We start from the raw sequence: 115,343 nt of genomic DNA, 5'->3' as shown, positions 1-115,343 counted from the left end.
AGAACGCCGCGCCGATCGGCAGGTTGCGGTCGTTGAAGTCGTATTTCGGGTTGTGCACCATGCAGCCGTCCTCGCCTTCGCCGTTGCCGAGCCGCACGAACGAACCGGGCCGCTGCTGCAGCATGAACGCGAAATCCTCGCTGCCCATCAGCAGGTCGGTCTGCTCCACCACGTGCGCATCGCCGACGAGTTCGCGCGCGACCTGCGCGGCGAAATCCGTTTCGGTATCCGTATTGACGACGACCGGATAGCCTTCGATGTACTCGACGTTGGCGGTCGCGCCATAGCTCGCGGCCTGCGTTTCGGCCAGCTCGGTGATGCGGCGCTTGAGCAGCGCGCGCACTTCGGGGCTGAACGAACGCACGCTGAGTTCGAGGCGCGCGCCGTTCGGAATCACGTTGTTCGCGGTGCCCGCGTGCATCGAGCCGACCGTGACCACCGCCGGCTGCGACGGGTCGACGTTGCGCGCGACGATCGTCTGCAGCGCCATCACGATGCTCGCCGCGACAACGACCGGATCGACCGTCAGGTGCGGCCGCGCCGCGTGGCCGCCGACGCCTTCGATCGTGATGATCGCCTTGTCGCCCGCCGACATGAACGGGCCGCGCCGCGTGAGGAAGACGCCCGGCGCCGCGCCCGGATGGTTGTGCATGCCGAACACGGCGTCGCACGGGAAGCGCTCGAACAGGCCGTCGTCGATCATCTTCTTCGCGCCGCTGTCGACGCCGTGCTCTTCCGCCGGCTGGAAATACAGGTGCACGGTGCCCGAGAAGTTGCGGGTCTTCGCGAGATGCTGCGCGGCGCCGAGCAGCATCGTCGTGTGGCCGTCGTGGCCGCACGCGTGCATCTTGCCGTGCGTGCCGCTCGCATACGGCAGGCCGGTCGCCTCGACGATCGGCAGCGCATCCATGTCGGCGCGAATGCCGATGCTGCGGGTGCCGTCGCTCACCCGCAGCGTGCCGACGACGCCCGTCTTGCCGACGCCGCGCGTCACCTGCCAGCCCCATTGCTCGAGCTTGTCCGCGACGAGCGCGGCCGTGTCGTGCTCTTCGTACGCGAGTTCGGGATGGTGATGGATGTGGTGACGGATCTCGCGCAGCCCGCCGGCGGCGGGCATCAGATCCTCGATTTCGGTGAATCGGGTAGCGGTGGTCATCAAGGGGCTCCTGCCGTTGTCTGCGCACGCCAGGGATGCGTGCGGGAAAGCGAGCCACTATAGCGAGCCGATATCCGCTCAATAAGATGCGGAATTTTTCACCGTGATAAGGTTTTTTAATCAGGGTTAATACGGGCAGCGGTTACGCTTGAATCGTCGGACCGTCAGCCTATCGAACTTCGCCATGTCCGGCCGGACAAAGGCTGGTGCGGCCGTCGTGGTCGCCACGCCGCTCGCGGTAGCAGAGCACCGCGATCAAAAGCTGCGCCACCGTCGAAGCAGCGGCAATCGAATGAACCCCGAATACGGCACCGTCCTCGACGCGCAGCAAGGCGTCGGTGTCGCGCGCCAGCGGTGACACGCGGCTGTCGGTAATCACGATGAGTTGCGCGCCGTTGCGCTTGGCGAGTCTGGCGACACGGCCCGTCTCGTCGCCGTAAGCCGGCAATTCGACGGCCACGAAAACGTCGCCCGGCCTTACCGAGCCGGCCTGGCAGAGATCCATCCCGCCGAGCGCGGTGAACAGGCAAATCGTCTTGTCTGTCTGGCGCAAGGCCTGCGCCAGATGAACTGCAAGCGGAAATGCCTGACGCACTCCCATCACCCAGATTGTGGCGGCGTCGCGCAGCATGACCAACGCGCGCCTCCAGTCCTCGGATGCCAGCAATTCGCTCAGACGCGCAACCGCGGCCAGGCTGGACGCCAGCACCGCCTCTGTCAGGCCGTCCAACCCATCGGCCACTGCGTCAGCGTGCGCGGGCTTTGTGTCACGCAGCAGCGGGAGCGGTGGCACGATCTGCTGACGTAACCGCCGCCGCAGGTCCGCATAGCCGGACAAGCCGAAGTGCTGGGCAAAGCGCACGACCGCCGACGGGTGCACGCCACACTGGTCGGCGATGCTGCGAATATCGAGGATGCCGACCTGATCGGCGTGGGTATCGACGAAGTGCGCAATCGACTTCAGCCGCGGGCTCAGCGTGTCGTACTCGGCGCGAATGCGCAACAACAGTTGGTCGGCGCCGTTGCGGCAAGGTTCGTCCGGCATACTCGCTGATCCGGCCCGGGATATGTAATCGACGCTCATCGTGTCAGGCGCGAGCCGGCTCCGTCGGTACAAGGCTCATGCCATCGTGGAACTGCAGCGGCATCGGCTCCGGCCGCGCCATGCTGGTCTCGAGCGGATAGATCACGTTGTTGGCCGCCGATTCGATCATGCCGTGCATGACCTCGAGAACATGCAGCGCCATGTCGACGCTGGCACGAGGTTGACGTCCCTCGGCAATCGAAGCGGCCATGTCGACGAGCCCGATGCCGCGGCTGTTTTGGCGATGACTGGTCTCTGTGAACGGTCGCTCGATCGGGACTCTTCTCCACGGACGCAGTGCGGCATCACCGCGCGGAAGGTCGCCCCATCGATAATCATCACGCGTGCGCAGTAGCAGATCGCCACCAAACAGATTCGGCCCGTCACACGGATCGATGTCGTTGAGGCACAAGGTGCCATCCGTACCGTAGAGTTCCATCCGCGGCAACTCGGAATCCCATACGTCGTAGCTTACGATCAGGGTGACGAGTGCGCCCGATACGAATACCAGGTTGGCGGCAACGTGTGTCGGTACGTCGACCGGAATGCGCGTGCCGAAAAGCGGCCCACTTTCGACGACGCGTTCCGAAGACGCCCGGCCCGCGACCGCGGAGCATTGCCGTACCGGCCCCAACAAGGACACCAGCGCGCTCAGATAGTACGGTCCGATATCGAGCACGGGGCCGCCACCGCGTCGATACAAGAAAGCGGGATTCGGGTGGAACCACTCCGGGCCTCGGCTCACCGCAAACGCCGTGGCGCTATGCACGATTCCGATCACGCCTTCGTCGATCAGTTGACGGCAGGTCTGCAGGCGCCCGCCCAACACCGTATCGGGTGCGCAGCCGAGCACCAGGCCTCGCCGTCGCGCTTCCTCATACAGTGCCTTTCCGTCGGCAAACGTCATGGCGAGCGGCTTCTCGCTGTAGACGTGTTTGCCGGCGCGCAACGCAGCCAGCGTCAGTTCCGCATGCACGTCGGGCGTGGTCAGGTTCAACACGATATCGATCCCGACATCGTCAACCAGCGAGGCAGCATCCGGATACGCTTTCGGTACGCCGTGCATCGCCGCCTTCGCGCGCGCTTTCTCCAGATCGCGCCCGGCCACTGCGGCAAGCTCGACAATCGGGTACTTCGCCAGATTGCGCAGATAGACGTCGCTGATGTCGCCCACGCCTAGTACACCGACTTTAAGCGGCTTCATGGTGCTCCTCGTCAGGAAGGTCGCCGGCATGCGGCGGCAGGATATCGCCCGGATCTCTTGCGTGCGTCGCGCCGCGTGCGGTTTCGGCCGACGCGCACGGCGCACGCAAGAAGGTTCATGCACCGGACGGTTCGTCAGAACTGCGTGGCAATCCCCGCAAACACACCGAACTGGCTGCGCCCATAACCGGGATTGAGGTTCGATGCGCTGCCGTTGACCGAGTCGTTCACGTTATTGGCCCCGTAGGTCCCGCCGTTCAGCCCAAGGTTCGACGTCGAACTGTTTCGCAAATACCCGAGTTCGGTATAAAGCCGCGTCTGCTTCGACAGCGAGTAGATGCCGGACAGCGTGTACAGCGTCCCATTGCCATTGCCGTGATTGGCATTGGCGTGATAGACGGCGCCCATGATGGCGGTTGCCGGCGTCACGGCCCATTGCGCGCCGACCCATTCCTGATCGACCGCGGTCGGCAAGGAAACGCCGGCGGGCTGCGCCGACGGGGTGCCCGTTCCGTAATATCCGGCATTCGATGCGTCTGGTGCGCTCAAGTGAACGTAGCCGGCATACAGTGTCACCGGCCCGATTCCGTACGACGCGCCGGCGAAGATCGAGCGCGATGCCAGATAGACGTTGCTGAACTTGCCGTTGCCGTCACGGATCTCGTCGTAGATCAGCTGCGCTTCGAGACTGGACGCCTTGTACTGCAATTTCAGGCCGTCCGAGCGGCCCTGCGAGCTGCCCAGGCCGGTGGCCGTGCCCAACTGGCTCGGCGCCGTGCCCGGCGAACCGGCATTCCATTTGGTCGAATTGGCGAGGTTGTACTGGCCTTTCACCGTGAAGCCGCCGAAATCGGGCGACGTATATTCGATGCCGTTCGACGCCTGCGGGAACATGCGGCCGCGCACCAGCGTGCCGAACGAATATTTCTTGGTCTGCTGCGGGTCGAGTGTGCCGGTATCCTGCAGTAACTCGCTCGCACCGAAATTGCCGAGGCGGATCGCGCCGTACGCGTCGTGTCGCAACCCGACGGTCGCCTGCCCCTCGAAGAACGAACCGTTCGCCACGGAGCCGTTCAGCGTGTTCAGACGCGCCTCCAGGCGGAACGTGGCCTGCAGGCCTCCCCCAAGGTTCTCGTTGCCGAGCATGCCGAAGCGCGACTCGCCCCAGCCGCCGGACTCGGCCGACAGCCGCTTGCCACCCGGCAGGCCTGTTTCATATTGCAGGCCGTTATCCACGATCCCGTACAACGTGACGCTGCTCTGCGCATGCGCGAACGCCGTGACGCCGCACAGCGCCGTACCAGCGATGAATCTGAGCATTTTCGCATCCATCGACAATCTCCTTTGCATACCTAAGTTATTTATGTTTTTCTCGTCTTTATTCATACGCCGACGCATATTGGTCATACGCCGGCCGACCTGCCTACTTGAGGTAATTCCCCACGTTGTTACGGGTGACGGATTCGAACGGTACGATCACTTCGGCGGGGGCCGGCTTGCCGCTCTTGAGCGTTTCGACAACCAGGTATGCGGCCTGTGCCTGGCCCTTCGCGTTCTGGAAGATGGTCTGGGACATCTCGCCCGCCTTGATCGCCCGCATCGCGTCCGTGGTGCCGTCGACGCCGGAGATCGCCACACCCTTGAGCCGCCCTGCCGTCTTCAGCGCTTCCAGCGCGCCAAGCGCCATCTGGTCGTTGGCGGCGACGATTGCATCGAACTTCGGATACCGCTGCACCCAGTCTTCGGTAACTTTCATGCCCTGTGCGCGATCATAGTCGGCCGGAAGGTTCGACAGGATCTTGACGTCGGGGCGCTTGGCCAGCGTCTGCACGAAACCGGCCAGGCGCTCCTTTGAGTGGTAAAGGCCGGGGGTGCCCTGCAGGTAGAGGATCTGCGCGTTCTTCGGCAGGACCGAATCAAAGTACTCGGCCTGCAGACGTCCAGCATCGTAGTTTTTCGAACCGACGAACGTGTACTTGCCGCCAGCGGACTGGATGCCCAGCGCGATCACCGGGATGCCGGCCTTGTTGGCACGCTCGACCCCGGGAACGATGCCGCGATAGTCAACCGGCACGATCATGATCACGTTGACCTTCTGCGCGATGAAGTTGTCGATCTGGTCGAGCTGGCGGCTCACGTCGCCGTTCGCATCGGTGTAGACCACGCTCACGTTCGGGTCCGCCCTGACCGCATCTGCAAAGGCCGTCTTCCGGCTCATCGTGAACACATCGGTGTCGGCAAGATTCGTGTAACCGATCACGAATTTCTTGTCGGCTGCGTTGGCCGATGCCGCCAGCACCACCAACCCGAATACCGCCACCGCTACTTGTTTCCAAACCTTCATACGCTCCTCCGTTGTTGTCTGACCTGCTGCAGGTTGAACATCGACTTTTCTGCAAATGCTTCGCTTGCTGCTTCACTGCTTGCCGGAGATCCGGCTCGTCCGGTTCCGATCTCAGGCCGGACGCCGTACGCGCTTGCCGCGACCGTTCTTGGTCTTGACGTCCAGAATCACGGCGGCCGCGATGATCAGCCCCTTGGCGATCTGCTGCCAGTAGGAGCTGACGTTCAGAAGGTTGAGGATGTTGTTGATCACGCCGATGATCAGCGATCCGATCATCGAACCCATGATCGTGCCGGTCCCGCCCATCAGGCTGGTGCCGCCCACCACCACAGCCGTGATCGCATCGAACTCGTAGCCAACGCCGCCAGCCGGTTGGCCCGAGTTGATCCTCGACATCAGCACGATGCCGGCGATCGCGGTCAGCACGCCGCTGTAGACGAAAGCCATCGTCGTGACGCGTCGCGTATTGATACCGGAGGCCAGCGCGGCGCGCGTGTTGCCGCCGGTTGCATAGACATAACGGCCAAAGCGCGTGCGATTCAGCAGCACCCACGACACCGCGAGCACGGCGATCAGGATCAGTACCGAGATCGGCACCGGTCCGACCGAGTCTTGGCCGATAACGGTGAAATCGCCCAGGTCGCTGACGGGCGCGCCGCCGGTATAGAGCAGGATGCCGCCGCGCGCCACTGTCGTCATCGCGAGTGTGGTAATGAACGATGGAATGCCGAACGTCGTGACGATGAAGCCGTTGACGAAGCCGACCACCACTCCCATCGCCAGCCCGGCCGCTATCGCCAGTGCGATGCTGCCGGTAAGCGACATCACGCTCGCCGCGATCGTGCCTGTCAGGGCCACGACCGCGCCCAGCGACACGTCGATCTGCCCGAGAATGATGATGAAGGTCACACCGCATGCGAGCAGGCTGACGACCACCACTTGCCGCAACACGTTGGTCAGGTTCGGAACGGTCAGGAACGCATCGCTGACCAGCGAAGCGAGCACCACGATGCCGATGAAGATCAGCATCGTGCCGTATTTGCGGTAAATCTCGGCCGGGCTCGCGCCCTTCAGCCAGGCCATGATGCCGGCGCGCGGCTGCATCGAATTTTCCTGCATGCTGTCCAACATCATTGACCTCCGGTTGCCAGTTTCATGATTCGTTCCTGCGAGGCCTCACCCCGGCTCAGCTCGCCGGCCACCCTGCCCTCGCGCATCACGATCACACGGTCGCTCATGCCGAGAATCTCCGGCAGTTCGGACGAGATCATGATGATGGCCAGCCCCTGCTGCGCGAACTGCGACATCAGACGGTGAATTTCGGATTTCGCGCCGACGTCGATGCCGCGCGTCGGTTCATCGAGGATCAGCACCTTCAGGTCGCGCAGTAGCCATTTCGCGATAGCGATCTTCTGCTGGTTGCCGCCACTGAGATTGCCGGTAACGGTCAGCAGGTCCGCGGTCTTGATCTTCAGCATCTCACGCATCCGCGTGGCCTCGGCGCGCTCGCGGCGCACGTCGAGAAAGCCGCACCGAGAGAAACCCTTCAGGTTCGCGAGCGAGATGTTTTCCATCACCGAGCGGCACAGCACGAGCCCTTCGCCCTTGCGATCCTCGGATACCATCGCGATCCCGTTGCGGATCGCGACATCGCTGCCTGTGCCTTTGATCCGCAACGGCATACCCTCGAGAACAATCTCGCCGTCGTCCAGCGCATCAAGCCCGAATATCGCGCGCACCACTTCCGTCCGCCCCGCACCAATTAACCCGGCCAGCCCGACGATCTCGCCGCGCCGCACGCTGAAACCGATGTTCGAGAACACGCCATGGCGCGTCGCGTTGCGCAACTCGAACACGGTTTCGCCGATCGGCGCGTCGAGCTTCGGGAAGATGCTCGAGATCGGCCGGCCGACCATCGCCGCGATGAGGCGGCTCTCGTCGTAGTCGCTGGCGTGGCCCGACTCCACGTAGCGGCCGTCTCGAATGATCGTGATGTCGTCCGCGATCCGGAAGATCTCGTCCATCTTGTGGCTGATGTAGATGATCGCGACACCGCGCGACTTCAGGTCTCGAATCTGCTCGAACAGCATGCCGACCTCGGTGTCGCTGATCGCCGAGGTCGGTTCGTCCATGATGACGACAGATGCCCGACGCGAAATCGCCTTCGCGATTTCGATCAGCTGCATGCCTGCCACGCTGAGTTCGCGCATCTTCTGGCGTGGCGTGTACTCGAGCCCGAGGCGATCGAGCAACGCTTGCGTATCGCGCTCCATGCGCCGGAAATCGATCATCCCGCGCGACAGTGCACCGAACGCCCCATAGGTCGGCTCGCGACCGAGAAAGATGTTCTCGGCGATCGACATGTCGAGAACGGGGCTCAGTTCCTGGTGGATCATCGCCACGCCGGTCTCGAGCGCCGCCTTCGTACCGGCGGGACGATACGGCGCGCCTTTGAAGCGGATCTCGCCCGAATCGACGCGATGCTCGCCGGACAGGATCTTCATCAGCGTCGATTTGCCGGCGCCGTTCTCGCCGACCAGCACGTGCGTGGTGCCCCCACGCACCCTGAGGCTGACTCGGTCGAGCGCGAGCACGCCTGGGAATGCCTTCGATACGTCCTGCATCTCGAGCACGTATTGCGGTTCTTCGCTAGCCATGTGGCTGCTCCTCCTGGGCCGGCCGAGGCCGGCCCGATGGCATGACGGCGAGACGTCCGCGCGACGCTGCGCATGGACGGTTCCGCCGCGGCGCGCCGGTGGCGCCCCGCATGCCTGTCTCCGTTGTGTTTCTTGGTCTGTCGCGTGCGCAGGGCCTTGCCGGGCCGAGACTGGCTAGCGGCTGATGGTCTGCTTCAGTGCATCGATCGACGTGGCGATACCGGCCTCAACCGACATCGTCATGTCTTCCATCTCGAGCGAAACCCAGTCGTTGTAGCCGGTCATGCGCACCACCGAGAAGAACTCCTTCCACCACTGGAGGTCCTTGCCGCAACCGACCGCCACGTAATTCCACGCGCGCCGGCCGACATCCTCGACCCGCTTCGTTTCGAGCAGGCCGTTGACGTCCACCATGCCGCGTTCGAGGCGCGCGTCCTTGCCGTGTACATGATGGATTGCGTCGCCGAGGGCGCGGGCCGCAGCGATCGGATCGGCGCCCATCCACATCAGGTGGCTCGGATCGAGGTTAAGGCCGACCATCGGACCGACCGCGTCGCGCAGCCGGAACAGCGTTTCCGGATTCCAGACCAGCATCGCGCTGAAGTTTTCCAACGCAAACTTCTCAACGCCCGATTCGCGCGCCTGGGCAACCAGCGATTTCCAGTACGGAATCGCCACGTCGTTCCACTGATAGTCGAGGCACCCCTTGAGCGTCGCCGGCCAGCTCACCGTATAGGTGATCCAGTTCGGCACGCGATCCTCGGGGCTGGCCGGCGGCAGGCCGCTCATCGCGACGATCTTGCGGACGCCGAGTTCGCCAGCAAGGCGGATCGCCTTTTCCATGTCGGCCTTGTGCTTCACGCCGAGCGCGCCCGGATCGAGCGGATTGCCCGACACGTTCAGCGCGGCGATTTCCATGCCGCGGCTCTCCAACGCGGCAAGCAACGCGCGACGCTTGCTCGCGTCGGCCAGCAGTTCGTCGGTGCGGAGATGCGGCGCGGACGACCATCCGCCCGAGGTCATTTCCACACCGAAGACGTCCATTTCACACAGCGTGTCGAGCATCGCTTCATACGGCAGGTGGCCGAGGCTGTCCGTGCAGAACGAAAGTTTCATGGGGTTATCCGACTGTCTTGGTGGTGAGGTCCGGCGCACCGAAACGTACCGGCGCGCCTCGGTGAAACATATCCGTGCGACGTCAGGCGTCGCGGTAAAGCGCCGGTTTCTCGTTCAGCGTCACGGCAACTTTCTCGCCGCTGCGTTGGGCCGCTACGCCCGCTTCGCAGCACGCCGCCGTGGCATAGCCGTCCCAGGCGGAAGGCCCGTCGATCGTGCCGTTGCGCGCGGCATCGACCCACGTCTGCACCTCGAGATCGAACGCAGCGCTGAATCGCTCGACGAAGGTCGGGGTGACCGACCCGCCCCACTGCCCGGCGCTGCGCACGTACGGGCCGCCGTCGTTGCCGATGTTGACGATGCCGTCCTCGAACACCGCCTGCGTGGCCACCTGATAGCCGAAGCGCGCGTTGACGAAGATCTCGACATCGGCGAGCACGCCGCTCACCGTTTCGATCAGGACCTGCTGCGGATCGTGCTGCCCCGGATGCGCATGTCGCGTCGGGCGGCCCAGCCGGACCTGCACCGACGCGATTTCATCGCCGGTCAGGAAGCGGATGCCGTCGAACTCGTGCACCACGGAATCGTTCACCAGCATCTGGCTCGTAAAGCTTGCCGGCGTGGCGGCGTTGCGATGCGAAAAATGCAGCATCAGCGTATCGCCGAGCCGTCGCGTAGCGATCAGCTCGCGCAGTTGCCGGTATTCGGCGTCGAAGCGGCGCATGAAGCCGACCTGGATCAGCTTGCGCCCGAGCTTCACCTCGGCTTCGACGACGCGCCAGGACGATTGCGCGTCGGGCGTCAACGGCTTCTCGCACAGGATCGGCAGCCCCTCGGACAGCACCTGCAGCAGCGTGGCTTCGTGCAGGAAGCCGGGGGTGGCAATAACGACCGCATCGGCCAGGCGATCCGCCAGAACCTGCTCGATCCCCGCCACCGCCACGGCCCCCGGCGCCTTGTCAGCGACGGCACGGGCACGGGCTGCGTCGATATCCACCACGGCCGAGACTTCGGCGCCGACGATGCGACGTGCGATGCGGTCGACATGATCGGCTCCCATCAGACCGGCCCCGACTACCGCGATACGAAGCTTCTTGCTCATATATCGAATTCCTAAATATTTTCAGTTGACCTGCTTGTCGAAATGCGTGCATGTCATGCCCGACCGGCAGAGGTTCAAACGAACGAGACGAGTACGGGAGCGATGGCCAGGGCCGGCGGCGCTTGCGCAGCAAGCGGATGCGGTCGATTCATGTCTCCGGCGGCTCGATCGGTTCTCTCACGGCCGTTTTGGACCGTGAGTCTCGAGACCTCATTCGATTGTTCGGTATCGAAGTTTAGAGACGCACGATGCCGCTGCAACAACATTCGTGACCATAAATGGTCATGACATGAGCATCGAACAGCCCCTGCCCAATGACCATAAATGGTCAATCTTTCTGTTGATGAGCAAGCGCCGGACCTCGTAATTTATTGACGAACGCGACGTAGCCGACGCGACGAGCCGAGCCGGTTGGTTCCACGCTTGCGCCGCGAAAACAATGCTGGAGACACGTCCCTGCCCGCCGCGCATTTGCGCTCGCAGGCGAAGCGATGGCGTCGGCGCGGCGCGCCGATATCGCCTCGCGTTGCCTCCCTGCATTCATCCCTTTCCACTGCACGGATCATTCATGGGTCATATCAGGCTAACGATGGCGCAGGCACTCGTACGCTTTCTTGACAATCAGTATGTCGAGATCGACGGCGAGCGCATCAAGTTCGTCAAGGGCATCTTCACGATCTTCGGACACGGCAACGTACTGGGCCTCGGCCAAGCGCTCGAGCAGGATCCCGGCCGGCTCGTCGTGCATCAGGGCCGCAACGAACAGGGCATGGCGCACGCGGCGATCGGCTTCGCCAAGCAACGGCGCCGCAGGCAGATCTATGCGTGTACCTCGTCGGTCGGCCCAGGCGCGGCCAACATGGTGACGGCCGCCGCGACCGCCAGCGCCAACCGCATTCCGTTGCTGCTGCTGCCGGGCGACGTGCATGCCGGGCGGCAGCCGGACCCGGTGCTGCAGCAGATCGAGCAGACGCACGACCTGTCGATCAGCACCAACGACGCATTCCGTGCGGTCAGCAAGTACTGGGATCGCATCGTGCGTCCCGAGCAACTGATGAGCGCCTGCCTCAACGCGATGCGCGTGCTGACCGATCCGGCCGACACCGGCGCGGTGGTCCTTGCGCTGCCGCAGGATGTGCAGGCCCAGGCTTACGACTATCCGGAAAGCTTCCTCGCCGAGCGCGTGCACTACATCGACCGTCGCCCCGCCGCGCCGGAATCGATTGCGCGTGCCACTGCCCTGATCGCGCCGGCCACCCGCCCGCTGCTGATCTGCGGCGGCGGCGTGCGCTACGCCGGCGCCGCCGCCGAGCTGCGCCGCTTCGCCGAGCGCTTCGACATTCCGGTCGCGCATACGCAGGCCGGCAAGGGCGCGCTGCCCTGGGATCATCCGCTCAACCTCGGCGGCATCGGCGAAACGGGCTCGCTGGCAGCCAACGAGATCGCGCGCCGCGCGAACCTCGTGATCGGCGTCGGCACGCGCTACACCGATTTCACGACCGCATCGAAATGGTTGTTCCAGGATCCCGAGGTGCGGTTCGTCAACCTCAACCTCAACGGCTTCGACGCCGGCAAACTCGACGGCTTGTCGATCCAGGCCGACGCAAAGACCGGCCTGAGCGCGCTCGCCGCCGCGCTGGACGGCGCCGGCTACCCGCGCGACGGCCGGCACGGCTATCGCGACGAGATCGCACAGGCAATCGGCCGCCTGCGTGCGGAAGAAGAACGCCTGTTTGCCGTGACTTACGGCGCCGAGCATTTCGTACCTGAAATCGACGATCACCTCGATCGCGCGGTGCTCGACGAATTCGCGCGCATGACCGGCTCGTCGCTGACCCAGTCGCGTGTGCTCGGCGTGCTCGACCGCAAGCTGACCGAACGCGACGTGGTGGTGGCCGCCGCCGGCAGCCTGCCCGGGGACCTGCAGCGCATCTGGCGGGCCAAGGGTGAGGACAGCTATCACGTCGAATACGGCTATTCCTGCATGGGCTACGAAGTCAACGCCGCACTCGGCGTCAAGCTCGCGCAACCCGAGAAGGACGTGTTCGCGTTCGTCGGCGACGGGTCATACATGATGCTGCACTCGGAACTCGTCACGTCGATCCAGGAAGGCCGCAAGATCAACGTCCTGCTGTTCGACAACATGACCTTCGGCTGCATCAACAACCTGCAGATGGAACACGGTATGGGCAGCTTCGGCACCGAATTCCGGCGCCGCAATGCCGACACCGGCCGGCTCGACGGTGCATTCGTGCCCGTCGATTTCGCCGCCAATGCGGCGGCCTACGGCTGCAAGACCTACACGGTGCGCAACGTCGACGAACTGGAGGCCGCGCTCGCCGATGCCCGCACGCAGCGCGTGTCCACCCTCATCGACATCAAGGTCCTCCCCAAGACGATGGTGCACAAGTACGGCTCGTGGTGGCACGTGGGCGTGCCGGAAGTTTCAACCAGCGAGCGCGTCGAGCGCGCCGCCGAACGGATGAAGACCGCACTCGCCACCGCCCGGCGCTACTGATTCGACCGAACCACCCGATGCGGGGCGCGCTCCCTGCCGCGTCATTCCGCCCTTTTCACGAGGAACCGACATGCGTATCGCACTTGATCCCTACATGTACCGCCATCTGCCGCTGCCGAAGATGGTCGAGAAAGTCGCCGAACTCGGCTACAGCTATATCGAACTGTCGCCGCGCGAAGACTTCCTGCCGTTCTACAAATATCCACGCGTCGACAAGGCGCGCATTCAGGAATTCAAAGCCGCGCTGCGCGACACCGGCGTGCAGTTGTCGTCGCTGCTGCCGCTGTATCACTGGGCAAGCCCCGACGAGTCGCTGCGCGAGGCGGCTGTGCGCAACTGGAAACGCGCGATCCAGGTGGCAGTCGAAATGGAATGCCCTCTGATGAACACGGAATTCAGCGGCCAGTCGAACCATGCGCTCGCCAGCGAGAACCAGTTCATGCGCTCGATGGAGGAACTGATGCCCGTGTTCGAGCGCGAAGGCATCAGCCTCGACATCCAGGCGCATCCGTACGACTTCTGCGAGCGCAACAACGAATCCGTCGATATCGTCCGTGGCCTCGACAAACCCTGGCTCAACTATCTCTACGCGGTGCCGCACACCTATTTCTACGACGACGGCGTCGGCGACATCGCCGCGATGCTCGAATATGCGAGGCCGAAGCTCACGCACCTGATCATCGCCGACACCTACAACCATCGCGCGTCCTCGAACCTGCGCTACATCGTGAATCCCCCCGGCGTGACAGCCACCGTGCACCAGCACCTCGACATCGGCCAGGGCGAAATCGACTGGGACACGTTCTTCTCGAAGATTCGCGAGATCGGCTTCGACGGCATCGCGACCGTGGCCGTGTTCGCCTGGGAAGACCGGGCCGACGAATCGAGCCGGATGATGCTGGATACCGTCAAGCGCGGCCTCGGCCTCGCCTGACGTCCGGCACCGCTCATCCGCTCATTCGCTTATTCGCTCAGACTCAAGACGACAGGAACTCATCGTGCATACACCGACGCTCGCGTCCGAACGCCAGTTCGACCTGATCTGCCTGGGACGGCTCGCCGTCGATCTCTACGGCCAGCAGGTCGGCGCCCGCCTCGAGGACGTCACCAGCTTCGCCCGCTACCTTGGCGGGTCGTCCGCCAACATTGCCTTCGGCACGGCCCGGCTCGGGCTGAAATCGGCGATGCTCTCGCGGGTCGGCAACGACCATATGGGCCGGTTTCTCCTCGACGCGCTCAAGCAGGAGGGCTGCGACGTCAGCCAGATCCGCATCGACCCGGAGCGCCTGACCGCGCTGGTCCTGCTCGGCCTCAAGGATCGCGACACGTTTCCGCTGGTGTTCTATCGCGAGAATTGCGCCGACATGGCAATCGACGAGCAGGACATCGACGAATCGTTCATCGCGTCGAGCCGCGCCCTGCTGATCACCGGTACGCATTTCTCGACCGAGCGTGTCCATCGCGCCAGCATGAAGGCGCTCGATTACGCGCGACGTCACGATGTCCGCACCGTGCTCGACATCGATTACCGGCCCGTGCTGTGGGGCCTCACCGGGAAGGCGGACGGCGAGACGCGCTTCATCGCGGATGGCAGCGTCAGCCGCCACCTGGGCGGCATCCTGCCGATGTTCGACCTGATCGTCGGCACCGAAGAGGAATTCCGCATCGCCGGCGGCCATGACGATCTGATGGCTGCACTGCGCGTCGTTCGCGAGGCCACGCCCGCCACTCTGGTGGTCAAGCGCGGCCCGCTCGGCTGCACGATACTCGACGGGGGGATTCCGGCGAGCATCGACGACGGCCGCTTGCATGGCGGCGTGCAAGTCGAGGTGCTGAACGTGCTCGGCGCCGGCGACGCCTTCATCTCCGGCTTCCTCAAGGGCTGGCTGACCGGCGCCGATGAAACCCGCTGCTGCGCGTACGCCAATGCTTGCGGCGCGCTGGTGGTCTCGCGCCACGCTTGTGCACCGGCCATGCCGACGACGGCCGAACTCGACTATTTCCTCGCGAATTCGGCCCGCATGGGCCGGCCCGACCGTGACCCTGCGCTGAACCGCCTGCATCGCGTCAGCCCGAACCGCAAGCCATGGGACGAGGTGCTCGGCTTTGCGTTCGACCACCGCGACCAGCTCGCCGACCTGGCGCGTCAAGCCGGCGCCGACGAACGGAAGATCGGCACGCTCAAGCAGCTCTTTGTCGAAGCCGTCGCCGAGACCGAGGCCCAAATCGGCGGCCAGGGCAAGATGGCCGTGCTGATCGACGACCGCTTCGGTCAGGATGCGCTCAATGCCGCCACCGGCCGCAACTGGTGGATCGGTCGCCCTGTCGAACTGCCGGGTTCGAACCCGCTGCGCTTCGAACACGGACGGTCGATCGGGTCGGCGCTGCTGTCCTGGCCGCGCGAGCATATCGTGAAGTGCCTCGTTCAGTACCACCCCGACGATGCCCCTGAACATCGGCTCGAACAGGAAGCGCAGTTGCAGGCGCTCCAGCAGGCGGTATCGGTCAGCGGTCACGAACTGCTGCTGGAAGTGATCCCGCCCAAGGATCGCCCCGCATCGCAGGACGTCGTGGTCCGCGCGCTGGAACGCCTCTACGATCTCGGCATCGAGCCCGACTGGTGGAAACTCGAATCGATGCCGGCTGAAACCTGGCGCCGCATCGACGCGCTGATCGAAGCGCACGATCCATATTGCCGTGGCGTCGTGCTTCTCGGCTTGAACGCACCGCTCGAAACGCTCGTGCAAGGCTTCATCGACGCTGCCGCCAGCCGGACCTGCCGCGGTTTCACGGTCGGCCGCTCAATCTTTTACGAGCCGAGTCGCGCCTGGTTCGCCGGCGAGATCGACGACCGCGAGGTGATACGCCGCGTGCGCGTGTCGTTCGAGACACTGATTCGCGTCTGGCGTCAGGCTCGGCCACAACAGGAGGCAGCATGAGCAATCTGCTGATCAAGGGGCGTGCAAGCGGGCGCGATATCGTCACGGTCACGCCGGCCAGCGCCGGTTGGCGCCACGTCGGTTTCGCCGCCAAACGGCTCGCGGCTGGCGAGCGGTTCGAGGTCGACACCGGCGGCGATGAACTCTGCATCGTGGTGCTGACCGGCACCGTGACGCTCACGACCGGTGATCGGGTCTGGCGCGACATCGGCGGACGACGCAGCGTGTTCGAGGACCGCTCGCCCCATGCGGCCTATGTGCCGCCGGGTCGCAACGTGTCGATCGACGCTGCCGACGCGGCCGAAATCGCGCTCTGCACGGCGCCCGCCACCGGCCGATACGACGCCCGCCTGATCGAGCCCGCGTCGATCGCGCGTTCGGTACGCGGCAGCGGCACCAATACTCGCTACGTCTGCGACATCCTTCCACAAACGGAACCGGCCGAAGGACTGCTGGTGGTCGAGGTGGTGACGCCAGCCGGCCACGCGTCCAGCTATCCGCCGCACAAGCATGACGTCGATGCAATCCCGGCCGAAAGCGTGCTGGAAGAGACCTATTACCATCGGCTCGACCCGGAGCAGGGGTTCGCATTCCAGCGTGTCTACACCGATTCGCGCGATATCGACGAAGCCTATGCGGTCGAGAATCACGACGTCGTGATGGTGCCGAAAGGCTATCACCCGGTGGTCGCACCGCATGGCTATCGCAGCTACTACCTGAACGTGATGGCGGGACCGAAGCGGGTCTGGCACTTCCGCAACGATCCGGCGCATGAATGGATGCTGACGAAGTAGTCGCCCGGGATGTGACGCCGGCCCTTGCGGGCCGGCTGGCATGCGTGGCGGACAACGGCAGACGACTGTCGGCAATGCGGTTCGGCCATGGGCCGCCCTGTGCGCACGTGTCGCGGCCGCTCAGTCGTGTGGGGAAAGATAAGGGCTGCGCCGCACATTCGCGGCGCAGAACACACCGAACTCGACAGGGCCGCCCGGCGGCGTGGCCTCGAGCACCCCGCAACCGTACAGCATGTGCTGCAACGCGGAAATCACCTGTGCGTCGGGATTCTGGTCGATCACGATATCCATCGTGCCTTCGTCGATATAGACACGATGCTCGTCCAGCATCTCGTGACCGACCCACACCACCTTGCCGGCCACATCGAATTCCCTGAGCGCTGCGGCGATGCCCGCCGAACCGTAACCGCTGTTGTAGATGCCGACCAGGTCCCCCTGCTTCAGCGCCGGCAATACGGCGCGATAACACGCATCGGCATTGTCGAGCGTCTCGATTTCGACGCCCTGATACTCGAGCTCGGTTTCGGCCCCCTCGAGCGCCGCGCGAAAACCGGCGATCCGGTCGCGATGCGCGCCGAAACTGCGGCTTCCGCAAAGCTTGAGCACGCGCCCGGCCCGCTTGGCGAGCCGCCCGATGAAGTAGCCTGCGGTGCGGCCGGCGCCAACGTTGTCGATCCCCGCGAAGTGGGTACGCGCAATCTCGCTGATGTCGGTCATCAGCGTCACCACCTTTTCGCCCTCGGCGATCGCATCGCTCAACGCCGCGCGCACGGGCGCGGTGTCGCGCGTCGTGATGATCATGCCGGCCCTGCGGTAGCGGCAATTGCCGATAGCATCGACCACCGCCCGATCCGATTCGGGAAGAATCAACCGATGCAGAACGATGCGTTTATCGAGTATCTGGGCCGAACGCTGCAATGCCGCGTTCAGGCGGCGAAAAAACGGCGTGTCGCCGTGAGAGAGGAGCACGTCGATATGAATCAGCCCGTGCCGGCAATCCGGTAGCACGCGGCGCACGCCTAGCCGGCGTGCCGCCGCGATCACCCGCTCGCGCGCCGATTCCGATACGCTGCCCCGCTCGTTGAGGACCCGATTGACCGTGGCCTCGCTGACGCCGGCCTCGGCCGCGATCTCGACGAACCGGGCGTCGCGCTTGCGCCTCGTGCCGGCTGGTGTCACAACCGAGTCCTCGCTCATCGTGCCTGCTCCGTGTCGCCGTACAAGCCGCGGAAATGCGCTTCGATCTCCTCGAGGCTGCGCCCCCGCGTTTCGGGCAGGTTGCGCCAGATGAACGCAATCGACATCAAGCCGATGGCAAAGAATACGAAGAAGGTGCTCGAAATGCCGGCGTAGGCGACCAGCGACGGGAAGCTCAGGCCGAGCACGAAATTGACCATCCACAGCACGCAACCGGCGACACCCACCGCGAAGCCGCGGATATGCAGCGGAAACAGTTCGGCCAGCAGCACCCAGCACACCGGCGCGATCAGCGCCTGCATGAAGCCCAGAAAGCAGGCCATGGCGGCCAGAATCAGGCCAGCGCGCAGAAAGGAAACGGGCAAGAACAGGGAAAAGAGACCGATCGTCAGCAAGGACAGCGTCGTGCCGCTCAGCCCGATGAGGAACATCGGCCGGCGCCCGAGCCTGCCGAGCACCTGGATGCCGACCAGGGTCGCCGCGACCGAAATCACGCCGTTCGCGACGTTGCCGATCAGCGCCGTCTCCCGTCCGAAGCCCGAACTCGTCAGGATCTGCGTACCGTAGAACATGATCGAATTGACGCCGGTCGCCTGCATGACGATGGCAATCCCGATCCCAACCCAAAAGACATGCCGGACCCAAGGCGCCGACAAGCCCGGTCCGTTACGACGGACCGGATGGGTGTCGCGCTGCTCCGCGTGGCGAATCGAATCGAATTCGTGCCGCGCGGCCTGCGTGTCGCGCACCTGTTGCAACACCTTCCAGGCCGCGTGCAGCTTGCCCTTCGACGCCAGCCAACGCGGGCTTTCCGGCATCACCAGCATGCCGAACCACAATCCGACCGCCGGCAGCGTCGCGACGGCGAGCATCCAGCGCCAGACGCCATGCTCGCTGCCCCACAAGCTACCGATCACCGCATTGACGATGAACGCGATCATTTGCCCGGACACGATCATCAACTCGTTTTGCGTGATGATCTGTCCTCGGCGATGCGCGGGCGCCAATTCGGCCAGGTAGGTCGGCACGCAGATCGACGCCCCGCCGACCGCGATGCCCAGCACGAATCGCGAGGCAATGAGCAAGTCGACGGTCGAGGCGAAGGTACTGGACAACGCGCCACCGAGGAACAGGACCGCCAGGAGCATGATGCTCATCCGCCGCCCATAGCGGTCCGCTACCAGGCCCGAGGCCACGGAGCCGAGCACGGCGCCGAGCAGCAGCGAACTGGTGACGAGCCCCTCGGTGAGCGGTGTCAGCCCGAGATCCTGGGTCATGTATGCCAGCGCCCCATTAATGACCCCGGTGTCATAACCGAACAGCAGGCCACCGAGCGTCGCGATCATCGCGATGAACCGCATCGACCGGCGCGCCTGAGCGGGCTGGGCCGCCGAGGACGAAGCGGGTTCGGCGGACGTGAGCGTCTCACAAACTTCCTGCATCAGTGTCTCCATGATTTGTATGTTTCATCGCATCGTCCCGGCTGCAATCGCTGCCTGTGCCGCGGCTCGGGCAGCGCCAATGCAGCACAAGCCCGTGAGCCTCCACGTCGAACCGGTCATTCGCCGGGCCGACGGCGGTCATCGTGCCGGACGCCAAGGGAGACTTAACCGTAGACAAAGCGGCATGGACGTGCAACGCGACCGTTGACCATTTTTGGTCAATGATGCCGTGACGTGAACTGCCTGCCCAGTTCTACCGCTGCGTTCCAGCTTCGGGTCGCGGCCATTCGAGTTGGAGGAAGTGATGACGACTCTGGAACTGCATCAGCAGAGTGTTTCGGCCATCGCCGCTCGACTGGGTATGGATCGCAAGATCGTTGGCAATACATCGCATGGTGATGGCTCATGGCACCCGGTCGGAAATGGGGAGGGCACCGCCACCCCTTCAATCGGCGCACCGTACGCACCTGCGTCGCCTTTAGTGGCTGCACGCCGAACGCGGTTTCATAAATGACGCTCCGCCCATTGATTTTTGAGACGAACGGTCTATTATTCGCCCATGGACGTTCGAACCGATCAGCCCCGCCGCCGCGGCAGGCCACCGAAACAGCACGAGGACCTCGTCGCCACGCGTGACATGCTGTTGCGCACCGGCCTCGAGATCCTCACCGAAAAGGGCTTCTCGGCCACCGGGCTCGACGAGATCCTCGGGCGCGCCGGCGTGCCGAAGGGCTCCTTCTATCACTACTTCGACAGCAAGGAAGCGTTCGGCCTCGAACTGATCGACCGCTACGCCGATTTCTTCGCGCGCAAGCTGGACCGCCATTTCGGCAATACGGCGCACGCGCCGCTGCAGCGCGTGCAGGCGTTCGTCGACGACGCGCGGGACGGCATGGCCCGCTACGCGTTCAGCCGCGGCTGCCTGATCGGCAATCTCGGACAGGAAATGGGCGCGCTGCCCGAAAGCTTCCGCGCACGGCTGCGCGCGACGTTCGAAGATTGGCAACGTCGCCTCGCCGATTGCCTGGCCGCCGCGCAGCAAGCCGGCGAACTGGCCGCTTCGGCGGAACCGGCCGAGCTGGCCGCGTTTTTCTGGATCGGCTGGGAAGGCGCCGTGCTGCGCGCGAAGCTGGAGCGCAGCGACGTGCCGCTGGCGTTGTTCGCTCGGTTTTTCTTCAATGGATTACCCCGCCGCTGAATTTTTTTGCCATTAACTAGACGATCGGTCTAGAAAGGAGGACGGATGTTCCAGGGCATCGTGATCGACAAGGACGAAACCGGCCAGCACGCGCGGCTGCACACGCTGGACGACGCGCAGTTGCCCGCCGGCAACGTGACGATCCGCGTGGGCTATTCGACGCTGAACTACAAGGACGGGCTCGCGATCACCGGCAAGAGCCCGGTGGTGCGCAGGTTCCCGATGGTGCCGGGCATCGACCTGGTCGGCGAAGTCGAAGCGAGCACGCACGCGGATTACCGTCCCGGCGACCAGGTCGTGCTGAACGGCTGGGGCGTCGGCGAAACGCATTGGGGCGGCCTCGCGCAGAAGGCGCGGGTCGACGGCGACTGGCTGGTGCCGCTGCCCGCCGCGTTTTCGCCGCAACAGGCGATGGCGATCGGCACGGCCGGCTACACCGCGATGCTGTGCGTGATGGCGCTGGAACGGCACGGCGTGCGCCCGGACGACGGCGAGATCGTCGTGACCGGCGCGGCAGGCGGTGTCGGCAGCGTCGCCACCGCGATCCTAGCGCAACTCGGATACCGGGTCGTCGCCGTGACGGGCCGTCCGGCCGATGCCGACTACCTGCGGCAACTCGGCGCGGCCGACATTCTGGATCGCGCGTCATTCAGCACACCCGGCAAGCCGCTCGGCAAGGAACGATGGGCCGGCGCGGTCGACGTGGCCGGCAGCCACGTCCTCGCCAACGTGTGCGCGACCACGCGATACCGCGGCGTGGTGACGGCCTGCGGCCTCGCTGCGGGTATGGATTTCCCCGCGACGGTCGCGCCGTTCATCCTGCGCGGCGTCACGCTCGTCGGGATCGACAGCGTGATGTGCCCGCGCGCCGAACGGCTGGAAGCCTGGCGCCGGCTCGCGTCCGATCTCGACGTCGAGAAGCTGGGCGCCATCGGCCATTAGGTCGGCCTCGCCGACGCCATCCCGCTGGCCGCGGAACTGATCGACGGCAAGGTGCGCGGCCGCATCGTCGTCGACGTCAATGCCTGACCGCCCTTCGTGCCACTTTATCCAGGAGAATTGAAATGAACGCGTCCCACCCGGAGCCGTGAGAGCAGAAAGAAGGGGTGGATCCTCACGGGCCGACGGCATCAAAGTGCCCAGGTGGAAAATGCATGCATTTCCCGGCAACCGGAGGATCCACGATGAACAGTATGACCGTGGGCGTAGATATCGCCAAGCAGGTTTTCCAGGTGCATTACGTCGATCAGGCAACTGGAGAAATCGTGAACAAACCGATCAAACGGGCGAAGTTTCTCGAGTACTTCGCGAACCGTGTGCGATGCCTGATCGGGATGGAAGCGTGCGGCGGTGCGCACCACTGGGCTCGACAACTAAGGCAAATGGGTCACGAGGTCAGGCTGATGCCAGCGGAGTTCGTGAAGGCATTCAACATCCGCAACAAGAACGATGCAGCGGATGCGCGAGCGATCTGGCTTGCGGTGCAGCAGCCGGGCCGGCCAGTGGCGGTGAAGACGGAAATGCAGCAGGCGATGCTGGCGCTGCACCGGATGCGCGAGCAGTTGGTGAAGTTCCGCACGATGCAGAGCAACGGATTGCGTGGGCTGATGACGGAGTACGGCGAGGTGATGAGCCGTGGCCGGGCGAAGCTGGACCAGGAAATACCCATCGCGCTTGACCGGCTCGAGCAGCGCCTGCCGGCAGCGCTGATCGATACGTTGCGTGAACAGTGGAACGGGTTGGCGAGGCTCGACGAGCAGATTGCCGAGATCGAACGTCGGATGCGCGAATGGAAGAAGGAAGACAAGGCCGTTGCGGCGATCAGCGAGATACCCGGCGTGGGCTTGCTGACGTCGACGGCGGCAGTGGCGATGATGGGCGACGCGAAGGCGTTTCGCTCAGGACGCGAATTCGCCGCGTGGGCAGGTTTGGTACCGAAGCAGACGGGCTCGGGCGGCAAAGTGAACTTGCACGGCATCAGCAAGAGGGGCGACACCTATCTGCGCACGCTGTTGATTCACGGCGCGCGAAGCGTGTTGAACCATGCGAAAGAGCCGGGCCCATGGGTCGAGCAGATGAAGAAGCGGCGGCCAGCAAATGTAGTGATCGTGGCACTGGCCAACAAGATGGCACGGACGATCTGGGCGGTACTGGCCCATGAGCGGCCGTACCGGAAGGACTACGTGAGCGTGAAGCCAGCCTGAAATCGGCCACGCGAGGTAGAAAATCAACGTTTAACACAGGGTGAACGTCGAAAGGTTGCGCAGCAATCGAGTGTGATGACAAGCCAGGTAGGACCGGGACTCGCTAAACCTGTATGAGGTGACGGGCTTCGAGCTCGCCAGGAGAATGAGGCGCGAGTCAGCGAATTTCATAGGGGCCCGCAGCGGCTGCACCAGCTGCATCAAGGCCGGATATAGAGCTGCAGCCCATCCTGTCCGTCGAAACACGAGAAAACTGTTGCAAACGGGACGCGTTCATATAGCACTTCATGATTCGTCGGGCGGTTGAACGAGGTGTGTCCCCGGAGCGGTTGGCGAAGGCGCTGTCGGTAGATGTGTCTCAGATCATCAAGAGGATGGCATTGCTGGATGGGATTTGCGCTGAAGCGACCGAGCTCCTGAAGGACCGACAGTTTTCGCCGGAGCTCGCACGAGCTCTGCGGAAGATGAAGCCCACACGGCAAGTCGAATGTGTCGAGCTCATGGTGGCCGCAAACAACCTGTCTGTCTCGTACGCTGAAGCGTTGCTCGTTGCGACGCCGGCATCGCGGCTGGTCGAAGGGAAGAAACCGCGGAAGCTTGCCGGAGTGAGCCCCGAGCAAATGGCGAAGATGGAACGGGAGATGAGCAATCTGCAGGGACAGTACAAGGTGGTCGAACAGACTTATGGACAGGACGTGCTCAACCTCGTGCTCGCAAAGGGCTATCTTGCGAGGCTGCTTGAGAACGAGTCGGTGCGCCAGTACTTGCAAGCCCAACAGGCGGACTTGCTATGCGAACTCCAGTCCGTCGTCGATACGATTGCCTTAGAGCAGCCGGCCCTCGATCCCACTGCCTGAACTCCGGTCGTGGGTGGAGAATTGATTCGAAAATCTGCTTACTGATCAGTTTGCGCACCGATGCCCTCCTGTAGACGGGGCGGTCGGCGCGCGCACTTTATTCCTGGCAGTAAATGATTGGGATGACATTCATATCCTTCGCGGCATGCGCGAAAGACGACAGAATCCACAGCAGTTGTATGATGTTGCCCGTAACAGCCTGCTTGGTTTTTATTTTATTGAATTCAATCTCAATGGCGGATTTTGATATAAACGAGCATGATAGGATGGCTTTTCGGTGAAGCTTATAGTCTTGCAAGAGGTGTTTAACGTAGTCGTCAATTGCCGCGCAATCGCCTTTTCTGGTTCGGCTAATTTCGCTCTGTACCGTATCTTGGGAATAACTCTTGGAGAATTTTTCGTCGACCTTCTTTGAGAATTGTTCCTTTGAGAAATACATGTTGCCAAGATTTTTTATGCCTTGACCAACAACGTCATGAAGCTTGCTTGCGGATCGGCTAACGTCCCCGTGCTTCGAATGGATAAAGCAAATGCATGAGTCTGCACTATTCAGAGTAATATGATCAGCCCATTCATTACCCAGATCATCACAAAAAATGTAATCGTCATGAGCGTGAATGGTCTCTGCTATATCAAACATTGAATTGGCATCGAATGCAGTTGAGGTCGATTTGATTTCACCCTTTTCGCTAGTGGCATTTGCGATCTCGGGTTTGGCAATCAAAATGTCTAGTATGCTATCGATTTCGGAAATCCCGGATGAGTCTTCAAAGCATCGCCCCATAAAATACATGTACTTGGGATCCTCGAAACAAATGCTAAAGAATCCGTTCCTAATGATGTACTTCTGAAGAGAAACATCCTTCCCGTTCTCTGTAAGCTTGATTCTCTGGAGGGGAATGGATAGGAATGTGATTGATTTTTCGTTTTTCCTGAGCCTTGAAGTATTTTCGTGACCCACTACTTTCAGGTCTCCGTCGACCTCATACACCTTCTCCAAAATTTTGAAGATTCGATCAAGTCGGCCTTTGTTTAGTGAAAGCGATTTTTTCTTTCGTGTTTTATAGGAAGCAGGGATGTTTTCTCTAATTATTCTGTCGTGTAGCATCGCGCTCTCGATCAAAATGGCCGAAGGCTCGGTGACGGCTAGTACCTCGCTAAGATCGACTAATTTTGCGAAGGAGTCCAAAAACGCCTTGTTTGTATTTGGATTTTCAATGAGGTCAACTTGACCTTTTGCCCAAAGGGCGATTTCATCAAGCCTCTTTCGTTCGGAGGCCTCGACTACTCGACCGGAGTTCGCGGAAATAGTTTTTAAGTTTGAGCCTTGGCGAATTTTCAGAAAATAGGGGATTGATCGTCCGGCGGCATGTGTCGACAGTAGGCCTTTTAAATCGGCGGCCTCATATGATCTTGCTCGCATCGCGCGCTCTGATATCGTCATATTGCGCAGTGCAATCTTTTGAAACTCAACTTCGTCGTCGTCAAAGGTTGATGTTAGAAGCGAGTGATCAATCGCATTGAAATGTTCGTCGATCTTGTCGGATATATTGGTGCAGCTTTTTTTGAAGATCGATATGTATTTTCCAATTTCAATTATGACGATGTACGCATGTATTGTATCTTGGAAGTCTTCAGTCAAAAAATAGACGGGACGGAACGAAGGAAATGCTCTTGCAGAATACGTGTACGTGAAATCTGTATTGGGTACGATGCGCACTTGCCTAAATTCATCGATCAAAAAATTGCTATTCTTTTCGATATTTTGAGATGCGGCGTCTAACAGGGCGCCTATCGAGTCATCTGTCAACTCTGCTTTCGGAAAGTAAAATTGTGCATTTTGTGTTATGAGTAGGCGGTCTGGCATATGGTCTCCTATAGCGCGAGTCTCAATTCGATGGTTGCCGTTGTGTGATCGATTGCGGCCGGCTATCTATGTCCGATTAGGTCGGGGTGCGTGTCGAACGAGCGCTGTGCTGACCCGATGGTAATGCCGGCTGCTCCGAGAGATCTAGTGTCCGCGGACAAGAAACACGACAGGAGGCAGTATAGACAGTAAGATGAATGCGAATAGGCGTAGCCGCAGATCGATGCTTGCTGCACGGCGTAGAAATCCGTCATCCGCCTTTGTTGATCGCATCAAGCTTGCGAAGCACCAAAGTGAAAAATTGAGCACGAACAGTTCGAGCATGAGTAGACCGATGCCCGTGCCTGCGAGCCAAGCCTTCCACAGCTCGAGTTTTGACAGTGAAGACGGCAGCTGAGTCCCCATCTTTCCAATCAACAGGCCGATGGCCAAACCACCCATCCCATAAGTGTTGATCAAAACTTGATATGCCCCGGTCGCAATGAATTCGATCTTCGGAAACAGCACTGCTAGACCGAAAAGCGCTAATCCGAGCATGCCTACCACGTTCCATATGTGCGGACCTATTCCATCAGAAATAGCGGCTTCCAGATAACTGGCGGGTAGTCGGTTTTTGAAGTGTGTGATAAATAACACGGCGACCGTAGCTGGTGCCGCCCACCAAAATGCAACCCTCAATCCCTCTATTGGCACGATTGCAGACCAAAAAAATGAGCGGTTGAATGGGGCCAATTGAGCCTTGAGGTACAAACGAACATTGGATAGTTGCATGAAGTTTTGTATGCGGCACATGGTGTATGAGAGCAACCGTGAAGATCCATCGTCTAGGCAGTGCGCGTTGGCGTACCAATGCTACTCGTCGGCCCCTTTCCCCGGATGATTATCGATAACGAAATTCAGCAACCCGATCGCTTGTGTGAGCTTGTCACTTGTATCAGCAAGCAGAAGGCTGAGGAGATAGAATGCTGCAAGGGACCCTGCGATCGTCCAGACGATTGAGTTGTTCAGGGCAATGTGTTGATCCTGCATCAGTTTGACGACGCTAATTCCAAGAGTCGCGAGCGCTGGAAACGTCCCGACTTTGTCAAGTTGGCCGATCAACCGCCCACGTCGATTGTCGAACGCGTCTCGCTGGTGAGAGATATGTTCGCGAACATAGGCCAATTCCGGCAAGGAAAAGCGCATAAGATCATTGCAATGTGGTAGCAGTCGATCAATATCAATGCTGGCCAACTCAAGTATTGGTCCAGCAGGTCTTTTGCGTATACGGTTTAACATGGGAATGGCTTGTACCACAATTGCGACTAGTGACAAAAGACCGGAAATTTCCGTGCCGACCGCAACGCCTAATGCCAGGGTTGCCAGAACTGGGATGGGCCAGAAGTGGTGAATCACAAAAAGACAGAGCAGTAAGACGAATCCGAAACCTGCGCAAAAGAGAAAGATTGCAATCGCCTTGTCGGCGTTTACCTCGACGGAAGTCAAAGCCCTTTTGGGGCGACTGGAGTGGATTGCTTGTTGAACGATTTCGAAGATGGCCCGGACAGCATCCGGTGCAAGAAATTTCGTATTCGCGTCCATGGATGTGCCTAATCGATTGCTAATCAATAGCCATTAATCATGCCGTCTGACGTGACGTAGGGATGTGTCGCACGGGGTGAGTGCATAACGGCGTGCTGATGACAAACTTGAGGTCGAGACGCGATGAAAACGCGATCGGCCGACGGTTCGCGCCAATTTTTTAAACAATCATCATCGTTGTTGTCGCTGTTGAACTATCTAACTACCATCGAGAGGAATCACATAGCATAGAATAGCGCTGGAAGGGGCATGCTTCCAACGGCACTGTTGGTGATCCTGCGTGCTCTTATTGTTCCCTAAGGGCGAGTTCCGCAATGAGCAAAAGGGCAACGATATTCCTCGACATCGATGGAGTCCTGCATCCAAATTCTGTCGGCGAACTCGAATATGGGCCCAACGGGCCGGTGGTCGTGGGACAGGGCGTTTGTTCGCTGCAGACCAAGTTGGCCGAACGGGTATGTGGGAAAGCGGTCGACATCGCAATCCATAGCACTTGGATCTATATGTTCGACCTCAAACGCTTGCAAGATGAGTATCTGCGCGAGCTGAGCGCGGCCACCAAAATATATCTCACGAATCGGCGCATCGAGAGTCGCTCGCTACGAATTGCGGACTATATGCGGAGGCGCCGACTGATGTTGGCCGATATCCTGATTCTGGACGATGCCCCTAAGGAATTTGCGTCCGCCCCGGAACTGCAATCCCGCCTCGTCGTGTGCGATCCGGCCCGCGGGATAAACGATCCCGCCGTACTTCAACGGATTGATGAGTTCGTCTCTTAGGCAACACGATCGATGTCAGTCAGAGCTCGATGTCGTAGGATGCGCAGACGGAGTTTTATTTTGCATCGCATAACGCAGAGCGCGGGCATCGTGTAGCGCATGGTGGCGACCGCCGAACTGCTTGTAGTAGGACTCCAACCGGACCTGGTCTGCCTGATCACGCACAAGCAGCCCATGCCAGCCATTTGGTACACCATCGAGGATATCTACGAGAAGATCCCAGTCCCCCGGGAAGTCCATGCAGAAGATGCCGCCTTCGAATGATTCGAGCCATGCGCGGAGTGCCAATTGGAGACTCTCCCGAGAGAACACTCGATCGGGATATTGACCTAGCTGCGGCAATACCGCTTCATGGACGAACGCGCTGCACGTGTTTCGATCGAAGTCGTCGCACTCGGCATAGAACTCCTGACCATCATCGGCGACCAACGCAATGCTTATCAGATTGCAGTCGATGAAGTCGGTGAATTCGGTATCGACAAAAACTCGCATCGCTTGTCTCGTTCATCTTGAGCGTCTGATTGGTACATAAAACGAGAGGCGGTGATTCATGCCTCACGTTCGACTCTATGGAGCATTTGGTGCCGGCCTGCGGATCCAATACTGACGCCCACCGTCGACCGATGGTCCGGAAACGATTTGAATGCCGTGCTGCCTGGCCCACTCTGGCGCTTTGCGAGCAGAAACTCCCACGGCTCTCGCCGCCGTGAATAGTGGCAGAAATTGCGCAGTGAACCTCGCCAGGTCGCCTACATCGACGACTCTTGCTGTCCGCCGCCCCAGTTTACCGATCTGCGCTCTCATCAGACCTCTGTCGATGAGGTGGTACATCACTTCCTGCTTCACGCCTAGTCGACGGGCGGCCTCGACAACAGATAGCTGGGGGCTTGATTCGATGGGCACCTTCGTTGCTGATATCACGTTGCCACGATCCACGACGATGCCCCGCAATGGCGGAATCGTGCTCTGCTCGACGGCAAGGCGCACGCTACCGTTCATGATCTGCTGGAAGAATGGTGCAGAGGCTTCAACGGGAACATACCGTCGTAACGCTTCGGTTAGACAAATTGGATCGTCAAACGCTAGGGTATAGCCGCCACCTGCAGTCATGATGTTGGCAAGCAGACTGTCGATGGATCTAGTATCGATCCGTGTCTCGATCGAGGCAATCAAGTTCGCTGTTGCGAGCGCCCGAATACGCTTGGCCGATATCCCCATGTACCGGGATGCCGTCTTAACGGGGACCAGGGTGCCCCGAGCTTCGCGAAGAACCTGAAAGTCGGAGTCACTGATGGCGAACTTCTGCCGGCCTGTCCTGGTTTTCCTGATCGGTACGGTCACGCCAGTTTGTGCCAGCGCGGTGACAATGGCAGGGTTTCGCGTCTTCCGTTGAATGGACAGTTTCTTGCCAGAGTGATCGATGACGCCTTTTCGTTCCCAAATCACTGCAAATCCGCGATACCTTGAATGTGCGACGTATCTAGCGAGCAGATTCAGCATGCAATGACGTTCGGCCTCACACAGCTGCTTGCGTACCATGGTTAGCAAATGCGGGAAGGCTTGTGACAGCAAGGGGACGTTATTCGGATCCGTCGAACGGGCACGAAGACGATCCAGCAATTCGTAGCTGGCCGACTGATCGATGAGCAGCGATGCGCCGACCGTCACGAGCGTTCGTTCGATGTTCTCGGTCTGTCGAGACGCTCTCTTCATGGGCTTGTCGCGGAGCCCAAACAGAGAGAGCGCTCCGAGGAAGCGAGCAAGGTTCCAGCGCTCGCCAACACTCAGCACGCTCGCATTCGAATCGCCTGCCAAGGTAGCAAGTCTCAAGACATCCTCGGAAAACATCTCAACGTGAGAGTCTTGCAATAGTGCGCCACATGCGCAAGTCGAGATACACACCTGCTTCCAACGCAACAGCTTTCGGCACGCCCCGCACGTCGAGGTTAGCCAGCACTGGTGAGCCAAGCATGCTGCTGGCCCAGCGTACCAATCCTCTCGCCAATACGCATCGGGTGCAGCAAGGCAATGTGGGCACCAACGTGCGACGCCGTGTGTTTTTGGCATCCCACCTTGGGCGCAAGCGAGCCAGTTCGGATTAGAAGCGCCGTTAGCAAACGCGAATCGCAGACGATACCCTAGATAACTTTCGTCCGAACGCGGCGACGGTCGCACTAGGAATCGCCCTGCAAAGAGGGCGGCTCCTAGCGAACGCCAACTAGCGCTATCGACCGATTTACGATTCATTATGACAAGAGGGAAAGCTGTTTAGGCGCCCATCCGAGCTTCACCCGATCCGCGGCTGCCGTCATCTTCAGTTGATGGAGTCGCTCGAGTGCAGTTGAGTCGATAAAGTAAGCAGACAGACCTGGACTTTCCAACTGACGAAACACGGGGAATTTTCCATCGAATATCTCCATCAACATGACGAGCGAGACCGATATATAGCGACCGCTACACGGCAGCCACGTTCCGAAAAGTGGTAGAAGCGGCGACTTATCGATTGTGAAAGGTCGTGACACGTTGTCTAGGCGACGGAACAAATCAGCGAGATGTGTCCGATCAAAATAGGACGTCCTCCCCATGATTGATATAGGTCGAAGCAGATTAGATCTATTTAGCAAAACATAGCAATTTCGAGAGATGCACAGTTCCGCCATCATCTCCTCGCGAGTCGTGATGGACGCATACCATCTACGGCACGCCTCAACCGCGGAGATTGGAATATATATACATCGATTTTCGCCTTGATTGATAGTGACGATGTCTCGAGGGAAGCGCTTTTGCGCGAGATCTTTGAGAAGCCCATTGGAGCATCCAATGAGCGAAACCGCTTTTCTGAATGTCACGTATCCTTGGGGGGCACGACGGTGGGAACGGAGAGCTCCTTGGGTCTGCTCAATGGCGCTCTTCGTGCCAATCATCAAGAGCCGTTCCCTCAGACTTGAGATCGGCAGTCTGGAAAGACATGTGGGTCGCCGGGCCTCGTCACGCAGCATGCGATGTAATCGTATGAGCATCCTGGCACGATGTAACTTAGTGTCAATTTGCTGAAAGAAATCTAGAATTCCCGATAAATCGACTACTAAGGAATATTGATATCTATCCGCCAGGCTGGCCAGTCGCATTGACCGAGGTGCCTCTGTAGGCAATGATTCGCGTTTTGGCTCGGTGCATATCGCGGCGTCAAGTAGGGCTTCCAGAAACAGGATATGAGTGAGCTGCTCGACCGCGCTCGGCAAGTCACATTCGAGGATCAACCGCTCAAACTTCGACCACAATCGATCGACATACTGCCGCTCACTCGGCATGGGACATACTGCTCCAGCCCAAAGCTGTTCGTCGGTGACTTCACTCAGGAAATATCTGCCTGGTTCGTTATATCCTCGAGTCAGCACGGGTTCGGCGAGGTCATCCTTCAATCGGATAAAATGAAGCGTGCACACTTCGAATCCCGTTAGGCGCCAGCGCGAGCGAATGTGCCTGGACTGAACCATACATGCGGGGCAATACCGGATTTTGTTTACCCGAGTAACTACGCTCCAGCGCGGCAACGGAAGGTCTGTCCAGGTCGGATACCCGTCCGGTTTGCTTGAAGCTGTAGCGGCGAGTGTTGCGCGAAATCGATCTATGTCTCTAAGCCGTGGACGATCCATGCCATTTGCTCTGGCGACACGGAAAAGATACGTTTCGGCCCATTCATCGTTGAGAATTTTCGGACGACACAGCGGTACGCTGCTTGGGGTGAGATCATTCATATGTGCGCTCCGACGGCTCAAAAGGTTCGCCTGTCGCCACGAGGGGTAATTTGTCGAATGCCTCATGGAAGGGATTGCGATTGTCAGGCGACCCCGGATAGATCACGGTCCGAAAGGCTTCGGCCAGAACCTTGTCGCTAATCGCGGGATCCGGCAACGTATAAGCTAGTTCGACGGCGCGTACCAGGAGTGCTCGAATATCACGAAGACGTCCATCAGTTGCAAATGCGAACGATCGTGCAATGAAAACTCCTGAGATATCTATCGTCGGAAGATTGCGCAGATAGCCTTTGAAGACTTTGAGGACGCTGCGAAACTCATGCTCCGCGGAAGTGTTTGCTACTGAAAATCGTCCGATTTCGACGATCTCTCTGAACCGATCGCGCAACTGATCGTTTGTTCTGAACAGGCGCCGGGTTCGGGGGATGCCTGCCAGCACAAATGACACTCGTGCCTTGTTGACTACTCCCTTGAGCCAATCAGCAGAGTTGTGCAATGTCTTTTCTCCACCGCGATCCACCATGTGGTTTGCCTCGTCTATGATTACAATTCGGACTCGACATTCATTTAAAAGATGGATGAGTCGTTCTTTCATGACTTTTTTGTCCCCTTTGTCCCAAAGTGGATCTCCTAGTCGCTTCAACAGCGTACTAGCTATGCTTTTCGGGGTCGGGGATTCATCAAGTTCTATATACAGAACTGGAACTTCGGTTAGCTCTTCATGGTGGATGGGCGCGTGCTTTTCAGCGTACTTTTTTAGCAAAGTTGATTTCCCGACACCGGACTCGCCGAGCAGTACGATATGTTCAGGCTCCTCGTTGTCGCATTGATACGCGTACATCCGATCGAGGGTGGACAGTATCCTTTTTACGTGAGGAAAGAGAATGAAGCCGGTTCTAATATCTTCGACGATGCGGCCGCAGAGGCGCTTATTTTCCATGACCCACCTCCGAGTTGATTGACTCAACTTCAAATTCGGATAGTTCGTTCAAATTCGGTGGAGAAATGGTCTGTGAAATTTCACCTTGTGATATGGGGGCGATGGGTGCGTTCCGATTCGTGCGCTTTGACGTAATGTGGGCTTGCCGCGCTCCGCGCTCCGCGCTTGCGGTTCTTGAGTTTCTTCGACTGCATCGCGTCATTGCTCATCTCGCGGATCATTGCTTCAGCGCTGGCTCGAGTTCGCTGGTGAGGGTCAGAATTTTTGTACTGATTCTTCACGGCTCGGGCTTGTTCGACCGTTAGGCTCTGGTAACGATCGTCTGTGTTGGCCGCGACGAAGTACTGGTTCTCAATCGGATTCCATACATAGATGACGCCGGCGTTTTCGTACGGTGCCTTGATGTGCACTTTGGATCTAGCCGGCAGCATGCGCCGCAGGGAGAGCAGCTCTTGTGACGTATACCGGAATGTGTTGTGGTCGATACCGTAGTGCTGTAGCGCGCATTCAGCGTGTTCGCCGAATTCGATGCTTAGATCCTCCGCATTGCATTTCAATAATGGAGGATGCGTAGCGGCACCGTCGTTCCAGACGTCGATCGGCGCGCGGCCGTCTAGGCCGCTATGAGGCCTCCGGTGGTAAATCTGCGTGATCCAGATATGGACCATCTCGTTGAGCTTCTCGAACGTAAGGCATGCGTCATCTTCCGCCTTGAATCCGATGCGTTGATGAACCTTGGCGAGGGTGGTGCCAGGAAGCTTGTGTATAAAGGAGTAGTTGAACGTTTTGAGAAATCGTTCGACGAAAGGCTTGTCGTTCGGATCACGGGATGCCGCGTACTCGCAGACCACCCCCAAGTTGTTCATCGCGTCAACGACTGCCTCCGCATGCATTTCTCGCCCGTTGTCCATGAGTAAGCGCTCAGGCCAACCGTGGCATGGCCATTCGAGAGGTAACTCTGGGAAGCGTTCTCTCAAGTAAGTCTTGGGCATCATGGCGTGCCGCAGCGCTTCGAATACCGCGTGAACCCCATGTCCGGCGGAACTGATGCAGAAGCCAAGAACGCATCTGGAAAGCCGGTCGATGACGACTGTAAACATCGGTCGATCGATGGCATTGCCGTTCGCATCTGCGTACAGGAGATCAATCGGGGAATGATCTATTTCGACGATTTCGAGGATTCGCGATACTCGTCGTGCGCGATGCTGATCAGCGAATCGGCGTCGAGCCTCGCGTGTGCCAAAGCGAGCCGCGTCTCGGTCGTAGGCGGCGATGTCGTGGATACGTCTTTGAACGGTCCTGAGCCCTGGTACTTTGAGCCACTCGGTCTCGATGCGTAGGGTGTTTTGCCGCTGGATCTCAAGGAACACTGCGTTGTGAACTTCTTCTGCGGTTCCCCTTTTGCTATTAAGGAAGGCAGTCTCTATTTTTTCTTGGATGATGCCTTCCACAATCGGATCTAGCCTTGATTTCGCTTTTCCCCCTCGATGTTCCGCCCGATCGAGGAGGGCTCGGATATCGAACTGCGCGATGCGGTAACGGCGACGCCACCGATATATGGTGGTCTCATGAGGCGGCTTCGGATCGGCGAGATCTACCGAGACTTCTCGAATGGCTTTACGTAGTTCAGATCGACGACCCGCGAATGCGTCCATTCGATCCAGCATCGCTAGATAGTTGATTCGTCGACGAGTTTCGAAATCGCCCGCCTCGCCTGCGGGTGTGCTGGCCTCCAACGCGCTCCTGAAAGTGGTGCGTTTCGGCGGCCGTTGATACTGCTTACTATTTGCTGTACGAAGATATCCTCGCAAATACTCTCCCAGGAGCTCATCCTCACGGTGGTCGGAGAACTTTCCCGTAACCGTGTTTTCCAACTGCGCGATGTCACCCTGTACGCGGACGATGCGGAACGAACCTTCGCCTCGGAAAATGATTTGATCCTTGATGAAGTTAGCCATGGTGAATCTCCATTTAGCGAATCGAGACAGGCAGAAGGTCGTCCGGGTCGCGCCTCATGATCCGGTGGAGCAGAGCATCGCATTCACGCTTGGCGACTTCCCATTGCTGCTGCACCTCAGCCGACGGATGAGTTCCGTGCTCGGGATCCCAGAGGGTCGCGTCGATGTTCGGCCGATACCTGCCGGGCATTGGGCGTGCTTTAAGGATTAGTTCGAGTTGGCGCTGAAGGTCGTTTGCAACGAGATCGCTTCGCAAAACAAGGTGGAAGCGGATGCCACGTTGCCGGAGGTATTTGGCTGCAGCTGAAACTCGAGCGACGGCTTGCGAGTGCTTGGTGAGCGACTTGTTGTCTTTCACCTCAAGAAATACCGTTCCAGCGTCCACTTCGATCTTCAGGTCCGGCGTGTAACGTCGCCGGCATGCACCGTCGAAATATTCAAATACTTGCGGCTGGGTTGTGATCGACTTGACTGCAGGGGCGACTTCCGCGAATCGCAGTGTCATCTCTTCGATGAGGCTTTCGTACTGCGCAGGCGTGAGTGATTTTCGGCTGGGGAATATGCCACGAGCACCGCGACCGGAAACGGTCACGACGCGGCGCGGCCGGCGTGATGACGAAGAGATTGGAGATGACTCCGGCATGAGTTTGCTCCCTCGCGTCTGCAATAGACGTTCGCGATTGAGAAAGCGCGCCCCTTCGACGACTATTCGTTGTCGAATCGGGCCCCGAAGAGTGCCGAGAGGAAACCGGGATTCAACCAGAGTTTGTCGAATCCTAGGCAGGCGCGCAAATCGATGGGCAGCAGAAGGGCTTGACGCCGAGATCAGATCAGTAGAGACTCGTACTTGAGCGGTGACGAACTCTTTGTGGTTCTGATCCCAAAAGCGCTACTAGCCTTCTGGTTATGTGGCGCTTTTGCTCTTACATAGCACCTCCACTATCGATGCTCACGGTTGATGCCGTGGCGTTCCGAATCTGAACGATCGCTGCATGTACTTTTGCGATCGTCTCCATGTCTGCTTCCGTCAGAGCTTGGTCGCCAACCAGGGCGGCTATGACCCAATACTTGTACAGCGGTAGCGGATCGGACAAGCGCAGTAGACGCTTGGAACTCTCTGCAACCTCCTCCAGCTCGAGCCGGCCATCTATATCAAGTGCTAGAGCTCGTCCCAACTGATCGATGAAGACGACGTCGCCGGGCGTACGAACTCCGCGTTCGATCGCACTGACATACGCGTCGTCCACGCCGAGTCGGCGTGCGAGTTCGGTCTGCGTGAGCTTGAGCACTTTGCGGCGAGCTCGGACAAATTTTCCAAAGTCTGTCACGTGAAATTCAACGGCAATGATTTCTCGAATTTTTGCAGAATAAGATCGGAGAAAGCGAAGGTCAATGAGTGAAGTTTGAGGAAATTCGACAAACGGAATAAATATATTTTTTTGGGGCGATGCGAAATCCGATTCAAATATTTTTTTGATCGATCGGAAGCGTGAGTAGCCCTGAATTCAGTGCTTGTTTTTCGATACAGAGAATTCGATCACTAGCATGTGAGATCCGTGACCTATCACGACTAACTCTTGAGAGAAAAAATCCATTGACGTATTTGCGCAGCGCTCGGATCCGGGCATGAGTCTGCAGCCAATTCATGTCGGAGGCCGCCAGTTCAGTAGCGCGGTACTGTTCTCACGAACGATCGGGGATTGCACGTGGTGATGCGCTGTAAGGCACCGTGAGGACAAGAATGGCTGTCGGTCTTGAGCCTGCCCGAGGGCTCATCGGCCCAGCCATCGACGATGCTGGGGCTCGTGTGCTTCGGCTCGGTCGTCTCGGTCTGGCGCAGCCACACGCGCACCTTGTGGCGGGATCGGCTCGTGCGTCGCGCAATCTCGCGTCGTGGGACCTTTTCACGGAAATGCATCTGCCCGATCTCGGCCAGCATGTCTACCGTGATCACCTCTGTATTCCCTGCTCAAAGGTTGAGTAGGGCATTCAATCACGTGGGACAAAATTCGACGAAAACTACAGGCGGGGTGGGTCAAGTCTGATTGAACGCTAGCAGGTGACCAACTGCTAGTGGAAAAAGCCGTGCCCCATCACGAACAAGGGTGGAGCCATGTGGACGATGATTATCAGATATTGATACAATCCAATGTCAAGTGTCATTGGGCCCCACCATGAAGCGGTGCGTCGTCGGTATCCAGCGGACGGATGGTTCGCATCCTTGCACATACGGATGCGAGGTTCCGAGCGTATGGTTCCCCTCACTAGGGTCGCTGGCTGCCGTGCTCTCAGATGATAACCGCCGTCTATTGCGCCTGATCGATGAGAGACAACCCAAGTCATTGACTGAGCTGGCGGAGCTTAGCGGTCGCAAGGTGTCGAACTTGTCGCGGACCCTGCGTCTGATGGCCGCATATGGTCTGGTCTCATTGCACCGTAACGTCCGGGATGTTCAGCCAACAGCACTTGCTACTGAATTTTTAGTCGTGCTGGACTGATGGCCATAAATAAATGAGGGAATGCGATGGCGCGGATGTGGATGGTGCGCGGGGAGGGGGGGAGCCTGTATGACTCATTTCGGGAGCGCGGAGTAGCCGCTATTGGATGGAACCAGCTGGCGGCACATGCCAAGCCGGGTGTTGGTCGCAAGCAGTTGATCGCTTTGTACCAGTCCGCCGAGCCGCAGACAAAGCAGGGCACAGTGGTCTCGGGTGCTTCCCAGGTATGGCGCTTCGTCAACGACATCCAGGATGGCGATTGGATCGTCACCTATTCTCCGGCCAATCGCCTCTATTCAATCGGTAGAGTTACTGGCACGGTAGAGCACCGTCCAGAGTGGGCCGACCAAGGCTTGCCGCTGACGCGCAGCGTGCAGTGGCAACAGCAAGAGCTGCCGCGCGACAGCTTGGGTACCAGCACCAAAAATAGCCTGGGCTCGACTCTGACGCTTTTCGAGGTGCCGTCCAGTGCTGCAGCCGAAGTGCTTGCGGTACTAAAAGGCAAGCCGGTGTCGGCAGTGGAAGATGAGACGGAAGAGATCATCGCCGACCCGCTGGCCGATATCGAATCGCAGGCGCTGGAGCGCATCAAGGATCGAGTCAATGAGCTCGACTGGGACGATATGCAGCAATTGGTTGCAGGTATCTTGCGTGCCATGGGATATAAGACCCAGGTCTCGCCGTCCGGTTCCGACCGGGGTAAGGACATTGTCGCCTCGCCTGACGGCTTTGGCTTCGAGCACCCACGCATCTTTGTAGAGGTCAAGCACCGCAAGGGGCAAATGGGTAGCCAGGAGATTCGCGGCTTTCTTGGTGGCCGCCACAAGGACGATCGAGGGTTGTATGTCAGTACCGGAGGGTTCACCAAGGATGCGCAGTACGAAGCCGACCGCGCCTCTATCCCGTTGGCAATGTGGACGCTGGACCACGTTGTTCGCGCGTTGATCGAGCATTACGACGCCACCGATTCTGAAACCAAACGAATCATGCCGCTGAAGCGGCTTTACTGGCCCGTTTGAAGCCAGAGGAATAGCCAGTGACATCCACTGAACAACTGATCGAACGCTTTATCGCCGCGCTGACTTCTCTTGGCGACAGTGCGGGTAATCAGCGCCTACTCGAAGCGCTGGGTTGGCAGGAAAGTACCTATCAACGCATTAAGCAGCAACTGATTGACAACGGCCGCATCGTTCCCGGGCGGGGACGAGGCGGCTCGGTTGCCTTGGCGACGGCTAGACACGTGTCGACCGCATCCAACAGTGTCCCCGAGGTTAAACCAGCTCCGCCCAAAGTGGCGCCTTCTATCTCCGGTCAGGCGCCCGTGCCCGAGCTCGATTACGCTGACAAGCTGTGGAAAGCGGCCGATAAGTTGCGCGGCAACATGGAGCCGAGCGATTACAAACATGTTGCCCTGGGTCTGATCTTTCTCAAGTACATCTCCGATGCCTTTGAGGCGCGACATGCGGAATTGCTGGCCGAAGACCCACAGGCAGCGGAGGACAAGGACGAATATCTTGCTGACAACATCTTTTGGGTGCCCAAGGAGGCTCGTTGGTCACACCTGAAGGTCAATGCTAAACGCGCTGAAATCGGAACGTTAGTCGATGATGCCATGCGCGCTATCGAAAAGGACAACGAGTCCCTCAAGGGTGTTCTGCCCAAGGACTATGCTCGTCCCGCGCTCAACAAAGTGATGTTGGGTGAGCTAATCGACCTCGTCTCCGGTATTGCGCTGGGAGAGGGCGAAAGCAAGTCCAGGGATGTGCTTGGCCGCGTCTATGAATACTTCCTCGGCCAGTTCGCTGGCAGCGAAGGTAAGCGCGGTGGCGAGTTCTACACCCCGCGCTCCGTGGTGGGTGTGTTGGTGGAAATGCTCGAACCCTACCAAGGGCGGGTCTATGATCCGTGTTGCGGTTCCGGTGGCATGTTCGTACAAAGCGACAAGTTCGTGCGCGAGCATGGTGGGCGCATTGGCGACATTGCTATCTACGGCCAGGAGAGCAATTACACCACCTGGCGGCTGGCCAAGATGAACCTAGCAGTGCGCGGCATTGACGCCGACATCCGCTGGAACAACGAGGGTAGCTTTCACAAGGACGAGTTGCGCGACCTACGCTTCGATCACATTCTCGCCAACCCGCCGTTCAATATCTCCGACTGGGGCGGCGATCGCCTGCGCGACGATCCGCGCTGGCAGTTCGGTGTGCCGCCCGCGGGCAATGCCAACTATGCTTGGCTTCAGCACATTTATCACCACTTGGCCCCCTTCGGTACTGCGGGCGTAGTGCTGGCCAATGGCTCCATGAGCACCAACCAGAGTGGAGAAGGCGAAATCCGTAAGGCCATGGTCGAGGCTGACGCTGTAGATTGCTTAGTGGCGCTACCAGGGCAGTTGTTCTTCTCCACACAAATCCCCGCCTGCCTGTGGTTCTTGGCCCGTGATAAGTCCAACGGAAAGGCCGGTAAAGCGCATCTGCGCGACCGCCGTGGCGAGGTGTTGTTCATCGATGCCCGCAACATGGGCCAACTAGTGGACCGCATCCGGCGAGAACTCACCAACGACGAAATCCGTAGAATTGCGACCACCTACCATGCCTGGCGGGGCGAGAGGAATGCGGGCGAATACAAGGATATTCCAGGCTTTTGTAGGGCGGCCTCGCTGGAAGACATCCGCAAGCATGGCCACGTGCTCACGCCCGGTCGCTATGTTGGCGCGCAGGCGGTAGAGGGTGATGGTGAAGCCTTTGCCGAAAAGATGCGGCGACTCGGCATCCAGTGGCGTGCCCAGCATAAGGAAGCGGTACGGTTGGATGCGAATATTGAAGCCAACCTGAAGGAGCTCGGGTATGGCGGGTGAATGGCGACCTTCAACTTGGGGAGCAGAGGTTACTCTCGAGTACGGTAAAGCGATACGTGGCTACAGTCAGACCGACGGCAAGTACCGAGTGTTTGGGTCGAATGGTCCGATTGGTTGGACTTCTGACGCTCTTGCTCAAGGCCCAGGGGTAATTCTCGGTCGAAAAGGAGCCTATCGCGGAACGGAGTTTTGCCGAAACCCTTTTTGGGTAATCGATACAGCATATTACCTCGTCCCCAAGACAGAGTTGGACATGCGGTGGCTTTACTATGCAGTAAAGCATTACAAGCTCGGAGAGGTTGACGATGGATCGCCCATCCCATCAACTACGCGTGCGGCTGTTTATATGCTCGATCTTAAAGTGCCGCCAATTGAGGAGCAACGTGCCATTGCATATGTCCTCGGCACGCTGGACGACAAGATCGAGCTCAACCGCCGTCGCAACGAGACTCTGGAAGCTATGGCACGTGCCCTGTTCCAGGACTGGTTCGTCGATTTCGGCCCCGTCCGCGCCAAGATGGAAGGCCGCGAACCCTATTTGCCTGTCGAACTGTGGAAACTCTTTCCCCAGCGGCTTGACGAGGAGGGGAAGCCGCAAGGGTGGAAGATGACCTCCGCAAGCGAGCTCGTTGAGTTCAATCCGACCGAAGCTCTGCGCAAGGGCACTGCAGCCCCCTATCTTGACATGGCCTCACTACCAACAACGGGTAGTTGGCCGGAACCACCGATCCAGCGGGAATTCGGAAGCGGGATGCGGTTTCGCAACGGAGACGCATTGCTGGCGCGGATTACACCCTGCCTCGAAAATGGCAAGACGGCATTTGTGCAGTGTCTACCGGATGATACCGTTGGCTGGGGGTCGACGGAATACATCGTCATGCGAGCCAAGGCACCCGTTCCCGCCGGATATGCTTACTTGCTTGCTAGGGATGCGGCGTTTCGTGAGCATGCGATTCGAAGCATGACTGGAACGTCGGGGCGCCAGCGTGTGCAGGCCGATTCAGTTGCTACATTTAGAGTAGCGGCGCCTGAATGTGCCGAAATATGGCATGCCTTTTCACGACTTGTTACGCCGAAGTTTGAGAGTATTAAAGCAAATGCAGACGCATCCGAGACGCTAGCGGTACTTCGCGACACCTTGCTTCCTAAGTTGATCTCTGGCGAGCTACGTGTAACTGATGTCGAGACATTCCTCGAAAGGGCCGGGCCATGAGCGCTTTACCATCGAGCTTTGACTGGTGCCCCGGAATCCGCGAAGCCTGCGGTCATTGGCGCGATGCACCAATGTTGCAACAAAATTTGGAGGCGTTGGAACAGACGCTCGACCAAAATAACGATGCCTGCATCGACTGTGCAAAGACCATCATCGAGGTCGTGTGTCGGGTCATCGTCGAAAGCTTCCATACCGCACAGGTACCTCTCAAGCCAACGCAAGAGACGCCGAGCCTGTCCGATTGGTTAAGCGCAGCCGTACGGGCATTGAAGCTTGGCGACATTCGCGACGACAAATTCAAGAAGTTGGTCTCCAGTCACCACAAGCTGGCTGGAGCGCTTAATGATTTGCGTAATCAGGCCGGGCCGGCCAGTCACGGCAAAGATCCGTATCTGGAGCGGCTTGCGGTTCATCACCGCCGCTCGGCAGTGTTGGCAGCCGATGCCATTGTGGCTTTTCTGCATAAAGCCTACTTGGATACGCAACTAGATCCGGCGAGTTCGCGCGAGCCTTGGGAGCGATTCGCCGAGCACAATGCTCTGATAGACGTCCATGTGGGACTGTCCGTTGAAACTGATGATGAGGGTTTGACCAGTTTGCAGTTTCTGCTGCCCAACGGTGATGTGTTGCCTCTGGCGGTTGAGGCCAGCCGCTTGCTGTATCAGTTTGACCGCAAAGCTTATGTCGAAGCACTAAATGCAGCTAGCGGAGTCAGCAGTTCCCAGGCCGAAGAATGACCGGAGGAGGCAGTGTATGAACAACGCTGGGGCTTTCGTATCCTATGACCAGATACAAGTACAGGCAAAGGAATCAATGGGGTGCAGCGTGATATCGGCTGACGGCGTCATCGAGGGGCATCGTTGATGGCCTTTCTTTCCGAAGCCCAACTTGAATCTGCACTATTGGATCAGCTTTCCGCGCTGGGCTATACGTGCGCCTCAGATGAACTCCTCGGCCCTGATGGTAAGCGGCCGGAGCGGGAGGCCTACGATGAAGTGGTACTTAAGCCGCGTCTGATCGAGGCCGTTGCTCGCCTGAATCCCGCGCTGCCGATCGAGGCGCAGGCCGATGCGGTACGCCGCCTGACCCAATCGGAGCTGCCCAACCTGCTGGAAGAAAATCGCCGGATTCATCGCCTGCTGACCGAAGGCGCGGATGTAGAGTATTACGCTGAAGACGCCACGCTCACGGCAGGCAAGGTGCGGTTGATCGACTTCGACACGCCATCCAAGAATGATTGGCTGGTCGTGCAGCAGTTCGTGGTAGTAGCGGGGCATGTCAAACGACGACCAGATGTGGTCGTGTTCATCAATGGACTGCCATTGGCGGTAATCGAGTTGAAGGCCCCGGGTAGTGAGAACGCGACTCTGGCGGGTGCCTTTAATCAGCTGCAGACCTATAAGCAGCAGATCCCGGCATTGTTCCGCAGCAATGCGCTATTAGTGACCTCGGATGGTTTATTGGCGCGGGTCGGTTCGCTGTCGGCCGATCTTGAGCGTTTCATGCCCTGGCGTACCACTGATGGGCAGTACATCGCGCCCAAGGGCACACCGGAGTTGGCGACGCTGATCGAGGGTGTGTTCGAGCAAGAGCGCTTGCTCGACCTGCTACGCCATTTTACAGTGTTCGGTGAAACCAGTAGCGGGCTGGTCAAGATACTTGCAGGTTATCACCAGTTCCACGCAGTAAGGAAAGCGGTTACGTCCACGTTGAGGGCGAGTTTCACAGGTATGGCAGAGGATCCTGCAGTCTATGGCCTGCCGAGTGCGGTCGATCAGCCATTGGGTGACCACAGGGCCGGGGTGATTTGGCATACACAAGGTTCCGGCAAGAGTCTATTGATGGCGTTTTATGCAGGCTTGTTGGTGGCAGAGCCGCGCATGGCCAATCCCACGCTGGTGGTGCTCACCGATCGCAACGATCTCGACGACCAGCTCTTTACCACCTTCTCGATGTGCAAGGACCTGATCCGGCAGACCCCGGTGCAGGCCGAGGGGCGCGAGCATTTGCGTGAACTGCTCAATCGCGCATCCGGCGGTGTGATCTTTACCACCCTGCAGAAGTTTGCACCTCAATCCGGCGAGACGGATTTCCCCAGGCTGACTGATCGTGCCAATGTGGTGGTTATTGCCGATGAGGCACACCGTAGCCAATATGGCTTCAAGGCCAAGGTGGCCGGCAAGACCGGAGAGATTGCGTACGGATTCGCCAAGTACCTACGTGATGCATTGCCCAACGCATCGTTTATCGGTTTCACCGGTACACCGATCGAGGCGACCGACGTTAATACGCCGGCGGTGTTCGGCCACTACATCGACATCTACGACATTAGCCGCGCGGTGGAAGACGGCGCCACGGTGCCGATCTACTACGAATCTCGGCTGGCGCGCATCGAGCTAGATGACGACGAGACGCCACATATTGACGCCGAGATCGAGGAGCTGTTGGAGGGCGAAGACGAGGCTAGCGCCGAACGCACCAAGCAGAAGTGGAGCACTGTCGAAATGCTGGTGGGCAGTCCGAGGCGGCTGACGATGGTGGCCTCTGACCTGGTTCAGCATTTCGAGGATCGCGTGACTGCACTTGACGGCAAAGCCATGGTGGTGTGCATGAGCCGACGCATCTGTGTGGCGCTGTACGACGAGATTCGGAAACTACGTCCCGACTGGCACAGCGACGATGACAACGCAGGCAGTATGAAGATCGTGATGACAGGTGCGGCCTTCGATCCGCCGGAGTGGCAACGGCATATCGGCAACAAGTCCCGCCGTGATCTCCTGGCTAAGCGTGCCCGCGATCCGCAAGATCCGCTAAGGTTGGTGATCGTGCGCGATATGTGGTTGACTGGCTTTGATGCGCCTAGCATGCACACCATGTACATCGACAAGCCTATGCGTGGGCATGGGCTGATGCAGGCCATTGCGCGGGTAAACCGTGTGTTCCGCGACAAGCCGGCGGGGCTGATCGTCGATTACATTGGTATTGCGCAGAACCTGAAATCTGCATTGGCGCAATATTCGAAGCCCGACCAGGACAAGACCGGTATCGACGAAGCAGAGGCCTTGGCAGTAATGCTGGAGAAGTACGAGATCGTGCGCAACATGTTCCATGGTTTCGACTATCGTACTGCGCTCGATGGCACGCCTGGCGAGCGATTGACGATGATGGCGGAGGCCATAGAATGGATCCTCGACAAGCAGCAGCAATGGGCTGCCGCGGAGAAGACACCGGAAGCAAAGAAGCAGGCGCAACGGCGCTTCGCCGACGGCGTATTGGCGCTGTCGAGGGCATTCGCACTCGTCGCTAGTTCGGACGAAGCGAAGGATATTCGCGAAGAGGTGGGGTTCTTCCAGGCAATTCGTGTTGCGCTGGTCAAGACGGCTGCGGGCGCAGGCATACCCCAGCGGGATCGTGAGCTGGCCATCCGGCAAATCGTCAGCCGTGCTGTCATCTCCACCGAGATCGTCGACGTTCTGGCCGCAGCGGGTATCCAGACGCCGGACATCTCCATCCTGTCGGATGAGTTCCTGGCTGAAGTTCAGCAGATGGAGAAGAAGAACCTTGGGCTGGAGGCGTTGCGCAAATTGCTCAATGACAGCATTCGCTCCCGTACCCGGACCAACGTAGTCGAAACCCGTGCCTTTTCAGAGCGCTTGGAAGACGCCGTTGCTCGCTATCACGCCAATGCCATCACCACTGCCGAGGTGCTGCAGGAACTGATCAAACTCGCCAAGGACATTCGTGCCGCACGCAGCAGAGGTGAAGAACAGGGGCTTTCCCAGGAGGAGATCGCATTCTATGATGCATTGGCTGACAACGAATCGGCCGTACAGGTGATCGGTGACGACAAACTCCGCGTGATCGCCCATGAACTGCTAGTCAGCCTGCGCGAGAACGTCTCAGTGGATTGGGCGCATCGTGAATCGGCTCGGGCTCGGCTGCGGGTGTTGGTTAAGCGCATCCTGCGCAAGTACGGTTACCCTCCAGACCTCCAAGACGGCGCTGTCCAGACGATCCTTCAACAAGCAGAGGTTTTAACGGAGGGGTGGACCGCCTCTGACATGAGGTCTATGAACGGCTAATGTGTCACTGTCGTTCGAGGCTCCTCGGGCCTGCCGATCGCACATGCCTTTAAGCCAGATTCTGAGCATTAAGGCTCAGATAGAAAGGGGGCTTTCATGGGCATGACGAATGTAGTTGCGACGCCCAATGCGAACGGCTGGTCATCGCACCCTGTACAAAATGATGGTCTGCCCTTACGCGACGCAAGCCGTTTCCCTACCGAACCCGGTCAGCCTCGGCTCGCCCCTAGTCTCTGAGGGTTTCCGCATGGGCTCGCTCGGTTAGAAGTGGACCACCGCTTTGGAACCCCAGAGCGACGCTGAAAAAGAAAAAGCCCTGAAAGATCAGGACTTCCTCTTGTATGGTGGCGAATCAGGAGATCGAATCCCAAATCCGCGGATTACGATTCCACGGTCTGACACCGCCGGTGACGAGACATGACGCTCAACTGGTAGGCTAGTCCTACCAACTTTGTCACTCAGTCGCAAAACTGTGGCGCCAGTCGCACATACTCTGGCGCCCTACGGTTACGAAGCGCCTTAGACGTCAATATTCCCCGCCCGCAACGCATTCGACTCGATAAACGCTCGCCGCGGCTCGACATCATCCCCCATGAGGGTAGTAAAGATCCCGTCCGCCGCGATCGCATCCTCGATCTGCACACGCAGCAGACGCCGCACTGCCGGATCCATCGTCGTTTCCCACAGCTGCCCGGGGTTCATCTCCCCGAGCCCCTTATACCGCTGCTTCGAAACGTTCCGCTCGGCATCCGCCAGCAGCCACTTCATCGCGCTCTTGAAGTCACTAACGGCCATGCTGCGCTCACCACGCTTGATGACAGCACCTTCCCCGATAAGCCCCGTGAACGTATTCGCGGTGGCCACGAGCTGCTGATAATCCGCCGTGTGCTGGAATTCCTGATCGATGACCGAAACGCGCACATTGCCGTGATGCGTCCGCTCGACATTCAGCGACCGCTGTTCCCGAACCGGATCATACGAAGGCACCACGCGCACTTCGTTCTTCAAAGCTTCATCATGCAACGCAGCATGAAGCGCCTTCGCCGAAGCCTCGGTCGACTCCTCATTGGAGAGATCGATCACCACCCCGTCCATGACCGCTTCCAGCGCGGCCGGGTCATACAATCGGCTCAACCGATCGATCACGCTTTGCGAAAGCAGATACGACCTTGCCAGCTCCCCAAGCGCATCCCCAGAAATCGCGGCCGCATTCTCACCCGGCACCAGCTCCGAGCCTTGCAGCGCCAACCGCAGCATGTGCGCGTTGAGCTCCGCGTCATCCTTCAGATACCGCTCGTCCTTGCCCGCCTTGATCTTGTAAAGCGGCGGCTGCGCGATATACACATAGCCGCGCTCGATCATGTCCGGCATCTGGCGATACAGGAACGTGAGCAGCAGCGTCCGGATGTGCGCACCGTCCACGTCCGCGTCGGTCATGATGATGATGCGGTGATAGCGCAGCTTGTCGAGGTTGTAGTCTTCCTTGCCGATCCCGCAACCGAGCGCGGTCACGAGCGTGACGATCTGCTCGGACGACAGCAGCTTGTCGTAGCGCGCCTTCTCGACGTTCAGCACCTTGCCGCGCAGCGGCAGGATCGCCTGGAACTTGCGATCACGCCCTTGCTTGGCCGAGCCGCCTGCCGAGTCGCCCTCGACGATGTAGATTTCGCACTTCGCCGGGTCTTTCTCCTGGCAGTCCGCGAGCTTGCCCGGCAGGCCGACGCCATCGAGCACGCCCTTGCGGCGCGTCATCTCGCGCGCCTTGCGCGCAGCATCGCGCGCACGTGCGGCTTCGACGATCTTCCCGCAAATGATCTTTGCGTCGATAGGCGTCTCGAGCAGGAACTCTTCCAGCGCCTTCGCGACGACTTCTTCAACCGGCGCGCGCACTTCCGACGAAACCAGCTTGTCCTTCGTCTGCGAGCTGAACTTCGGCTCCGGGACCTTCACGGACAGCACGCACGACAGCCCTTCGCGCATGTCGTCGCCGGTCGTCTCGACCTTCGCCTTCTTCGCGATTTCGTTGTCGGTGATGTACTTGTTGATGACGCGCGTCATCGCGGCCCGCAGGCCGGTCAGGTGCGTGCCGCCGTCGCGCTGCGGAATGTTGTTCGTGAAGCACAGCACGTTCTCGTTGTAGCTGTCGTTCCACTGCATCGCGACTTCGACGCCCACGTTGTCCTTCTCGCCGGTGGCGAAGAACACTGTAGGGTGCAGGTTGGTCTTCGTCTTGTTGATGTACTCGACGAAACCCTTCACGCCGCCGGCGAATGCGAAATCGTCTTCCTTGCCCGAGCGCAGGTCGGTGAGACGGATCCGCACGCCGTTGTTCAGGAACGAAAGCTCGCGCATCCGCTTCGCGAGGATGTCGTAGTGATACTCGACCGTGCCGAAAATGGTCGGATCGGCCATGAAGTGCACTTCGGTGCCGCGGTTCTCGGTGTCGCCCGTCACGAGCATCGGCGACACTTCCACGCCGTCCACCACCTCGAGCACGCGATCCTGCGCGACGCCGCGGTGGAACTCCATGAAACGCTTCTTGCCGTCACGGCGCACGGTGAGGCGCAGCCAGCTCGACAGCGCGTTCACGCACGACACGCCCACGCCGTGCAGGCCGCCGGACACCTTGTAGCTGTTCTGGTCGAACTTGCCGCCGGCGTGCAGCTCGGTCATCACGATCTCGGCGGCGCTGCGCTTCGGCTCGTGCTTGTCGTTCATCTTCACGTCGGTCGGAATCCCACGGCCGTTGTCGGTCACGGAAATCGAGTTGTCGGCGTGAATCGTCACGTGGATGTCGTTGCAATACCCGGCCAACGCTTCGTCGATCGAGTTGTCGAGCACCTCGAACACGAGGTGGTGCAGACCGGTACCGTCCGACGTGTCGCCGATGTACATCCCGGGGCGCTTGCGCACCGCTTCCAGCCCCTCGAGGATCTGGATCGACGAAGCGCCGTAGCTGCTGTTATCGGGTCGCGAATTGTGCTGTTCACTCATGGATATCTTCCGGTTCTGCGGGGCCACTCTCGTGGCGGCGCGGTGCGTTTCAGCGGGGGAAATCGCCGGCCGCTCGAGTTTCCTGGCCCGCCCCGGGGCACCGAAAAGGCACCAAAGGGGCGGGTTGTCGGTTCGCCATAAAAACGCCAAAGGGGCTTGCCGCCCCCTGGTGTGTGTCGCGATGTCGAACGCGTCAGATGCGCATCGGCATCACGACATACTTGAACTCGTCGTTCTCGGGCACGGTGATCAGCGCGCTCGAGCTGGCGTCGCCGAGGCTCACCTGCACGGTGTCGACCTTCAGGTTCGCGAGCACGTCGAGCAGATACGTGACGTTGAAGCCGATGTCGACGGTATCGCCCTGATAAGCGATTTCCAGTTCTTCCTGCGCCTCTTCCTGATCGGCGTTGGTCGACATGATCTTCAACTGGCCCGGCGCGATGATGCAGCGCACGCCCTTGAATTTGTCCGAGGTCAGGATCGCCGCGCGCTGCAGCGAACGCTGCAGTTCTTCACGGCCGATCTCGAACGTGTTCTTGTGCGCCTTCGGGATCACGCGCTGGAAGTCGGGGAACTTGCCCTCGACGAGTTTCGACACGAGCTCGACCTGGCCGAACGTGAACTTGGCCTGGGTTTGCGCGATGTCGATGGTGACGGTGTCGTCGATGTCCTCGAGCAGGCGCTGCAGCTCGAGAATCGTCTTGCGCGGCACGATGACTTCCTGGCGGCCGAACGTGCCGCCTTCGAGCTTCATCGACGAGAACGCGAGGCGGTGGCCGTCGGTGGCCACGGCCATCAGCTGGTCGCCGTCGACGACGAGCAGCATGCCGTTCAGGTAGTAGCGGATGTCCTGCTGCGCCATCGCGAAGTGCACCATGCCGAGCAACTGGCGGAACGACTTCTGCGGGACGGTGAGCGTTGCGCCGAAATCCTTCGCCTGCGCGACGGTCGGGAACTCGTCGGCCGCCAGCGTCTGCAGTGCGAAACGGCTCTTGCCCGATTGAACGGTGAGGCGCTTGTCGGCGAGCGACAGCGTGACCTGGCCGTCAGGCATCGCGCGCAGGATGTCGAGCAGCTTGCGGGCCGCGACGGTGGTCGCGATCTGGTCGCCGCCGACGCCGAAATCGGCGCGCGTGGTGATCTGCAGCTCCAGGTCGGTCGACAGGAATGAAACGTCCGGGCCGTTCTTGGTGATCAGCAGGTTGGCGAGGATCGGCAACGTATGGCGGCGTTCGACGATGCCGCTGACCGTTTGCAGCGGCCTGAGGAGGGTGTCTCGTTCGGTCTTGACCAGTTGCATAGAGTTCCTTCGTTGAGTAACGGCCTGCAGCGCAGCAGCCACGCAGCGCCCCGCCGGCCGGGCTCTTGGCCCGCCACCACCGGGGCGGTCAAACCAGTATTGTGCCTCAAAACCGAACCGCCCCCCTTAAATTGGGGCGGAGGCCGAATTATCAAGCGCGCCCGCCCGCTCAGCCCTTCAGCGTCTGTTCCAGCACGTGCAGCTCGTGGTTGAGCTGCGCGTCCTTGCTGCGCTCGTCGGCGATCTTCCGCACCGCGTGCAGCACGGTGGTGTGATCGCGCCCGCCGAACAGCTCGCCGATCTCCGGCAGGCTCTTCTGCGTGAGTTCCTTCGCGAGATACATCGCGATCTGCCGCGGCCGCGCGATGTTCGCCGGGCGCTTCTTCGAATACATGTCGGCGACCTTGATGTTGTAGAAGTCGGCGACGGTCTTCTGGATGTTCTCGACCGAAATCTGCCGGTTCTGCACGGTCAGCAGGTCCTTCAGCGCTTCCTTGGTCAGCTCGATCGAGATCTCGCGACCGTGGAACTTCGAATACGCGAGGATCTTGCGCAGCGCGCCTTCGAGTTCGCGCACGTTCGAGCGCAGGTGCTTCGCGACGAAGAACGCGACGTCTTCCGACAAGTTCACGCCTTCCGATTGCGCCTTGCGCATCAGGATCGCGACGCGCATCTCGAGCTCGGGCGGCTCGATCGCGACGGTGAGGCCCGAGTCGAAGCGCGAGATCAGGCGATCGTCGATGCCCGAGATTTCCTTCGGATACGTGTCGCTGGTGATGATCACCTGCGCCTTGTTCGCGACCAGCGCCTCGAACGCGTAGAAGAATTCCTCTTGCGTGCGCGACTTGCCGGAGAAGAACTGGATATCGTCGATCAGCAGCAGGTCGAGCGAGTGGTAGTAGCGCTTGAAGTCGTCGAACGCCTTGCGCTGGTACGCCTTCACCACGTCGGACACGTACTGTTCCGCATGGATGTAGCGGATCCGCGCGCCGGCCTTGTCGAGCAGCAACTGGTTGCCGATCGCGTGGATCAGGTGGGTCTTGCCGAGGCCGACGCCGCCGTACAGGAACAGCGGGTTGTACGAGATGCCGGGGTTGTCCGCGACCTGGATCGCGGCGGCGCGCGCGAGCTGGTTCGCCTTGCCGGTCACGAAGTTGTCGAACGTGAGCACCGGATTCAGCTTCGAACGTTCGTACATCGAATCGGCTTCGCCGCCGTTGGCGGGCGCGGCGCCCGGGCCCGGACGCCACGTGCGGCGGCCGGCCGCGGCTTCGTGCGCGGGCAGGCTCGGCAGGTCGATGTCGGCATCGTCGGCGTTCAGGTGGTGCGCGGCGGCCGCGGACGGCGTCATCGGCACGCCGGCCGGCGCGCTGGGCGTGGCGGCGGCATGCGCGGTCAGGTTGGCGGCGATCGCGGCGACCGTCGCGGCCGGGCCGCCGGGAGTCAGCGGCGCGCGCGGCGCAGCCGGTGCGGCGCCCATGGCGGCGCTGCGCATGCCGGCCTTCGGATCGAGAACGAACTGGACTTCGATCGGCGTGTTCCAGAATTCACGGGCCAGATCGGCGATCCGCCCCGAAAACTGGCTCTTGACCCAGTCCAGCTTGAAGCGGTTCGGCGCGGCGATGGACAGCGTGTTCGCCGACGCATCGAAGGCCACCGGGGCCAAGGGTTTGATCCACGTCACGTACTGCTGGGGCGTCAGCTCGCGCTCCAGCAGTGCGGAACAGTGTTGCCAGAAATCGTTCATCAAGTAGCTGTCGTTTTTGCGTGCACAGCGCGGCTCGCCGGCGCGCTTGTCGCGGTCGCGCAACAAGGCCCGAAGCGGTCGTGCGAGCGTGCGTCGGACGCCTGCGTCACAGTCTTGGCGGGGCAGGCGCGGGCCGAAGCGGCGTGCGGGATTCTTGGAGATAAGGCGAGATTCTAACGCCAAACGAGGCCACAGCGGGACTTATCCACAGGCTGGGTTTGTGGGGCGCGGGGCCGGATCGCCCGGGCTATGCACAGGCGGACGACTCCTAAGGTATTGACCGTCAAGAGAAAAACGGTTTAAATAACGGGTTCCGCGAAAACCAATCCTGTATTCCCGGCGATTGCGTTCGCCCGAATGCCTCCGGTTAAGGGCACGCGGTCCCCTGAATTTCGACATTCTCGAACAAGTGAGAACATCATGAAACGTACTTACCAACCGTCCGTGACGCGCCGCAAGCGCACCCATGGCTTCCGTGTCCGCATGAAGACGGCAGGTGGCCGCAAGGTCATCAACGCTCGCCGCGCGAAGGGCCGCAAGCGCCTCGCCATCTAAGGCAGGTTGCGCGCTGTGTCCGCCGTCCGCAGTTCCGCGGAAGGTGCCGTCGAGCCGGGTGCGAATCCGTCGCAGACGAAAGCCGCCTTCCCGAAAGCTGCGCGACTTCTGAAAACGGATGAATTTTCATCCGTTTTTCGTTTGCGCCCCTGGCGGCGTTCCGCGCACTTCGTGATCTACGGCAAGCCGACCGGTCAGCCCGCGCGTCTGGGGCTCGTCATCGGCAAGAAGTATGCGCCGCGAGCGGTAACCCGTAACCTCGTGAAGCGGCTGGCGCGCGATGCGTTTCGCTTGCGCCGGGCCGAATTCGCCGGGTACGACCTGCTGCTGCGGCAGCACACGCGCTTCGACAAGAAAGCGCTGCCGAGCGCGGCTTCCGCCCCGCTCGCGGCGATGTGCGAGGCCGAGATCCGCGAACTGCTCGACAGGGCAGTCCGGGAAATCGCCCGCCGCGCGTCGAAGCCCGCGTCCGAGTGACGCATCCGTGCCCGGTGCGGCGTTCGCGCCCCCGGCCGGTTTTGACGCGGCGTCGTACGGCGCCGCCCAAGGTATGGAAACGGTATTGATCGCCTTGCTGCGCTTCTACAAGGTTGCCGTGAGCCCGATGCTCGGCAACCGTTGCCGTTTTTATCCTTCCTGTTCGGATTACGCGCGCGAGGCAATCCAGTATCATGGCGCCGCGCGCGGCACGTATCTCGCCGTCAGGCGCGTGTGCCGATGCCATCCGTTTTCCGCGGGCGGCATCGACCTCGTCCCGCCGCCCAACTCCGACACTCGCGCTCGCGGCGAAGCCGACGCGCGGTCCCATCGACTCTGAGACAACGCATGGATATCAAACGCACCGTCCTATGGGTGATCTTCTTCATGTCAGCTGTCATGCTGTACGACAACTGGCAGCGGGACCATGGACGCCCGTCGATGTTCTTCCCGAGCGCCACGCACACGGCCCCGGCCGCTGCCGGCGGCGCATCGGGCACGGGCGCGACGACGACCGCAGGTGAAGTGCCTGCCGCCGCGGCCGGCGCCGCACCGTCGACGACGGCCCCGGCCGCCCAGGCGCAGCTCGTGAAATTCTCGACCGACGTGTACGACGGCGAAATCGACACGCGCGGCGGCACGCTCGCGAAGCTGACGCTGAAGAAGCAGGGCGACGGCAAGCAGCCCGACCTGTACATCACGCTGTTCGACCACACGGCCGGCCACACGTACCTCGCACGCACGGGCCTGCTCGGCGGCGATTTCCCGAACCACAACGACGTCTACACGCAGGTCAATGCGGGCCCGACGTCGCTGACGGGCGACCAGAACACGCTGAAGCTGTCGTTCGAATCGCCGGTGAAGGGCGGCGTGAAGGTCGTGAAGACCTACACGTTCACGCGCGGCAGCTACGTGGTCGGCGTCGACACCAAGATCGACAACGTCGGCACGGTGCCTGTCACGCCGACGGTCTACATGGAACTGGTGCGCGACAACACGGCCGTCGAAACGCCGATGTTCTCGCATACGTTCCTCGGGCCGGCGGTCTACACGGACGCGAAGCACTTCCAGAAGATCGACTTCAGCGACCTCGACAAGAACAAGGCGAACTTCGAGAAGGCCGCCGACAACGGCTGGGTCGCGATGGTGCAGCATTACTTCGCGTCGGCTTGGATTCCGCAGCAGGGCGTGAAGCGCGACATCTACGCTGAAAAGATCGATCCGACGCTGTACCGCGTCGGCGTGAAGCAGCCGGTCGCCGCGATCGCGCCGGGCCAGTCGGCCGACGTGCAGGCGCGCCTGTTCGCCGGTCCGGAAGAAGAGCGCATGCTCGAAGGCATCGCGCCGGGCCTGGAGCTCGTGAAGGACTACGGCTGGGTGACGATCATCGCGAAGCCGCTGTTCTGGCTGCTCGAGAAGATTCATGGCTACGTCGGCAACTGGGGCTGGGCGATCGTGTTGCTGACGGTGCTGATCAAGGCGGTGTTCTTCCCGCTGTCGGCCGCCAGCTACAAGTCGATGGCGCGCATGAAGGAAATCACGCCGCGCATGCAGGCGCTGCGCGAACGCTTCAAGAGCGATCCGCAGAAGATGAACTCGGCGCTGATGGAGCTGTACAAGACCGAGAAGGTCAATCCGTTCGGCGGCTGCCTGCCGGTCGTGATCCAGATCCCGGTGTTCATCTCGCTGTACTGGGTGCTGCTCGCATCGGTCGAAATGCGCGGCGCGCCGTGGATTCTGTGGATTCACGACCTGTCGCAGCGCGATCCGTTCTTCATCCTGCCGGTGCTGATGGCCGTGTCGATGTTCGTTCAGACGAGCCTCAACCCGACGCCGCCGGACCCGGTCCAGGCGAAGATGATGAAGTTCATGCCGATCGCGTTCTCGGTCATGTTCTTCTTCTTCCCGGCTGGTCTGGTGCTGTACTACGTCGTGAACAACGTGCTGTCGATCGCGCAGCAGTACTACATCACGCGCAAGCTCGGCGGCGTCAAGAAGAAGCCGGCCTGACGCCCGTTGGCCTCGCGGGCGGTCAGCTGCCCGCGATGCTCGCAAAAAAAGCCGCATGGTTCATGACCATGCGGCTTTTTTGTTTCCCGGCGGCGGCGCGTGCGGTGGCTGCGTTCAGGCTTTCTTCGCTTCGAGTTTCGGATCGCCGTAGAACTGCTCGATCAGTTCCTGAACGAGGTAGCGCTGGTGCGGAGACAATGCCTCGATCTTCGACGCGAGTTCGATCGTCTCGGGCGTCGGCGGATAGCGTTCGTCGCGCGGCAGCGGTTGCGGCGTCGGATGTTCGATCACGCTCGGCGACGGCCCGTAATGCAGCCAGTGCACTTCGACGCGCAACCATTCGGCCAGCGTTTCGAGTTTGTCCGACGTCGGGATCGTGCGGCCCGTCAACCATTTGTGCGCGGTTTGCGGCGAAACGGGATGCGTTCCGCGGTGGCGCAGATTGAATCGGTTCGCCAGCTCCGTCGCGCCCGTGACCTTCTCCGGGCTGCGCCGCAGGGCGAATTTCAGGCGTTCCGAGAACGCGGCTTTTTCTTCGGATGTCGGCATGGGGAGATTGTGCAATTCCATCGCCGCGTCTCAGACAACCATATGAGATAAACGTATCTCATTCAGACGAATCCCGACCTTGGTTAGGATGGGGAATGAAATTGAGGGACGTACTGCCAAGCCCCTCCGGCCCGCATACTCGTCCGAAATGGCCGGTGTGTGATGCGGCCGGACTGATACTCGGCTTATCCCCGGTGGGATAAATTCGGGCGAGTCCGAATCCGGCGTCGCGGCCGGTGGCGTGTGAGCCGGCACGCTACAATGCCGGCGTTCCGATGCCCGAGCTGTTGTGCGGGCGCACCATTGACACGCTGTTTACCCGATTTCTCCGATTCCCATGCTCGCTACCGATTCCGATCCGATCGTCGCCATTGCCACTGCTGCCGGCCGGGGTGGCATCGGGGTCGTCCGCGTGTCGTTCGGGCGCGGCGGCGAGGCGGCCGCGCTGCCGCTGATCGACGCGTTGTGCGGGCAGAAGCTCGCGCCGCGTCATGCGAGCTACGTGCCCTTCCTCGACGCGCACGGCGCGCCGCTCGACCGCGGGATCGCGCTGTATTTCCCGGCGCCGCATTCGTACACCGGCGAGCACGTGCTCGAGCTGCAGGGGCATGGCGGGCCGATCGTGATGCAGCTGTTGCTGCAGCGCTGCCTGGATGCGGGGCGTGGCTTCGGGCTGCGGCTCGCGGAGCCGGGCGAGTTCACGCGACGCGCGTTCCTGAACGACAAGCTCGATCTCGCGCAGGCCGAGGCCGTCGCCGACCTGATCGAGGCGAGCACCGAAGCGGCCGCGCGCTCGGCCGGGCGTTCGCTCGACGGCGCGTTCTCGCGGCAGATCCATGCGCTCGTCGACGACGTGATTACGCTGCGGATGCTGGTCGAGGCGACGCTCGATTTTCCGGAGGAGGAAATCGACTTCCTCGAAGCGGCCGACGCACGCGGCAAGCTCGCGAAAATCCGCGCGCAGCTCGCGCACGTGCTCGGCGACGCGCGGCAGGGCGCGCTGTTGCGAGAAGGGCTGTCGGTCGTGCTTGCGGGGCAACCGAACGTCGGCAAATCGTCGCTGCTGAATGCGCTGGCGGGCGCCGAGCTGGCGATCGTCACGCCGATCGCCGGAACGACGCGCGACAAGGTGGCGCAGACGATTCAGGTCGAAGGGATTCCGCTGCACATCATCGATACGGCCGGGCTGCGCGAGACGGAGGACGAAGTCGAGCGGATCGGGATTGCGCGCACGTGGAGCGAGATCGAGCGCGCGGATGTCGTACTGCATCTGCTCGATTCGCGCACGGGGATGACGCCGGACGACGGGACGATCGCGGCGCGGTTTCCGGCCGGCGTGCCGGTGGTGCGCGTGCTGAACAAGACGGATCTGACCGGCGTGCCGGCGTGCGTCGAGCATCCGGCGGCGGAAGGTGACCTGACCGAGGTACATCTGTCGGCGAAGCGCGGCGACGGGATCGACATGCTGCGCGCTGAGCTACTGCGGATCGCGGGGTGGCAGGCGGGGGCCGAAGGCGTATATCTCGCGCGCGAGCGGCATCTGATCGCGCTGCGGGCCGCGCAAGAGCATCTCGCGCAGGCGGCGGATCATGCGGAGCAAAGGGCGCAGTCGCTCGATCTGTTTGCCGAGGAGCTGAGGCTCGCGCAGGAGCAGCTCAATGCGATTACCGGGGAGTTCACTTCGGACGATCTGCTTGGGGTGATTTTCAGCAGGTTTTGTATCGGGAAATGATCCCCGGCTCGCCGATCTCTTGGGTGCGGCTCATGTGCCAGCATCGTACCGGCACGCCTAGTAACACGTTACGGTCCAGAATAGGGTGACCGAGCCTCTCGTGACGGCTCCGTCACGGAGCTGACTATTTCGCCCGCGGGTTGTTCGCGCGAATACTTGAAGATCCACGTTCAAACAATGTTCGGCCCGATGTCGTGCTCCATGGTTGGCGCGATCGCCGGGCCTGCATTAGCTCGCGCTTCCCATTCTTGTCGTACTCCGCTGTCCGTCTCACTTGCGATTGACTACCAGCCGGCTCAGCAAATCCTCGTATTGCTCGTTCACGCCCACATGTCCACGCTCATGGCAAGCCGTCTGCTCGGAGGTGCGTAATGGCCTATTCCCCCATTACTCCGGTTCAGAGCGTCCCCGCATAACCGTAGGCGAATACTGCGGCTGCGTGCTCATCGATTTCAGATCTGGTTCGCAGCGCGGCGAGTGGAATCTTGGCCGCGCCGGTGTCTCGTTGCGCCATGACCAATTGCGCTAAGGATCCAAGCGCTGCGCCTCGCCGCTCAAGTAGCCGACTCGAAGGCAATGGACTAGCGATTTCAGCGGGCAGCGTATTTCATTGACAGATAGACCTTAGGGGTCTAAATTGGATTGCGTTGGGTAACGCTCCGCGTAGCCCGCTACCTCCGAAAGGAACGACATTATGAATAGCATCGCATTTGCGCGAATTCCGCGCGACCACGCCTATGGTCCTCAAATATTTCCCGCCGACGCCGGAAGACCTGCAAGCGCTGAAGGTGCGCCTCGGATTCACCGGCGAGCAGATGGCTCAGATGTTCGGATTGGCCGGCAACAGTCAGTGGCGGAAGTACACGGGGGGAATCGAGCCGAGACCGATGTCGTTGTCGATGCTGTTTCTAGCGCTAGCGCTGCAGGACCGTTCCGCGACGGTCGACCAAGTGCTCGAGAAGTGTCGGGAGGTCGGCGCAACGATCGAGCTGGACGGCGAGTAAGCGCTGACGGCCTGCTTGCTGCCGCCTTTCCGAATATTCTTCCCAAATCTGCCGATCCGCTCGCCCTCATACCGAGGGCCTGGTGTAACGGTCGGCCGTCGAAGCCCGTGATCACTGTCACGTCCGAGCTATTCGAACTTACCGGTATCCGTGCTGCAGGACACTGGCTGAATGTTTGCCCGATGACGAGTCCGGGCCGGTGGTGTCGGTCGATGTTCGATAACCTCGTCGCTAGCTTCGGTCGTACCCCCTCCCGTGCGGACGGCTGCGTAGCGTTCAAATGCAGTATCAAGGCCGCATCTCGCACCGACCGTAAAGCCTCGGAGGTGTGTGCATGAGAACCTCCGTCACCGAAATCATTCTTCGCTGTTCGCTCGGTGCAGTGAAGGCATATGCGTTTTTCGTGATCGCTGAGATCGAGCATCGGGGCCACGCGGCGCGTTGCGTGGAAAAGGCGGAGGCGCATCATGGCTCAAAATGATGACGCAAGCCTGTCTGTCGAGGAGGCGCGCCGCGAACTGTTGCAGGCATCGCGTCAACTGAGCGTTCTGTTGCTCGATTTGTCGATGGATCCCGAACGGGTGTTTGAACACTTTGCCGTACGTCGTGACGCTTTCTTCGAGCTGTTGTCGGATCTGAGCGTCAAGGTCAATACGCGTCTGGAGGAAATGCTTCGTGAGTGAAAGCATGAGTCTACCCGTCGAGACGCAGCTCGCTGGCGTGCAGGCAAGGTAGAAGACCTAGTGGAGGCCGTTGTCGCCGTCAACGTCGCCTGGCCCAAATATCCTTCGTGGATCATCGACGGAATATTCGCTGCGATATTCGCGTTCTTGGCGGCGAGATCGTGGGTACTATGGCGCGGCTTCCGTGCATCGACGGCAAGCGGCCCTAGAGGGAGTGCTCGTATTTCCAGATCGACGTGGCCGAACATCCGAGCTGGTCGTATCGACCTGATTGAGCGCAGGTCAGGATCGTTGCATCCGGATCATCACCCGCATCAATCCCAATGACGATGATGGTGGTAATACCCGCCGTCACCGTAATACCCGCCACCATCAGGCACCACGATACAGCCGCTCAACAACACGGCGACGCCGACAATCAGCAAAAGGGTTTTCTTCATGGCGTTCACCTGCTCGGGTTCGATATGAAACCGAGCATAGCGAGCGCCCGCAACCCGGGCTGTAAGCATTGGTATCCCTGCGGCGCTTTGCGTAACGGCGCATTATTCCGGTCAAAATGACCGTAACAAATACCCAAACAACAGACGTTATCAGGCGACGACCACCCTGTTTCGCCCCGTATCCTTCGCCCGATACAGCGCGGCATCGGCGGCTTCGATCAACGCATCGGGTGTCGACAGATCATCCGCCGACACGGTCGCACAGCCGACGCTGACGCTCACGCGCCCGGCCGGCGAGTCGGGCATCGCGAGGTCGAGCCGCAGCACCGCTTCGCGCGCTTCGTCGGCTACCACCCGCGCGCCGCGCGCGCCGGTGTTCGGCAGCACGATCGCGAACTCCTCCCCGCCGTAACGCGCGACGATATCCGCGGGCCTCCGCACGGCACCGGCCAGTGCATTCGCGACGGCGATCAGGCACGCATCGCCCTTCACGTGACCGAATGCGTCGTTGTACGCCTTGAAGTGATCGACGTCGACCATCAGCAGCGACAGCGGTTCGCCCTGCCGTCGCGCCTGCAGGAACAGCGTGTGGAAATGATCGTTGAAGTGGCTGCGGTTGAACGCGCCCGTGAGCCCGTCGCGCGCGGACGAACGAATCAGCGTGGCGTGCGCTTCGAACAACTGCTGATACAGCATCGTCACTTCCCACGCGAGCACGCACACGAGCACGCCGGGCGTGAACATGCTGAACACGCGTGCGACGTACCAGCCGACCGTGAAGCGGTTCGTGGTCAGCAGGTTCAGCGTCGTGTCGGTCAGGCACGCGAGCACCGCGATGGCGAGCCACAGGTCGAGCGTCGTGCGCAGCCGTCCCGTGACCAGCACGCCCACGAGCGCAAGCACGTTGAGGATCCAGACGACGAGCGCGATGCCGTTGACGGGCAGCACGGCCGCGTCGCGAGGCGGATGGAACGCGGGCGGCAGCGACACGTTCAGCGCGAGCGCGCACAGGAGGGCCGCCGCGACGGCCGGCCCGCCGACGAGCGCGACCGTCCAGCGGCGCGTCTCTTTCGCGCCGACCGGGGCGCGCGTCAACCGCTCGCGGGCGAACAGCGCGGCCATCACGAAGCACGGAAAGCCGGCATGCCAGAAGATCCACATCCATGCGGCGCTTTGCGGGCGGGCGCCGAGCAGGCCATGCGGCGCGAACACGCCGGGAAAGGTGAGCAGTTGCAGCGCGACGGCGAGCGCGGTGAACGCATAGGCGCCGCCGAGCGCACCGAGCACGGGCTGGCGCGTCACGGTGAACTGCGCGCCGAGGAAGAACGCCGCGATGCTCGCGGTCGTGAACACGGTGAGCGCGCACATCGGCATGAACGGCTCGACGGCCGGCAGCGCGACGTTCGCGTGCGGCGCGGCGATCCCGAGCGCAAGCAGGATGACGAGCGCCGTCAGCGCGCCGAACCACAGCTGACGTTGCGTCGTGTGCTGGATCAGGATGCCTTCCATGGACTCCCCCGGACACGCGTGCTCAAACGCCCGATCTTGCGCCGGGCAGCACGCATCCGATCGCGGCGCGACCGGTGCGGTCCGATCCTATCTCGTTATTGGCGTCCGCTCAAATGCCGAGCCCCGGGCCGAAGTTGCCGGCGACGCAGCGTGTGACGGCGTCGACGTCCGCGTAATCCTGTTCGGGCAGGCCGTCGAGCATCGACAGCACGTCGTTGCTGGCGCCGGCATCGCGTGCGGCATCGACGATCGCATCCTTGTTCGCCGGATAGCGGACGGCCGCCAGCACATCGGCGATCTGCAGGTCGATCGTTTCGTTCGGGATATCGTGCGGAGGAAGGGCGGGCTTGTCGTTCACGTCGGCGTCTCGCGGGTTGGGCGGGAATCGGGTCGAAGCGCAAGAATCGTGCACCGCATGTTACTCGGCCGGCGGAGGCGGCCGGCGCGTGCTGCGATCGACGATGATCGAAGTCAATGCCCGCGACGCATGCGGCGCCACGGATGCTTCCAGTCGATGTGCGGCGCGTTCTCGTCGCGCGGATGCTGGCGGCGATGTTCCTGCCAGAGTTCGTCGGAAAACAGCGCGGCCACGATGACCAGCGGCAGCACGAGGAAAATTCCGAGTATGACTTGCTCCATCACGATAGCCTCCTTGCGGTGGCAGGAACCCTTGCTCCCATTCTAGGCTCTGAACTGCGCCCGCGTTCAATTTCTTACAGTGCGAAACGGGCCCGAACGCGGCCGTGCCGCGCGGGCGTTCCGCACGTGCGCCGGCATTAAAAAGGACATGAACATGCAACTCCAGAACGATACCAACACACTCGCGCTGCGGCCGCTGGAGCGCCAGGACCTGCGCTTCGTCCACGAGATGAACAACGACGCGAAGATCATGCGCTACTGGTTCGAGGAGCCGTACGAAACCTTCTCGGAACTGTCGCAACTGTACGACCGCCACGTGCACGACCAGCGCGAGCGCCGTTTCGTCGCGGTCGATGCGCAAGACGAACTGGTCGGCCTCGTCGAGCTGATCGAGCTCGATTACATCCACCGTCGCGGCGAGTTCCAGATCATCATCGCGCCTCAGTGCCAGGGGCGCGGCTACGCGGGCCAGGCGACGCGCCTCGCGATCGAGTACGCGTTCAAGGTGCTGAACATGCGCAAGCTGTACCTGATCGTCGACACGTCGAACGCGGCGGCAATCCATGTGTACGAGAAATGCGGATTCCAGCACGAGGCCGAATTAAAGGAAGAATTTTTCGGGAATGGCGCGTATCACAACGCTTATCGCATGTGCATCTTCCAGCGCGATTATTTCGAGCGCCAGCAAATCGGGCTGAATAAAGCAGGGTAAACGCCACACTGGTAAAAGGCACTTGCGGCGGGGCTCGGAGGGCGCAGAACGGAGGCGGGAACTACGGATAAATACGGATGCGCTTATACCTGGCATTTTTCTTGTATCAGGTAAATGCGATTCCGCGCTGCGGTAAAGTCGAATCGTTTCGGATGACTTTATGTGCAACGCATCAAAATGATCCGGATAGCGAAATGGATTATCCAAACCGTTCAATCGGCGCATTGTAACTTTGCTGAAAGCCCTGTCGGGTAACGCTTTCCGCCCGGCGGCGCGGGCCGGCGCGTCGTTCGGCAGCCGTTGCCGCCGGCGTGAATCGCGCCAAAAGTGGGTTGCGCGCGGGGTGCGACAATCCGCCGCTATTGCGGTCGCACAACAAATGTGCTTGCTATCGTTTGCCGGTCTTCTAAAGTGAAAAACGCGGGTTCACGATCACCTTTAAACACATAGCTAACCCAGCCTGGTGCCCGCAAGCCTGGAGACAGAACATGATGAAGCGTACCGGTGTCCTTTTTGCCCTTGTCGGCGCATTTTGTGCTGTGTCGATTGCCAAGGCCGGCGGCGATTCGGCCGTCAAGCCGAAGCAGGAAATCCAGCTGACGAAGAATGCATGGGGCTGTCTGTCCAAAGACAATCTGGATTCCGTACTGAATCACGAACGTGACGGCAAGTCGCAGGCGAAGCAGCAGTACTTCGACGACTTCCGCTGCCTGTCGGTGCCGGAAGGCCAGCGCTTCCGCGTGGTATCGGTCGATCAGGGCGACGTGCAGTTCGTCAGCGCCGACAACAGCGACCAGCAAGGTCTCTGGACCGATTCGCGCTTCGTCAAGCAGTAACCGTCCATTCACCGCGCCGTCGCACGACGCCCGAGCGCACCGGCCCGACGGGCCGGCGGAGCGAATCGAACACGGCCCGGCCATGCCGGGCCGTTGTGCTGTGAATCGCGCATGAAGCACGCCGGACGGCGCGCATTCGGTATCATCACGGCCCGACCGAACCGAATGCCCGCCCGGGCCGCATCCGCATGGCGCTGAAATCCACGATCTACAAAGCCGAACTGCAAATCGCCGACATGGATCGGCATTACTACGCCGATCACGCGCTGACGGTGGCGCGCCATCCGTCGGAAACCGACGACCGGATGATGGTGCGCATCGCCGCGTTCGCGCTGTTCGCGCACGAACGGCTCGAATTCAGCAAGGGGCTGTCGGACGTCGACGAGCCCGATCTGTGGCAGAAGGACCTGACGGGCGCGATCGACGTGTGGATCGAGGCCGGCCAGCCGGACGAACGGCGCATCGCGAAGGCGGCCGGCCGTGCCGGGCAGGTCACGGTGATCGCCTACGGCGGCAAGACGTCGGAAATCTGGTGGCAGGGCGTGCGCAGCAAGGTCGAACGGCTGCGCAACGTGCAGGTGCTGTCGCTCGCCGACGGCGTCGCGGCCGCGCTCGGGCGGCTCGCGGAACGCACGATGCGCCTGCAGTGCACGGTGCAGGACGGCGCCGCGTGGATCTCGAGCGCCGACCACGATCCGATCGCGGTCGAGTGGACGGTGCTGAAGGCGCGCGCCGACGCGTGACGGCCCGCGCGCCGGCCGCGTTCAGCCGAGCGCGGCCGGCGGCCCCTTGAATTCGACCATGTTCCCTTCGGGATCGAACAGGTAGATCGACGGCCCGTAGCCGCCGGCGCCGTAGCGCTGCGCCGGCGCTTCCGGCCGCGCGCCATGCGCGGCGAAATGGGCGATCAATGCGTCGGGGTCGAACGGCTCGACGCGCAGGCACAGGTGGTCGAGGTTGCGCCCGGTGCCGGGCGGGCCGCTGTCGGGGCGATCGATCGGGCCGCCGACCGTCAGCAGGTCGATCAGCGCATCGCCGGCGCGCAGTTGCACGAGGCCCAGATCGGGCTGCTCCTTCTCCACGTGGCAACCGACGGCGTCGCAGTAAAAGCGTGTCATTGCCGCCATGTCGGTCACGCGCAGCACGATGTGATCGATTCCGCGGATGGTGGGCTTCATGGGCGGGAACTCCTTCGCAGTCGACGAGCATCGAGTGTAGACGCATCGCGCCTGCGCTGCCGGCCGGAACGCGGCACAATCGACGGACGAAAAAAAGCCCGTTCACGCAGAGCGGAACGGGCTTAATCCATATCAGGAGGAGACATGGAGGAGACAGTTCCAACTATACACACGGCGATGGTGCGACGCAATATTCCGATTGCAAAAAAACGTCAGGACGATGATTTGCCGCATCCGCACTGCAGCAAAATGGTGACGGGACGATGACGAAAACCGCGCGGGAGCGGCTGTCGCGCACATTTCGTCGGATTTATTTTTAGCGATGCGGCCCCGATTCGCCGGCACGAATCACAGAGCAAGATTCGGGGCGCGACGGCATGTGCCGATGTCTAGAGTAGGCACCATCTACACTAGAGAGTGCGAGGTTCAGATGAAAACCGCCTATCCGACCGACGATGCCCGCTGGGGCGCCGTGACCGAACGCGATCCGCATGCGGATGGCGCGTTCTTCTATGCCGTCAGCACGACCGGCGTGTTCTGCCGCCCGACCTGCGCGTCGCGCCAGCCGCGTCGCGAGAACGTATCCTTTTTTGCCGATCCGGCGGCCGCGCGCGCGGCCGGCTTCCGGCCCTGCAAGCGTTGCCAGCCCGAAGGGCTGCCGCGCGAGCTGGAAATCGTCAATCGCGCGTGCGCGGTGCTCGACGCGCACGCCGAGCGGCTCACGCTGCAGCAGTTGAGCGACGCCGTGCACGTGAGCCCGTTCCATCTGCAGCGGCTCTTCAAGCGCGTGGTCGGCGTGTCGCCGCGGCAGTACCAGGCCGCGCAGCGCGGTGCCGCGCTGCGACAGGCGCTGCAAAGCGGGCAGCCGGTCACGCGGGCGGCCGTCGACGCGGGTTTCAACTCGCCGTCGCGGCTCTATGCGTCAGTGCCGCGCGAGCTGGGGATGGCGCCGTCCTCCTTCCGCCGCCAGGGCGCGGGCCTGCGGATCGACTATGCGACCGCGTCGACGTCGCTCGGCACCGTGCTCGTCGCCGCCACCGAACAGGGCATCTGCCGGATCGCGTTCGGCGACGACGCGGCGTCGCTCGTCGGCGAGCTGAAGGACGCGTTCGCGCGGGCGGAACTGGTCGAATCGTCGGCCCGGCTCGCGCCGTTCGTCACGCAGATCCGTGCGTACCTCGACGGCACGCGGCACGCATTCGACCTGCCGCTCGACATCGCGCCGACGGCGTTCCAGCAGCGCGTGTGGGAAGCGCTGACGCATATCCCGTACGGCGAAACGCGCAGCTATTCGGAGATCGCCGAGGCGCTCGGCTCGCCGCGCGCGGTGCGGGCGGTCGCGTCCGCGTGCGCGTCGAATCCGGTCGCGCTCGCGATCCCGTGCCACCGCGTCGTGCAGAAGGGCGGCGCGCTCGCCGGCTATCGCTGGGGCGTGCGCCGCAAGGCGACGCTGCTCGCGGCCGAGGCGCGTCATATCCACACCGATGAAGCCGAAGCCGAGACGGAGGGCAGTGCGGTTTGAGCATCGAAACGACAACGATCACATCCATCGCGAACGGCGGCCCGGTGCCGCCGTTCGCGCGGATGGAACTGCGCTACAAGGCGCCGTACGACTGGGCGCGCGTGCTGCGCTTTTTCAGCGGGCGCGCGATTCCGGGCGTCGAGCAGGTGGCCGACGGCGCGTATCGCCGCATCGTCGACCTGCACGGCGATGCCGGCCGGCTCACCGTCACGAAACACCCGCGCAAGCATTGCCTGATCGCGACCGTCGAAGGGGCGCTCGCGCGTCACGTCGACGATGCATTCGCCGCGCGCGTCGCGACGATGTTCGACCTCGGCGCCGATCCGGCCGCGATCGGCGGCGATCTCGCGCGCGATCCGTGGTTCGCGCCGCTCGTCGAGGCCGCGCCGGGGCTGCGCGTGCCGGGCGCGTGGTCGGGGTTCGAGCTGGCCGTGCGCGCGATCGTCGGCCAGCAGGTGAGCGTGAAGGCCGCGACGACGATCGTCGGCCGGCTCGTCGAACGGGCCGGCGAACGCGTGATTCATGAAGACGACGGCGCGCCCGCGTGGCGTTTCCCGACGCCCGACGCGCTGGCCGCGTGCGATCTCGACAAGATCGGGATGCCCGGCAAGCGCGTGGCGGCGCTGACCGGCGTGGCGCGCGCGGTGGCGGCCGGCGACGTGCCGGTCGACCGCGCGCATGCCGATCTCGCGACGCTGCGCGGCGCATGGCTCGATCTGCCCGGCATCGGTCCGTGGACCGTCGAATACATCGCGATGCGCGCATGGCGCGACCCGGACGCGTGGCCGGCATCCGATCTCGTGCTGATGCAGTCGATCGCCGCGCGCGACCCGGCGCTCGACCGGCTCACCAGCCAGAAGCGCCGCACCGAAGGCTGGCGGCCGTGGCGCGCGTATGCGGCGCTGCATCTGTGGAACGAAGTGGCCGACCGGGCGGGCGCCGCGCGCGGCGGGTAAGCGCGGCGGGGCGAGCGCGGCGGCCCGCGCTCGGGTGCGACCGCAACGCGGCTGGGCCGCAACCCGCTGCGCAAGCGGTGCCGGCAAGCGGCAAGCGCCGGCGCGACGCGACTCGTCATGGCGGAGTCCGCGCCTCCGGCGTCGGCCGGATGTCGCGCGTGCGATGCCCGCGCACGCGTCGTTTCGCGATCCATTCGGCGACGAGGTTGCACCTGCCGCCACCCGTTCGCCGTTCGCGTTCCGTCCGACGAATGGCGCCGACCGGCGTGCCGATCGGCCTCGTCCGGAGCCGGCGATACCGGCCGGGACTGCCGCGCCCGGCCCGTCCGACGGCCCGCTCAGGCCCGCGCGCCATGCCCGGGGCCACCTCAAGCGCGGGTTCCGGCGAGATGTTAAAGTGCCCGCTACCAACGAAGCGACCAACAATCCAGCCGGCCGCGCGGCGTTCTGCGCGCGGCCGTCACGCACTTGCGTCTCCATGTCGAACACCATGACTCACCGCCAGTCCGAACTGCTGCTGAATCGCCTCGACGCGCTGAGCTCGGGCCCGACGCGGCAGCATCTGCCCGACGGCCTGCGCGGCATCGAAAAGGAAAGCCTGCGCGTGACGCGCGACGGGATGATCGCGTTCACGCCGCATCCGCGCGCGCTCGGTTCGGCGCTCACGCATCCGGCGCTGACGACCGACTATTCCGAAGCGCTGATCGAACTGATCACGCCCGCGGAGCGCGACGCCGCGCTCACGCTCGAACGCCTCGACGATCTGCATCGCTACGTCTATTCGTCGCTCGGCGACGAGATGCTGTGGAGCGACTCGATGCCCGGCCTGCTGCCGGCCGACGACCAGATCCCGATCGCCAACTACGGCACGTCGAACATCGGCCGCCTGAAGACGGTGTACCGGCGCGGCCTCGCGTATCGCTACGGCCGCACGATGCAGTGCATTGCCGGCATCCACTACAACTACTCGCTGCACGAGGAAGTGTGGCGGCGCCTGCATGCGGAAGAAGGGTCGACGGCGACGCTCGTCGATTACCAGTCGGAACGCTACCTCGCGCAGATCCGCAACTTCCGCCGCCGCAGCTGGCTGCTGATGTACCTGTTCGGGGCATCGCCCGTGCTCGACACGAAGTTCCTGCGTGGCAAGCCGCATCACCTCGACACGTTCGACGCCGATACGCTGTACCGGCCGTACGCGACCAGCCTGCGGATGAGCGATCTCGGCTACTCGAACACGACGGCCCAGGCCGCGCTGCACGTCGACTACAACACGCTGCCCGGCTATCTCGACGCGCTGTCGAAGGCCGTCAGCGAGCCGTATCCGGCGTACGAGGCGATCGGCACGCATCGCGACGGCGAGTGGATCCAGATCAACACGAACGTGCTGCAGATCGAGAACGAGTTCTACTCGACGATCCGGCCGAAGCGCGTCACGTATTCGGGCGAGCGGCCGCTGCATGCGCTCGCGTCGCGCGGCGTGCAGTACATCGAAGTGCGCTGTCTCGACATCGATCCGTTCGAACCGACCGGCATCGCACTGGAGACCGCGCGCTTCCTCGACGCGTTCCTGCTCGCCTGCGCGCTCGACGAAAGCGCGCCCCTCGACTGCGACACATACAAGGAAGCGAACGCGAACTTCGGCAGCGTGACGCTGGATGGCCGCAAGCCGGGGCTCACGCTGACACGCGACGCCCAGCCGGTCACGCTGCAGGCGTGGGCGGATGCGCTGATGGCCGATATCGAAATCGTCGGCCGCCGTCTCGACGACATTCGTGGCGGCGACGAGCATGCGCGCGCGATTGCCGCGCAACGCGAGAAGCTCGCCGATCCGGAGCGCACGCCGTCCGCGCGCGTGCTGCGCACGATGCGCGAGAACGGTCAGTCGTTCCTCGCGTTCGCGCTCGCTCAGAGCGAAGCGCATGCCGCGCATTTCCGCGCGCATCCGCCGTCGGCCGAGACGCTGCGCACCGAGCAGGCGCTCGCCGCGAAGTCGCTGGCCGAGCAGGCCGAGCTCGAAGCGAAGGAGGCCGGATCGTTCGACGCGTTCGTCGCCGCCTATCGCGCCTATACGCTGAACCGCTTCAGCGTGTGACGATCGCGCATGCGGCCGGCGCAGCGTGCGCCGTGCCGCGATGCGATTGCAATCCGGGTCCGTCAGCGATCAGTAACGGGCGTACGTGCCGCGCTCGGCCACGCCGGCTTGCCCGATTCCGCGTTGCCCCGGCCGTCGCTGCCGTAACCGGCGGCGTCGCGCTCACCACGCGCCTGCGCGGCACGCTGCATGACCGCCTGCATGTTCCGCGGAAAGTCTGGACTGCTTGCGAGGCTCGATCGGTAGCCGGCTGCCTGCAGTTCCACGAGTTCCTGGCGGACCTGCGTGCGCGTGAGCGCCGACGCGGTTTGCGCGTGAGCGGCGAACGCCGCGCCGATCAGCATGAACGCGCATGCCGCGTGTTTCATCGTCGTCATCGTGTTTGCTCCGTGAGGTTCCGGTGCCGCGCCATCGCCGGCGCGGCCGGAAACGATGCAGCCAGTCCAGGCTTCGGAGGCCAAACGAAACATCCTCGTGGCTGGCAGTCATCTTTTCCGGTCGCGCAACATTGCGCGGCCACCGGTGAGCCGGCCGCGACGGGTTTTCTGTCGAACGCGACAGCGGCACGCCATCTGCCGGCCATCGTGCGGCGGCGGGTTCGTATCGGCTCGCCCGCATCGGGCTTCTCCCCCCTTGTACAAGCGCGTCGCGCCTCCTAACCTCTTTTAAGCGACCGATCGGTTGGCCGCGCAACGTCGTTGCGTACGCAAGCGCCCGATCGCGGTCGCGACTGCAGGAGACTGCAGGACATCGCTTGTACCGAGCCCGGCGCATCGACATGCGAAGCCGGGCCGGCCGCACAAGGCATGGGACCCGAGTAGACGCTGAAGCGCCAACTCGGGTCGACATCTGGAGACACGATGAATCCCACCGACGCCCTACCGCCCGGCATCGTCTTCGCGCAACCGTTGACGCCGGTCGCGCACTCGCTGCTCCTGTCGTTCCTCGTCGCCGCGATCCCGATCGCGGTCGCGCTGATCGCGCTCGGCGTGCTGCGCCGCCCCGCGTGGCAGGCGTCGCTCGCCGGGCTCGTCGCGGGCCTGGCGGTCGCGATCGGCGCGTGGGGGATGCCGGCCGGGCTCGCGTTCAACGCGGTCGGCGCCGGCATGGCGCTCGCGGTCGTGCCGGTGATGTGGATCGTCTTCAACGCGCTGCTGCTGTACAACATCGCGGTGAAGTCGGGCCGCTTCGACCAGTTCCGGCAGTGGATGCTCGACAACCTGCCCGACGACCGCCGTCTCGTGCTGCTCGTCGTCGCGTTCTCGTTCGGCTGTCTGCTCGAGGGAATCTCCGGATTCGGCACGCCGGTCGCGATCACGAGCGCGCTGCTGATCGCGCTCGGTTTCCCCGCGCTCGAAGCGCTCACCTATACGCTGCTGTTCAACACGGCGCCGGTCGCGTTCGGCGCGCTCGGCGTGCCGATCACCGTGCTCGGCGCGGTCACGTCGCTGCCGCCCGCGACGCTCGCGCAGATGGTCGGCCGTCAGTTGCCATTCTTCGCGCTGCTGCTGCCGTTCTACGTGGTCGGCGCATACGGCGGCTTGCGCTCGATCACGAAGCTGTGGCCCGCGCTGCTCGTGTCCGGCGGCAGCTTCGCGATCGCGCAGTTCGTCACGTCGAACTTTCTCGGCTACCAGCTCACCGACGTGCTGTCGTCGCTCTCGTCGCTGATCGTGACGATCGGCTTCCTGCAGGTGTGGAAGCCGCAGCCCGATCCGCAATTCGCGCTCGCGCGCAGCGTGCCGGCCGCCGCCGGCGCCGCGCGCGCGGGCTTCGGCGGCTGGCTGCCGTGGCTCGTCGTGTCGGTGGTCGTGATCGTCTGGGTGCACGCGAACATCGCGGCGATCGGCGACGTGAAGATCAAGTGGCCGGGCCTGCACAATGCCGTGTACGTGTCGCTGTACCACAAGCCGTATGCGGCGATCTGGGATTTCCAGCCGCTCGGCACGGGCACCGCGATCCTCGTGTCGGCGATCATCACGGCCGCGCTGACGCGCACCGGCCCCGGCGCGTTTTTCGAATGCGTGGTGAAGACGTGGCGGCAGACGTGGATCGCGATCGTCACGGTGATGATGATCGTCGGGCTCGCGTACCTGCTGAACTACTCGGGCATCAGCTACACGCTCGGCACCGGCGTCGCGTCGACGGGCGCGCTGTTCCCGCTGGTGTCGGCATCGCTCGGCTGGATCGCCGTGTTCCTGTCCGGCAGCGACACGTCGGGCAACGCGCTGTTCGGCAACCTGCAGGTCGTCGCCGCGCGGCAGCTCGGCCTCGATCCGGTGCTGATGGCCGCGACCAATTCGTCGGGCGGCGTGATGGGCAAGATGATCTCGCCGCAGAACATCGCGACGGGCGTGTCGACGACGGACCTGAAAGGGCAGGAAGGCGTCGTGTTCGCGCGCACCTTCTGGCACAGCGTGATCCTCACGCTGTTGCTCGGCGTGCTGGTGTTCCTGCAGCAGCACGTGCTGACATGGATGATTCCGGCGCTGCCGAAGTGACGCACGGCGCGACGACGGAAGGAAGGCACGAGGACAACGACGAGGGAAGGCGCGAAAAAAGCGCCCGGCAGTGTGCGGAAGCGGCGAACGCGCGGCGGCTCAGCGCGCGTTCGCCCGCCGCATCGTTCGCCCGGGTTCGACCACACCGGCCGCTTCGGCGCCGTCCGGCAGGATGCACGCGAGGAACGCGTCGATCGCGGGGCTCTGACGGCGCGCCTTCAGGTAGTACACGTATTCGTCGATCGTCGTATCGACACCGCGCAGCGCGATCACGCGCAGGTCGGGATGACGCTCGGCCTCGCCGCGCGGAAACAGGCTGCCGCCCACCCCATGCAGGATCGCCTCGCGAATCGCTTCGCGGCTGCCGATCTCGGCGACCGAGGTGGCCGCGACGCCGGCCGTGGCGAGGATCGTCTCCGTGCAGCGGCGCGTGATCGACCCTTCCTCGCGGATCAGCAGCCGCACGTCGGCGAGCTGCACCGGGTCGATCGAATCGAACCGCGCGAGCGGATGACGGCGATGCACGACGAGCACCAGCGGATCGGTCGAGATCACCTTGCGTTCGAGGCCGTCGGCATCGTTGCGCTGCGACGAGACCGCGAGATCGATGCGAAACTCCTGCAGCGCCTGCAGGATTTCCTCGGAGTTGCCGATCCGGCACGTGAGCGCGATCGACGGGTGCGCGCTCGAGAAGCGGCCGACCGCGTCCATGATGTAGTACGGGCCCGTCGCGCCGATCCGCAGGTGGCCTTCGAACAGGCCGCCGACGTTGCGCAGCATGATGTCGGCCTGCGCCTCGAGCGCGATCATCTTCTCGACGAGCGGGAGCAGCTCGATGCCCGTCTCGGTCACCTCGAGCTTGCGGCCGCTGCGGTAGAACAGCTCGACGCCGTACACCTGCTCGACCTGCCGGATCTGCGCGGCAATCGTCGGCTGGCTCACGCCGAGGTGGCGCGCGGCGCGCGTGATGCTGCCCTGCCGGACGGTCGCGTGGAACGCCTTCAACTGATCGAACACGACTCGGCTTCTCCCCCCTCTACATCGCGCGTCAGCGTAGCGCACGCATGTGTCGGCCACATGAAAGGCGCATCGTGCGCGACTTCGAAAAAAAGCTGGGGGTGACCGCAAGAAACCTGCGGGAACCGGTCACGGCCGGGACATGCCGGTGAGGGGTAATAACGGCGACGCAGATCGCCGGCTCCGCTCGCCCGGCGAGCCCACTCCCACCGACCACAAGGTTCTCTTCATGTCCTCGAACAATCGACGCGATTTCCTGCGCCTCGCCGCGCAGTCGGCCGGCGCGATGGCCGCCTACGCGGGCTTCCCGCCCGCGATCCGCAATGCGCTGGCGATGCCGGCCGCCTATCGCACCGGCACGATCCGCGACGTGGAGCACGTCGTGATCTTCATGCAGGAAAACCGTTCGTTCGACCATTACTTCGGCGGGCTGCGCGGCGTGCGCGGCTTCGACGACCCGCGTCCGCACCTGCTGCCGAGCGGCGCGCCGGTGTGGCAGCAGCCGCCGGCGTCGGTGTTCACGAAGAACTACCATTCGCGCGGACTCGATCCGTCGGCGCCGTACGTGCTGCCGTTCTACCTCGATCCGAAGCAGACGACCGAATTCCAGCCGGGCACCAACCACGGCTGGAGCAGCGGCCACCTGTCCTGGAACAACGGCCAGTGGGACCAGTGGGTGAACCAGAAGCAGGACGTGCTGACGATGGGCTACCTGAAGCGCCAGGATCTCACGTACCACTACGCGCTGGCCGACGCGTTCACCATCTGCGATTCGTATTTCTGCTCCGCGCATGCGGACACCGCGCCGAACCGCATCTACCTGTGGACCGGCACGGTCGACCCGCGCAACATCTACGGCACCCCGCCGAACGGCCCGGGCATCGGCGAGCGCGACGACGTGAACGGCTACACGTGGACGACCTACGCCGAACGCCTGGAGAACGCGAAGATCAGCTGGAAGGTGTACCAGGGCGGCACCGGCATCCCGGGCGACCCGACCGACAACTACACCGACAACTCGCTGATGTTCTTCAAGCGCTTCCAGGTGAAGGAAGGCGCGAGCGGCCCGCTGGTCGACAAGGGCGCGTCGGACCACACGCTCGCCGAGCTGAAGGCCGACGTGCAGGCTAACCGCTTGCCGCAGGTGTCGTGGATCGTGTCGCCGTACAAGTACAGCGAGCACCCGCAGGCGTCGCCGACCGACGGCGCGTTCTACATCAACATGGTGCTCGAGGCGCTGACGTCGAACCCCGAGGTGTGGGCGAAGACGGTGTTCATCCTGAACTACGACGAGAACGACGGGCTGTTCGACCACGTCGTGCCGCCGGTGCCGCCGGTCACGAGCGGCGTGGGCGGCCAGGGCATCGTGTCGTCGAACCTGCTGTCGAACCTCGGCGACGAGCTGCTCGACCTGAACAAGTACCCGGGCGAAATGAGCCCGCTCGTGCCGGGCGCCGACCCGGGCGGCATCCAGCCGATCGGCCTCGGGCCGCGCGTGCCGTTGATCATCATCTCGCCGTGGACGAAGGGCGGCTGGGTCTGCTCGGAGACGTTCGACCATACGTCGGTGCTGCGTTTCCTCGAAGCGCGTTTCGGCGTGAAGGAGCCGAACATCAGCGCGTGGCGCCGGTCGATCTGCGGCGACCTCACGTCGGCGTTCGACTTCTCCGCGCGCCCCGACACGCGCACGGTGAGCTTCACGGTGCCGCAGCACATCGCGACGGCCGGCCAGGCGTACCAGGTGCCCGCGCAGCAGTCGATGCCGGCGCAGGAACCCGGCACGCGTCCGGCGCGTGCGCTGCCGTACGAACTGTTCGTGCACAGCCGCGTGGGCGCGCAGGACGACACCGTGTCGCTCGACTTCGCGAACACCGGCGACGCCGGTGCCGCGTTCTACGTGTACGACCGCCGCAACCCGGCGACGCCGCCGCGCCGCTACGCGGTGTCCGCGCGCGACCGCTTCCTCGATACGTGGAGCACGTCGGCCGCACGCGGCGAGTACCATCTGGCCGCCTACGGCCCGAACGGCTATCTGTGCGAATTCCAGGGCAACACGCGGCTCGCCGCGGACGGCCGCCACGCGAACCCCGAAGCGAAGATCGGCTACGACGTGCGCAACCGTCACGTGTACCTGCAACTGCGCAACAGCGGGCGCGCGACCTGCCGCGTGACGGTCGACAACGCGTACAGCCATGCGCATGCGAAGACCTACACGCTGGAGCCGGGCGAGCGCGTCGAAGGGCACTTCGAGCTGTCGTCGAGCCACGGCTGGTACGATCTGACGATCACCGCGACCACGCTGCACGGCGGCGACGACAAGGTCGTGCGCCGCTTCGCGGGCCACGTCGAGACGGGGCGGCCGAGCCACAGCGATCCGGGGCCCGTGAAGCACACGGCCTGACGGTTGCGCAGGCGCTCGCGCGATGCGGGGCGGTGCCCCGCACCGCGCGAGCGCCGCGTGCCGGTTGCATGCTGGCCGTGTTCCGTCGGTGTTCCGGCACGCAGGATTGGCTTTTGGAAACTGAAAACTGTTGACAATATGCCGTAGCGAGGGTATACAAGGATCATTCGCCGATATGGCGCCCTCGTTTTCATCCACAGCCCCGCTGCCTGCCCGACCATGACTGCCCCGAACACGCTCAGCGCCATCGAACTCCTGCAAAGCCAGTCGCTCGCGATGATCGTCCAGGACATGCTCGAGCGCGCGATCGTCTCCGGCGAATACGCACCGGGCGAGAAGCTCAACGAAGTCGAGATCGCGACCAGGCTGAACGTGTCGCGCGGCCCGGTGCGCGAAGCGTTCCGCGCGCTCGAGCAGGCCGGCCTGCTGCGCAACGAGAAGAACCGCGGCGTGACCGTGCGGGTCGTGCCGCTGCGCGAGGCCGAGGAGATCTACGAAGTGCGCGCGATGCTCGACGAATCGGTCGCGCGCGCGCTCGCGAAGCGTATCTCGCCCGATACGCTGAAGGTGCTGAAGGGCATCATCCAGTCGATGAAGGACGCCGCGAAGACGCACGACGTCACGCGCTACACCGAGTTGAACGTGCAGTTCCACGACGCGATGGTCGTCGGCGTCGGTAATACGCATCTCACCGATACCTACCGGCGGCTCGTGCGCCAGCTCGGCCTGCTGCGCCAGGCGGCGATCGAGGCCGAGGAGGATGCGATCGCCGTGTCGGCGGCCGAGCACGACAAGATCGTGCAGGCGCTCGCGGCCGGCGACGAGGAAAAGGCCGTCGCGCTCGTGCGCGAGCACGTCGCGCACGGCCTCGCGCGGATGCGCCGCATGCACGAACAGGGGTTGCTGGCGACGGGCAAGGCGGCGCGGGAGAAGGCCGGCGCATAAGAACCGGCAATGCCCGCGCGGGCTGCCGCGCACCGGCAAAGGGACGCGTCGCCGCGTCCCTTTTTCGTTGCGCTTCGGTTCAGCGGGTCAACCCGTCGTCACGCCTTGTCGGCCTTCCCCGCCGCGCTCGCGAACTTCGCGAGCCACGTATCGACCGCCGCCGGCTGCCGGTTTTCGTCCTCCGCGCGTTCCTTGCGGCGAATCGCATTGCGCACGACGTGCGCGCCGACATAGCGGATCGGCTCCGGCGGGAAATGGCCGAGGGGGCCGCGCACGATCGGGCTGCGCGTCCACGCGTTGTCGAGACCGAGCACCAGCGACGACAGGATCTGCCCGCCCATGTAGGTCGGCCCGACGCCGTTGCCCGAATAGCCGAAGCCGTAGAACACGTTCGGCGCGTCGTCGAGGCGGCCGAAGAACGGGAAGCCCGTCACGGAGCGGTCCGACGGCCCGTTCCAGCTTGCGGTGATCGGCACGCCCGCGAGCGACGGGAAGAATTCGCGCAGGCTCTGCGTGAGCTGCGCCTCGTACGGCGAGCGCCGGTCGAACACCGGTGCGATGCGGCTGCGCCACGAAAACGTGTTGCCGCCCTTGCCGAGCATCAGCCGGCCATCGACGGTCGTGCGGTAGTAGTAGACGAAGATCCGCGAATCGAGCACCGACACGCCGTCCACCAGCCCGGTGCGCTCGAGTAACTCCGGGCATTTCTCGGTGATTACCATGTCGCTCGACACGACCGCGATCGTTCGTTCGAACTGCGGGAAGCGGCTTGCCATCCACGCGTTGATCGCGAACACGAGTTTGCCGGCCGTCACGCTGCCTGACGGCGTATGCACCACGGCCGGCTGCCCCGGCGTGAAGTCGAGCATCGGCGTGCGTTCGTAGATCCGGATCCCCATGTCGAGCGCGACGCGGCGCAGCCCGCGTACCAGCTTGCCGGGATGCACGGTCGCGGCGATCGGCGAGTAGACGCCGTCGAGATTGCGCGCGGAGCCCGAGCGTCGCGCGACTTCGGCGGGCGGCAGCGGCTCGTAGCTGTGGATGCCGCACGCGGCGAGCGCGTCGAGCACCGGCGCGAGCGTGCCGACCTGCGCGCGCGACGTCGCGGTGTACAGCGTGCCGTCGAGCCGCAGTTCCGCGTCGATGTCGTGCGCGCGGCAGAAATCGGCGATGTGCTGCACGGCCGCTTCCGATGCCTTCACGAGCCGGATCGCCTCGGCTTCGCCGAACAGACGCCGCAGCGTCAGGAATTTCGCGGACCACGTGAGCAGGCAGCCGCCGTTGCGGCCGCTCGCGCCGGCGCCGCAGAGGTCGGCTTCAAGGATCGCGATGTCGAGCGCGGGGTTCTGCTGCTTCGCCTGGATCGCGGTCCAGAGGCCCGTGAAGCCGCTGCCGACGATGCACACGTCGGCCTGCGTCGCGCCTTGCAGCGCGGGGGCGAGATCGCCGTCGTTGAACAGCGCTTGTTCGATCCAGAAGGGTCGCATCGGAAGGTTCGTCGATAAGGGGCCGTGCGGCGCACGGCCGGGAAAAAACGCTCGCCCGCATGCTCATGCGCACGCGGCCGGGTGCATCGCGTCACATCGTCATGCCGCCGCTTCGGCCGATACGCGGCGCACGCCCATCGCCTTCAGCGTGTCGGCGATTGCCGCGACGGCGCCCGGAATCCCGGCTTCGCCGAAATGGCCGATGCAGCCGACGCGGAACGTCTCCACTTCGGTCAGCTTGCCCGGATACAGAATGTAGCCGCGCTTTTTGACCTCCTGATAAAACCGCTTGAAATCGTAGTTCGGATCGTCCGGCGCATGGAACGTGACGATGATCGGCGCCTGGATCGCCGGATCGAGGAACGGCCGGAAGCCGAGCGCGAGCATCCCGTCGATCAGCGCGCGATAGTTGCGCTGGTAGCGGCCGCCGCGCGCGGCGAGCCCGCCTTCGTCGACGTATTGCGCGACGGCCGCGTCGAGCGCGGCGACCACGTGCGTCGGCGGTGTGAAGCGCCACTGCGTCGTGCGCTGCATGTAGACCCACTGGTCGTACAGGTCCATCGCGAGCGAGTGGCTGTTGCCTTCGCAGCGTTCGAGCGCGCTGCGCTTCGCGATCACGAAGCCGAGCCCCGGCACGCCTTCGAGACACTTGCCGGACGCCGCGATCACCGCATCGAACGGAGTCGTGCGCGTGTCGATGTCGATCGCGCCGAACGAGCTCATCGCGTCGACGATCAGCGCGCGTTCGTGCCGGGCGACGACCTGCGCGATCTCGTGCAGCGGGTTCAGCACGCCGGCACCCGTTTCGCAGTGCACGAGCGCGACGTGCGTGATCGACGGATCGGCCGCGAGCGCGCGCTCGACGTCGGCCGGATCGACGCGGCGATCCTCGCGGTAGTCGATCGTCGTCAGCTTGCGGCCGAGCACGCGGCAGATCTTCGCGAGGCGCTGGCAGTACGCGCCGTTGTTCGGCACCAGCACGTGACCGTCGCGCGGCACCAGCGTGCCGATCGCCGCTTCGACCGAGAACGTGCCGCTGCCCTGCAGCGGCACGCATTCGTGCGTGCTTTCGCCGTGCACGATCCGCAGCAGGCGTTCGCGCAGCCGCGCGGTGATCGCGTTGAAGTCGCCGTCCCACGAACCCCAGTCGCGCAGCATCGCGTCGCGGGTGCGGTCGGAAGTCGTCAGGGGGCCGGGGGTGAGCAGGATGGGCTGGGCGGCGAGCGTCATGGTGTCTCCTTGATGAAGTCGGGACGTCACGTGAATGCGGCGGGAAATCAACGGCGATGCGGATGGCGCCACGCCTGCGTACGGCGCAGCAGGCGATGCGAGATGCAGGCGAACAGCACGCACGCGAACGACGACGTCGCGAGCACGAGCGTGGCCATCGCGGCGGCCGGGCCCATCTGGCCCGCGTCGTCGAGGTTCAGGATCGCGACCGACGCGGGCTGCGTGTCCGGCGAGTACAGGAACGCGACGGCCGACACCGTCGTCATCCCGTTGACGAACAGGTAGCGTGCGATCAGCAGGATCGCGGGCAGGCACACGGGCACCGTCACGCGCAGGAAGGTCTTGTAGAACGGCACCTTCAGCGATGCGGATACGGCCTCGAACTCGCCGTCGATCTGCCTGAGCGCGGTGACGGCGGTGAGATGGCTCGACGCGTAGTAGTGCACGACCGTGACGATCGCGAGCAGCCACAGCGATCCGTACAGCCCGTTCAGCGGATTGCCCGGCGCGTTGAACAGGAAGATGTAGCTGATGCCGAGCACGAGCCCCGGCACGCCCATCGGCAAGATCGCGCACAGGCTGATGAAGCCGCGCAGCCAGCGCGCGTCGCGGGTCTTCTCGATCAGGTAGGCGCCGCCGAACACGACGATCGTGCCGCCGAGCGCCACCGTCGCGGCCATCCGCAAGCTGTTCTTGTACGCGTCGAAGATCCCGGCCGCGATCAGCCCCATCTTGTAGTGCTGCAGCCCGAGCGTCATCTGGTACGGCCAGAACTTCACGAACGACGCGAACACCGAGATGCCGACCACCGCGACGAAGAACGCGCACACGAGCGCGCAGTACGCGAGCATCGCGGCGTCGAAGCCGCGCGACGGCTTCGGCTGGTACGGCGTCGAGCGTGCGCCGAGCTGCGACTGCTGGCGGCGGCGGATGAGGAAGTCGATGCCGAACGCGACGAGCGCCGGGCACAGCAGCATCAGGCTCACCACCGCGCTGCGGTTGAAGTCCTGCAGCCCGATGATCAGCTTGTAGATGTCGGTCGACAGCACGTTGTACGAGCCGCCGATCACGACCGGCACGCCGAAGTCGTTGATGCACATCGTGAACGCGACCATCGTCGCGCTGATCAGCCCGTACTTCGCGCCGGGCAGCGTGACCGTGAAGAATTTGCGCAGGCGGCGCGTGCCCATCGCGTCGGCGGCCTCGTAGAGCCGGCCGTCCGCGAGCGACAGCGCGGTGACGAGGATCATCAGCACGTGCGGGAACGACGCATACACCATGCTCAGCACGATGCCCGGCAGCCCGTAGATCGAATGGCCGTGCAGCAGCGACTTGAGCAGCCCCGCATTGCCGAACCAGTAGATGAACGACACGGCCGACAGCAGCGTCGGCGCGAGCAGCGGCAGCAGCGCGATCGTGCGCGCGGCATTCTTCAGTGGCATGCACGAGCGCGTGAGCGCATACGCGAACGTGAACGCCATCGGCACGACGATCGCCGTGACGAGCGCGCCGACCGTCAGCGAATGGAGCATCGAGCGCAGCACGCCGCTGTCCTCCAGATACTCGACGAAGTTGTGCGCGCCGACGAACCGCCCGTCGGCGTCGACGAAGCATTTCTGCACGACGAGCGCGAGCGGCAGCAGCAGGAACAGTGACATCAGCGCGGCCATCGCGAAGAGCGCGAGCTGGGCGATGCGGTCGTGCCAGTGCGTGATCTGTCGCACGTCGGCGGGGGCGGACGCGCCGCGGCGGCGCTCGGTCAGGACGGTGCTCATTGCAGTCGCTCCTTCGCGCACGGGAACACGCGGACATGCTCGCGATCGAGCGCGAGGTCGATGCGCGCGCCGGCCTGCACGCCGGTGCGGTCGACGTCGTGATACGACAGGTCGGCGACGATCTCCTGGCCGTCGAGCCCGTCGATCCGGAAGCTCACGCGGCAGAACGCGCCGAGGAATTCGAGCTTCTCGACGCGGCCGGCCAGCACGTTGTCGGCCGTTTCGCCCGGCACGCGGATGCGCAGGTCCTCGGGCCGCACGTAGACCGACACCGCCGCGCCCTGCGCGGGGCGGGCCGCGCCCTGGCGGCAATCGAGACCGACCGCGCCCGCGCGCAGCGTGCCGTCCTGCGCGACTTCGGCGGGAATCGTGTTGACGCGGCCGATGAAGTCCGCGACGAACGGCGACGCCGGCTGACGGTAGATTTCGAGCGGCGTGCCGATCTGTTCGATCACGCCGTGGTTCATCACGACGATGCGATCGGCCATCGACAACGCTTCTTCCTGGTCGTGCGTGACCATGATCGTCGTCACGCCGAGCCGCTGCTGCAGCGCGCGAATTTCCTGGCGCAGCCGCACGCGCACGCGCGCGTCGAGCGCCGACAGCGGCTCGTCGAGCAGCAGCAGGCCGGGGGATGTGGCGAGCGCGCGCGCCAGCGCGATGCGCTGCTGCTGGCCGCCGGACAACTGGCCCGGATGCTTGCGATGGCTGTCGGGCAGGCCGACCAGCGCGAGCAGCGTGTGCACGCGCTCGTGGATCGCGTCGCGCTTCATCTTCCGGTTCACGAGCCCGTACGCGACGTTGTCGTACACGGTGAGGTTCGGGAACAGCGCATACGACTGGAACACGATCCCGTAGTCGCGCAGTTGCGGCGGCAGCCGCGAGATGTCGCGGCCGTCCTGCATGATGTGGCCGGCGTTCTGCGTCTCGAGCCCCGCGATGATCCGCAGCAGCGTGGTCTTCCCGCAGCCGGAGGGCCCGAGGAAGCAGATCATCTCGCCCTTCATCACGCTCAGGTTGATGTCGGTGAGGACTTGCGTGTCGTTGTACCGCTTCTCGATGCGTTCCACGCTCAGATAAGGTGCCATGCGCGCCTCCTTGGAGGGGCGGCCCGGGGGCCGGATTCGACGACGGAAAGGGGAAGGCGGGGCGGCGCGCGGCGCGGCCCCGCTGTGGGTTGCGGCGTTATTGCTGCGCTTTCGCCCCGTAACGCTTCTGCCACGTATCGAGGATCGACTGGCGGTTCTTCGCCGACCACACGAAGTCGTTCTTCACGAGCAGATCCGAGTAGTTGTCGGGGATGCCGGCCAGCTTTCGCGCCACGCCCGGATACGCGACGATCGCCCACCAGCGCGCGGTGATCTGGTTCGCTTCCTTGCTCGCCATGAAGTCGGCGAGCTTCCTCGCGGCGTCGGGCTGCTTCGTCGTCTTCATGATCGCCGTGCCTTCCATGTCCCAGCCGAGCCCTTCCTTCGGGAACACGAGATCGATCGGCGCGCCCTGCGCCTGCAGTTCGTGCCCGCGGAACTCGAACGAGATGCCGATCGGGAATTCGCCGGTGCCGGCGAGCGTGCACGGCTTCGAGCCCGAGTGCACGTACTGCGCGACGTTCTTGTCGAGCGCGTCCATGAATTTCCAGCCTTTGTCGTCGCCGAAGGTCTGCAGCCACGCTGTCACGTCGAGGTAGCCGGTGCCCGACGACACCGGGCTCGGCATCACGATCGCGCCTTTGTAGACCGGCTTCGTCAGGTCTTCCCACGACGTCGGCTTCGGGATGTTCTTCGCTTGCGCGGCGACGCGGTTGTAGCAGATCGTCGCGCCCCACACGTCCATGCCGACCCAGTGCGGCGGCGTGTTCGCGTCGCTGTACTTGCGCGTGAGCTGGTCGAAGCCCTTCGGCGTGTACGGCATCAGCATGCCTTGCAGGTCGAGCAACGTGAGACTCGACGCGGCGAGGCCGAGCACGACGTCCGCGCGCGGGTTGTTCTTCTCCGCGAGCAGCTTCGCGGTGACCGAGCCGGTCGAGTCGCGCACCCAGCGGATCTCTATATCGGGGTTCGCCTTCTCGAACGCGTCCTTGTAGGGCTTCATCGCCTCGTCTTCCAGCGCGGTGTAGACCAGCAGCGACGTCTTGGCGTGCGCGGCCTGCGCGGCGCCGACCGCCATCGCCGCGGCCAGCGCGATACGGGCCGCGCCCGCCGCCCATGCGTTCAAACGCTTCTTTATCAGCACCTCGTTCATCTTCAGACCCCTTGACTGTGGCGCCGCGGCACACGGCGGATGAGTGGAGACCAACCCTCTTGCTGCAACGTTGTTTTGCTTTCTGTTCTCTGCATGTTGTTGACAATCTACAAATCATCAATTTTAATGTCAAGCATGGAAAACACCTCCCTTCGGCGCGACGCGGGCGCCGACGGCTCACCCCTTCGACCTGAAAGGAATGAACGTCATGACTGAAACGCCTGTATCCGTGGAAGTGAACGGCCGCCGCTACAACTGGATGAGCCGTCCCGTGGTGGTGGTTTGCGTCGATGGCTGCGCATACGAATATCTGGAGGAAGCGGCCGAGGCCGGCGTCGCGCCGTTCCTGCGCACATTGCTGAAGCCGGGCACCGCGCTCAAGGGCGAGTGCGTGGTGCCGAGCTTCACGAACCCGAACAACCTGTCGATTGTCACCGGCGTGCCGCCGGCGATCCACGGGATAAGCGGCAACTACTTCTACGATCGCGACACCGGCGCCGAGGTGCTGATGAACGATCCGAAGTACCTGGTCGCGCCCACCGTGCTCGCGACCTTCGCCGAACAGGGCGCGCGCGTCGCGGTCGTCACCGCGAAGGACAAGCTGCGCCGCCTGCTCGGCAAGGGGCTGAAGGGCATCTGCTTCTCGTCGGAGAAGGCCGACGAAGCGAGCATCGAGGAAAACGGCATCGACGACGTGCTCGAACTGGTCGGCAAGCCGGTGCCGAGCGTTTACAGCGCGGACCTGTCGGAGTTCGTGTTCGCCGCCGGCGTGCGCCTGCTCGAGACGCGCCCGATCGACCTGATGTACCTGTCGACCACCGACTACGTGCAGCACAAGTGCGCGCCCGGCACGCCCGGCGCGAACGCGTTCTACGCGATGATGGACACGTATCTGCAGCGTCTCGACGAACTCGGCGCGATCGTCGCGATCACCGCCGATCACGGGATGAACGCGAAGCACGACGACGCGACCGGCGAGCCGAACGTGGTCTACCTGCAGGAGCTGTTCGACGAATGGCTCGGCCACGATGCGGCGCGCGTGATCCTGCCGATCACCGACCCGTACGTCGTGCACCACGGTGCGCTCGGCTCGTTCGCGACCGTCTACGTGCCGGCGACGGCCGACACCGATGCGCTGCGCGCGCGGCTCGCCGCGGTGGACGGCATCGAGGTCGTGCTGACGGGCGCCGAAGGCTGCGCGCGCTTCGAGCTGCCGCCCGCGCGCATGGGTGACCTGATCGTGATCTCGAAGCAGGACGTCGTGCTCGGCACGCGCCGCATCAAGCACGACCTGTCGGGCCTCGACGTGCCGCTGCGCTCGCACGGCGGGATCTCCGAGCAGATCGTGCCGCTGATCTTCAGCAAGCCGGTCGCGACCGACGTCACGGGCCGCGCGCGGCTACGCAACTTCGACATCATCGACATCGCGCTCAACCATCTGCAGTGACGCGGACGCATCCGCCAGGAGACACTCATGAACGCCATTGCAGAATCATCGGACGTCGGCACGCTTCATCGTGAAGCACTGCGAATCGATGGAGAAAAGATCTACCGCGACGCGGTGATCGACGTGCGCAACCCGTACGACGGCTCGCTGGTCGGCACCGTGCCGAAGGCGACGCTCGACGACGTGCGCCGCGCGTTCGCGGTCGCACGTGCGTACCGGCCGACGCTCACGCGGCACGACCGCGCGGCGATCCTGCGCCGCGCGGCCGACATCGTGCGCGCGCGCACCGCGCAGATCGCGGCACTCATCACGGCCGAGGCCGGCTTGTGCATCAAGGACTCGACGTACGAAGCCGGCCGCGTGGCCGACGTGCTGACGTTCGGCGCCGGCGAAGTGCTGAAGGACGACGGGCAGATCTTCTCGTGCGATCTGACGCCACACGGCAAGAAGCGCCGCGTGTACACGCAGCGCGACCCGCTGCTCGGCGTGATTTCGGCGATCACGCCGTTCAATCATCCGATGAACCAGGTCGCGCACAAGATCGTGCCGTCGGTGGCGACCAACAACCGGATCGTCGTGAAGCCGTCGGAGAAGGTGCCGCTGTCGTGCTACCTCTTCGCGGACATCCTGTACGAAGCCGGCCTGCCGCCGCAGATGCTGCAGGTGATCACCGGCGACCCGAAGGAGATCGCCGACGAGCTGATCACGAACCCGGCGATCGACATGATCACGTTCACCGGCGGCGTGTCGATCGGCAAGTCGATCGCCGCGCGGATGGGCTACCGGCGCGCGGTGCTGGAACTCGGCGGCAACGATCCGATCATCGTGATGGAAGACGCCGATCTCGACGAAGCGAGCACGCTCGCGGTGTCTGGCTCGTACAAGAATTCGGGGCAGCGCTGCACGGCGATCAAGCGGATGCTCGTGCACGAGGCGGTAGCCGATCGCTTCACGGAGCTGGTCGTCGAGAAAACGCGCGCATGGTCGTACGGCAATCCGTCCGATCCGTCGGTCGACATGGGCACGGTGATCGACGAAGCGGCCGCGAAATTCTGCGAGCAGCAGGTGAACGACGCGATCGCGCGCGGGGCGCGGCTGCTGGTCGGCAACGTGCGCGAGGGTGCGCTGTATTCGCCGACCGTCGTCGATCGCGTGACGCCCGACATGCCGCTGGTGAAGCATGAAACCTTCGGCCCGGTGTCGCCGATCATGCGCTTTCGCGACATCGACGAAGCGATCCGGATGTCGAACAGCACCGACTACGCGCTGTCGTCGTCGGTGTGCACGAATCGCTTCGACCACATCACGCGCTTCATCACCGAGCTGGAAGTCGGCAGCGTGAACGTGCGCGAGGTGCCGGGCTATCGACTCGAACTGACGCCGTTCGGCGGCGTGAAGGATTCGGGGCTCGGGTACAAGGAAGGCGTGCAGGAGGCGATGAAGAGCTTCACGAATACGAAGACGTATTCGTTGCCGTGGTAAGTGGCGTGCAACGCGCTCGCGCCGGCATCGCAGCTGGCGCGAGCGTTATTCGATCGGCTCATGTCGTTCGCCGATTTGCGTTTTTGGCGCACCTCGACGCGTCGGTAGAATTCGCGGGCCGCTCGAACGGCACCCGCGTGCCGGCCTCGTGACGCGAGACGCGGTGCCGGCTCAGCCCGGCGCGTACCCGTCGAGCACGGCCGCCACGATCGCTTCCGGCGCATCTTCCTGAACCAGATGGCCCGCGCGCGGGACCCGGATCAGCTTGCCGTTCGCGATGCGATCGGCCAGGGCTTGTCCTTGCTCGCGCGGAATCCACACGTCGTCCTCGCCCCGCACGATGCGCACCGGAAAGTCCGGCGGCGCGTAGCGGGCCTCCGCTTCCTCGATGTAGCGCTGGCGCATCTGCGCGATCTGACGATAGAACGCGGCCTGGCCGGCCGGCGTGAGCCATGGTGCACGGTAGATCGACAGCACGTCATCGCTCAACGGCTGCGCGACCGCATTGCCGAGATAGGCCGACAGGAGTGCACGATGCGCGTACGCGGGCAAGCCGGCGAACGCGGCTTCGTGCTGCGCGACGTGGCGCACGAACGGCGAGCCTTGCGGCGCGATCGCGACCGGGTTCACAAGCGTGAGATCCGCATACGCGATGCCATCGAGAAAGTGCGCGCGCAGCACGGTCGTGCCGCCGTAGTCGTGCGCGAGCACGCGCGGCCGCGCGAGTTTCCATTCGTTCAGCAGCGCGCCGAACAGCGCGTTCTGACGGCCCAGCGACACGTCCGCGTCCGGCATGTCGGACTGGCCGTAGCCGAGCAGGTCGTAGAAATACACGCGATGGCGCCGTGCGAGCCACGGCGCGATCCGGCGCCATACCTGCGACGAAAACGGCGTGCCGTGCACGAGCACCAGCGGCGGGCCTTCGCCGAGTGTGCCCCATGCAATCGAGTGGCCTTCGAAATTGAAGCGGTTCGGGAGTTCGAGCATCGGCTTCTCCGTGATAACCTGTTTCGGTGGTTAACAGGTTACGCCGGATGCTCCGGATGTGAAACCGATAGGCGGAAATAAATGGTTACTCGATCCGACCCCGCTCGACACGGGCATGAATGGAGCGCGGCCGATTTCGTCGGCGGCCATCCGGCGCTCGACTTCCTCAACACGGTGGCCGACACCGGCAAGACGCGCGACGAAGACAAGCTCGTTGACTGGCCGGCCGTGCGCGCATGGGCCGGGAAAGCGGGGTTGCTGGCGCCCGACGATCTGGCGCGGCTGCTGCGTCACCCGCGCCAGGACGGCCCGGACGAGCTGGCGGCGCTGCACCGCTTTCGCGACGACGCGTACGTCGCAATCGCGCACCTGACGGCCGACGGCGGCGGCAGCGCGGGGGCGCGCGCGGCGGACCGGCTCGCGGTGGCGATCCGCGACGCGATCGGGCGCAGCGCGTTCGACGCGGTCGGCGGCCGCTTCGCGTGGCGGCCCGATGCGCGCGCCGCGTCGCGCTGGATCGATGCGGTCGCGCTCGGTTTCGAGCATCTGATGCGCAGCGATGATTTCGCGCGCGTGCGGCAGTGCGGCCGGTGTACGTGGTTCTTCGTCGATCGCGGCCGCGGCGTCGGGCGGCGGTGGTGCGACATGCGCACCTGCGGGAATCGCGCGAAGGTGGAGGCGTTCAGGGAGCGGTGACGTGCGCGTCGCGACGGCTGCCGCACCGCGCGTGCGTCATGGTGCCGTTTCGTGCGGCCGGAGGTCGGGCCATAACGTCGCGGCGACGAACAGCCCCGCTGCCAGGAACGGCGCGCCGATCGCGAACAGGATGGCCGTGAGGCCCCAGCGATCCCAGAAGCGGTCGACGAGCGCACGCTCGGGGGTGACGGGATCGTACAGCACGCTGACCGCGTCGCCTTCGTGCAGATCCGGGTGCGACGACGCCGAGCCCTGGGCGAACGTGATCAGCCGCCCGCTGTCGGTCGTGAACGCGACGATGGCCGAATACAGCGACATGCGCGACCGCGACGACCGTCCGTTTTTCGCGATCTCGACCACATGGCCGGTCGAGCGCGCATAGTGGTGGACGATCTGCCACTGACGCAGGCCGGCCGCGCCGGCCCCGGCGACGAAGCCCGTGCCGATCGCGATCGGGATTAGCACGATCGCGACATCCCAGCGGCGCCGTGCCGCCTTGCGTGCGACGCGGGGCCGCGCCGGCTCCGATTGCCGGCGGCGACGCTCGCCGGCGATCAGCAGGCTGCCGATCGCGAACGACGCGACGGCGAGCAGCGCCGGCACGGCCACCGGAAACCAGCGTTGGGTGAAATCGTCGATCAGCGCGGGGCGCTCGGGGTGGTCGGGATCGACCAGGACATCGACGTTTTCGCCGATGTCGTATGCGGGGACCGTCGAGGCGGTATTGCCGGCGACTTCGCGGCGGCGGCCGTCGTTCGCGAGGTACGCGACGATCGGCCGGTAAGCGCGCATCGCATCGCTGTCCTGGACGATACGCACGACCGTGCCCGGCGCGCGGACCAGGCGGCCGGGTTCCCGGCTTGCCGTGATGGCGAGTACGCCGGCCAGCACGGACAGGATGACACCGATCATCAGCGCGACCAGCGCGTCCTTACCGGGCATGACTTGATCCGGTTCGTGCGTCGTGCGGATTTGGTTGTGCCCGGATGAGCGGCTCATCTCGACGGACAGGCCGATATTGATGCAACCATGCCCTCTGAATGGTCGCGTCTCGTTCACATGCTTCCATGTCTGACGTCCCATGTTCTCTCAGTGCCGGCGGGCAGGCGACGATACCTGCGCCGGTCGTGTGATATTTGTCGGACGATTCTAGCGGAAACGATGCGCAACGGGCGTGCGGTGACGTACCGCGAAAGGCGCGCGCCGTGAGTGCGGCGCGCCAAAACGAAAAAGGCCGGTCAGCTTTCGCTGACCGGCCTTTGGAATTCCTGGTGGGGCGTGAGTGACTCGAACACTTGACCTACGGATTAAGTGGTATGCATAAACTTGTTTGGAATCAGTCATATATTTGTCGCTCGCATCTACGAACCGTCGTTTTTGCAAGGGGCAGAATTCCTGTCGAGTCCAAGCCTCGCTGCGAATGGTCGATTGCGATCTAAATCAACTCGGCTGCGTCACGAATACGCTGCGCCGTCGCTGGCAAGCCATTGCGTTCAAGCGCTTGGGCGAAGTCCTCCGGGCTTGCTTTCGGATTTTTCCATCGTCTCCGCATGCCTTTGAATGCCGACATGGTGGAGATGTAGTCCAGATCCCATTGATTGATGATGAAGCGGTCTGGATGGATGACTTCGATTCCATACGGGCCGACGCTCTCGGCTGGGAAATCCTTTAGATTGGCCGTCACGATGCAATCGGCATGGCCCGCGATGGCCGCTGCCAATACATGCCTGTCGCCAGGATCGGGGAGGCTCATGTTTGCAACGAGCGGGGTCCATGCGGATTCGGGCACTTCCCAATCCAGCACGGCGTCCCGCATGCCATCTCGCCGTATTTCGAGTCTGCCTGCGAGCTCAGGCCGAAGCGTTTCCAGGTTAGTGATCCATTCCTGCTCGATGCATTGAGTCCACTTCGCAGCAAAGAGTCCCGCGGTTGCGAGACTCATGAGGGAGTCGGCAACCGCAATAGGAAACAGCACGCACGCATCGAGCAGGGCCGTATAACGTACGTGACCGGCCATGTCAGTAATCCAGCCCTAGTTTTTCGGCGTTCTCTGCCAGCCGATCCAGTGCCGCCACTTGCTTTTCGCGCATTTGGCGTGCGTACTCGTTAAGATCCTCAAGTGCGATCCGCCGGTGCGTGCCGACCATGCGATGTTTGAGCCTGCCCGCCTCGATTTCCTTGATCACGAATGGACGCGATACGTTGAGGAAGTTGGCGGCCTCCACGGTCGTAAATTCGCGATCTGCTCTCATGATGGTGATCGGCTGGCCCTCGCTTATAGCGCCGAGCAGTTGCCCGATGAGTTTCAGTGAGGCTGGTGGGAGGGCGATAGTTGGATGGTCTCCGGCATCAGTCGTCAGGGTGATTTTTGCCGCGCGCGAATGATCCAGGGCTTCCATGATGCAGCGTTGTGCAACGCTTGCCATTTCGAGGTCCTTCTTGGTCATCTCCGGTGGCGTCATCTCCCGAATCCGCTCTACGGTGCGCATATATTCCTCTCTCAAAGTCAAAAACCAGATAGGCGCTACGCTTGCAATCGCAGCGCTGCGATTGCAAGCGTAGCGCCTATCTGCAATAAATGCAACATGTGCAACAACTGGTTGTCGGTCATGCTCACAAATGATCGCGCTGCACAGTGCGGAGCGCACCGATGGCGGCTGCGTGCGGGCACGAGGCAGGATCGCTGGTTATCACTATCCAGCGCGGGCGGGCTTGGCCGCGAATCACAGGGCCGGTTTGACGTTTGTGAGGCCTCCAACCGGTACGGGTGCTGGGTTTCGAGCGCTTAAACCATTGCGATTGGCATGGGAAGCAAAGCGGCGGAAACCGGCACGGCCCTATTAGGAAAGATCGGCCAAGGCACTACTTGCCGGTGCATCTGGGCGATCGAATCTCGGCGGCGAGTCGATTCGTCGGGGCTTGTTCAGTTGCTGACGGGGCAAATCGATTTTACCCGTTGCTCCATTGTTATCCCGATAAGGCGGCTGAGAAGCAAAGCCCAGGGATGGCTTGGGGAAGTTGCTGAGTGACGAAAAAGCGTTGCACGTTCAACGGGATCAAGTGCGGAAGTGATAGACGCACCGAGCTACAGCCAATCGCGAACCGTAGGGCAAACAGTCGATTGACGCTTCGTCGACAGTCGGAAAAGAAAAAGGCCGGTCAGCTTTTGCTGACCGGCCTTTGGAATTCCTGGTGGGGCGTGAGTGACTCGAACACTCGACCTACGGATTAAGAGTCCGCTGCTCTACCAACTGAGCTAACGCCCCCAACAGAAGAAAGATTATGCGTGAGTATTTCAGACTTGGCAAGCCCTTTGTGCCAATTTCCTGAAAATATTTCGTCAAGACAACGGCGGCTGTCAGCGCGATAACGAGCGGTCGCAGTTTGCGCGCTCCCGGTATGATGACGCCACACGCGCTGCGCGGCGGTCGCGCAACGCTTTCTGGACATTCGAAGATGGACGAAAACGCAGTCCGCGAATTGCTGGATCGCCTGCTGGCCCCGTGGGTCCGCTCGCTGGGTCTGGTCCCCGTGTCGATCGGCGACGACAGCGTCACGCTGCGCCTGCCGTTTTCCGGCGAATTCCGCCATTCGGGCGGCGTGATCTGCGGCCAGGTGTTCACGGCGGCCGCCGACACCGCGATGGTGGTGGCGATCTCGGCCGCGCTCGGCGAATTCCGGCCGATGACGACGGTGTCACTGAACACGAACTTCATGCGTCCTGTGCGCAAGGGCGACGTGCTCGTCACCGCGCGCGTGCTGCGGATGGGCCGCAACCTCGTGTTCGGCGAAGTCGAGCTGTTCGACGAGGACGGCAAGATGGCGGTCCACGCGACGTCGACCTACGCGCTCGTCAGCTGAGCGGCGCGATGTTCGACCAGATCGTCTTTGCGGGCGGCGGCAATCGGTGCTGGTGGCAGGCCGGCTTCTGGGACGTCGCGCAGCCGGCTCTTGGCCTGCGCCCGCGCGTGATCACCGGCATCTCGGCCGGCGCGGCCACGGCGTGCATGCTGTATACGCGCGACGCCGCGTGGGTGATGCGCTATTACGAAGAGGCGCTGCGCCACAACCGGAAGAACGCGTACTGGGGCAACCTGTTCGGTCGCGAGCCGGTGTTTCCGCACTACCGGATCTATCGTCAGGCGTTGCTCGACATCTACGGCGAGCCGTTCGCGAAGCTCGCCGCGGCGCCGGAGATCCGCATAGGCGTGTCACACGTGCCGCGCTGGCTCGGCGCGCGCAGCGCGGTCGCCGCCGGCCTCGTCGCGTACAACATCGAAAAGTACGTGCGCAAGACGCTGCACCCGACGCTCGGGCGCACGCTCGGTTTCCGGCCCGAATTCGTGCGCGCGCAAGCCTGCACGCAAGTAGACGAACTCGCCGACCTGATCCTGCAGTCGTCCTGCACGCCGCCGTTCACGCCGGTGCTGCGGCGCGGCGGCCGGCCGGTGCTCGACGGCGGGATGGTCGACAACGTGCCGGTCGATGCGCTCGACCCGTCGCCGGGCGACGTGCTGGTGCTCGTCACGCGGCTGTATCCGCGTCCGCAAATGTTCACGGTCGCGCATGGCGACCAGCGGCGGCTGTATGTGCAGCCGTCGAGCAAGGTGCCGATTTCGAGCTGGGATTACACGAGCCCGTCGCAGATGCGGCATGCGTACGATCTCGGGCGGCGCGACGGCGAGCATTTTCTCTCGCGGGTCGGCGCGATGACGGGCGGCCGCGCGGCCGCCTGACGATCGGGAATGGAGCAACGGGGCCGCGCGACGTGCGCGGCCCGTGCGATCAGCGCTTGCGGATCGGCGTCAGCGCTTCCGGGTTCGCGACGCTCGACATGTCGCCGTCGTCGAACGCGAGAATGTTGCGGAAGGCGGCACTGAAATACAGCTCGTAGCTTTCGCGTTCGACGTAGCCGATGTGCGGCGTGCAGATCACGTTTTCCATCCGCAGCAGGCTGTAGCCCTGCAGGATCGGCTCGCTCTCGAACACATCGATCGCGACCATCCCCGGACGGTTGTGCGACAGCGCGTTGACGAGCGCGTTTTCCTCGAGCAGCTCGGCGCGGCTCGTGTTGACGAGCAGCGACGTCGGCTTCATCCGCATCAGGTCTTCCTGCGTCACGATCCCGCGCGTGTCGTCGTGCAGGCGCAGGTGCAGCGACAGCACGTCGCTCTGCTCGAACAGCGCTTCGCGGCTCTCGGCGGCCGTGTAGCCGTCGGCGCGCGCGGCTTCGAGCGAATGCTCGCGGCCCCAGATCAGCACGTTCATCCCGAACGCCTTGCCGTAACCGGCGACGAGCCGGCCGATCTTGCCGTAGCCCCAGATGCCGAGCGTCTGGCCGCGCAGCACCTGGCCGAGGCCGAAGTTCGGCGGCAGCGCCGACGTCTTCAGGCCCGACTGCTGCCACGCGCCTTGCTTCAGGTTCGCGACGTACTGCGGGATGCGGCGCTGGGCGGCCATCACGAGCGCCCAGGTCAGCTCGGCCGGCGCGACCGGCGAACCGGTGCCTTCGAGCACCGCGATGCCGCGGTCGGTACACGCGTCGAGATCGATGTGGCTCGACACACGGCCGGTCTGGCTGATCATGCGCAGGTTCGGCAGCTTCGCGAGCAGCTGTGAAGTAATCGGGGTCCGTTCACGAATCAGCACGAGCGCCTCGACTTCCGCCAGACGGCTGGCGAGCTGTCCCAGGCCGCGCACCGTATTGTTGAAGACCTTTACGTCGTGTCCGGCGAGCATCTCGAAGCAGTTCAGCTTGCGGACGGCGTCCTGGTAGTCATCGAGAATGGCAATTTTCATGGTGAACGGGGGTGTCGCGCGTTGAAAGCGGGGCGGGCAGCGGCGCACCTTGCGCGCCCGTTCCGCCCGGCCGGGGCCGACATGATGCTACGTCGGCCGCCTTCGTGGGGTCTTTTTAACAGGTTGTTACGCTCCGCCGCAATCGGCGCAGCCATCCTCCGCGCCGCGCGCACGCCGGACGAAGGGGTGCGCTGTTGTGTCGCATCAAATATGTCCTTTCTGATTCGGTCGCTTACTCGACGAGGTTCACCCAATTGTTGCTTCAAGCAGAATAATTGGATCAACTATCCGCGGAAGCCGAGGATTTTTGACTATTTTTATCGTCAACAGCCCCGTTGTTGAGCAACTCTGCATCATTTCCGCTGTCGTAGGAGAATTACGCATAGGCTTCAACTTTTTGAAGTTGTAACAGCGGCAGGAGTCGTTTATGGATCATTTGCAGTCGATGCGCGTGTTCGTCAAGGTTGCAGATCTCGGCAGTTTCGCGCGGGCCGCGAGCGCAATGGATATCTCCAACGCGGTCGCGACGCGCCACGTCGCCGATCTGGAAGGCCGGCTCGGCACGCGTTTGCTCAACCGCACCACGCGCAGCCTCTCCCTGACGGAGTCGGGTCAGGTCTATCTGGAGCGTGCCCGCCAGATCCTCGACGAGCTCGAGGACGTCGAGCAGATGGTCGTCGCACGCAATCACGAGCCGGTCGGCACGCTGCGCATCGTTGCGCCGGTCGTGTTCGGCCTGCACAACCTCGCTCCCGTGCTGCAGTCGTACACGGAGAATTTCCCGAAAGTGGTGCCGGATCTCACGCTGGTCGACCGGCAGGTCGATCTCGTGGAGGAAGGCTTCGACGTCGGCATCGTCGTCACGCGCCAGATGCGCAGCGCGAGCATCGTCACGCGGCGCCTGACCACCGGTTGCATGACCGTGTGCGCGACGCCGAGCTATCTGGAGAAGCACGGCGTGCCGATTCATCCGGAACAGCTCGCCGAGCATCCGGCCTTGAGCCTGCCGACCGAATACTGGGGCGACGAGCGCGTGTTCACCGGGCCGGACGGCGAAGTGCGCGTGCGCCCGACCAACGTGATCGTCGCGAACAACACCGCGATGCTGCGCCAGTTCGCGTTGCTCGGAATGGGCGTCGCGATCCTGCCGAGCTACCTGATCGGCAGCGACATCGCGCGCGGCGCGCTGGTGCGGCTGCTGCCGGAATTCCGGCTGCCGCAGGTCGAGATCAACATCGCCTACCCGAGCCGGCGCCACCTGCCTGCCAAGGTGCGCACGTTCATCGACCACCTCGTCGAGCATTTCAGCCATTCGACCGACGCGACGATGGGTGAGCAGTGGGCCGCACAGGCCGCGATGCTGCCGCCGATCGGCGTCGAGATGCGGGCCGAGCAGCCCGAATCGACCGATCCGAACCTGCAGCCGCGTCTTGCGCGCTCGCCGCGCACGCGCGTGGCGGTGCCGTCGCCGCTGTAACGGCTCGGCGCCCCCGGTCGCGCGCAGGCCGGCACAAAGAAAAAACGCGGATCGATCGATCCGCGTTTTTTTATGGCTGCGTGCCGGCGCCGGACGCGCCGCAAGCGGCGCCCGGCGGCCGGGCCGTCACGAACCCGTCTTGCGCGCCGTCGTCTTGCGAGCGGCGGTCTTGCGTGCCGGTGCCGGTTTCTCTTCGGCGCCTTCGGTCACGGTTTCGGCATCCTTCGCCGCCGATTTGGCCGTCTTCTTCGCGGCGGCGGCCTTCGGCTCCTTCTTCTCGAACTCGAAGCCGATCTTGCCGTCCGGCTGCTTCACGAGGAACGCCTTGAAGTTGCGGCCGGTGCGCGACGACTTGAAGTTCGGCAGCAGATCCGTGCGGCCGTCGGCCAGCAGCTTGCCCATCTGCTCGCGCGTGATTTCCTGCTGCAGGATCACCTTGCCCGAGCGGAAATCGCAGGTCTTCGGGTTCGCCACCGAGTGCTCGCACACGTAGCTCATCCCGTGCTCGAACACGCGGCCCTTGCACTTCGGGCACGCGCCGACCGGTTCCTGCGCGGAGAAGTCGGGCGCTTCGCCGTCCTCGCCGCCCTGGTCCTGGCCGAAATCGAACTCGAGCTTGTAGTTCTTCGTCTCGTCGTCGAAGGACAGCTTGAGGATCGCCGAAAACGGGCGGCCCATCTTGCTGCGGAACCCCGACAGCGGCCCGATTTCCTTCTTCTGCAGCAGCTCCTCGACTTCCGGGATCTCGAATTGCCGGCTGCCCGGAATCTTCGAGATCGAGAATTCGCACTTCGTGCACGCGAAGCGGCGGTAGTTTTCCTTCACCTGGCCACCGCAGTTCGGGCACGGTGTCTGGAGGGTCGCGTAGTCGCCGGGGATCGTGTCGGAATCGTATTCCTTCGCGCGCTTGACGATCTGCTGCGTCATGCGGGCGATTTCCTGCATGAACGCGTCGCGGCCGAGATTGCCGCGCTCCATCTGCGACAGCTTGTATTCCCATTCGCCGGTGAGCTCGGGCGCCGTGAGTTCCTTCACGCCGAGGCCGCGCAGCAGCGTCATCAGCTGGAATGCCTTCGCGGTCGGGATCAGTTCGCGGCCTTCGCGCAGCAGATACTTCTCGCCGAGCAGGCCTTCGATGATCGCCGCGCGCGTGGCCGGCGTGCCGAGGCCCTTCGCGGCCATCGCCTCGCGCAGCTCGTCGTCCTCGACCAGCTTGCCCGCGCCTTCCATCGCGGACAGCAGCGTCGCTTCCGAGTAGCGTGCGGGCGGCTTCGTCACCAGCGCGACGGCGGCGATCTCGTCCGTCTTCACCTTCTCGTTCTTCTGCACCGGCACGAGGTTCGCGTCCGCGCCTTCGGCATCGCGGCCATACACCTGCAGCCAGCCCGGCTCGACGAGTACCTTGCCTTCGGTCTTGAAGTGATGGCCGGCGACTTCGGTGATTCGGGTCGTCACGCGGAATTCGGCTGCCGGGAAGAACACCGCGAGGAAGCGCTTCACGACCATGTCGTACAGCTTCTGCTCCGGCTCGGACAGCGACTTCGGCGCCTGCAGCGTCGGGATGATTGCAAAGTGGTCGCTGATCTTCGAGTTGTCGAAGATCCGCTTGTTCGGCTTCACCCAGCCCTTGTCGAGCACCTGTTTCGCATGCGGCAGGTAGTTGTTGCTCTCCTTGAGCATCTCGAGCGTGGACTCGACCGTCGACAGGTAGTCTTCCGGCAGCGCGCGCGCATCGGTACGCGGGTAGGTCAGCACCTTGTGCTTTTCATACAGCGCCTGGGCGAGGCCGAGCGTGTTCTTCGCGGAGAAGCCGAAGCGACCGTTCGCCTCGCGCTGCAGGCTCGTCAGGTCGAACAGCAGCGGCGACAGTTGCGTCGACGGCTTCGACTCCTCTGACACCGTGCCGACCTGGTCGCGGCAGGCGGCGACGATCGTTTCGGCGGCCGGCAGGCTCCACAGGCGGGAGTCGCGCCGTTCCGGATCGAATTCGTCGCGCTTGAATTTCGGGTCGTACCACTTGCCTTCGTAGAAGCCGCCCGCGCATGCGAATGCGGCTTTCACTTCCCAGTAGTCGCGCGGGACGAAGCGGCGGATTTTCTCTTCACGTTCGACGACGATCGACAACGTTGGCGTCTGAACGCGGCCGACGGTGGTCAGGAAGAAGCCGCCGCCCTTGCTGTTGAACGCGGTCATCGCGCGGGTGCCGTTGATCCCGACGAGCCAGTCGGCTTCCGAGCGGCAGCGTGCGGCGTCGGCGAGCGGCTGCATGTCCGAGTCGCTGCGCAGGTTCGCGAAGCCGTCGCGGATGGCCTGCGGCGTCATCGATTGCAGCCACAGGCGCTGGACCGGCTGTTTCGCCTTCGCGTGCTGCGCGATCAGGCGGAAAATCAGCTCGCCTTCGCGCCCCGCGTCACATGCGTTGATCAGGCGGTCGACGTCCTTGCGCTTCATCAGCTTCGTGAGCACCTTGAGGCGCGACTCGCTTTTTGCGATCGGGTTCAGGTCGAAATGCGGGGGAATGACGGGCAGATGCGCGAAGCTCCATTTCCCGCGCTTGACCTCGTACTCCTCCGGGGCCGCGATTTCCAGCAGGTGGCCGACAGCTGACGAAAGGACGAAATCGTCGCTTTCGTAATACTCGTCATGCTTGGTAAAGCCGCCCAAAGCGCGTGCGATGTCGTTCGCGACAGAAGGCTTTTCCGCAATGATCAGTGCTTTGGACATGACAGGTGTGTGGTGGTAGACCGGGTTCGCCGGTTGTGAGTCCCTTTTACGACCGCTTTATAGCACACGCCGCAGCGACGGCGGCTCGGCGTGTAAAAAGCGGCTCATCATAGAGGGGGGCCGCAACGGCGGCAAGCGCCGGCCCGCGAATTCAGGCTTCGACGTTCAGGACGTCGCGCAATTTCGGTGCGTGCGGCACACCGGGCACCGCGCTCAGGTCGGACAGCATGCGCTCGACGATCGCCGCGTGCGGCAGCACCGTGCCGAAGAAGCGCGCGGTATGGGCATCCTCGATCAGGATGGTCGGGAAATTCTCGACGTCGAGATCGTCGAGCCGGTCGGCATGGGTTTCGATGTCGATCCAGGCGAAGCAGGCGTCCGGATGCGCGTCGGCGAGCCGGTCGAAGGCACTCCGGTAGTCGCGGCACGTACCGCACCACTCGGCGCACAGGCAGGCGACCAGCAACGTGCCGGGATCGGCGAGGCGCTCGGCGATCCGATCTGCATCGGTGTCGAGATTCAGCGCGGGCATGGAATTCCTTGGGTATCGTCGGCGGCCGGGGCCGCCCCTATGGCGGGAAATGTAGCACGCCCCGCGCGGACGGGGTGGGCGCCGCGTCAAGCCGCGCGAAGCGTCCGCCGGCGACGCTCGCGATGCGGCCCGCCAGTTCCAGCGCGAGCAGCGCGCCATGCAGCACGTCGTCGGACAGGCCACTGTGCTCGGCGAGCCATTCGTACGTAACGGGGCCATATCCGAGGGCGGTGAGCACCGCTTGTTCCGATGGATCACCCGGCGGCGGAGCTTCGATTCGGGGCGGCGCGGCGGCTGCGACGGCGCGATCCGCTTGCGCGATGCCGGCAGGGCCGGATTCGCGGATTTCGCCGGGGTTCGCGCGCGGGTTGCCGGCCCGCGCCGCGCGGCCCGTCGTGCGCGCCGCCGGCTCGCCCAGCCCGTATTCCTCGAGCACGTCGAGCGGCGCCGCGGTGAGCTTTGCGCCGTCGCCGATCAGCGCGTGGCAGCCCTGCGCGAGTGGCGCGTGGATCGAACCGGGCATCGCGAACACATCGCGCCCCATCTCGTTCGCGAGCCGGGCGGTGATCAGCGAGCCCGAGCGCGGGGCGGCCTCGACGACGAGCACGCCGATCGCGAGCGCGGCGATCAGCCGGTTGCGCTGTGGAAAATGCGCGGCGCGGGCCGGCGTGCCGAGCGGCCATTCGGACACGATCGCGCCGTGCGCGGCGATCTCGTGGTCGAGTGCGCGGTGCCGGGCCGGATAGACGAGATCGGAGCCCGTCGCGATCACCGCGACGGTGCCCGACCGGCCGTCGAGCCCGCCACGATGCGCGGCGCCGTCGATCCCGAGCGCAAGGCCCGAGACGATCGTGAGACCGGCGTCGGACAACGCGTGGGCGAAATGCGTTGCATCGGCGAGCCCCTGCGGCGTCGCATGGCGGCTGCCGACCACGGCGAGGCCGCGTGCGTGCAGCAGGTCGAGCCGCCCTTTTACATATAGCAGCGGCGGCGGATCGTGCAGGTCGCGCAGCCGCGGTGGATAGGCCGGATCGCTCAGCGTGACAAGCGCGTTGCCCGGCCCGTCGAGCCAGGCGAGCGCGGCGTCGGTGCGCGTATCGAGATCGTCGCGCTCGCTCGCGCGCACGGCTTGCGCGGCGGCGGGGCTGCTCACGGCGGCGATGGCCTGGTCGGACGCGTACAGCAACGCCGCCGGCGAGCCGAATGCCGCGAGCAGCGCCTGCAACACGGCGGGCGAGAGACCGGGCGCATGCGCGAGCTGCAGCCATGTGCGCAGCGCGGACGGTGTCAGCGCTTGCGGCGACATGAGGCTGCCCTCGAATGCGGCGGCCAGCGCAGTGCGTGGCGCCATGATAAAATTTTCATCATCCGAAATACTCGACAGGGCCGTGCGCGCAGGCGCCCGGCCGATTGCAGGAGGCGTGATCCGCGGCATTGATATGCCACGCATCCGCCTCATCTTCATTGCATCCCGGCGGCGGCGCCAGCCGGCCGGATGGCCGATGCGGCACGCCGCTTCACCGAATACCGAACACCATGGCTTTGCTCAATATTCTTCATTACCCCGACAAGCGGCTGCACAAGGTCGCCAAACCCGTCGACAAGGTCGACGACCGAATCCGCAAGCTCGTCGCCGACATGGCCGAGACCATGTACGCGGCGCCCGGCATCGGCCTGGCGGCCACGCAGGTCGACGTGCACGAGCGCGTGATCGTGATCGACGTCTCCGAGGAGAAGAACGAACTGCGCGCGTTCATCAACCCGGAGATCGTGTGGTCGAGCGACGCGAAGCAGATTTATGAAGAGGGTTGCCTGTCGGTGCCCGGCATCTACGACGAAGTCGAACGCCCCGATCACGTGCGCGTGCGCGCGCTCAACGAGCAGGGCGAGACTTTCGAGCTCGACTGCGAAGGGCTGCTCGCCGTGTGCGTTCAGCACGAGATGGATCACCTGATGGGTCGCGTATTCGTCGAATACCTGTCGCCGCTCAAGCAGACGCGCATCAAGACGAAGATGAAGAAACTCGAACGCGCGATGTGATGCGCGTACGCCCAGCCCGACTCCGAACGCTGTCATGACCCATACGTTGCGCGTGATTTTTGCCGGCACGCCGGAATTCGCCGCGGCTGCCCTTGCCGCGATCCACGAGGCCGGTTTCCCGGTGCCGCTCGTGCTCACCCAGCCCGATCGCCCGGCCGGCCGCGGGATGAAACTCCAGGCGAGCGCCGTGAAGCGCTACGCCGTCGAGCACGGGATGACGGTCGCGCAGCCGCCGTCGCTGCGCCGCGCGGGCAAGTATCCGGCGGAGGCGGCCGACGCGATCGAGCTGCTGCGCACGACGCCGCACGACGTGATGGTGGTGGCCGCGTACGGCCTGCTGCTGCCGCAGGAAGTGCTCGACATCCCGCGCGCCGGCTGCATCAACATCCACGCGTCGCTGCTGCCGCGCTGGCGCGGCGCGGCGCCGATCCATCGCGCGATCGAAGCCGGCGACGCCGAGACGGGCGTCACGCTGATGCAGATGGATGTCGGCCTCGACACCGGCGCGATGATCGAGGAGGCGCGCATCGCGATCGCGCCCGACGATACGACCGCGACGCTGCACGACCGGCTCGCCGCCGACGGCGCGCGACTGATCGTCGACGCGCTCGTGCGGCTCGAGCGCGACGGCACGCTGCCGGCGACGCCGCAGCCGGCCGACGGCGTGAGCTACGCGGAAAAGATCGGCAAGCACGAAGCGGCGCTCGACTGGCGCAAGCCTGCCGACGTACTTGCGCGCCAGGTGCGTGCGTTCGATCCGTTCCCGGGCGGCGTCGCGACGCTCGACGGTGCAGCCATCAAGCTGTGGGCGGCCGAGCCCGTGGCGGCGCGCGGCGACGCGGCGCCCGGCACGATCGTCGAGGCCGCGCCGGAAGGCGTGGTGGTCGCATGCGGCAGCGGCGCGCTGCGCGTCACGCAGCTGCAGAAGCCGGGCGGCAAGCGGCTGCCCGCACGCGAATTCCTCGCCGGTTCGCCGCTCGCCGCGGGCCAGCGTTTCGCGCTACCCGACGCTGACTGACGCCTGAGCGCCATTCGACCCGGTTCGCCGGCCCCGCGCAACTGGCCGGACGGCCGAGTCGCGCGGGGCCGCCGGCACGCGTAGAATTTCCCTGCACTCTCCGGTTTCGAGGTTTTCATGTTCGGCATCGTCCATTTCGGTTTCTTCGTGTTCGCGGTTTTCCTGCTGAACCTCACGCCCGGCCCCGATACGGCCTACATCATCGGCCGCAGCGTCGCGCAGGGGCGCGGCGCGGGGCTGATGTCGGCGTTCGGTATTTCGGCCGGCTGCTGCGTCCACGCGCTCGCATGTGCATTCGGCCTGACCGCGCTGCTGGCGGCGTCGGCAACCGCGTTCACGGTGATCAAGCTGGTCGGCGCCGCATACCTGATCTATCTCGGCGTGCGGATGATCATCGCGAAGCAGCCCGCCGCGCCGTCGGGCGCCGAAGCCGCGCAGGCCGCGGCCGCCAAGCCGCTGCGCCAGCTGTTCATGCAGGGTTTCTGGACCAACGTGCTGAATCCGAAGGTCGTGCTGTTCTTCGTGTCGTTCTTCCCGCAGTTCGTGTCGGCCGACAGTCCGCACAAGGCCTGGGCATTCCTGACCCTCGGCGCGGTGTTCGTCGCGATGAGCACGGTCTGGACGAGCCTCGTTGCGTGGGTGGCAGGCAGCGTCACGCAGCGCTTTGCCGGCAAGCCGGGCGTCAAGAAGTGGCTCGACCGCACGGTCGGCAGCGCTTTCGTCGGCCTCGGCCTTCGTCTTGCAAGCTCGCAACGCTGAGATTGAATTTTTCCGACAAGACCTTATCTAACAAATCGCTTACAATTTCCGCCGTGCGCTGTCATGCGCGGCGGTCCCCTGACGGATAAGGAGTGGGTATGTTCAATTGGGTCAAAACGGCGATGCTGATGGCCGGGATCACGGCCCTGTTCATCGTGATCGGCGGGATGATCGGCGGCTCGCGCGGCATGGCGATCGCGCTGCTGTTCGCGCTCGGCATGAATTTCTTCTCGTACTGGTTCTCCGACAAGATGGTGCTGCGCATGTACAACGCGCAGGAAGTCGACGAGAACACGGCGCCGCAGTTCTACCGGATGGTGCGCGAGCTGGCCACGCGCGCGAATCTGCCGATGCCGCGTGTGTACCTGATCAACGAGGACGCGCCGAACGCGTTCGCGACGGGCCGCAACCCCGAGCACGCGGCGGTCGCCGCGACGACGGGCATCCTGCGCGTGCTGTCGGAGCGCGAGATGCGCGGCGTGATGGCGCACGAGCTCGCGCACGTGAAGCACCGCGACATTCTGATCTCGACGATCACCGCGACGATGGCGGGCGCGATCTCGGCGCTCGCGAACTTCGCGATGTTTTTTGGCGGGCGCGACGAGAACGGCCGGCCGGCCAACCCGATCGCGGGTATCGCGGTCGCGCTGCTCGCCCCGATCGCCGGCGCGCTGATCCAGATGGCGATTTCGCGGGCCCGCGAGTTCGAGGCCGACCGCGGCGGCGCGCAGATTTCCGGCGATCCGCAGTCGCTGGCCACCGCACTCGACAAGATCCATCGTTATGCGGCGGGCATCCCGTTCCAGGCGGCCGAGGCGCATCCGGCCACCGCGCAGATGATGATCATGAATCCGCTGCACGGCGGCGGCCTGCAGAACCTGTTCTCGACGCACCCGGCCACCGAGGAGCGCATCGCGCGCCTGATGGAGATGGCGCGCACCGGCCGCTTCGATTGACCCTGGCGTACCGCGCGGCCGTTGCCGCGCGCAGGCCGCTTCGCCACCCCGCATGCTTCGCGCTGCGGGGTGTTTCGTTTGTGCGCGCCGTAAAGGGGCCAAAGGGGCGGCATGGCCGCACGCTACAATGCGCGGTTTGGGATCGCCGGGCCATGTGGCGGCTGCGATCCCGCCGTTTGCCGCCGCCGTTTGCCGCATTTGCTTGCCGCACCCGATTGCGGCGCCTGTTTGCCGATTCCGTACCGATGACACGACCCCGTTCTTCCGCTCCGACTTCTTCCGGCCGCCCGGCGCGCCTGACTGCGCTGCACCTGGCGTCCGATTCGCTCGGCTTCGCGCTCGACGCGGCCGCGCAGGCGGTCGATGCGGTGCGACGCGGCACCGCGTTGCCGGCGGCACTGTCGGCGGTATTCGCGCAGATGCCGCCCGGTGCGCAGGCGCACGCGCGCGGCGCGACGCAGGACGTCGCCTACCGGACGATGCGCCGCCTCGGCAGCGCGGACTGGCTGATCGGCAAGTTCGTCAGCAAGGCGCCGCCCGCGCACGTGCACGCGGTGCTCGCCTGCGCGTTCGCGCTGCTGCTCGACCCGCCTGACGCCGCCGCGTACCCGGCGTTCACGGTGGTCGACCAGGCCGTCACCGTCATCGGCGCGCGGCGCGAATTCGCGTTCGCGAAGGGGATGGTCAACGCGGTGCTGCGCCGTTTCCTGCGCGAGCGCGACGCACTCGTCGCGGCGATGCAGGACGACCCGGTCGCGCACTGGAACTACCGCGCGTGGTGGGTCGATGCGGTGAAGCGCGCATGGCCCGACGCGTGGCAGGCGATCCTCGCGGCCGGCGAGCGTCAGGGGCCGCTGACGCTGCGCGTGAATGCGCGTCGCGCGAGCGTCGATGCGTATCTCGACACGTTGCGTGCAAGCGGGATCGACGCGACCGCGATCGGCCGGCATGCGGTGCGGCTCGCCTCGGCGCTGCCGGTGGATCGCATTCCGGGGTTCGCCGACGGCGTGGTGTCGGTGCAGGACGCCGGCGCGCAGCTCGCGGCCGAATGGCTCGGCGCGCGCGACGGCATGCGCGTGCTCGACGCGTGCGCGGCGCCCGGCGGCAAGACCGGCCATATTCTCGAACTCGCCGATGCGGACGTCGTGGCGCTCGAAAGCGACGCGACGCGCGCGGCGCGCATCGGCGAGAATCTCGTGCGCCTGTCGCTCGCGGCGAACGTGTGCGTCGGCGACGCCGGCGCGCCGGATGCGTGGTACGACGGGCGCCCGTTCGATCGCATCCTGGCCGACGTGCCGTGCTCGGCGTCCGGCATCGTGCGGCGGCACCCCGACATCCGCTGGCTGCGCCGCGAGGCCGACATCCCGGCGCTCGTCGCGGAGCAGCGTCGCATCCTGTCGGCGTTGTGGCCGCTCGTGAAGCCGGGCGGCGAACTGCTTTACGTGACCTGTTCGATCTTCCCCGAGGAAGGCGAATTGCAGGCCCGCTGGTTTGAAGCGGCCTGCGAAGATGCGGTACGATTGGACGCCCCTGGCCAGCTGCTGCCGGGCGGCGTGCAGGGACGGGCGGCCGCCGGCGCACTCGACCAGAACACCGATCACGACGGATTTTTCTACGCGCGGTTTCAGAAACGGTGACGATCAAACACCTTTTTCCATTTCGGCTCGCGGCCGTCTTGCTCGTCGCGTTGACGCTGTGCCTGGTCATCGTCCGGCCGGCGCATGCCGAATCGATCGCCGTGCAGCGCGCGTCGCTCCAGTCCGACGGAAGCGGCTGGAGCCTGGACGCGCGTTTCGACTTCGAGCTGAATCCGAACCTCGAGGATGCCGTCAACAAGGGCATCCCGCTTTACTTCACGACTGACTTCGAACTGAGCCGCGCGCGCTGGTACTGGTTCGACGAGCAGCCGGTGGCGGTCACGCAGACCATCCGCCTGTCGTTCCAGCCGCTCACGCGCGAGTACCGCGTGTCGACGGGCGGCCTGCAGCTCGGCTTCCCGTCGCTGAAGGATGCGCTCGCGGTGGTCCGTCACATCACGTCGTGGCACGTGATCGACCGCAACCAGGTGCGCGCGGGCGAAACCTACACGGCGTCGGTGCGGATGCAGCTCGATACGGCGCTGATGCCGAAGCCGTTCCAGGTCGATGCGGTGAACAATCGCGACTGGACGCTCGGGTCGGACTGGAAGCGCTTTACCTTCACGGTGACCGAACGTGCTAAATAAAGTACGCCGCGCCGCCAGCGGGAAGAGCCTCCTCATCCGCGTGATCGTCTCGACCGTCGCGCTGACCGCACTGCTGCTGCTCGTGCTGCTCGCGGCCGCGAGCGCGAACACCGAATTCTTCGACCGCTACTACTCGTGGCTGTACGCGACGAACATCGTCGTCGCGCTCGTGTTCCTGCTCGTGGTGCTCGGGCTGATCGGGATGATCGTCGTGCGCCTGAGGAAGGGCAAGTTCGGCACGCGGCTGCTCGCGAAGCTCGCGGTGTTCTTCGCGCTCGTCGGCGTGGTGCCGGGCGGGATCATCTACGTCGTGTCGTACCAGTTCGTGTCGCGCAGTATCGAGTCGTGGTTCGACGTGAACGTCGAGACGGCGCTGACGGCCGGGCTGAACCTCGGCCGCGGGATGCTCGACGCGTCGCTGTCCGATCTGCAGACGAAGGCGCGGATGATGTCCGACCAGCTCGCGAGCGTCGATGCGAACACGAACGGCACGACGCTCACGCTGCTGCGGCTGCGCGACCAGTTCGGCGTGCAGGACGCGACGATCGTCGAGCCGAGCCGCGGCGGCTCGGGCGCGGCGCCCGACCTGCACATCGTCGCGCAGGCGTCGGGCAATTTCGCGGCGCTGATTCCGGACGACCTGCCGACGCCGCTGATGCTGAGCCAGGCGCGCGAACACGGCGCGTATGCGGCGATCGAGGGCGAAGTCGACGGCGACCCGCGCGCGCACGGCGCGAAGGGCGCGCTGCGGCTGCGCGTCGTGCGGCCGATTCCCGATGCGACGACGTCGCTGCTGCAGCCGGCGGAGCGATTCCTGCAGCTCACGCAGCCGGTGCCGCCCACGCTCGCGCACAACGCGGACGCCGTGCAGCGCGCGTACCGCGAGTACCAGGAAAAGTCGCTCGGCCGCACGGGGCTGCGCAAGATGTACATCGGCACGCTGACGCTCGCGCTGTTCCTCGCGACCTTCATCGCGATGATGCTCGCGCTCGCACTCGGCCAGCAGCTCGCACGGCCGCTGTTCCTGCTCGCGCAGGGCACGAAGGAGATCACGGAAGGCGATTACACGCCCAAGCGCGAGATCAAGACGCGCGACGAGCTCGGCTTCCTCACGCAGTCGTTCAATGCGATGACGCGCCAGTTGTCCGAGGCGCGGCTCGCGGTCGAGAAGAACCGCATCGCGCTCGAGCATTCGAAGACGTATCTCGAGAGCATCCTCGCGAACCTGACGGCCGGCGTGTTCGTGCTCGACCGCCAGTTCCGGCTGACGACGGCTAACCGCGGCGCCGAGCGGATCTTCCGGCAGCCGTTCAACGCGCTGATCGGTGCGACGCTCGACCGGATCGGCGTGGCCGCCGGGTTCGGCGCGATGGTGCGCAAGGCGTTCGCCGATCGCGAGGCGGCGTCCGACGGCGGCAGCGGCGATCGCGGCCACTGGCAGCAGCAGTTCGCGATCGAGGTGCCGGGCGAAACCGAGCCGCTGACGCTGCTCGTGCGCGGCACGCGTCTCGTGTCGACGGTCGAGGGGCAGGCCGACGATCCGCAGACGTCCGGCTACGTCGTCGTGTTCGACGACATCTCCGACGTGATTTCCGCGCAGCGTTCGGTCGCGTGGGGCGAGGTCGCGCGGCGGCTCGCGCACGAGATCAAGAATCCGCTGACGCCGATCCAGCTGTCGGCCGAGCGGCTGCAGATGAAGCTGTCCGACAAGCTCGCACCGTCCGACGCGGACGTGCTCAAGCGCGGCGCGACGATGATCGTGAACCAGGTGGCCGCGATGAAGCGGATGGTCGACGATTTCCGCGAATACGCGCGCACGCCGCCGGCGGTGCTCGCGAACCTGCAGTTGAACGAACTGGCGAGCGAGGTGCTCGGGCTGTACGGCGTCGGCGAAGGCAAGAGCCCGATCGTCGCCGAGCTCGCGCCGTCGCTGCCGGTGATTCGCGGCGACGCGACGCAATTGCGCCAGGTGATCCACAACCTGCTGCAGAATGCGCAGGATTCGGTTGCGGAGTCCGCGCATCCGCGTGTGTTGATCGAAACCAAGACAGTAGAATATGGCGATCCCGACGCCGAAGGCAAAACGCACGTCGCGGTACGTCTGACCGTGTCCGACAACGGGCCCGGTTTTCCGGCACGCATCCTGACGCGCGCGTTCGAGCCTTACGTGACGACGAAGGCGAAGGGCACGGGGCTCGGGCTGGCCACGGTCAAGAAAATCGTTGACGAGCACGGCGCGCGGATCGATCTGCGCAATCGCATGCACGGCGAGACCGTCGAGGGTGCGCAGGTGTCGATCCTCTTCCTGCAGATGGCGAGCGATACGCCAGGCGCCGAACCCGGTGCGCAGGACGGGGCGACTCCCGCCAAGACAAAAGCAAGTGAGCAGACAAGGGCAGCGTAAATGGCAACCATCCTGGTGGTAGATGATGAAATGGGCATCCGGGAATTGCTCTCGGAGATCCTCAGCGATGAAGGACATGTCGTCGAGGCGGCGGAGAACGCGCAGGCCGCGCGGGAATACCGGCTGAATCAGGCGCCCGATCTCGTGCTGCTCGATATCTGGATGCCCGATACCGACGGCGTCACGTTGCTCAAGGAATGGGCGGCGCAGGGGCTGCTGACGATGCCCGTGATCATGATGTCGGGGCACGCGACGATCGATACGGCAGTTGAGGCGACCAAGATCGGCGCGCTCGATTTCCTCGAGAAACCGATCGCGCTGCAGAAGTTGCTGAAGTCCGTCGAGCACGGTCTCGCACGCGGCGCGGCGCCGGTGTCCGCCAACGCGGCGGCGAAGGCGGGTGGCGGGCAAGCCGCGGGGCCGGCGGCGGTCGCGTCGGCGGCGGCGCTGCCGACGCTCGGCGACGACATGGCGTCGGCGCTCGGCCTCGCGGGCCAGACGGCCGCGATCCCGTTCGACATCCCGTTGCGCGAAGCGCGCGATGCGTTCGAGCGTGCGTACTTCGAATATCACCTCGCGCGCGAGAACGGCAGCATGACGCGCGTCGCGGAGAAGACGGGCCTCGAGCGCACGCACCTGTATCGCAAGCTCAAGCAGCTCGGCGTCGAGCTCGGCAAGAAGCCGCCCGAAGGCGCGCTGTAAAATATTTTGCGAAAGCACTTGCTCGGGGCCCGATAGCTCGATATACTTTCATTCTTCGTTGGCCCGGTAGCTCAGTTGGTAGAGCAGCGGATTGAAAATCCGCGTGTCGATGGTTCGATTCCGTCCCAGGCCACCAGCATTTAAAACCCCAAGAATCGGAAGGTTCTTGGGGTTTTTCGTTTGTGGTGGGTATTGCGCGTCGTGGGCGGCGGGCCCGGCAGCATTCGCCGGGGCATGATAAAATCCGTGCCCGCTCAATGACTTAGCGCATCGCTTCATGCGCATGGCAGGCTGCCCACGGCGCACCTGCCGTGGCGCGCGGCCACGATGCCGCGCGATGGGCGGTATAAGCGCGCCGCCGCATTCGCGGCCGACCGCGCTGCCTATACTGGTCGAGCCGGCGCGGGCCGGCCGCGTCGGCCGCCCGGCGGCAGCCGGCCTCGGGGCGCAGTGCGACGCGAGCCTACACATTCACGGAGTATCACGGTGATTCGGACAGACGCTAAAGACGGCGCGCTCGTGTTGTTTTCCGGCGGGCAGGACTCCGCCACGTGCGTGGCCTGGGCCCTCGAACGCTATCAGACGGTCGAGACGCTCGGCTTCGATTACGGCCAGCGCCATCGCGTCGAACTCGAGTGTCGCGATGGCGTGCGCGAAGCGCTGAAGCGCAAGTTTCCCGCGTGGTCGGACCGGCTCGGCGACGATCACATGATCGACCTGTCGGTGCTCGGCGCGATCAGCGATACCGCGATGACGCGCACGATCGAGATCGAGACGACGGCAAACGGCCTGCCGAACACGTTCGTGCCGGGCCGCAACCTGATGTTCATGACGATCGCCGCGGCGATCGCCTATCGCCGCGGGCTGCGCGTGCTGGTCGGCGGGATGTGCGAGACCGATTTTTCGGGCTATCCGGACTGCCGCGACGACACGATGAAGGCGCTGCAGGTCGCGCTGAATCTCGGGATGGACACGCGCATGGTGCTCGAGACGCCGCTGATGTGGCTCGACAAGGCGCAGACCTGGCAGCTCGCCGAACAGCTTGGCGGCGAGGCGCTCGTCGAACTGATCCGGGTCGAGACGCACACGTGCTACGTGGGCGAGCGCGCGGAACTGCACGACTGGGGCTTCGGCTGCGGCGAATGCCCGGCCTGCAAGCTGCGCAAGCGCGGCTACGAGGCCTACCTGAAGGGCGAGCGGGTGACCGAAGCGCCGCTGTGACGCGGCTGCGCGGGCAGCGCTTGATGGACAACGGATTCTGATCGACAACGAGCGGCGCAAGCCGGACGAAGCACGATGACTTACGCGGTCAAGGAAATTTTCTACACGTTGCAGGGCGAGGGCGCGAATGCGGGCCGGCCGGCCGTGTTCTGCCGGTTCGCCGGCTGCAACCTGTGGTCGGGCCGCGAAGAGGATCGTGCGGAGGCCGTGTGCCGCTTCTGCGATACGGACTTCGTCGGCACCGACGGCGAGAACGGCGGCAAGTTCAAGGACGCCGCGGCGCTGGTCGCGACGATCGCCGGCTTGTGGCCGCAGGGCGAAGCGCACCGCTTCGTCGTCTGCACGGGCGGCGAGCCGATGCTGCAGCTCGACCAGCCGCTCGTCGACGCGCTGCATGCGGCAGGCTTCGAGATCGCGATCGAGACCAACGGTTCGCTGCCGGTGCTCGAATCGATCGACTGGATCTGCGTGAGCCCGAAGGCCGATGCGCCGCTCGTCGTCACGAAGGGCAACGAACTGAAGGTCGTCGTTCCGCAGGACAATCAGCGGCTGGCCGACTACGCGCAGCTCGATTTCGAGTATTTTCTCGTGCAGCCGATGGACGGCCCGTCGCGTGACCTCAATACGAAGCTCGCGATCGACTGGTGCAAGCGTCATCCGCAGTGGCGGCTGTCGATGCAGACCCATAAATATCTGAACATTCCCTGAGCCCCGGCTTTTGACATCGTGCTGATTACCCGAAAACTCGAATTCGACGCGGGCCACCGCATTCCCGATCACCGCAGCCAGTGCAGGAATCTGCACGGCCATCGCTACGTGCTCGAAATCACGCTGCGCGGCGATCTCGTCGATACCGAGGGGGCGCCCGACCGCGGCATGGTGATGGATTTCGCCGACGTGAAGGCGCTCGCGGTCGAGCATCTCGTCAGCAAGTGGGACCACGCGTTCCTGGTCTATGCGCGCGACGAGGTCGTGCGCTCGTTCCTCGAGCAGATGGCCGACCACAAGACGGTCGTGCTCGACCGGATCCCGACGGTGGAGAACCTCGCGGCGATCGCGTTCGACCTCCTCGCGAACGTGTACGACGCGCACTACGGCGTGAACCTGCGTCTCGAGCGCGTGCGCCTGTACGAGACGCCGAACTGCTGGGCCGACGTCGAGCGCCAGCCCGGCCGCTGATCCCGCCTTCCCGCGAGGCAGCCCCGCCGTCCGGCGCGGGCTGCCCGTCACTGCAGCCGCCTCGCCTTCCGCGCCGTGCCGGTACGGCTCCCCCGTCCGTTCCCGCATTGAGCACCCCGCCGCGCTATGATCGTCGTGCGGCACCGAAAAACGCTCGTGTGAGCCATTGCGCGGCTCGCGCTGTCAGATCGGCTGGCTCGGTCCGACTCACGTTCTCCGGCGCGCGGTCTGCCGCCGCCGCCATGCTTCGATTGCCCGGCGGCGTGCGTTTCGCTTCGCCTGTTGCTTGTCCCGTTCGATTGCCGTTCCGCTCCGGAGGCCGTATCGATGAGCACGCTCACCAATTCCCTCAAACAACGCCTGCGCGACGGTGACGAGCCGCTGTACGGCCTGTGGCTGTCGCTCGGCAGCGACTCGGCCGCGGAAGCGCTCGCGCATGCCGGTTACGACTGGCTCTGCATCGACATGGAGCATGCGCCGAACGACAGTCGCGACGTGGCGTCGCAACTGCGCGCGATCGCCGCGGCGCACCTGCCGAGCGAGCCGGTCGTGCGCGTGCCGGCGCGGGAGCCGTGGCTCGTGAAGCGCGCGCTCGACGCCGGCGCGCGCACGCTGATGTTCCCGTGTATCGAGACGCCCGACGACGCCGCGCACGCAGTGCGGCTCACGCGCTTCCCGTCGCCCGAATCGCCCGACGGGCTGCGCGGGGTGGCCGGCATGGTGCGCGCGGCGGCGTTCGGCATGCGCCGCGACTACCTGCAGACGGCGAATGCGCAAGTCGCGGTGATCGTGCAGGTCGAATCGGCGCGCGGCGTCGACGAAGTCGAGCGGATCGCGGCGACGCCTGGCGTCGATTGCCTGTTCGTCGGCCCGGCCGATCTCGCGGCGAGCCTCGGACATCTTGGCGATATCCGCCACCCGGACGTCGAAATCGCGATGGCGCGCGTGCTCGCGGCCGGCAAGCAGGCCGGCGTCGCGGTCGGCATCTTCGCCGGCGACACGGCGGCCGCGCGCCAGTATCGCGAGGCCGGCTACCGGATGATCACGGTGTCGGCCGACGTGAGCTGGCTGTTGCGCGCGACGCGGCAGGCGTTGCAGGAGGTACGGTCATGAACGGCGCAGACGGTGCGTGCCGCAGGCGCGCGCGGATCGGGGCGATGGTCGGCCTGTGGGCCGTGTGTGCGTCGGCGGCCGCGCAGGGTGCGCCGCAAGCGAAGCCCGATCCGTCGCACGAGACGCAATCGGCGGTCGCCGACTACAACGCCGGCGACTATCGCGCGGCGCTGGTGCAATTCCACGATGCGGCCGAGCGCGGCGATCGCCTCGCGCAGTTCAACTACGCGATGATGCTGCTGACGGGTGAAGGCGTGACGGCGAACGTCGATGAAGGGTTGCGCTGGCTGAAGCGCGCGGCGGACGCGAACATGTCGCATGCGCAGTACGTCTACGGCCGGATGTTCGACGACGGCGAGTTCGTCGCGCGCAACCCGGCCGAAGCGCATCGCTGGTTCCTGCGGGCCGCGAAGCAGGGGCACGTGCAGGCCGAGCTGTCGCTCGCGAACCAGTTCCTCGACGGGCGCGGCACGCCGCGCGACAACCGGCAGGCGTTCGCGTGGTACAAGCAGGCTGCCGACGCGGGCGAGCCCATCGCGCAGTACGTGACCGCCTCGTTCTACGAACGCGGCGGCGACGGCGTCGCGCAGAACCTGAACATCGCGCGCGCGTATTACGCGGCGGCGGCCGCGCAGGGCGACGAGACGGCCGGGCTGAAATTCAAGGAGTTGAGCGCGCGGCTGAAGGCGCCGATGCCGGCATCGGGCGCCGGCGCGGAGCAAGGCAAGCCGCACGCGCCGACGCAGTAAGCGGCCGTATTCGGCTTCCCCAATGAAAAACGGCGCCGGGCGCCGTTTTCGTGTGCCGTGGTGCGGGCCGCGCGCTCAGCTCTTCATCAGCCGCCGCTGCCGCCCGACGCTCATGATCATCCCGATCGCGATGCCGAGCGTCGTGAGCGCGGTGCCGCCGTAACTCATGAACGGCAGCGGCACGCCGACGACCGGCAGCACGCCGCTCACCATCCCGATGTTGACGAACGCGTAGACGAAGAACGCGAGCGTGAGCGAGCCCGCGAGCAGCCGGCCGAACAGCGTCGCGCCCTGCGCGGCGATGTAGAGCCCGCGCGCGATCAGCGCCATGTACAGCGTCAGCAGCACGAGGCCGCCGGCGAGCCCCCATTCCTCCGAGAACACCGCGAAGATGAAGTCGGTGTGTTTCTCCGGAATGAATTCGAGGTGCGCCTGCGTGCCTTTCAGATAGCCCTTGCCGAGCACGCCGCCCGAGCCGATCGCGATCACGGCCTGGATCGTGTGGAAGCCCTTGCCGAGCGGGTCGGACGTCGGGTCGAGCAGCGTGCACACGCGGTGCTTCTGGTAATCGTGCATCAGCGGCCACTGCACTTCGGGCTGGCAGATGCGCTCTTCGAACACGGCGATCGAGCCGACCGCGATCACGCCCGCGACGAGCACCGGCACGATCAGCTTGAACGACAGCCCGGCGAGATAGATCACGAAGAAGCCGGCCGCGAACACGAGCAGGCCCGTGCCGAGGTCGGGCTGCTTCGCGATCAGCCCGACCGGCACCAGCAGGATCCCGAACGCGGCGACGAAGTCGTACCAGCGCAGGCCGCCTTCGCGGCGCTGGTAGTACCACGCGAGCATCAGCGGCGTCGCGATCTTGAGGATCTCGGACGGCTGGATCACGACGCCGACGTTCAGCCAGCGCTTCGCCCCCTTCTTGGTCATCCCGAACAGCGCGACCGCGACCAGCAACGCGACCCCGAACGTGTAGAGCGGGACCGCGAAGCGCATCAGCGTGGTCGGCGGGATGTTGGCGATCACCCACATCAGCACGAACGTCAGCAGGATGTTGCGCAGTTGATCCTCGACACGGCCCGGCATGTCGATCGCCGCGCTGTACAGCGTGACGATGCCGACGCACAGCAGCAGGAACACGATGAGGGCGAGCGGACGGTCGAAGCCCGCGAACATCTGCTTGATCTTGTCGAGCCAGGCGCGCTTGTCGAATTGCATGCCTTTCTCCGTTAATGAGCGGTGCCGGCGTCCGCCGCTTTCGCGGGGGCCGTCGCACGGTGGTTGTCGTCCCGCGGCGTGGCGACGAGCGGCTGCGCGTCGCTGGCGGTCCGGCGCGGCCGGTGCGGGCGCCGCATCGGCGGCAGGCTCGCGGCCATCGGCGCCGCGGCGCTCGCGTCGGCTGGCGCCGTGGCGCTGGCGCCGGCCGCAGCCGACGCAGTCGATGCCGCCTCGGCCGCGCTGGCCGCCGACGGCACGACCGGCTGCGGCAGCGCGGTGAAGCCGGCCGCGACGGCGGCGGGCTTCGAGGTGTCGCCCACCACGGGCGCGCTCGCCGGCTCGGTGGCCGACGCCGCGGCGGCCACGGCCGCGGCCTGGTTTTTCGGGTTCTGGCGCTCGACCAGATAGTAGTCGAGCACGCGACGCGCGATCGGGCCGGCGGCCTGAGCGCCCCAGCCGCCGTTTTCGACGACCAGCGCGACGGCGATCTGCGGGTGGTCGACCGGCGCGTACGCGATGAACAGCGCGTGGTCGCGCAGGTGCTCGGCGAGCAGGTGGCCCTTGTAGTTCGAGCCCTGCAGCGAGAACACCTGCGCGGTGCCGGTCTTGCCGGCGGCGAGGTACGGTGCGCCGCGGAACACCTTGTACGCGGTGCCGGACGGGTTCTCGATCACGTTCTCCATCCCGCGCTTCACGACGTCGATGTCGGCCGCCTTCAGCGGGATCACCTCGCTTTCCTTCGGCACGGTCAGGTGGCGCGCGCGCGAGATCGGATCCTCGACTTCCTTCACGAGGTGAGGCTTCATCACGACGCCGTTGTTCGCGAGCGTCGCGGTCGCGTGCGCGAGCTGCAGGATCGTGAACGAGTTGTAGCCCTGGCCGATCCCGAGACTGATCGTCTCGCCGTCGAACCACTTCTGCTGCGCGGCCTTCTTGAACGCCTTCTTCTTCCAGTCGGTCGACGGCAGGATCCCGCGCGCCTCGCCCTGGATGTCGATGCCGGTGATCTGGCCGAAGCCGAACGGCTTCATGAAGTTCGCGATCGCGTTCACGCCGAGATCGCGCGCGAGCATGTAGAAGTAGGTGTCGTTCGACACCATGATCGCCTTGTTCATGTCGACCCAGCCCTGGCCCGAGCGCACGTCGTTGCGGAACGTGTGGCCGCCGAACGTGAAGTAGCCGGGATCCTGGAAGCCCCAGCCCGGCGTGCGCTTGCCGAGCGTCAGGCCGGCGAGCGCCATGAACGGCTTGTACGTCGAGCCGGGCGGGTAGGTGCCGTGCAACGGGCGGTTCAGCAGCGGCTTGTCGGGCGAGTTGTTCAGCTCGTCCCAGGTCTGCTGGTCGATGCCGTCGACGAACGAATTCGGGTCGAAGCTCGGCGACGACACGAACGCGAGCACGTCGCCCGTCTTCGGCTCGATCGCGACGAGCGCGCCGCGCTTGCCGGCGAACGCCTGCTCGGCCACCTGCTGCAGCCCGATGTCGAGCGACAGCACGAGGTTGTTGCCGGGCGTTGCCTGCGTGCGCGACAGCGTGCGTACCGGCCGGCCGCCGGCCGTCACCTCGACTTCCTCGAAGCCGGTCAGCCCGTGCAGCTCGGCTTCGTAGCTCTGCTCGACGCCGATCTTGCCGATGTAGTCGGTGCCCTTGTAGTTGTTCGCGTCGCGGCGCGGATCGTAGTGCTCCTGGTCGCTGTCGTTGTCGTCGCTCATCGCGTCGATGCGATCCTGGTCGCGCTTCGAGATCCGGCCGATGTAGCCGATCACGTGCGCGGCCGTCATGCCGAGCGGGTACTGGCGGAACAGCCGCGCGCGCACGTCGACGCCGGGGAACCGGAAACGCTGCGCGGTGAAGCGCGCGACTTCGGCGTCGGTGAGCCGCGTGCGGATCGGCAGGCTCTCGAAGTTCTTCGAGTCTTCCTGCAGCTTCTTGAAGCGGCGGCGGTCGCGTGCGTCGATCGGGATGATCTCGGACAGCTTGTCGATCGTGTTGTCGAGCGTGTCGTCGAGCTTCGACGGCGTGATCTCGAGCGTGTACGCCGAGTAGTTCTTCGCGAGGATCACGCCGTTGCGATCGGTGATGATCCCGCGGTTCGGCACGATCGGCGCGACCGAGATGCGGTTTTCCTCGGCCTGCAGCGCGTATTTGCCGTGCTGCATCAGCTGCAGATAGAAGAAGCGGCTCGCGAGCAGCCCGAAGCAGACGAACACGAACACGCCCGCCGCCGCGACGCGCAGGCGGAACCTCGAGAGCTGCTGTTGGGTGTCGTTGAATTCGGTCATTTAAGGGCAATCTGGCCCGCGCGCGGGCGCGGGCGAGGTGCCGCCCCGGAGCGCGGCGCGCGGCGGGCGTGGGGGCGGCGGGTATTCAAGGTCGGTCCGGCTCAGATCGGGCGCGTATCGTCCGGGTCCACCGGGCGGCGTTGCGGCATCAGCAGCAGATGGCTCGCGATTGGCCACAGCGCGGCTTCGACGAAACCGTCGACCAGATAGCGCCAGCCGGGGAACGCGGCGCCCATCAGCAGGCGGATCACGAACGGCACGAGCTGCGCGCCGACCAGCAGCGGCGTGACGTACAGCACCTGCACGCCGATCGGCATCCACAGCACGCGGCGATGGATCGTGATCGCGCCGTACGACAGCAGCGTATAGGCGAGCGCGTGCTCGCCGAGCAGCCCCGCATCGTGCACGTCCATCAGGATGCCGAGCGCGAACGCGACGCCCATCCCGAC

At 63.7% G+C, this 115,343-nt stretch carries 97 protein-coding genes, 2 tRNA genes and 2 pseudogenes (2 of these 101 cut by a window edge); 52 read left to right on the top strand and 49 right to left on the bottom strand.

Annotated elements, in window-relative coordinates; translation table 11 throughout:
- From HWX09_RS11315 to HWX09_RS11275, 9 genes are all read right to left on the bottom strand, one after another.
- On the bottom strand, positions 1 to 1,156 hold the 5' portion of the coding sequence (locus tag HWX09_RS11315; RefSeq protein ID WP_027781569.1) for a M20 aminoacylase family protein. Its footprint begins 35 nt before the window's first position; 1,156 of the gene's 1,191 nt are visible here — the first part of the coding sequence; the start codon lies at positions 1,154 to 1,156; its stop codon lies off the left edge, out of view.
- A 169-nt stretch (positions 1,157 to 1,325) separates the two neighbouring features.
- Positions 1,326 to 2,201 (bottom strand): MurR/RpiR family transcriptional regulator, encoded by an 876-nt coding sequence (locus HWX09_RS11310; protein WP_051421305.1) that lies wholly within the window; start codon positions 2,199 to 2,201, stop codon positions 1,326 to 1,328.
- A 43-nt stretch (positions 2,202 to 2,244) separates the two neighbouring features.
- Positions 2,245 to 3,444, bottom strand: a complete 1,200-nt coding sequence (locus HWX09_RS11305) for a Gfo/Idh/MocA family oxidoreductase (RefSeq protein WP_027781570.1) — start codon at positions 3,442 to 3,444, stop codon at positions 2,245 to 2,247.
- 134 nt (positions 3,445 to 3,578) lie between these two features.
- Positions 3,579 to 4,775 carry a porin gene (locus HWX09_RS11300; protein WP_230469045.1) on the bottom strand — a complete coding sequence of 399 codons (1,197 nt, stop codon included), beginning with the start codon at positions 4,773 to 4,775 and terminating at the stop codon, positions 3,579 to 3,581.
- Between the two features lie 91 nt (positions 4,776 to 4,866).
- On the bottom strand, positions 4,867 to 5,787 hold the full coding sequence (locus HWX09_RS11295) for a sugar ABC transporter substrate-binding protein (protein ID WP_027781572.1): 921 nt from the start codon (positions 5,785 to 5,787) through the stop codon (positions 4,867 to 4,869).
- A 111-nt stretch (positions 5,788 to 5,898) separates the two neighbouring features.
- A complete protein-coding gene (locus tag HWX09_RS11290) occupies positions 5,899 to 6,918 on the bottom strand; it encodes an ABC transporter permease (protein WP_027781573.1) in 1,020 nt (339 codons plus the stop codon).
- Positions 6,918 to 8,444, bottom strand: a complete 1,527-nt coding sequence (locus tag HWX09_RS11285; RefSeq protein ID WP_027781574.1) for a sugar ABC transporter ATP-binding protein — start codon at positions 8,442 to 8,444, stop codon at positions 6,918 to 6,920. The genes HWX09_RS11290 and HWX09_RS11285 overlap by 1 nt, the downstream gene beginning before the upstream one ends.
- 174 nt (positions 8,445 to 8,618) lie before the next feature.
- Positions 8,619 to 9,599: a sugar phosphate isomerase/epimerase gene (locus tag HWX09_RS11280; RefSeq protein WP_230469046.1), complete on the bottom strand. Its 981-nt coding sequence runs from the start codon at positions 9,597 to 9,599 to the stop codon at positions 8,619 to 8,621.
- Between the two features lie 43 nt (positions 9,600 to 9,642).
- Positions 9,643 to 10,662 carry a Gfo/Idh/MocA family oxidoreductase gene (locus tag HWX09_RS11275; protein WP_027781576.1) on the bottom strand — a complete coding sequence of 340 codons (1,020 nt, stop codon included), beginning with the start codon at positions 10,660 to 10,662 and terminating at the stop codon, positions 9,643 to 9,645.
- Between the two features lie 568 nt (positions 10,663 to 11,230).
- Here HWX09_RS11275 and iolD point away from each other — a divergent pair.
- The 4 genes from iolD to iolB all read left to right on the top strand — a co-directional run bounded on the left by iolD (position 11,231) and on the right by iolB (position 16,913).
- A complete protein-coding gene (iolD, locus tag HWX09_RS11270; protein ID WP_027781577.1) occupies positions 11,231 to 13,180 on the top strand; it encodes a 3D-(3,5/4)-trihydroxycyclohexane-1,2-dione acylhydrolase (decyclizing) in 1,950 nt (649 codons plus the stop codon).
- A gap of 70 nt (positions 13,181 to 13,250) precedes the next feature.
- A complete protein-coding gene (locus tag HWX09_RS11265; protein WP_027781578.1) occupies positions 13,251 to 14,114 on the top strand; it encodes a sugar phosphate isomerase/epimerase family protein in 864 nt (287 codons plus the stop codon).
- Positions 14,115 to 14,178: 64 nt separating this feature from the next.
- The gene (gene iolC, locus HWX09_RS11260; protein WP_034185245.1) at positions 14,179 to 16,119 is read left to right on the top strand and encodes a 5-dehydro-2-deoxygluconokinase; all 1,941 of its coding nucleotides are present in this window, start codon (positions 14,179 to 14,181) and stop codon (positions 16,117 to 16,119) included.
- Complete coding sequence (gene iolB, locus HWX09_RS11255; RefSeq protein WP_027781580.1) at positions 16,116 to 16,913, top strand: 5-deoxy-glucuronate isomerase; 798 nt, start codon at positions 16,116 to 16,118, stop codon at positions 16,911 to 16,913. The genes iolC and iolB overlap by 4 nt, the downstream gene beginning before the upstream one ends.
- Positions 16,914 to 17,033: 120 nt before the next feature.
- On the opposite strand, the gene HWX09_RS11250 is transcribed toward iolB, so the two are convergent.
- Positions 17,034 to 18,110: a LacI family DNA-binding transcriptional regulator gene (locus HWX09_RS11250; RefSeq protein ID WP_027781581.1), complete on the bottom strand. Its 1,077-nt coding sequence runs from the start codon at positions 18,108 to 18,110 to the stop codon at positions 17,034 to 17,036.
- Complete coding sequence (locus tag HWX09_RS11245) at positions 18,107 to 19,564, bottom strand: sugar porter family MFS transporter (RefSeq protein WP_230469047.1); 1,458 nt, start codon at positions 19,562 to 19,564, stop codon at positions 18,107 to 18,109. Before HWX09_RS11245 ends, HWX09_RS11250 begins: the two co-directional genes overlap by 4 nt.
- Positions 19,565 to 20,111: 547 nt before the next feature.
- On the opposite strand from HWX09_RS11245, the gene HWX09_RS11240 reads away from it, so the two are divergent.
- The 4 genes and pseudogenes from HWX09_RS11240 to HWX09_RS11225 form a co-directional block, all read left to right on the top strand.
- The gene (locus HWX09_RS11240) at positions 20,112 to 20,750 is read left to right on the top strand and encodes a TetR/AcrR family transcriptional regulator (RefSeq protein ID WP_027781583.1); all 639 of its coding nucleotides are present in this window, start codon (positions 20,112 to 20,114) and stop codon (positions 20,748 to 20,750) included.
- A 45-nt stretch (positions 20,751 to 20,795) separates the two neighbouring features.
- A pseudogene (locus HWX09_RS11235) lies at positions 20,796 to 21,779 on the top strand (MDR family oxidoreductase).
- A gap of 155 nt (positions 21,780 to 21,934) precedes the next feature.
- The gene (locus tag HWX09_RS11230; RefSeq protein WP_027781481.1) at positions 21,935 to 22,954 is read left to right on the top strand and encodes an IS110 family transposase; all 1,020 of its coding nucleotides are present in this window, start codon (positions 21,935 to 21,937) and stop codon (positions 22,952 to 22,954) included.
- A gap of 281 nt (positions 22,955 to 23,235) precedes the next feature.
- A pseudogene (locus HWX09_RS11225) lies at positions 23,236 to 23,811 on the top strand (plasmid partitioning protein RepB C-terminal domain-containing protein); the annotation flags it as partial.
- 97 nt (positions 23,812 to 23,908) lie between these two features.
- Here HWX09_RS11225 and HWX09_RS11220 read toward each other — a convergent pair.
- The 3 genes from HWX09_RS11220 to HWX09_RS11210 form a co-directional block, all read right to left on the bottom strand.
- Complete coding sequence (locus HWX09_RS11220; protein WP_027783077.1) at positions 23,909 to 25,678, bottom strand: hypothetical protein; 1,770 nt, start codon at positions 25,676 to 25,678, stop codon at positions 23,909 to 23,911.
- 144 nt (positions 25,679 to 25,822) lie between these two features.
- On the bottom strand, positions 25,823 to 26,449 hold the full coding sequence (locus tag HWX09_RS11215) for a hypothetical protein (RefSeq protein WP_152617003.1): 627 nt from the start codon (positions 26,447 to 26,449) through the stop codon (positions 25,823 to 25,825).
- Positions 26,450 to 26,530: 81 nt separating this feature from the next.
- Complete coding sequence (locus HWX09_RS11210) at positions 26,531 to 27,259, bottom strand: hypothetical protein (protein ID WP_027783075.1); 729 nt, start codon at positions 27,257 to 27,259, stop codon at positions 26,531 to 26,533.
- Positions 27,260 to 27,573: 314 nt separating this feature from the next.
- On the opposite strand from HWX09_RS11210, the gene HWX09_RS11205 reads away from it, so the two are divergent.
- Positions 27,574 to 28,041, top strand: coding sequence for an HAD domain-containing protein (locus HWX09_RS11205; RefSeq protein ID WP_027783074.1), 468 nt, complete (start codon positions 27,574 to 27,576; stop codon positions 28,039 to 28,041).
- A 15-nt stretch (positions 28,042 to 28,056) separates the two neighbouring features.
- On the opposite strand, the gene HWX09_RS11200 is transcribed toward HWX09_RS11205, so the two are convergent.
- The 7 genes from HWX09_RS11200 to HWX09_RS11165 all read right to left on the bottom strand — a co-directional run bounded on the left by HWX09_RS11200 (position 28,057) and on the right by HWX09_RS11165 (position 36,636).
- On the bottom strand, positions 28,057 to 28,533 hold the full coding sequence (locus HWX09_RS11200) for a 3'-5' exoribonuclease (protein ID WP_034185382.1): 477 nt from the start codon (positions 28,531 to 28,533) through the stop codon (positions 28,057 to 28,059).
- Positions 28,534 to 28,608: 75 nt separating this feature from the next.
- Positions 28,609 to 29,871 carry a hypothetical protein gene (locus HWX09_RS11195; protein WP_155257335.1) on the bottom strand — a complete coding sequence of 421 codons (1,263 nt, stop codon included), beginning with the start codon at positions 29,869 to 29,871 and terminating at the stop codon, positions 28,609 to 28,611.
- 1,920 nt (positions 29,872 to 31,791) lie between these two features.
- Entirely contained in the window at positions 31,792 to 32,739 is a 948-nt protein-coding gene (locus tag HWX09_RS11185) for a TniB family NTP-binding protein (protein WP_080681289.1), read from the bottom strand.
- Between the two features lie 80 nt (positions 32,740 to 32,819).
- Complete coding sequence (locus HWX09_RS11180) at positions 32,820 to 34,697, bottom strand: integrase (RefSeq protein ID WP_230469108.1); 1,878 nt, start codon at positions 34,695 to 34,697, stop codon at positions 32,820 to 32,822.
- 13 nt (positions 34,698 to 34,710) lie between these two features.
- Positions 34,711 to 35,289: a TnsA endonuclease N-terminal domain-containing protein gene (locus HWX09_RS11175; RefSeq protein ID WP_244135813.1), complete on the bottom strand. Its 579-nt coding sequence runs from the start codon at positions 35,287 to 35,289 to the stop codon at positions 34,711 to 34,713.
- Positions 35,290 to 35,620: 331 nt separating this feature from the next.
- A complete protein-coding gene (locus HWX09_RS11170) occupies positions 35,621 to 36,025 on the bottom strand; it encodes a helix-turn-helix transcriptional regulator (protein WP_080681287.1) in 405 nt (134 codons plus the stop codon).
- A gap of 335 nt (positions 36,026 to 36,360) precedes the next feature.
- A complete protein-coding gene (locus HWX09_RS11165; RefSeq protein ID WP_155257333.1) occupies positions 36,361 to 36,636 on the bottom strand; it encodes a hypothetical protein in 276 nt (91 codons plus the stop codon).
- A 235-nt stretch (positions 36,637 to 36,871) separates the two neighbouring features.
- On the opposite strand from HWX09_RS11165, the gene HWX09_RS11160 reads away from it, so the two are divergent.
- From HWX09_RS11160 to HWX09_RS11135, 6 genes are all read left to right on the top strand, one after another.
- Entirely contained in the window at positions 36,872 to 37,195 is a 324-nt protein-coding gene (locus HWX09_RS11160) for a helix-turn-helix domain-containing protein (RefSeq protein WP_155257332.1), read from the top strand.
- Between the two features lie 26 nt (positions 37,196 to 37,221).
- Positions 37,222 to 38,214 carry a restriction endonuclease gene (locus tag HWX09_RS11155; protein WP_027783069.1) on the top strand — a complete coding sequence of 331 codons (993 nt, stop codon included), beginning with the start codon at positions 37,222 to 37,224 and terminating at the stop codon, positions 38,212 to 38,214.
- Between the two features lie 302 nt (positions 38,215 to 38,516).
- A complete protein-coding gene (locus tag HWX09_RS11150) occupies positions 38,517 to 40,052 on the top strand; it encodes a class I SAM-dependent DNA methyltransferase (protein WP_027783068.1) in 1,536 nt (511 codons plus the stop codon).
- Entirely contained in the window at positions 40,042 to 41,265 is a 1,224-nt protein-coding gene (locus tag HWX09_RS11145) for a restriction endonuclease subunit S (RefSeq protein WP_080681286.1), read from the top strand. The genes HWX09_RS11150 and HWX09_RS11145 overlap by 11 nt, the downstream gene beginning before the upstream one ends.
- On the top strand, positions 41,262 to 42,002 hold the full coding sequence (locus tag HWX09_RS11140; protein ID WP_027783066.1) for an abortive infection family protein: 741 nt from the start codon (positions 41,262 to 41,264) through the stop codon (positions 42,000 to 42,002). The genes HWX09_RS11145 and HWX09_RS11140 overlap by 4 nt, the downstream gene beginning before the upstream one ends.
- Before the next feature lie 126 nt (positions 42,003 to 42,128).
- Positions 42,129 to 45,347 carry a type I restriction endonuclease subunit R gene (locus HWX09_RS11135; RefSeq protein WP_027783065.1) on the top strand — a complete coding sequence of 1,073 codons (3,219 nt, stop codon included), beginning with the start codon at positions 42,129 to 42,131 and terminating at the stop codon, positions 45,345 to 45,347.
- A 519-nt stretch (positions 45,348 to 45,866) separates the two neighbouring features.
- Here HWX09_RS11135 and gyrB read toward each other — a convergent pair.
- The 3 genes from gyrB to dnaA form a co-directional block, all read right to left on the bottom strand.
- Complete coding sequence (gene gyrB, locus HWX09_RS11130; RefSeq protein WP_027783064.1) at positions 45,867 to 48,341, bottom strand: DNA topoisomerase (ATP-hydrolyzing) subunit B; 2,475 nt, start codon at positions 48,339 to 48,341, stop codon at positions 45,867 to 45,869.
- Positions 48,342 to 48,534: 193 nt separating this feature from the next.
- Positions 48,535 to 49,641, bottom strand: a complete 1,107-nt coding sequence (dnaN, locus tag HWX09_RS11125; RefSeq protein ID WP_006490996.1) for a DNA polymerase III subunit beta — start codon at positions 49,639 to 49,641, stop codon at positions 48,535 to 48,537.
- Between the two features lie 169 nt (positions 49,642 to 49,810).
- Entirely contained in the window at positions 49,811 to 51,388 is a 1,578-nt protein-coding gene (dnaA, locus tag HWX09_RS11120; protein WP_027783063.1) for a chromosomal replication initiator protein DnaA, read from the bottom strand.
- A 420-nt stretch (positions 51,389 to 51,808) separates the two neighbouring features.
- Between dnaA and rpmH the strand changes: the two genes are divergently transcribed.
- The 4 genes from rpmH (at position 51,809) to yidC (ending at position 54,430) form a co-directional block, all read left to right on the top strand.
- Positions 51,809 to 51,943: a 50S ribosomal protein L34 gene (gene rpmH, locus HWX09_RS11115; RefSeq protein ID WP_004198824.1), complete on the top strand. Its 135-nt coding sequence runs from the start codon at positions 51,809 to 51,811 to the stop codon at positions 51,941 to 51,943.
- 15 nt (positions 51,944 to 51,958) lie between these two features.
- Complete coding sequence (gene rnpA, locus HWX09_RS11110; RefSeq protein ID WP_027785803.1) at positions 51,959 to 52,420, top strand: ribonuclease P protein component; 462 nt, start codon at positions 51,959 to 51,961, stop codon at positions 52,418 to 52,420.
- 73 nt (positions 52,421 to 52,493) lie between these two features.
- Complete coding sequence (gene yidD, locus HWX09_RS11105) at positions 52,494 to 52,760, top strand: membrane protein insertion efficiency factor YidD (protein WP_006750110.1); 267 nt, start codon at positions 52,494 to 52,496, stop codon at positions 52,758 to 52,760.
- An 8-nt stretch (positions 52,761 to 52,768) separates the two neighbouring features.
- Positions 52,769 to 54,430 carry a membrane protein insertase YidC gene (gene yidC / locus HWX09_RS11100; protein ID WP_027785802.1) on the top strand — a complete coding sequence of 554 codons (1,662 nt, stop codon included), beginning with the start codon at positions 52,769 to 52,771 and terminating at the stop codon, positions 54,428 to 54,430.
- 114 nt (positions 54,431 to 54,544) lie between these two features.
- Here yidC and HWX09_RS11095 read toward each other — a convergent pair whose 3' ends face one another.
- A complete protein-coding gene (locus tag HWX09_RS11095; RefSeq protein ID WP_027785801.1) occupies positions 54,545 to 54,979 on the bottom strand; it encodes a transcriptional regulator in 435 nt (144 codons plus the stop codon).
- A gap of 337 nt (positions 54,980 to 55,316) precedes the next feature.
- Here HWX09_RS11095 and mnmE point away from each other — a divergent pair, with 337 nt between their 5' ends.
- The 4 genes from mnmE (at position 55,317) to HWX09_RS11075 (ending at position 58,398) form a co-directional block, all read left to right on the top strand.
- Positions 55,317 to 56,711, top strand: coding sequence for a tRNA uridine-5-carboxymethylaminomethyl(34) synthesis GTPase MnmE (gene mnmE / locus HWX09_RS11090; RefSeq protein ID WP_027785800.1), 1,395 nt, complete (start codon positions 55,317 to 55,319; stop codon positions 56,709 to 56,711).
- Positions 56,712 to 57,448: 737 nt separating this feature from the next.
- Positions 57,449 to 57,715 (top strand): hypothetical protein, encoded by a 267-nt coding sequence (locus HWX09_RS11085; RefSeq protein WP_034185451.1) that lies wholly within the window; start codon positions 57,449 to 57,451, stop codon positions 57,713 to 57,715.
- 334 nt (positions 57,716 to 58,049) lie between these two features.
- Positions 58,050 to 58,196, top strand: coding sequence for a hypothetical protein (locus HWX09_RS11080; protein WP_155257379.1), 147 nt, complete (start codon positions 58,050 to 58,052; stop codon positions 58,194 to 58,196).
- Positions 58,183 to 58,398, top strand: a complete 216-nt coding sequence (locus tag HWX09_RS11075) for a hypothetical protein (protein WP_027785798.1) — start codon at positions 58,183 to 58,185, stop codon at positions 58,396 to 58,398. Before HWX09_RS11080 ends, HWX09_RS11075 begins: the two co-directional genes overlap by 14 nt.
- A 314-nt stretch (positions 58,399 to 58,712) precedes the next feature.
- Here the strand turns inward: HWX09_RS11075 and HWX09_RS33840 are convergent, their stop codons facing one another.
- The 4 genes from HWX09_RS33840 to HWX09_RS11060 all read right to left on the bottom strand — a co-directional run bounded on the left by HWX09_RS33840 (position 58,713) and on the right by HWX09_RS11060 (position 60,986).
- Complete coding sequence (locus tag HWX09_RS33840; protein WP_268907366.1) at positions 58,713 to 58,838, bottom strand: hypothetical protein; 126 nt, start codon at positions 58,836 to 58,838, stop codon at positions 58,713 to 58,715.
- 150 nt (positions 58,839 to 58,988) lie between these two features.
- On the bottom strand, positions 58,989 to 60,347 hold the full coding sequence (locus HWX09_RS11070) for a sensor domain-containing diguanylate cyclase (protein ID WP_027785797.1): 1,359 nt from the start codon (positions 60,345 to 60,347) through the stop codon (positions 58,989 to 58,991).
- 109 nt (positions 60,348 to 60,456) lie between these two features.
- Positions 60,457 to 60,705 (bottom strand): DUF2795 domain-containing protein, encoded by a 249-nt coding sequence (locus HWX09_RS11065; protein WP_027785796.1) that lies wholly within the window; start codon positions 60,703 to 60,705, stop codon positions 60,457 to 60,459.
- Positions 60,706 to 60,818: 113 nt separating this feature from the next.
- Complete coding sequence (locus HWX09_RS11060) at positions 60,819 to 60,986, bottom strand: hypothetical protein (RefSeq protein ID WP_175888569.1); 168 nt, start codon at positions 60,984 to 60,986, stop codon at positions 60,819 to 60,821.
- A 154-nt stretch (positions 60,987 to 61,140) separates the two neighbouring features.
- On the opposite strand from HWX09_RS11060, the gene speG reads away from it, so the two are divergent.
- From speG to HWX09_RS11045, 3 genes are all read left to right on the top strand, one after another.
- A complete protein-coding gene (gene speG / locus HWX09_RS11055) occupies positions 61,141 to 61,698 on the top strand; it encodes a spermidine N1-acetyltransferase (protein WP_027785794.1) in 558 nt (185 codons plus the stop codon).
- Between the two features lie 488 nt (positions 61,699 to 62,186).
- Complete coding sequence (locus tag HWX09_RS11050; RefSeq protein ID WP_027785793.1) at positions 62,187 to 62,534, top strand: hypothetical protein; 348 nt, start codon at positions 62,187 to 62,189, stop codon at positions 62,532 to 62,534.
- Between the two features lie 188 nt (positions 62,535 to 62,722).
- Entirely contained in the window at positions 62,723 to 63,277 is a 555-nt protein-coding gene (locus tag HWX09_RS11045) for a YaeQ family protein (protein WP_027785792.1), read from the top strand.
- A 21-nt stretch (positions 63,278 to 63,298) separates the two neighbouring features.
- Here HWX09_RS11045 and HWX09_RS11040 read toward each other — a convergent pair whose 3' ends face one another.
- Positions 63,299 to 63,712 (bottom strand): VOC family protein, encoded by a 414-nt coding sequence (locus HWX09_RS11040; RefSeq protein ID WP_027785791.1) that lies wholly within the window; start codon positions 63,710 to 63,712, stop codon positions 63,299 to 63,301.
- A 430-nt stretch (positions 63,713 to 64,142) separates the two neighbouring features.
- Between HWX09_RS11040 and ada the strand changes: the two genes are divergently transcribed.
- The 3 genes from ada (at position 64,143) to gshA (ending at position 68,282) form a co-directional block, all read left to right on the top strand.
- Positions 64,143 to 65,234, top strand: a complete 1,092-nt coding sequence (gene ada / locus HWX09_RS11035) for a bifunctional DNA-binding transcriptional regulator/O6-methylguanine-DNA methyltransferase Ada (RefSeq protein ID WP_027785790.1) — start codon at positions 64,143 to 64,145, stop codon at positions 65,232 to 65,234.
- Positions 65,231 to 66,190 carry an AlkA N-terminal domain-containing protein gene (locus HWX09_RS11030; RefSeq protein WP_027785789.1) on the top strand — a complete coding sequence of 320 codons (960 nt, stop codon included), beginning with the start codon at positions 65,231 to 65,233 and terminating at the stop codon, positions 66,188 to 66,190. The genes ada and HWX09_RS11030 overlap by 4 nt, the downstream gene beginning before the upstream one ends.
- A gap of 478 nt (positions 66,191 to 66,668) precedes the next feature.
- A complete protein-coding gene (gene gshA / locus HWX09_RS11025) occupies positions 66,669 to 68,282 on the top strand; it encodes a glutamate--cysteine ligase (protein ID WP_027785788.1) in 1,614 nt (537 codons plus the stop codon).
- A gap of 62 nt (positions 68,283 to 68,344) precedes the next feature.
- Here gshA and HWX09_RS11020 read toward each other — a convergent pair whose 3' ends face one another.
- Positions 68,345 to 68,659: a DUF4148 domain-containing protein gene (locus HWX09_RS11020; protein ID WP_027785787.1), complete on the bottom strand. Its 315-nt coding sequence runs from the start codon at positions 68,657 to 68,659 to the stop codon at positions 68,345 to 68,347.
- Between the two features lie 483 nt (positions 68,660 to 69,142).
- Here HWX09_RS11020 and HWX09_RS11015 point away from each other — a divergent pair, with 483 nt between their 5' ends.
- Positions 69,143 to 70,783, top strand: coding sequence for an L-lactate permease (locus HWX09_RS11015; RefSeq protein ID WP_027785786.1), 1,641 nt, complete (start codon positions 69,143 to 69,145; stop codon positions 70,781 to 70,783).
- A 99-nt stretch (positions 70,784 to 70,882) separates the two neighbouring features.
- On the opposite strand, the gene HWX09_RS11010 is transcribed toward HWX09_RS11015, so the two are convergent.
- On the bottom strand, positions 70,883 to 71,800 hold the full coding sequence (locus HWX09_RS11010; protein ID WP_027785785.1) for a LysR family transcriptional regulator: 918 nt from the start codon (positions 71,798 to 71,800) through the stop codon (positions 70,883 to 70,885).
- A gap of 229 nt (positions 71,801 to 72,029) precedes the next feature.
- Here HWX09_RS11010 and HWX09_RS11005 point away from each other — a divergent pair, with 229 nt between their 5' ends.
- A complete protein-coding gene (locus tag HWX09_RS11005; protein WP_027785784.1) occupies positions 72,030 to 74,201 on the top strand; it encodes a phospholipase C, phosphocholine-specific in 2,172 nt (723 codons plus the stop codon).
- 219 nt (positions 74,202 to 74,420) lie between these two features.
- Positions 74,421 to 75,146 carry a phosphonate utilization associated transcriptional regulator gene (locus HWX09_RS11000; RefSeq protein ID WP_027785783.1) on the top strand — a complete coding sequence of 242 codons (726 nt, stop codon included), beginning with the start codon at positions 74,421 to 74,423 and terminating at the stop codon, positions 75,144 to 75,146.
- Positions 75,147 to 75,244: 98 nt separating this feature from the next.
- On the opposite strand, the gene HWX09_RS10995 is transcribed toward HWX09_RS11000, so the two are convergent.
- The 5 genes from HWX09_RS10995 to HWX09_RS10975 form a co-directional block, all read right to left on the bottom strand.
- Positions 75,245 to 76,633 (bottom strand): FAD-dependent oxidoreductase, encoded by a 1,389-nt coding sequence (locus HWX09_RS10995; protein WP_027785782.1) that lies wholly within the window; start codon positions 76,631 to 76,633, stop codon positions 75,245 to 75,247.
- A gap of 99 nt (positions 76,634 to 76,732) precedes the next feature.
- Positions 76,733 to 77,863 carry a 2-aminoethylphosphonate--pyruvate transaminase gene (locus HWX09_RS10990; RefSeq protein ID WP_027785781.1) on the bottom strand — a complete coding sequence of 377 codons (1,131 nt, stop codon included), beginning with the start codon at positions 77,861 to 77,863 and terminating at the stop codon, positions 76,733 to 76,735.
- 47 nt (positions 77,864 to 77,910) lie between these two features.
- Entirely contained in the window at positions 77,911 to 79,638 is a 1,728-nt protein-coding gene (locus tag HWX09_RS10985; protein ID WP_027785780.1) for a putative 2-aminoethylphosphonate ABC transporter permease subunit, read from the bottom strand.
- Positions 79,635 to 80,726 carry a putative 2-aminoethylphosphonate ABC transporter ATP-binding protein gene (locus tag HWX09_RS10980; RefSeq protein WP_027785779.1) on the bottom strand — a complete coding sequence of 364 codons (1,092 nt, stop codon included), beginning with the start codon at positions 80,724 to 80,726 and terminating at the stop codon, positions 79,635 to 79,637. The genes HWX09_RS10985 and HWX09_RS10980 overlap by 4 nt, the downstream gene beginning before the upstream one ends.
- A gap of 97 nt (positions 80,727 to 80,823) precedes the next feature.
- Complete coding sequence (locus tag HWX09_RS10975) at positions 80,824 to 81,879, bottom strand: putative 2-aminoethylphosphonate ABC transporter substrate-binding protein (RefSeq protein ID WP_027785778.1); 1,056 nt, start codon at positions 81,877 to 81,879, stop codon at positions 80,824 to 80,826.
- Between the two features lie 208 nt (positions 81,880 to 82,087).
- Between HWX09_RS10975 and phnA the strand changes: the two genes are divergently transcribed.
- Positions 82,088 to 83,326, top strand: a complete 1,239-nt coding sequence (phnA, locus tag HWX09_RS10970; RefSeq protein WP_027785777.1) for a phosphonoacetate hydrolase — start codon at positions 82,088 to 82,090, stop codon at positions 83,324 to 83,326.
- 27 nt (positions 83,327 to 83,353) lie between these two features.
- Entirely contained in the window at positions 83,354 to 84,808 is a 1,455-nt protein-coding gene (gene phnY / locus HWX09_RS10965) for a phosphonoacetaldehyde dehydrogenase (protein ID WP_027785776.1), read from the top strand.
- 171 nt (positions 84,809 to 84,979) lie between these two features.
- Here phnY and HWX09_RS10960 read toward each other — a convergent pair whose 3' ends face one another.
- On the bottom strand, positions 84,980 to 85,795 hold the full coding sequence (locus HWX09_RS10960) for an alpha/beta hydrolase (RefSeq protein WP_027785775.1): 816 nt from the start codon (positions 85,793 to 85,795) through the stop codon (positions 84,980 to 84,982).
- Between the two features lie 81 nt (positions 85,796 to 85,876).
- Between HWX09_RS10960 and HWX09_RS10955 the strand changes: the two genes are divergently transcribed.
- Positions 85,877 to 86,491 (top strand): CGNR zinc finger domain-containing protein, encoded by a 615-nt coding sequence (locus tag HWX09_RS10955; RefSeq protein ID WP_027785774.1) that lies wholly within the window; start codon positions 85,877 to 85,879, stop codon positions 86,489 to 86,491.
- Between the two features lie 36 nt (positions 86,492 to 86,527).
- Here HWX09_RS10955 and HWX09_RS10950 read toward each other — a convergent pair whose 3' ends face one another.
- The 4 genes from HWX09_RS10950 to HWX09_RS10935 form a co-directional block, all read right to left on the bottom strand.
- The gene (locus HWX09_RS10950; protein ID WP_027785773.1) at positions 86,528 to 87,574 is read right to left on the bottom strand and encodes a DUF3592 domain-containing protein; all 1,047 of its coding nucleotides are present in this window, start codon (positions 87,572 to 87,574) and stop codon (positions 86,528 to 86,530) included.
- A gap of 352 nt (positions 87,575 to 87,926) precedes the next feature.
- On the bottom strand, positions 87,927 to 88,508 hold the full coding sequence (locus HWX09_RS10945) for a PIN domain-containing protein (protein ID WP_027785772.1): 582 nt from the start codon (positions 88,506 to 88,508) through the stop codon (positions 87,927 to 87,929).
- A 1-nt stretch (position 88,509) separates the two neighbouring features.
- Positions 88,510 to 88,938 (bottom strand): excisionase family DNA-binding protein, encoded by a 429-nt coding sequence (locus tag HWX09_RS10940; protein WP_325047957.1) that lies wholly within the window; start codon positions 88,936 to 88,938, stop codon positions 88,510 to 88,512.
- Between the two features lie 743 nt (positions 88,939 to 89,681).
- A tRNA-Lys gene (locus tag HWX09_RS10935) sits at positions 89,682 to 89,757 on the bottom strand.
- A 190-nt stretch (positions 89,758 to 89,947) separates the two neighbouring features.
- On the opposite strand from HWX09_RS10935, the gene HWX09_RS10930 reads away from it, so the two are divergent.
- Together HWX09_RS10930 and HWX09_RS10925 are read left to right on the top strand one after the other, a co-directional pair.
- Entirely contained in the window at positions 89,948 to 90,352 is a 405-nt protein-coding gene (locus tag HWX09_RS10930; RefSeq protein WP_027785770.1) for a PaaI family thioesterase, read from the top strand.
- An 8-nt stretch (positions 90,353 to 90,360) separates the two neighbouring features.
- Entirely contained in the window at positions 90,361 to 91,227 is an 867-nt protein-coding gene (locus HWX09_RS10925) for a patatin-like phospholipase family protein (protein ID WP_027785769.1), read from the top strand.
- Between the two features lie 49 nt (positions 91,228 to 91,276).
- Here HWX09_RS10925 and HWX09_RS10920 read toward each other — a convergent pair whose 3' ends face one another.
- Positions 91,277 to 92,290, bottom strand: coding sequence for a D-2-hydroxyacid dehydrogenase family protein (locus tag HWX09_RS10920; protein WP_027785768.1), 1,014 nt, complete (start codon positions 92,288 to 92,290; stop codon positions 91,277 to 91,279).
- A gap of 427 nt (positions 92,291 to 92,717) precedes the next feature.
- Here HWX09_RS10920 and HWX09_RS10915 point away from each other — a divergent pair, with 427 nt between their 5' ends.
- Positions 92,718 to 93,767, top strand: a complete 1,050-nt coding sequence (locus HWX09_RS10915; protein ID WP_027785767.1) for a LysR family transcriptional regulator — start codon at positions 92,718 to 92,720, stop codon at positions 93,765 to 93,767.
- A 126-nt stretch (positions 93,768 to 93,893) separates the two neighbouring features.
- Here the strand turns inward: HWX09_RS10915 and HWX09_RS10910 are convergent, their stop codons facing one another.
- The 3 genes from HWX09_RS10910 to dprA all read right to left on the bottom strand — a co-directional run bounded on the left by HWX09_RS10910 (position 93,894) and on the right by dprA (position 98,374).
- On the bottom strand, positions 93,894 to 96,491 hold the full coding sequence (locus HWX09_RS10910; RefSeq protein WP_027785766.1) for a DNA topoisomerase III: 2,598 nt from the start codon (positions 96,489 to 96,491) through the stop codon (positions 93,894 to 93,896).
- A 151-nt stretch (positions 96,492 to 96,642) separates the two neighbouring features.
- The gene (locus HWX09_RS10905; protein WP_027785765.1) at positions 96,643 to 97,023 is read right to left on the bottom strand and encodes a thioredoxin family protein; all 381 of its coding nucleotides are present in this window, start codon (positions 97,021 to 97,023) and stop codon (positions 96,643 to 96,645) included.
- A gap of 37 nt (positions 97,024 to 97,060) precedes the next feature.
- A complete protein-coding gene (gene dprA, locus HWX09_RS10900) occupies positions 97,061 to 98,374 on the bottom strand; it encodes a DNA-processing protein DprA (RefSeq protein WP_027785764.1) in 1,314 nt (437 codons plus the stop codon).
- 185 nt (positions 98,375 to 98,559) lie between these two features.
- Here dprA and def point away from each other — a divergent pair, with 185 nt between their 5' ends.
- From def to HWX09_RS10830, 14 genes are all read left to right on the top strand, one after another.
- The gene (gene def, locus HWX09_RS10895) at positions 98,560 to 99,063 is read left to right on the top strand and encodes a peptide deformylase (RefSeq protein WP_006477461.1); all 504 of its coding nucleotides are present in this window, start codon (positions 98,560 to 98,562) and stop codon (positions 99,061 to 99,063) included.
- A gap of 34 nt (positions 99,064 to 99,097) precedes the next feature.
- Positions 99,098 to 100,081 carry a methionyl-tRNA formyltransferase gene (gene fmt / locus HWX09_RS10890; protein ID WP_027785763.1) on the top strand — a complete coding sequence of 328 codons (984 nt, stop codon included), beginning with the start codon at positions 99,098 to 99,100 and terminating at the stop codon, positions 100,079 to 100,081.
- Positions 100,082 to 100,198: 117 nt separating this feature from the next.
- Positions 100,199 to 100,840 (top strand): LysE family translocator, encoded by a 642-nt coding sequence (locus tag HWX09_RS10885; RefSeq protein WP_027785762.1) that lies wholly within the window; start codon positions 100,199 to 100,201, stop codon positions 100,838 to 100,840.
- A 98-nt stretch (positions 100,841 to 100,938) separates the two neighbouring features.
- Positions 100,939 to 101,796, top strand: a complete 858-nt coding sequence (gene htpX, locus HWX09_RS10880) for a zinc metalloprotease HtpX (RefSeq protein ID WP_027785761.1) — start codon at positions 100,939 to 100,941, stop codon at positions 101,794 to 101,796.
- Between the two features lie 245 nt (positions 101,797 to 102,041).
- Positions 102,042 to 103,433, top strand: a complete 1,392-nt coding sequence (gene rsmB, locus HWX09_RS10875) for a 16S rRNA (cytosine(967)-C(5))-methyltransferase RsmB (RefSeq protein WP_027785760.1) — start codon at positions 102,042 to 102,044, stop codon at positions 103,431 to 103,433.
- Positions 103,430 to 104,020, top strand: a complete 591-nt coding sequence (locus tag HWX09_RS10870; protein WP_027785759.1) for a DUF4390 domain-containing protein — start codon at positions 103,430 to 103,432, stop codon at positions 104,018 to 104,020. The genes rsmB and HWX09_RS10870 overlap by 4 nt, the downstream gene beginning before the upstream one ends.
- On the top strand, positions 104,010 to 106,424 hold the full coding sequence (esaS, locus tag HWX09_RS10865; RefSeq protein ID WP_027785758.1) for a sensor histidine kinase EsaS: 2,415 nt from the start codon (positions 104,010 to 104,012) through the stop codon (positions 106,422 to 106,424). Before HWX09_RS10870 ends, esaS begins: the two co-directional genes overlap by 11 nt.
- Positions 106,425 to 107,126: a response regulator transcription factor EsaR gene (gene esaR / locus HWX09_RS10860; protein WP_027785757.1), complete on the top strand. Its 702-nt coding sequence runs from the start codon at positions 106,425 to 106,427 to the stop codon at positions 107,124 to 107,126.
- A 60-nt stretch (positions 107,127 to 107,186) separates the two neighbouring features.
- Positions 107,187 to 107,262, top strand: a tRNA-Phe gene (locus tag HWX09_RS10855).
- Positions 107,263 to 107,612: 350 nt separating this feature from the next.
- A complete protein-coding gene (gene queC, locus HWX09_RS10850) occupies positions 107,613 to 108,347 on the top strand; it encodes a 7-cyano-7-deazaguanine synthase QueC (protein ID WP_027785756.1) in 735 nt (244 codons plus the stop codon).
- A 75-nt stretch (positions 108,348 to 108,422) separates the two neighbouring features.
- Positions 108,423 to 109,055, top strand: coding sequence for a 7-carboxy-7-deazaguanine synthase (gene queE, locus HWX09_RS10845; protein ID WP_027785755.1), 633 nt, complete (start codon positions 108,423 to 108,425; stop codon positions 109,053 to 109,055).
- Between the two features lie 18 nt (positions 109,056 to 109,073).
- Complete coding sequence (gene queD, locus HWX09_RS10840; protein ID WP_027785754.1) at positions 109,074 to 109,526, top strand: 6-carboxytetrahydropterin synthase QueD; 453 nt, start codon at positions 109,074 to 109,076, stop codon at positions 109,524 to 109,526.
- Positions 109,527 to 109,853: 327 nt separating this feature from the next.
- Positions 109,854 to 110,639 carry an aldolase/citrate lyase family protein gene (locus tag HWX09_RS10835; RefSeq protein WP_027785753.1) on the top strand — a complete coding sequence of 262 codons (786 nt, stop codon included), beginning with the start codon at positions 109,854 to 109,856 and terminating at the stop codon, positions 110,637 to 110,639.
- A complete protein-coding gene (locus HWX09_RS10830; protein WP_027785752.1) occupies positions 110,636 to 111,388 on the top strand; it encodes a tetratricopeptide repeat protein in 753 nt (250 codons plus the stop codon). Before HWX09_RS10835 ends, HWX09_RS10830 begins: the two co-directional genes overlap by 4 nt.
- A 75-nt stretch (positions 111,389 to 111,463) precedes the next feature.
- Here the strand turns inward: HWX09_RS10830 and rodA are convergent, their stop codons facing one another.
- The 3 genes from rodA to mreD form a co-directional block, all read right to left on the bottom strand.
- Positions 111,464 to 112,612, bottom strand: a complete 1,149-nt coding sequence (gene rodA, locus HWX09_RS10825; protein ID WP_027785751.1) for a rod shape-determining protein RodA — start codon at positions 112,610 to 112,612, stop codon at positions 111,464 to 111,466.
- 11 nt (positions 112,613 to 112,623) lie between these two features.
- On the bottom strand, positions 112,624 to 114,894 hold the full coding sequence (mrdA, locus tag HWX09_RS10820; RefSeq protein ID WP_027785750.1) for a penicillin-binding protein 2: 2,271 nt from the start codon (positions 114,892 to 114,894) through the stop codon (positions 112,624 to 112,626).
- Positions 114,895 to 114,995: 101 nt separating this feature from the next.
- Positions 114,996 to 115,343 carry the 3' portion of a rod shape-determining protein MreD gene (gene mreD, locus HWX09_RS10815; protein WP_027785749.1) on the bottom strand. It continues 165 nt past the right edge of the window, so only the last 348 of its 513 coding nucleotides appear in the window; its start codon lies off the right edge, out of view; the stop codon is at positions 114,996 to 114,998.

Origin of the sequence: Burkholderia sp. BCC1208, from assembly GCF_902833095.1 — a bacterium.
Taxonomy (GTDB): Bacteria; Pseudomonadota; Gammaproteobacteria; order Burkholderiales; family Burkholderiaceae; genus Burkholderia.
Note: the sequence above shows the minus strand (reverse complement) of the source record. Positions and strands in the feature narration are given on the sequence as shown.

Excerpts from the sequence above, each read along its gene's own strand:
- HWX09_RS11230 (WP_027781481.1), top strand. The coding sequence starts at position 21,935 with ATGAACAGTATGACCGTGGGCGTAGATATCGCCAAGCAGGTTTTCCAG.
- HWX09_RS11095 (WP_027785801.1), bottom strand. The coding sequence starts at position 54,979 with ATGCCGACATCCGAAGAAAAAGCCGCGTTCTCGGAACGCCTGAAATTC.
- HWX09_RS10995 (WP_027785782.1), bottom strand. The coding sequence starts at position 76,633 with ATGCGACCCTTCTGGATCGAACAAGCGCTGTTCAACGACGGCGATCTC.
- gshA (WP_027785788.1), top strand. The coding sequence starts at position 66,669 with ATGTCGAACACCATGACTCACCGCCAGTCCGAACTGCTGCTGAATCGC.
- HWX09_RS10915 (WP_027785767.1), top strand. The coding sequence starts at position 92,718 with ATGGATCATTTGCAGTCGATGCGCGTGTTCGTCAAGGTTGCAGATCTC.
- htpX (WP_027785761.1), top strand. The coding sequence starts at position 100,939 with ATGTTCAATTGGGTCAAAACGGCGATGCTGATGGCCGGGATCACGGCC.
- HWX09_RS11265 (WP_027781578.1), top strand. The coding sequence starts at position 13,251 with ATGCGTATCGCACTTGATCCCTACATGTACCGCCATCTGCCGCTGCCG.
- HWX09_RS10950 (WP_027785773.1), bottom strand. The coding sequence starts at position 87,574 with ATGGGACGTCAGACATGGAAGCATGTGAACGAGACGCGACCATTCAGA.
- rsmB (WP_027785760.1), top strand. The coding sequence starts at position 102,042 with ATGACACGACCCCGTTCTTCCGCTCCGACTTCTTCCGGCCGCCCGGCG.
- HWX09_RS10985 (WP_027785780.1), bottom strand. The coding sequence starts at position 79,638 with ATGAGCACCGTCCTGACCGAGCGCCGCCGCGGCGCGTCCGCCCCCGCC.
- HWX09_RS11300 (WP_230469045.1), bottom strand. The coding sequence starts at position 4,775 with ATGGATGCGAAAATGCTCAGATTCATCGCTGGTACGGCGCTGTGCGGC.
- esaR (WP_027785757.1), top strand. The coding sequence starts at position 106,425 with ATGGCAACCATCCTGGTGGTAGATGATGAAATGGGCATCCGGGAATTG.
- HWX09_RS11285 (WP_027781574.1), bottom strand. The coding sequence starts at position 8,444 with ATGGCTAGCGAAGAACCGCAATACGTGCTCGAGATGCAGGACGTATCG.
- HWX09_RS10830 (WP_027785752.1), top strand. The coding sequence starts at position 110,636 with ATGAACGGCGCAGACGGTGCGTGCCGCAGGCGCGCGCGGATCGGGGCG.
- HWX09_RS11075 (WP_027785798.1), top strand. The coding sequence starts at position 58,183 with ATGGCTCAAAATGATGACGCAAGCCTGTCTGTCGAGGAGGCGCGCCGC.
- mnmE (WP_027785800.1), top strand. The coding sequence starts at position 55,317 with ATGCTCGCTACCGATTCCGATCCGATCGTCGCCATTGCCACTGCTGCC.
- HWX09_RS10945 (WP_027785772.1), bottom strand. The coding sequence starts at position 88,508 with ATGGCCGGTCACGTACGTTATACGGCCCTGCTCGATGCGTGCGTGCTG.
- HWX09_RS11040 (WP_027785791.1), bottom strand. The coding sequence starts at position 63,712 with ATGAAGCCCACCATCCGCGGAATCGATCACATCGTGCTGCGCGTGACC.
- yidD (WP_006750110.1), top strand. The coding sequence starts at position 52,494 with ATGGAAACGGTATTGATCGCCTTGCTGCGCTTCTACAAGGTTGCCGTG.
- HWX09_RS11050 (WP_027785793.1), top strand. The coding sequence starts at position 62,187 with ATGATGAAGCGTACCGGTGTCCTTTTTGCCCTTGTCGGCGCATTTTGT.
- HWX09_RS10930 (WP_027785770.1), top strand. The coding sequence starts at position 89,948 with ATGGACGAAAACGCAGTCCGCGAATTGCTGGATCGCCTGCTGGCCCCG.
- speG (WP_027785794.1), top strand. The coding sequence starts at position 61,141 with ATGCAACTCCAGAACGATACCAACACACTCGCGCTGCGGCCGCTGGAG.
- HWX09_RS10910 (WP_027785766.1), bottom strand. The coding sequence starts at position 96,491 with ATGTCCAAAGCACTGATCATTGCGGAAAAGCCTTCTGTCGCGAACGAC.
- HWX09_RS11180 (WP_230469108.1), bottom strand. The coding sequence starts at position 34,697 with ATGGCTAACTTCATCAAGGATCAAATCATTTTCCGAGGCGAAGGTTCG.
- HWX09_RS11275 (WP_027781576.1), bottom strand. The coding sequence starts at position 10,662 with ATGAGCAAGAAGCTTCGTATCGCGGTAGTCGGGGCCGGTCTGATGGGA.
- HWX09_RS33840 (WP_268907366.1), bottom strand. The coding sequence starts at position 58,838 with ATGAAGAAAACCCTTTTGCTGATTGTCGGCGTCGCCGTGTTGTTGAGC.
- HWX09_RS11200 (WP_034185382.1), bottom strand. The coding sequence starts at position 28,533 with ATGCGAGTTTTTGTCGATACCGAATTCACCGACTTCATCGACTGCAAT.
- HWX09_RS11000 (WP_027785783.1), top strand. The coding sequence starts at position 74,421 with ATGACTGCCCCGAACACGCTCAGCGCCATCGAACTCCTGCAAAGCCAG.
- HWX09_RS11085 (WP_034185451.1), top strand. The coding sequence starts at position 57,449 with ATGGTCCTCAAATATTTCCCGCCGACGCCGGAAGACCTGCAAGCGCTG.
- HWX09_RS10885 (WP_027785762.1), top strand. The coding sequence starts at position 100,199 with ATGTTCGGCATCGTCCATTTCGGTTTCTTCGTGTTCGCGGTTTTCCTG.
- phnA (WP_027785777.1), top strand. The coding sequence starts at position 82,088 with ATGACTGAAACGCCTGTATCCGTGGAAGTGAACGGCCGCCGCTACAAC.
- HWX09_RS10835 (WP_027785753.1), top strand. The coding sequence starts at position 109,854 with ATGAGCACGCTCACCAATTCCCTCAAACAACGCCTGCGCGACGGTGAC.
- HWX09_RS11310 (WP_051421305.1), bottom strand. The coding sequence starts at position 2,201 with ATGCCGGACGAACCTTGCCGCAACGGCGCCGACCAACTGTTGTTGCGC.
- HWX09_RS11290 (WP_027781573.1), bottom strand. The coding sequence starts at position 6,918 with ATGTTGGACAGCATGCAGGAAAATTCGATGCAGCCGCGCGCCGGCATC.
- HWX09_RS10920 (WP_027785768.1), bottom strand. The coding sequence starts at position 92,290 with ATGAAAATTGCCATTCTCGATGACTACCAGGACGCCGTCCGCAAGCTG.
- HWX09_RS11240 (WP_027781583.1), top strand. The coding sequence starts at position 20,112 with ATGGACGTTCGAACCGATCAGCCCCGCCGCCGCGGCAGGCCACCGAAA.
- HWX09_RS11005 (WP_027785784.1), top strand. The coding sequence starts at position 72,030 with ATGTCCTCGAACAATCGACGCGATTTCCTGCGCCTCGCCGCGCAGTCG.
- HWX09_RS10960 (WP_027785775.1), bottom strand. The coding sequence starts at position 85,795 with ATGCTCGAACTCCCGAACCGCTTCAATTTCGAAGGCCACTCGATTGCA.
- HWX09_RS11220 (WP_027783077.1), bottom strand. The coding sequence starts at position 25,678 with ATGCCAGACCGCCTACTCATAACACAAAATGCACAATTTTACTTTCCG.
- dprA (WP_027785764.1), bottom strand. The coding sequence starts at position 98,374 with ATGGCGCCACGCACTGCGCTGGCCGCCGCATTCGAGGGCAGCCTCATG.
- HWX09_RS10925 (WP_027785769.1), top strand. The coding sequence starts at position 90,361 with ATGTTCGACCAGATCGTCTTTGCGGGCGGCGGCAATCGGTGCTGGTGG.
- HWX09_RS11250 (WP_027781581.1), bottom strand. The coding sequence starts at position 18,110 with ATGAGCGAGGACTCGGTTGTGACACCAGCCGGCACGAGGCGCAAGCGC.
- HWX09_RS11015 (WP_027785786.1), top strand. The coding sequence starts at position 69,143 with ATGAATCCCACCGACGCCCTACCGCCCGGCATCGTCTTCGCGCAACCG.
- HWX09_RS11080 (WP_155257379.1), top strand. The coding sequence starts at position 58,050 with ATGAGAACCTCCGTCACCGAAATCATTCTTCGCTGTTCGCTCGGTGCA.
- rpmH (WP_004198824.1), top strand. The coding sequence starts at position 51,809 with ATGAAACGTACTTACCAACCGTCCGTGACGCGCCGCAAGCGCACCCAT.
- HWX09_RS10940 (WP_325047957.1), bottom strand. The coding sequence starts at position 88,938 with ATGACCAAGAAGGACCTCGAAATGGCAAGCGTTGCACAACGCTGCATC.
- HWX09_RS11295 (WP_027781572.1), bottom strand. The coding sequence starts at position 5,787 with ATGAAGGTTTGGAAACAAGTAGCGGTGGCGGTATTCGGGTTGGTGGTG.
- HWX09_RS11020 (WP_027785787.1), bottom strand. The coding sequence starts at position 68,659 with ATGACGACGATGAAACACGCGGCATGCGCGTTCATGCTGATCGGCGCG.
- HWX09_RS11165 (WP_155257333.1), bottom strand. The coding sequence starts at position 36,636 with ATGCTGGCCGAGATCGGGCAGATGCATTTCCGTGAAAAGGTCCCACGA.
- HWX09_RS10990 (WP_027785781.1), bottom strand. The coding sequence starts at position 77,863 with ATGACGCTCGCCGCCCAGCCCATCCTGCTCACCCCCGGCCCCCTGACG.
- fmt (WP_027785763.1), top strand. The coding sequence starts at position 99,098 with ATGACCCATACGTTGCGCGTGATTTTTGCCGGCACGCCGGAATTCGCC.
- HWX09_RS11070 (WP_027785797.1), bottom strand. The coding sequence starts at position 60,347 with ATGGAAGGCATCCTGATCCAGCACACGACGCAACGTCAGCTGTGGTTC.
- HWX09_RS11205 (WP_027783074.1), top strand. The coding sequence starts at position 27,574 with ATGAGCAAAAGGGCAACGATATTCCTCGACATCGATGGAGTCCTGCAT.
- mrdA (WP_027785750.1), bottom strand. The coding sequence starts at position 114,894 with ATGACCGAATTCAACGACACCCAACAGCAGCTCTCGAGGTTCCGCCTG.
- HWX09_RS11060 (WP_175888569.1), bottom strand. The coding sequence starts at position 60,986 with ATGGAGCAAGTCATACTCGGAATTTTCCTCGTGCTGCCGCTGGTCATC.
- dnaA (WP_027783063.1), bottom strand. The coding sequence starts at position 51,388 with ATGAACGATTTCTGGCAACACTGTTCCGCACTGCTGGAGCGCGAGCTG.
- HWX09_RS11145 (WP_080681286.1), top strand. The coding sequence starts at position 40,042 with ATGGCGGGTGAATGGCGACCTTCAACTTGGGGAGCAGAGGTTACTCTC.
- HWX09_RS10980 (WP_027785779.1), bottom strand. The coding sequence starts at position 80,726 with ATGGCACCTTATCTGAGCGTGGAACGCATCGAGAAGCGGTACAACGAC.
- gyrB (WP_027783064.1), bottom strand. The coding sequence starts at position 48,341 with ATGAGTGAACAGCACAATTCGCGACCCGATAACAGCAGCTACGGCGCT.
- HWX09_RS10975 (WP_027785778.1), bottom strand. The coding sequence starts at position 81,879 with ATGAACGAGGTGCTGATAAAGAAGCGTTTGAACGCATGGGCGGCGGGC.
- HWX09_RS10955 (WP_027785774.1), top strand. The coding sequence starts at position 85,877 with ATGGTTACTCGATCCGACCCCGCTCGACACGGGCATGAATGGAGCGCG.
- iolD (WP_027781577.1), top strand. The coding sequence starts at position 11,231 with ATGGGTCATATCAGGCTAACGATGGCGCAGGCACTCGTACGCTTTCTT.
- HWX09_RS10905 (WP_027785765.1), bottom strand. The coding sequence starts at position 97,023 with ATGCCCGCGCTGAATCTCGACACCGATGCAGATCGGATCGCCGAGCGC.
- HWX09_RS11045 (WP_027785792.1), top strand. The coding sequence starts at position 62,723 with ATGGCGCTGAAATCCACGATCTACAAAGCCGAACTGCAAATCGCCGAC.
- HWX09_RS11305 (WP_027781570.1), bottom strand. The coding sequence starts at position 3,444 with ATGAAGCCGCTTAAAGTCGGTGTACTAGGCGTGGGCGACATCAGCGAC.
- rodA (WP_027785751.1), bottom strand. The coding sequence starts at position 112,612 with ATGCAATTCGACAAGCGCGCCTGGCTCGACAAGATCAAGCAGATGTTC.
- phnY (WP_027785776.1), top strand. The coding sequence starts at position 83,354 with ATGAACGCCATTGCAGAATCATCGGACGTCGGCACGCTTCATCGTGAA.
- yidC (WP_027785802.1), top strand. The coding sequence starts at position 52,769 with ATGGATATCAAACGCACCGTCCTATGGGTGATCTTCTTCATGTCAGCT.
- ada (WP_027785790.1), top strand. The coding sequence starts at position 64,143 with ATGAAAACCGCCTATCCGACCGACGATGCCCGCTGGGGCGCCGTGACC.
- HWX09_RS11155 (WP_027783069.1), top strand. The coding sequence starts at position 37,222 with ATGGCGCGGATGTGGATGGTGCGCGGGGAGGGGGGGAGCCTGTATGAC.
- HWX09_RS11185 (WP_080681289.1), bottom strand. The coding sequence starts at position 32,739 with ATGGAAAATAAGCGCCTCTGCGGCCGCATCGTCGAAGATATTAGAACC.
- HWX09_RS11245 (WP_230469047.1), bottom strand. The coding sequence starts at position 19,564 with ATGGAGACACTGATGCAGGAAGTTTGTGAGACGCTCACGTCCGCCGAA.
- def (WP_006477461.1), top strand. The coding sequence starts at position 98,560 with ATGGCTTTGCTCAATATTCTTCATTACCCCGACAAGCGGCTGCACAAG.
- queE (WP_027785755.1), top strand. The coding sequence starts at position 108,423 with ATGACTTACGCGGTCAAGGAAATTTTCTACACGTTGCAGGGCGAGGGC.
- HWX09_RS11140 (WP_027783066.1), top strand. The coding sequence starts at position 41,262 with ATGAGCGCTTTACCATCGAGCTTTGACTGGTGCCCCGGAATCCGCGAA.
- HWX09_RS11135 (WP_027783065.1), top strand. The coding sequence starts at position 42,129 with ATGGCCTTTCTTTCCGAAGCCCAACTTGAATCTGCACTATTGGATCAG.
- iolB (WP_027781580.1), top strand. The coding sequence starts at position 16,116 with ATGAGCAATCTGCTGATCAAGGGGCGTGCAAGCGGGCGCGATATCGTC.
- HWX09_RS11160 (WP_155257332.1), top strand. The coding sequence starts at position 36,872 with ATGAAGCGGTGCGTCGTCGGTATCCAGCGGACGGATGGTTCGCATCCT.
- HWX09_RS11215 (WP_152617003.1), bottom strand. The coding sequence starts at position 26,449 with ATGCAACTATCCAATGTTCGTTTGTACCTCAAGGCTCAATTGGCCCCA.
- HWX09_RS11210 (WP_027783075.1), bottom strand. The coding sequence starts at position 27,259 with ATGGACGCGAATACGAAATTTCTTGCACCGGATGCTGTCCGGGCCATC.
- dnaN (WP_006490996.1), bottom strand. The coding sequence starts at position 49,641 with ATGCAACTGGTCAAGACCGAACGAGACACCCTCCTCAGGCCGCTGCAA.